The sequence below is a fragment of the Micromonospora sp. NPDC126480 genome, from assembly GCF_040302465.1.
Lineage (GTDB): Bacteria > Actinomycetota > Actinomycetes > Mycobacteriales > Micromonosporaceae > Micromonospora.
Genome location: NZ_JBEORU010000007.1, coordinates 112,692 through 220,539 on the forward strand (window position 1 = coordinate 112,692; position 107,848 = coordinate 220,539).

The 107,848-nt window shown below is 72.7% G+C and carries 112 protein-coding genes, 3 tRNA genes and 3 pseudogenes (1 of these 118 running past the window's edge); 48 read left to right on the forward strand and 70 right to left on the reverse strand.

The features are described 5' to 3' along the window. The 3 genes in view from ABTW87_RS09135 to ABTW87_RS09145 are tightly spaced (at most 33 nt apart) and all read right to left on the reverse strand, a layout consistent with a single transcriptional unit that may run on beyond the window. Positions 1-374, reverse strand: the 5' portion of a protein-coding gene (locus ABTW87_RS09135; RefSeq protein ID WP_350650070.1) for a 2'-5' RNA ligase family protein. Its footprint begins 205 nt before the window's first position; the window shows 374 of its 579 coding nt (coding positions 1-374); the start codon lies at positions 372-374; its stop codon lies off the left edge, out of view. A gap of 26 nt (positions 375-400) precedes the next feature. Then, the gene (gene trpS / locus ABTW87_RS09140) at positions 401-1,426 is read right to left on the reverse strand and encodes a tryptophan--tRNA ligase (protein WP_350650072.1); all 1,026 of its coding nucleotides are present in this window, start codon (positions 1,424-1,426) and stop codon (positions 401-403) included. 33 nt (positions 1,427-1,459) lie between these two features. Continuing rightward, positions 1,460-2,482, reverse strand: a complete 1,023-nt coding sequence (locus ABTW87_RS09145; protein ID WP_350650074.1) for a hemolysin family protein — start codon at positions 2,480-2,482, stop codon at positions 1,460-1,462. A gap of 173 nt (positions 2,483-2,655) precedes the next feature. Between ABTW87_RS09145 and galE the strand changes: the two genes are divergently transcribed. Next, entirely contained in the window at positions 2,656-3,639 is a 984-nt protein-coding gene (gene galE, locus ABTW87_RS09150) for a UDP-glucose 4-epimerase GalE (protein ID WP_350650076.1), read from the forward strand. Continuing rightward, positions 3,636-4,862 (forward strand): galactokinase, encoded by a 1,227-nt coding sequence (gene galK / locus ABTW87_RS09155; protein ID WP_350650078.1) that lies wholly within the window; start codon positions 3,636-3,638, stop codon positions 4,860-4,862. Before galE ends, galK begins: the two co-directional genes overlap by 4 nt. A 151-nt stretch (positions 4,863-5,013) precedes the next feature. Here galK and ABTW87_RS09160 read toward each other — a convergent pair whose 3' ends face one another. From ABTW87_RS09160 to ABTW87_RS09200, 9 genes are all read right to left on the reverse strand, one after another. Further along, complete coding sequence (locus tag ABTW87_RS09160; RefSeq protein ID WP_350650080.1) at positions 5,014-6,309, reverse strand: sulfate adenylyltransferase subunit 1; 1,296 nt, start codon at positions 6,307-6,309, stop codon at positions 5,014-5,016. Next, positions 6,309-7,220 carry a sulfate adenylyltransferase subunit CysD gene (gene cysD, locus ABTW87_RS09165; protein WP_350650082.1) on the reverse strand — a complete coding sequence of 304 codons (912 nt, stop codon included), beginning with the start codon at positions 7,218-7,220 and terminating at the stop codon, positions 6,309-6,311. The genes ABTW87_RS09160 and cysD overlap by 1 nt, the downstream gene beginning before the upstream one ends. A gap of 70 nt (positions 7,221-7,290) precedes the next feature. Further along, a complete protein-coding gene (locus ABTW87_RS09170; RefSeq protein ID WP_350650084.1) occupies positions 7,291-8,124 on the reverse strand; it encodes an inositol monophosphatase family protein in 834 nt (277 codons plus the stop codon). A 55-nt stretch (positions 8,125-8,179) separates the two neighbouring features. After that, the gene (pth, locus tag ABTW87_RS09175) at positions 8,180-8,770 is read right to left on the reverse strand and encodes an aminoacyl-tRNA hydrolase (protein ID WP_350650086.1); all 591 of its coding nucleotides are present in this window, start codon (positions 8,768-8,770) and stop codon (positions 8,180-8,182) included. Positions 8,771-8,885: 115 nt separating this feature from the next. After that, a complete protein-coding gene (locus ABTW87_RS09180; protein ID WP_350650088.1) occupies positions 8,886-9,590 on the reverse strand; it encodes a 50S ribosomal protein L25/general stress protein Ctc in 705 nt (234 codons plus the stop codon). A 262-nt stretch (positions 9,591-9,852) separates the two neighbouring features. Beyond that, positions 9,853-10,833: a ribose-phosphate diphosphokinase gene (locus tag ABTW87_RS09185; protein WP_350650090.1), complete on the reverse strand. Its 981-nt coding sequence runs from the start codon at positions 10,831-10,833 to the stop codon at positions 9,853-9,855. Positions 10,834-10,887: 54 nt separating this feature from the next. Next, positions 10,888-12,426 (reverse strand): bifunctional UDP-N-acetylglucosamine diphosphorylase/glucosamine-1-phosphate N-acetyltransferase GlmU, encoded by a 1,539-nt coding sequence (gene glmU / locus ABTW87_RS09190; RefSeq protein WP_350650092.1) that lies wholly within the window; start codon positions 12,424-12,426, stop codon positions 10,888-10,890. A gap of 73 nt (positions 12,427-12,499) precedes the next feature. Then, positions 12,500-12,570: transfer RNA gene (locus tag ABTW87_RS09195), tRNA-Gln, on the reverse strand. A gap of 45 nt (positions 12,571-12,615) precedes the next feature. Then, entirely contained in the window at positions 12,616-13,260 is a 645-nt protein-coding gene (locus ABTW87_RS09200; RefSeq protein WP_350650094.1) for a resolvase, read from the reverse strand. A gap of 229 nt (positions 13,261-13,489) precedes the next feature. On the opposite strand from ABTW87_RS09200, the gene ABTW87_RS09205 reads away from it, so the two are divergent. Both ABTW87_RS09205 and ABTW87_RS09210 read left to right on the forward strand, forming a co-directional pair. Next, a complete protein-coding gene (locus tag ABTW87_RS09205; protein WP_350650096.1) occupies positions 13,490-14,449 on the forward strand; it encodes an acyl-CoA desaturase in 960 nt (319 codons plus the stop codon). 95 nt (positions 14,450-14,544) lie between these two features. After that, positions 14,545-15,228: a TetR family transcriptional regulator gene (locus ABTW87_RS09210; RefSeq protein ID WP_350650098.1), complete on the forward strand. Its 684-nt coding sequence runs from the start codon at positions 14,545-14,547 to the stop codon at positions 15,226-15,228. 1 nt (position 15,229) lies between these two features. On the opposite strand, the gene ABTW87_RS09215 is transcribed toward ABTW87_RS09210, so the two are convergent. The 6 genes from ABTW87_RS09215 to ABTW87_RS09240 form a co-directional block, all read right to left on the reverse strand. Beyond that, positions 15,230-15,706 carry a DUF4383 domain-containing protein gene (locus ABTW87_RS09215; protein ID WP_350650100.1) on the reverse strand — a complete coding sequence of 159 codons (477 nt, stop codon included), beginning with the start codon at positions 15,704-15,706 and terminating at the stop codon, positions 15,230-15,232. Between the two features lie 169 nt (positions 15,707-15,875). Next, complete coding sequence (locus tag ABTW87_RS09220; protein WP_350650102.1) at positions 15,876-16,331, reverse strand: DUF4383 domain-containing protein; 456 nt, start codon at positions 16,329-16,331, stop codon at positions 15,876-15,878. A gap of 103 nt (positions 16,332-16,434) precedes the next feature. Further along, complete coding sequence (locus tag ABTW87_RS09225) at positions 16,435-18,231, reverse strand: ABC-F family ATP-binding cassette domain-containing protein (RefSeq protein ID WP_350650104.1); 1,797 nt, start codon at positions 18,229-18,231, stop codon at positions 16,435-16,437. Between the two features lie 216 nt (positions 18,232-18,447). Next, positions 18,448-19,395 (reverse strand): 4-(cytidine 5'-diphospho)-2-C-methyl-D-erythritol kinase, encoded by a 948-nt coding sequence (locus ABTW87_RS09230; RefSeq protein WP_350650106.1) that lies wholly within the window; start codon positions 19,393-19,395, stop codon positions 18,448-18,450. A 110-nt stretch (positions 19,396-19,505) separates the two neighbouring features. Then, positions 19,506-20,375 (reverse strand): 16S rRNA (adenine(1518)-N(6)/adenine(1519)-N(6))-dimethyltransferase RsmA, encoded by an 870-nt coding sequence (gene rsmA, locus ABTW87_RS09235; protein ID WP_350650108.1) that lies wholly within the window; start codon positions 20,373-20,375, stop codon positions 19,506-19,508. An 82-nt stretch (positions 20,376-20,457) separates the two neighbouring features. After that, positions 20,458-21,357 (reverse strand): TatD family hydrolase, encoded by a 900-nt coding sequence (locus ABTW87_RS09240; protein ID WP_350650110.1) that lies wholly within the window; start codon positions 21,355-21,357, stop codon positions 20,458-20,460. A 99-nt stretch (positions 21,358-21,456) separates the two neighbouring features. On the opposite strand from ABTW87_RS09240, the gene ABTW87_RS09245 reads away from it, so the two are divergent. Beyond that, positions 21,457-22,704, forward strand: a complete 1,248-nt coding sequence (locus tag ABTW87_RS09245; protein WP_350650112.1) for a hypothetical protein — start codon at positions 21,457-21,459, stop codon at positions 22,702-22,704. Between the two features lie 68 nt (positions 22,705-22,772). Next, a complete protein-coding gene (locus tag ABTW87_RS09250) occupies positions 22,773-23,624 on the forward strand; it encodes an alpha/beta fold hydrolase (RefSeq protein WP_350650114.1) in 852 nt (283 codons plus the stop codon). Between the two features lie 62 nt (positions 23,625-23,686). On the opposite strand, the gene metG is transcribed toward ABTW87_RS09250, so the two are convergent. Next, positions 23,687-25,489 carry a methionine--tRNA ligase gene (gene metG, locus ABTW87_RS09255; RefSeq protein ID WP_350650116.1) on the reverse strand — a complete coding sequence of 601 codons (1,803 nt, stop codon included), beginning with the start codon at positions 25,487-25,489 and terminating at the stop codon, positions 23,687-23,689. A 158-nt stretch (positions 25,490-25,647) separates the two neighbouring features. On the opposite strand from metG, the gene ABTW87_RS09260 reads away from it, so the two are divergent. Continuing rightward, positions 25,648-26,529: a hypothetical protein gene (locus ABTW87_RS09260; protein WP_350650118.1), complete on the forward strand. Its 882-nt coding sequence runs from the start codon at positions 25,648-25,650 to the stop codon at positions 26,527-26,529. Positions 26,530-26,615: 86 nt separating this feature from the next. Here the strand turns inward: ABTW87_RS09260 and rsmI are convergent, their stop codons facing one another. Continuing rightward, positions 26,616-27,464, reverse strand: coding sequence for a 16S rRNA (cytidine(1402)-2'-O)-methyltransferase (gene rsmI / locus ABTW87_RS09265; protein WP_350650297.1), 849 nt, complete (start codon positions 27,462-27,464; stop codon positions 26,616-26,618). Between the two features lie 84 nt (positions 27,465-27,548). Here rsmI and ABTW87_RS09270 point away from each other — a divergent pair, with 84 nt between their 5' ends. The 3 genes from ABTW87_RS09270 to ABTW87_RS09280 all read left to right on the forward strand — a co-directional run bounded on the left by ABTW87_RS09270 (position 27,549) and on the right by ABTW87_RS09280 (position 34,373). Continuing rightward, positions 27,549-29,216, forward strand: coding sequence for a dolichyl-phosphate-mannose--protein mannosyltransferase (locus ABTW87_RS09270; RefSeq protein WP_350650120.1), 1,668 nt, complete (start codon positions 27,549-27,551; stop codon positions 29,214-29,216). Positions 29,217-29,672: 456 nt separating this feature from the next. Continuing rightward, a complete protein-coding gene (locus tag ABTW87_RS09275) occupies positions 29,673-30,326 on the forward strand; it encodes an HNH endonuclease family protein (RefSeq protein WP_350650122.1) in 654 nt (217 codons plus the stop codon). 570 nt (positions 30,327-30,896) lie between these two features. Further along, a complete protein-coding gene (locus ABTW87_RS09280) occupies positions 30,897-34,373 on the forward strand; it encodes a glycosyltransferase (RefSeq protein ID WP_350650124.1) in 3,477 nt (1,158 codons plus the stop codon). A 45-nt stretch (positions 34,374-34,418) separates the two neighbouring features. On the opposite strand, the gene ABTW87_RS09285 is transcribed toward ABTW87_RS09280, so the two are convergent. Beyond that, entirely contained in the window at positions 34,419-34,688 is a 270-nt protein-coding gene (locus ABTW87_RS09285) for a hypothetical protein (protein WP_350650126.1), read from the reverse strand. A 208-nt stretch (positions 34,689-34,896) separates the two neighbouring features. Here ABTW87_RS09285 and ABTW87_RS09290 point away from each other — a divergent pair, with 208 nt between their 5' ends. Further along, positions 34,897-35,550 (forward strand): 4'-phosphopantetheinyl transferase family protein, encoded by a 654-nt coding sequence (locus ABTW87_RS09290; protein WP_350650128.1) that lies wholly within the window; start codon positions 34,897-34,899, stop codon positions 35,548-35,550. Here the strand turns inward: ABTW87_RS09290 and ABTW87_RS09295 are convergent. Next, positions 35,547-36,020, reverse strand: a complete 474-nt coding sequence (locus ABTW87_RS09295) for a molybdenum cofactor biosysynthesis protein (protein ID WP_350650130.1) — start codon at positions 36,018-36,020, stop codon at positions 35,547-35,549. The genes ABTW87_RS09290 and ABTW87_RS09295 overlap by 4 nt on opposite strands. 128 nt (positions 36,021-36,148) lie before the next feature. Between ABTW87_RS09295 and ABTW87_RS09300 the strand changes: the two genes are divergently transcribed. From ABTW87_RS09300 to ABTW87_RS09310, 3 genes are all read left to right on the forward strand, one after another. Then, positions 36,149-36,340 carry a general stress protein CsbD gene (locus tag ABTW87_RS09300; protein WP_130321539.1) on the forward strand — a complete coding sequence of 64 codons (192 nt, stop codon included), beginning with the start codon at positions 36,149-36,151 and terminating at the stop codon, positions 36,338-36,340. Positions 36,341-36,504: 164 nt separating this feature from the next. Then, positions 36,505-37,599 (forward strand): hypothetical protein, encoded by a 1,095-nt coding sequence (locus ABTW87_RS09305; protein ID WP_350650132.1) that lies wholly within the window; start codon positions 36,505-36,507, stop codon positions 37,597-37,599. A 42-nt stretch (positions 37,600-37,641) separates the two neighbouring features. Continuing rightward, a complete protein-coding gene (locus ABTW87_RS09310; RefSeq protein WP_350650134.1) occupies positions 37,642-38,466 on the forward strand; it encodes an LLM class flavin-dependent oxidoreductase in 825 nt (274 codons plus the stop codon). A gap of 35 nt (positions 38,467-38,501) precedes the next feature. On the opposite strand, the gene ABTW87_RS09315 is transcribed toward ABTW87_RS09310, so the two are convergent. From ABTW87_RS09315 to ABTW87_RS09330, 4 genes and pseudogenes are all read right to left on the reverse strand, one after another. Beyond that, the gene (locus tag ABTW87_RS09315) at positions 38,502-39,875 is read right to left on the reverse strand and encodes a permease prefix domain 1-containing protein (RefSeq protein WP_350650136.1); all 1,374 of its coding nucleotides are present in this window, start codon (positions 39,873-39,875) and stop codon (positions 38,502-38,504) included. Next, positions 39,872-40,246, reverse strand: a complete 375-nt coding sequence (locus tag ABTW87_RS09320) for a PadR family transcriptional regulator (RefSeq protein WP_350650138.1) — start codon at positions 40,244-40,246, stop codon at positions 39,872-39,874. The genes ABTW87_RS09315 and ABTW87_RS09320 overlap by 4 nt, the downstream gene beginning before the upstream one ends. A gap of 273 nt (positions 40,247-40,519) precedes the next feature. Next, the gene (locus ABTW87_RS09325) at positions 40,520-40,828 is read right to left on the reverse strand and encodes a hypothetical protein (RefSeq protein WP_350650140.1); all 309 of its coding nucleotides are present in this window, start codon (positions 40,826-40,828) and stop codon (positions 40,520-40,522) included. Further along, positions 40,825-41,172 (reverse strand): annotated as a pseudogene (locus tag ABTW87_RS09330) (hypothetical protein); the annotation flags it as partial. The pseudogene ABTW87_RS09330 and the gene ABTW87_RS09325, both read right to left, overlap by 4 nt. Positions 41,173-41,326: 154 nt before the next feature. Between ABTW87_RS09330 and ABTW87_RS09335 the strand changes: the two are divergent. Beyond that, positions 41,327-41,728 carry a GntR family transcriptional regulator gene (locus tag ABTW87_RS09335; protein WP_350650142.1) on the forward strand — a complete coding sequence of 134 codons (402 nt, stop codon included), beginning with the start codon at positions 41,327-41,329 and terminating at the stop codon, positions 41,726-41,728. A gap of 132 nt (positions 41,729-41,860) precedes the next feature. Here ABTW87_RS09335 and ABTW87_RS09340 read toward each other — a convergent pair whose 3' ends face one another. Next, complete coding sequence (locus ABTW87_RS09340; protein ID WP_350650144.1) at positions 41,861-42,139, reverse strand: hypothetical protein; 279 nt, start codon at positions 42,137-42,139, stop codon at positions 41,861-41,863. Between the two features lie 221 nt (positions 42,140-42,360). Between ABTW87_RS09340 and ABTW87_RS09345 the strand changes: the two genes are divergently transcribed. From ABTW87_RS09345 to ABTW87_RS30205, 3 genes are read left to right on the forward strand one after another with little or no spacing between them, the layout of a single operon-like run. After that, positions 42,361-42,636, forward strand: a complete 276-nt coding sequence (locus tag ABTW87_RS09345) for a hypothetical protein (RefSeq protein WP_350650146.1) — start codon at positions 42,361-42,363, stop codon at positions 42,634-42,636. Between the two features lie 49 nt (positions 42,637-42,685). Then, entirely contained in the window at positions 42,686-42,994 is a 309-nt protein-coding gene (locus ABTW87_RS09350; RefSeq protein ID WP_502891552.1) for a transposase, read from the forward strand. Further along, a complete protein-coding gene (locus ABTW87_RS30205; protein ID WP_502891553.1) occupies positions 42,991-43,116 on the forward strand; it encodes a hypothetical protein in 126 nt (41 codons plus the stop codon). The genes ABTW87_RS09350 and ABTW87_RS30205 overlap by 4 nt, the downstream gene beginning before the upstream one ends. A 122-nt stretch (positions 43,117-43,238) precedes the next feature. Here the strand turns inward: ABTW87_RS30205 and ABTW87_RS09355 are convergent, their stop codons facing one another. The 7 genes from ABTW87_RS09355 to ABTW87_RS09385 form a co-directional block, all read right to left on the reverse strand. Next, the gene (locus ABTW87_RS09355; protein ID WP_350650148.1) at positions 43,239-43,715 is read right to left on the reverse strand and encodes a DUF4279 domain-containing protein; all 477 of its coding nucleotides are present in this window, start codon (positions 43,713-43,715) and stop codon (positions 43,239-43,241) included. Between the two features lie 105 nt (positions 43,716-43,820). Continuing rightward, a tRNA-Ala gene (locus tag ABTW87_RS09360) sits at positions 43,821-43,894 on the reverse strand. A gap of 284 nt (positions 43,895-44,178) precedes the next feature. Then, the gene (gene sepX / locus ABTW87_RS09365; protein ID WP_350650150.1) at positions 44,179-45,036 is read right to left on the reverse strand and encodes a divisome protein SepX/GlpR; all 858 of its coding nucleotides are present in this window, start codon (positions 45,034-45,036) and stop codon (positions 44,179-44,181) included. Positions 45,037-45,214: 178 nt separating this feature from the next. After that, a complete protein-coding gene (locus ABTW87_RS09370; protein WP_350650152.1) occupies positions 45,215-45,862 on the reverse strand; it encodes a GNAT family N-acetyltransferase in 648 nt (215 codons plus the stop codon). 43 nt (positions 45,863-45,905) lie between these two features. Then, positions 45,906-47,219 (reverse strand): molybdopterin molybdotransferase MoeA, encoded by a 1,314-nt coding sequence (locus ABTW87_RS09375; protein WP_350650154.1) that lies wholly within the window; start codon positions 47,217-47,219, stop codon positions 45,906-45,908. Then, positions 47,216-48,169 carry a UTP--glucose-1-phosphate uridylyltransferase gene (locus ABTW87_RS09380; protein WP_350650156.1) on the reverse strand — a complete coding sequence of 318 codons (954 nt, stop codon included), beginning with the start codon at positions 48,167-48,169 and terminating at the stop codon, positions 47,216-47,218. Before ABTW87_RS09380 ends, ABTW87_RS09375 begins: the two co-directional genes overlap by 4 nt. Positions 48,170-48,178: 9 nt before the next feature. After that, a complete protein-coding gene (locus tag ABTW87_RS09385) occupies positions 48,179-50,377 on the reverse strand; it encodes a GGDEF domain-containing protein (RefSeq protein ID WP_350650158.1) in 2,199 nt (732 codons plus the stop codon). Between the two features lie 85 nt (positions 50,378-50,462). Here ABTW87_RS09385 and ABTW87_RS09390 point away from each other — a divergent pair, with 85 nt between their 5' ends. Both ABTW87_RS09390 and ABTW87_RS09395 read left to right on the forward strand, forming a co-directional pair. Then, positions 50,463-51,092, forward strand: coding sequence for a 5-formyltetrahydrofolate cyclo-ligase (locus tag ABTW87_RS09390; RefSeq protein ID WP_350650160.1), 630 nt, complete (start codon positions 50,463-50,465; stop codon positions 51,090-51,092). Beyond that, a pseudogene (locus tag ABTW87_RS09395) lies at positions 51,073-51,303 on the forward strand (FmdB family zinc ribbon protein); the annotation flags it as partial. The gene ABTW87_RS09390 and the pseudogene ABTW87_RS09395, both read left to right, overlap by 20 nt. A gap of 62 nt (positions 51,304-51,365) precedes the next feature. On the opposite strand, the gene ABTW87_RS09400 reads toward ABTW87_RS09395, so the two are convergent. Further along, positions 51,366-51,566 carry a hypothetical protein gene (locus ABTW87_RS09400; protein ID WP_350650305.1) on the reverse strand — a complete coding sequence of 67 codons (201 nt, stop codon included), beginning with the start codon at positions 51,564-51,566 and terminating at the stop codon, positions 51,366-51,368. Positions 51,567-51,645: 79 nt separating this feature from the next. Beyond that, positions 51,646-51,831, reverse strand: coding sequence for a hypothetical protein (locus ABTW87_RS09405; RefSeq protein WP_350650162.1), 186 nt, complete (start codon positions 51,829-51,831; stop codon positions 51,646-51,648). Between the two features lie 86 nt (positions 51,832-51,917). On the opposite strand from ABTW87_RS09405, the gene ABTW87_RS09410 reads away from it, so the two are divergent. Continuing rightward, on the forward strand, positions 51,918-52,247 hold the full coding sequence (locus ABTW87_RS09410) for a hypothetical protein (protein WP_350650164.1): 330 nt from the start codon (positions 51,918-51,920) through the stop codon (positions 52,245-52,247). Between the two features lie 6 nt (positions 52,248-52,253). Here ABTW87_RS09410 and ABTW87_RS09415 read toward each other — a convergent pair whose 3' ends face one another. Next, positions 52,254-52,736, reverse strand: coding sequence for a DUF2231 domain-containing protein (locus ABTW87_RS09415; protein ID WP_350650299.1), 483 nt, complete (start codon positions 52,734-52,736; stop codon positions 52,254-52,256). A 196-nt stretch (positions 52,737-52,932) separates the two neighbouring features. Here ABTW87_RS09415 and ABTW87_RS09420 point away from each other — a divergent pair, with 196 nt between their 5' ends. Together ABTW87_RS09420 and ABTW87_RS09425 are read left to right on the forward strand one after the other, a co-directional pair. Beyond that, on the forward strand, positions 52,933-53,361 hold the full coding sequence (locus ABTW87_RS09420) for a Fur family transcriptional regulator (protein ID WP_350650166.1): 429 nt from the start codon (positions 52,933-52,935) through the stop codon (positions 53,359-53,361). Positions 53,362-53,404: 43 nt separating this feature from the next. Further along, positions 53,405-54,268 (forward strand): oxygenase MpaB family protein, encoded by an 864-nt coding sequence (locus ABTW87_RS09425; RefSeq protein ID WP_350650168.1) that lies wholly within the window; start codon positions 53,405-53,407, stop codon positions 54,266-54,268. A gap of 21 nt (positions 54,269-54,289) precedes the next feature. On the opposite strand, the gene ABTW87_RS09430 is transcribed toward ABTW87_RS09425, so the two are convergent. The 11 genes from ABTW87_RS09430 to ABTW87_RS09480 form a co-directional block, all read right to left on the reverse strand. After that, positions 54,290-55,195, reverse strand: a complete 906-nt coding sequence (locus tag ABTW87_RS09430) for a RecB family exonuclease (protein WP_350650170.1) — start codon at positions 55,193-55,195, stop codon at positions 54,290-54,292. Positions 55,196-55,226: 31 nt separating this feature from the next. After that, on the reverse strand, positions 55,227-55,841 hold the full coding sequence (locus ABTW87_RS09435) for a MarC family protein (protein ID WP_350650172.1): 615 nt from the start codon (positions 55,839-55,841) through the stop codon (positions 55,227-55,229). Between the two features lie 40 nt (positions 55,842-55,881). Next, on the reverse strand, positions 55,882-56,736 hold the full coding sequence (locus tag ABTW87_RS09440; RefSeq protein ID WP_350650174.1) for a PHP domain-containing protein: 855 nt from the start codon (positions 56,734-56,736) through the stop codon (positions 55,882-55,884). A gap of 58 nt (positions 56,737-56,794) precedes the next feature. Beyond that, positions 56,795-58,039, reverse strand: a complete 1,245-nt coding sequence (locus tag ABTW87_RS09445; RefSeq protein ID WP_350650176.1) for a hypothetical protein — start codon at positions 58,037-58,039, stop codon at positions 56,795-56,797. Then, on the reverse strand, positions 58,036-58,779 hold the full coding sequence (locus ABTW87_RS09450; RefSeq protein WP_350650178.1) for a SigE family RNA polymerase sigma factor: 744 nt from the start codon (positions 58,777-58,779) through the stop codon (positions 58,036-58,038). The genes ABTW87_RS09445 and ABTW87_RS09450 overlap by 4 nt, the downstream gene beginning before the upstream one ends. A gap of 82 nt (positions 58,780-58,861) precedes the next feature. Further along, positions 58,862-59,737 (reverse strand): PH domain-containing protein, encoded by an 876-nt coding sequence (locus ABTW87_RS09455; RefSeq protein WP_350650180.1) that lies wholly within the window; start codon positions 59,735-59,737, stop codon positions 58,862-58,864. A gap of 6 nt (positions 59,738-59,743) precedes the next feature. Then, positions 59,744-59,902: a hypothetical protein gene (locus ABTW87_RS09460; RefSeq protein WP_168004014.1), complete on the reverse strand. Its 159-nt coding sequence runs from the start codon at positions 59,900-59,902 to the stop codon at positions 59,744-59,746. Between the two features lie 116 nt (positions 59,903-60,018). Beyond that, a complete protein-coding gene (locus ABTW87_RS09465; RefSeq protein ID WP_350650183.1) occupies positions 60,019-60,717 on the reverse strand; it encodes a DUF6758 family protein in 699 nt (232 codons plus the stop codon). A 124-nt stretch (positions 60,718-60,841) separates the two neighbouring features. Further along, on the reverse strand, positions 60,842-61,465 hold the full coding sequence (locus ABTW87_RS09470) for a TrmH family RNA methyltransferase (RefSeq protein ID WP_350650185.1): 624 nt from the start codon (positions 61,463-61,465) through the stop codon (positions 60,842-60,844). A gap of 35 nt (positions 61,466-61,500) precedes the next feature. Continuing rightward, a complete protein-coding gene (locus tag ABTW87_RS09475; protein ID WP_350650187.1) occupies positions 61,501-61,998 on the reverse strand; it encodes a hypothetical protein in 498 nt (165 codons plus the stop codon). Positions 61,999-62,122: 124 nt separating this feature from the next. Further along, positions 62,123-62,638: a MaoC family dehydratase gene (locus ABTW87_RS09480; protein ID WP_350650189.1), complete on the reverse strand. Its 516-nt coding sequence runs from the start codon at positions 62,636-62,638 to the stop codon at positions 62,123-62,125. Positions 62,639-63,193: 555 nt separating this feature from the next. Between ABTW87_RS09480 and trxA the strand changes: the two genes are divergently transcribed. The 5 genes from trxA (at position 63,194) to ABTW87_RS09505 (ending at position 67,623) form a co-directional block, all read left to right on the forward strand. Beyond that, positions 63,194-63,556 carry a thioredoxin gene (gene trxA / locus ABTW87_RS09485; RefSeq protein ID WP_350650191.1) on the forward strand — a complete coding sequence of 121 codons (363 nt, stop codon included), beginning with the start codon at positions 63,194-63,196 and terminating at the stop codon, positions 63,554-63,556. 85 nt (positions 63,557-63,641) lie between these two features. Further along, positions 63,642-65,474, forward strand: a complete 1,833-nt coding sequence (locus ABTW87_RS09490; protein WP_350650193.1) for an intein-containing Rv2578c family radical SAM protein — start codon at positions 63,642-63,644, stop codon at positions 65,472-65,474. Between the two features lie 23 nt (positions 65,475-65,497). After that, the gene (locus ABTW87_RS09495; protein WP_350650195.1) at positions 65,498-66,211 is read left to right on the forward strand and encodes a hypothetical protein; all 714 of its coding nucleotides are present in this window, start codon (positions 65,498-65,500) and stop codon (positions 66,209-66,211) included. Positions 66,212-66,233: 22 nt separating this feature from the next. Next, complete coding sequence (locus ABTW87_RS09500; protein ID WP_350650197.1) at positions 66,234-66,641, forward strand: CoA-binding protein; 408 nt, start codon at positions 66,234-66,236, stop codon at positions 66,639-66,641. Between the two features lie 139 nt (positions 66,642-66,780). Next, complete coding sequence (locus ABTW87_RS09505; protein WP_350650198.1) at positions 66,781-67,623, forward strand: hypothetical protein; 843 nt, start codon at positions 66,781-66,783, stop codon at positions 67,621-67,623. A 16-nt stretch (positions 67,624-67,639) separates the two neighbouring features. Here the strand turns inward: ABTW87_RS09505 and ABTW87_RS09510 are convergent, their stop codons facing one another. Next, the gene (locus ABTW87_RS09510) at positions 67,640-68,836 is read right to left on the reverse strand and encodes an acyl-CoA dehydrogenase family protein (RefSeq protein WP_350650200.1); all 1,197 of its coding nucleotides are present in this window, start codon (positions 68,834-68,836) and stop codon (positions 67,640-67,642) included. A gap of 170 nt (positions 68,837-69,006) precedes the next feature. On the opposite strand from ABTW87_RS09510, the gene ABTW87_RS09515 reads away from it, so the two are divergent. Then, positions 69,007-69,492, forward strand: coding sequence for a DUF4190 domain-containing protein (locus ABTW87_RS09515; RefSeq protein ID WP_350650202.1), 486 nt, complete (start codon positions 69,007-69,009; stop codon positions 69,490-69,492). Between the two features lie 42 nt (positions 69,493-69,534). Here the strand turns inward: ABTW87_RS09515 and ABTW87_RS09520 are convergent, their stop codons facing one another. Next, positions 69,535-70,422: an SDR family NAD(P)-dependent oxidoreductase gene (locus ABTW87_RS09520; RefSeq protein ID WP_350650204.1), complete on the reverse strand. Its 888-nt coding sequence runs from the start codon at positions 70,420-70,422 to the stop codon at positions 69,535-69,537. Positions 70,423-70,541: 119 nt separating this feature from the next. Here ABTW87_RS09520 and ABTW87_RS09525 point away from each other — a divergent pair, with 119 nt between their 5' ends. Continuing rightward, entirely contained in the window at positions 70,542-71,111 is a 570-nt protein-coding gene (locus tag ABTW87_RS09525) for a DUF4190 domain-containing protein (RefSeq protein WP_350650206.1), read from the forward strand. Positions 71,112-71,161: 50 nt separating this feature from the next. Here ABTW87_RS09525 and ABTW87_RS09530 read toward each other — a convergent pair whose 3' ends face one another. After that, complete coding sequence (locus ABTW87_RS09530) at positions 71,162-72,118, reverse strand: HpcH/HpaI aldolase/citrate lyase family protein (RefSeq protein WP_350650208.1); 957 nt, start codon at positions 72,116-72,118, stop codon at positions 71,162-71,164. A gap of 130 nt (positions 72,119-72,248) precedes the next feature. On the opposite strand from ABTW87_RS09530, the gene ABTW87_RS09535 reads away from it, so the two are divergent. Both ABTW87_RS09535 and ABTW87_RS09540 read left to right on the forward strand, forming a co-directional pair. Then, positions 72,249-73,073, forward strand: a complete 825-nt coding sequence (locus tag ABTW87_RS09535) for an SDR family NAD(P)-dependent oxidoreductase (RefSeq protein ID WP_350650210.1) — start codon at positions 72,249-72,251, stop codon at positions 73,071-73,073. A gap of 26 nt (positions 73,074-73,099) precedes the next feature. Beyond that, on the forward strand, positions 73,100-73,819 hold the full coding sequence (locus tag ABTW87_RS09540) for a GNAT family N-acetyltransferase (protein ID WP_350650212.1): 720 nt from the start codon (positions 73,100-73,102) through the stop codon (positions 73,817-73,819). Positions 73,820-73,866: 47 nt separating this feature from the next. Here ABTW87_RS09540 and ABTW87_RS09545 read toward each other — a convergent pair whose 3' ends face one another. Then, positions 73,867-74,862 carry a DMT family transporter gene (locus ABTW87_RS09545; protein ID WP_502891554.1) on the reverse strand — a complete coding sequence of 332 codons (996 nt, stop codon included), beginning with the start codon at positions 74,860-74,862 and terminating at the stop codon, positions 73,867-73,869. 99 nt (positions 74,863-74,961) lie between these two features. Between ABTW87_RS09545 and ABTW87_RS09550 the strand changes: the two genes are divergently transcribed. Further along, complete coding sequence (locus ABTW87_RS09550; protein WP_350650216.1) at positions 74,962-75,705, forward strand: HAD family hydrolase; 744 nt, start codon at positions 74,962-74,964, stop codon at positions 75,703-75,705. Between the two features lie 8 nt (positions 75,706-75,713). Here ABTW87_RS09550 and ABTW87_RS09555 read toward each other — a convergent pair whose 3' ends face one another. Together ABTW87_RS09555 and ABTW87_RS09560 are read right to left on the reverse strand one after the other, a co-directional pair. Next, the gene (locus tag ABTW87_RS09555) at positions 75,714-76,223 is read right to left on the reverse strand and encodes a hypothetical protein (protein WP_350650218.1); all 510 of its coding nucleotides are present in this window, start codon (positions 76,221-76,223) and stop codon (positions 75,714-75,716) included. A 104-nt stretch (positions 76,224-76,327) separates the two neighbouring features. Next, the gene (locus tag ABTW87_RS09560) at positions 76,328-77,197 is read right to left on the reverse strand and encodes a PhzF family phenazine biosynthesis protein (protein ID WP_350650220.1); all 870 of its coding nucleotides are present in this window, start codon (positions 77,195-77,197) and stop codon (positions 76,328-76,330) included. Between the two features lie 186 nt (positions 77,198-77,383). On the opposite strand from ABTW87_RS09560, the gene ABTW87_RS09565 reads away from it, so the two are divergent. The 3 genes from ABTW87_RS09565 (at position 77,384) to ABTW87_RS09575 (ending at position 80,559) form a co-directional block, all read left to right on the forward strand. Further along, positions 77,384-78,670, forward strand: a complete 1,287-nt coding sequence (locus ABTW87_RS09565) for a magnesium transporter MgtE N-terminal domain-containing protein (RefSeq protein ID WP_350650222.1) — start codon at positions 77,384-77,386, stop codon at positions 78,668-78,670. Next, positions 78,663-79,268 carry a DUF1003 domain-containing protein gene (locus ABTW87_RS09570; protein WP_350650224.1) on the forward strand — a complete coding sequence of 202 codons (606 nt, stop codon included), beginning with the start codon at positions 78,663-78,665 and terminating at the stop codon, positions 79,266-79,268. The genes ABTW87_RS09565 and ABTW87_RS09570 overlap by 8 nt, the downstream gene beginning before the upstream one ends. A gap of 142 nt (positions 79,269-79,410) precedes the next feature. Continuing rightward, positions 79,411-80,559: an Mrp/NBP35 family ATP-binding protein gene (locus ABTW87_RS09575; protein ID WP_350650226.1), complete on the forward strand. Its 1,149-nt coding sequence runs from the start codon at positions 79,411-79,413 to the stop codon at positions 80,557-80,559. A gap of 82 nt (positions 80,560-80,641) precedes the next feature. Here the strand turns inward: ABTW87_RS09575 and ABTW87_RS09580 are convergent, their stop codons facing one another. Further along, complete coding sequence (locus ABTW87_RS09580; protein ID WP_350650228.1) at positions 80,642-81,067, reverse strand: twin-arginine translocase TatA/TatE family subunit; 426 nt, start codon at positions 81,065-81,067, stop codon at positions 80,642-80,644. Positions 81,068-81,139: 72 nt separating this feature from the next. Further along, on the reverse strand, positions 81,140-82,444 hold the full coding sequence (locus ABTW87_RS09585; RefSeq protein ID WP_350650230.1) for a S1C family serine protease: 1,305 nt from the start codon (positions 82,442-82,444) through the stop codon (positions 81,140-81,142). A gap of 287 nt (positions 82,445-82,731) precedes the next feature. On the opposite strand from ABTW87_RS09585, the gene ABTW87_RS09590 reads away from it, so the two are divergent. Further along, a complete protein-coding gene (locus tag ABTW87_RS09590) occupies positions 82,732-83,319 on the forward strand; it encodes an O-methyltransferase (protein WP_350650301.1) in 588 nt (195 codons plus the stop codon). Between the two features lie 13 nt (positions 83,320-83,332). Here the strand turns inward: ABTW87_RS09590 and ABTW87_RS09595 are convergent, their stop codons facing one another. Both ABTW87_RS09595 and ABTW87_RS09600 read right to left on the reverse strand, forming a co-directional pair. Then, entirely contained in the window at positions 83,333-84,796 is a 1,464-nt protein-coding gene (locus tag ABTW87_RS09595; protein WP_350650232.1) for a leucyl aminopeptidase family protein, read from the reverse strand. Between the two features lie 129 nt (positions 84,797-84,925). Beyond that, on the reverse strand, positions 84,926-85,093 hold the full coding sequence (locus ABTW87_RS09600) for a DUF3117 domain-containing protein (RefSeq protein ID WP_007455245.1): 168 nt from the start codon (positions 85,091-85,093) through the stop codon (positions 84,926-84,928). 190 nt (positions 85,094-85,283) lie between these two features. Between ABTW87_RS09600 and ABTW87_RS09605 the strand changes: the two genes are divergently transcribed. Together ABTW87_RS09605 and ABTW87_RS09610 are read left to right on the forward strand one after the other, a co-directional pair. Beyond that, a complete protein-coding gene (locus ABTW87_RS09605) occupies positions 85,284-86,102 on the forward strand; it encodes a PaaX family transcriptional regulator (protein WP_350650237.1) in 819 nt (272 codons plus the stop codon). Positions 86,103-86,106: 4 nt separating this feature from the next. Continuing rightward, complete coding sequence (locus tag ABTW87_RS09610; protein ID WP_350650239.1) at positions 86,107-86,898, forward strand: enoyl-CoA hydratase-related protein; 792 nt, start codon at positions 86,107-86,109, stop codon at positions 86,896-86,898. 43 nt (positions 86,899-86,941) lie between these two features. Here the strand turns inward: ABTW87_RS09610 and ABTW87_RS09615 are convergent, their stop codons facing one another. Next, entirely contained in the window at positions 86,942-87,565 is a 624-nt protein-coding gene (locus ABTW87_RS09615) for a hypothetical protein (RefSeq protein WP_350650241.1), read from the reverse strand. Beyond that, positions 87,562-88,160, reverse strand: a pseudogene (locus ABTW87_RS09620) (DNA-3-methyladenine glycosylase I). Before ABTW87_RS09620 ends, ABTW87_RS09615 begins: the two are co-directional and overlap by 4 nt. A gap of 112 nt (positions 88,161-88,272) precedes the next feature. Here ABTW87_RS09620 and ABTW87_RS09625 point away from each other — a divergent pair. Then, positions 88,273-89,160 carry a sterol desaturase family protein gene (locus tag ABTW87_RS09625; RefSeq protein ID WP_350650245.1) on the forward strand — a complete coding sequence of 296 codons (888 nt, stop codon included), beginning with the start codon at positions 88,273-88,275 and terminating at the stop codon, positions 89,158-89,160. Between the two features lie 34 nt (positions 89,161-89,194). On the opposite strand, the gene ABTW87_RS09630 is transcribed toward ABTW87_RS09625, so the two are convergent. Beyond that, entirely contained in the window at positions 89,195-89,692 is a 498-nt protein-coding gene (locus ABTW87_RS09630; RefSeq protein ID WP_350650247.1) for an SRPBCC family protein, read from the reverse strand. Next, on the reverse strand, positions 89,689-90,429 hold the full coding sequence (locus ABTW87_RS09635) for a DivIVA domain-containing protein (protein WP_350650249.1): 741 nt from the start codon (positions 90,427-90,429) through the stop codon (positions 89,689-89,691). The genes ABTW87_RS09630 and ABTW87_RS09635 overlap by 4 nt, the downstream gene beginning before the upstream one ends. Positions 90,430-90,625: 196 nt before the next feature. On the opposite strand from ABTW87_RS09635, the gene folP reads away from it, so the two are divergent. Next, positions 90,626-91,495, forward strand: a complete 870-nt coding sequence (gene folP / locus ABTW87_RS09640; RefSeq protein WP_350650303.1) for a dihydropteroate synthase — start codon at positions 90,626-90,628, stop codon at positions 91,493-91,495. 34 nt (positions 91,496-91,529) lie between these two features. On the opposite strand, the gene ndhC is transcribed toward folP, so the two are convergent. Next, the gene (gene ndhC, locus ABTW87_RS09645; protein ID WP_350650251.1) at positions 91,530-91,907 is read right to left on the reverse strand and encodes an NADH-quinone oxidoreductase subunit A; all 378 of its coding nucleotides are present in this window, start codon (positions 91,905-91,907) and stop codon (positions 91,530-91,532) included. A gap of 131 nt (positions 91,908-92,038) precedes the next feature. On the opposite strand from ndhC, the gene ABTW87_RS09650 reads away from it, so the two are divergent. The 3 genes from ABTW87_RS09650 to ABTW87_RS09660 all read left to right on the forward strand — a co-directional run bounded on the left by ABTW87_RS09650 (position 92,039) and on the right by ABTW87_RS09660 (position 96,664). Further along, the gene (locus ABTW87_RS09650) at positions 92,039-93,448 is read left to right on the forward strand and encodes a hypothetical protein (protein ID WP_350650253.1); all 1,410 of its coding nucleotides are present in this window, start codon (positions 92,039-92,041) and stop codon (positions 93,446-93,448) included. A gap of 341 nt (positions 93,449-93,789) precedes the next feature. Next, positions 93,790-95,637 carry a 2-oxoacid:acceptor oxidoreductase subunit alpha gene (locus ABTW87_RS09655; protein ID WP_350650255.1) on the forward strand — a complete coding sequence of 616 codons (1,848 nt, stop codon included), beginning with the start codon at positions 93,790-93,792 and terminating at the stop codon, positions 95,635-95,637. Next, entirely contained in the window at positions 95,630-96,664 is a 1,035-nt protein-coding gene (locus tag ABTW87_RS09660; protein ID WP_350650257.1) for a 2-oxoacid:ferredoxin oxidoreductase subunit beta, read from the forward strand. The genes ABTW87_RS09655 and ABTW87_RS09660 overlap by 8 nt, the downstream gene beginning before the upstream one ends. Before the next feature lie 99 nt (positions 96,665-96,763). On the opposite strand, the gene ABTW87_RS09665 is transcribed toward ABTW87_RS09660, so the two are convergent. Beyond that, a complete protein-coding gene (locus ABTW87_RS09665) occupies positions 96,764-97,411 on the reverse strand; it encodes an FMN-dependent NADH-azoreductase (protein WP_350650259.1) in 648 nt (215 codons plus the stop codon). 83 nt (positions 97,412-97,494) lie between these two features. Between ABTW87_RS09665 and ABTW87_RS09670 the strand changes: the two genes are divergently transcribed. Continuing rightward, on the forward strand, positions 97,495-97,965 hold the full coding sequence (locus ABTW87_RS09670) for a MarR family winged helix-turn-helix transcriptional regulator (protein WP_350650261.1): 471 nt from the start codon (positions 97,495-97,497) through the stop codon (positions 97,963-97,965). A gap of 1 nt (position 97,966) precedes the next feature. Here ABTW87_RS09670 and ABTW87_RS09675 read toward each other — a convergent pair whose 3' ends face one another. Continuing rightward, complete coding sequence (locus ABTW87_RS09675; RefSeq protein ID WP_350650263.1) at positions 97,967-98,983, reverse strand: potassium channel family protein; 1,017 nt, start codon at positions 98,981-98,983, stop codon at positions 97,967-97,969. Between the two features lie 154 nt (positions 98,984-99,137). Here ABTW87_RS09675 and ABTW87_RS09680 point away from each other — a divergent pair, with 154 nt between their 5' ends. Continuing rightward, complete coding sequence (locus ABTW87_RS09680; RefSeq protein WP_350650265.1) at positions 99,138-99,725, forward strand: helix-turn-helix domain-containing protein; 588 nt, start codon at positions 99,138-99,140, stop codon at positions 99,723-99,725. Positions 99,726-99,857: 132 nt separating this feature from the next. Then, positions 99,858-100,445, forward strand: a complete 588-nt coding sequence (locus ABTW87_RS09685) for a ClpP family protease (protein ID WP_350650267.1) — start codon at positions 99,858-99,860, stop codon at positions 100,443-100,445. 273 nt (positions 100,446-100,718) lie between these two features. Here ABTW87_RS09685 and ABTW87_RS09690 read toward each other — a convergent pair whose 3' ends face one another. The 3 genes from ABTW87_RS09690 to rph all read right to left on the reverse strand — a co-directional run bounded on the left by ABTW87_RS09690 (position 100,719) and on the right by rph (position 105,251). Then, positions 100,719-101,522 (reverse strand): amidohydrolase family protein, encoded by an 804-nt coding sequence (locus tag ABTW87_RS09690; protein WP_350650269.1) that lies wholly within the window; start codon positions 101,520-101,522, stop codon positions 100,719-100,721. 58 nt (positions 101,523-101,580) lie between these two features. Beyond that, a complete protein-coding gene (locus ABTW87_RS09695; RefSeq protein ID WP_350650271.1) occupies positions 101,581-102,555 on the reverse strand; it encodes a zinc-binding dehydrogenase in 975 nt (324 codons plus the stop codon). Positions 102,556-102,656: 101 nt separating this feature from the next. Further along, positions 102,657-105,251, reverse strand: coding sequence for a rifamycin-inactivating phosphotransferase (gene rph / locus ABTW87_RS09700; RefSeq protein ID WP_350650273.1), 2,595 nt, complete (start codon positions 105,249-105,251; stop codon positions 102,657-102,659). Between the two features lie 331 nt (positions 105,252-105,582). Between rph and ABTW87_RS09705 the strand changes: the two genes are divergently transcribed. Continuing rightward, the gene (locus tag ABTW87_RS09705) at positions 105,583-106,263 is read left to right on the forward strand and encodes a hypothetical protein (RefSeq protein WP_350650275.1); all 681 of its coding nucleotides are present in this window, start codon (positions 105,583-105,585) and stop codon (positions 106,261-106,263) included. 39 nt (positions 106,264-106,302) lie between these two features. Here ABTW87_RS09705 and ABTW87_RS09710 read toward each other — a convergent pair whose 3' ends face one another. After that, positions 106,303-106,974, reverse strand: coding sequence for a Type 1 glutamine amidotransferase-like domain-containing protein (locus ABTW87_RS09710; RefSeq protein WP_350650277.1), 672 nt, complete (start codon positions 106,972-106,974; stop codon positions 106,303-106,305). Between the two features lie 294 nt (positions 106,975-107,268). Further along, a tRNA-Arg gene (locus tag ABTW87_RS09715) sits at positions 107,269-107,344 on the reverse strand. Positions 107,345-107,848: the final 504 nt, after the last annotated feature.

The following is a 107,848-nucleotide window of genomic DNA, read 5'->3' on the forward strand; positions in this document are numbered from 1 at the left end:
GCGCGGATCGCCGCGGCGAGCAGCTCGCATTCGCTGATCCCGGCGGCGACCGCCACGAACACCACCTGGGTGACCGGTCGGAACGTGCCGGTGCCGCGCAGGTGCAGGGTGAACGGCAGGTGCGCGGCGGCCACCGCGCCGAGGTGCCGCTCGACGGCCGGGAGCGTGGCGACCGGGATCTCGGTCGGCCCGAGCAGGGTCACGTGTGCCGGGACGGCCTGCTGGTCGCCGGCCTCCACCCGGCGCCGGGTGAGCATGCCGCCCCACGGTTCGGGGATGTCCACGGCGATGCCGATCTGGATGGTGCCGCCGGCCACCGGCGCGCCGTCCCTCAGATCCACGCTCCGCGCCACCCCTCCGGCCACCGACTCCACGACCTCACCCGTACCGTGCCGCGCCGCTACTCGCCACGAACGGGCGGGAAGAAACCCACCCGGTCGTACACGGCCCGCAGCGTCGGCGCCGCCGCGGCCCGGGCCTTCTCCGCGCCGGCCGCGAGCAGCTTGTCGAGCTGGGCGGGGTCGTCGAGGTAGCCGCGGGTGCGCTCCTGGACGGGCGTGACGAATTCGCGCACGACCTCGCCCAGGTCCTTCTTGAGATCGCCGTAGCCCTTGCCGGCGTACGCGGCGACCAGGTCGTCGATGCTCCGCCCGGACAGCGCCGAGTAGATGGTGAGCAGGTTCGACACGCCCGGCTTGTGCTCGGCGTCGAAGACGATCTCGCGGCCCGTGTCGGTGACCGCGGAGCGGATCTTCTTGGCCGACCGGGCCGGGTCCTCCAGCAGGTTGACGATGCCGGCCGGCGAGGAGGACGACTTGGACATCTTCGCCGTCGGGTCCTGCAGGTCGGTGATCTTCGCGGTGTCCTTGACGATGTGCGGCGCGGGCAGCGTGAACGTCGGCCCGAACAGCGAGTTGAACCGTTGGGCCAGGTCGCGGGAGAGCTCCAGGTGCTGGCGCTGGTCCTCACCGACCGGCACCGCGTGCGCCTGGTACAGCAGGATGTCGGCGGCCTGGAGGATCGGGTAGGTGAACAGGCCGACGCTGGCCCGCTCGTTGCCCTGCTTCTGGGACTTGTCCTTGAACTGGGTCATCCGGCTCGCCTCGCCGAACCCGGTGATGCAACCCAGCACCCACGCCAGCTGCGCGTGCTCGGGCACCTGGGACTGCACGAACAGGGTGCAGCGCTCCGGGTCCAGACCGACCGCGAGCAGCTGCGCGGCGGCCATCCGGGAGCGCTGCGGCAGCTCCTTCGGGTCGTGCCCGGCGGTGATCGCGTGCAGGTCGACCACGCAGTAGAACGCCTCGTGGCTCTCCTGCAACGCCACCCAGTGCCGCACCGCGCCCAGGTAGTTGCCGAGGTGGAACGAGTCGGCCGTCGGCTGGATGCCGGAGAAGACGCGCGGGCGGGCGGGTACGTCGGACATGCCGGCAATTCTGTCAGCAACACCCGGGGGCCGTCATGACGGGCCGGCGGGTCGCCCACGGCCGGACAGCGTGGGGAGGGTGACCTCGCGCCGGGGCTCGGGCACGCGGGCCACGGCGACGGCGACCCGGGCCACCCGCCGCCCGTCCAGCGCGAGCACCCGCAGGAGCCAGCCGGCCGGGGATTCGTCCTGCCGGGCCGCGCCGCCGGCCGGCTCGGCGGGCAGCGGCACCTCGTCGCCCACCGCCGGCAGCCGGCCCAGCGACGCCATGACGAAACCGCCGACCGTCTCGTACGGCCCGGTCGGGAGGGTCAGCCCGGTGCGTTCGGCGAAGTCGGCCAGGTTCAGCCGGCCGTCGACCACGGCGGGCAGGCCGGGTGTGGTCGGCTCGGGCGGGCTGTCGTACTCGTCGTGCAGCTCGCCGACCAGCTCCTCGATGAGGTCCTCGCAGGTGACGATGCCGGCGGTGCCGCCGTACTCGTCGATGACCACCGCGAGGTGGTGCCCCTCGCGGCGCATCTCGTTGAGCGCCGCGAGGACCCGTTTGCTGCCGGGCAGCCGCTTGACCTCCCGGGTCAGCTCGCCGACTGTCGTGCACGGGTCCTGGTCGGGCCGCAGCAGCACGTCGTGCAGGTGCACGAACCCGACCACGTCGTCGTGCGTGCCGTCGACCACCGGGTAGCGGGTGTGCGTCTCGGCCCGGACCAGGCGTTCGGCCTCGGCGATCGTCAGCGCGGCGGAGAGGAAGACCACCTCGGTGCGCGGCATCATCACCTCGCGTACCAGGCTCGCGCCGGCCACCAGCACCTCGTCGATGATCCGCCGCTCCACCGGGTCCAGCACCGCCGCGGCGGCGACCAGGTCGCGCAGCTCGTCCTCGCTGATCCGCTCCCGGCCGGACGCCGGGCTGGCGCCGAGCAGATCCGTCACCAGGCGGGTGGCGCCGGTGGCGGCCCGGACCACAACGCGGGCGACGGCCCGGGCGAGCGGCCCGGGCTCGCGGCGGGGCCGCCCCCGCGCGCGGCGCCGGAGCCCGGGACCACCCGCTTCCCGCATGAGAAGGATGGTAGACATCCGGGCCACCGCCGAGGCGGTCATGTTCGGCTCTGTTTGTTCATGGGAGTTTATGGTGGAATGAGGGACGGTCGCTCGTCCCACGGCTGGAGGGCCGGCCGTAGGGTGATCACCGAAGGGTCGCCGGCGCGGCGGCCAGGCAGGAGGAGACCGACGTGAAACTGCTCGTCACCGGCGGCGCCGGCTTCATCGGCAGCGTGGTGGCCCGACTGCTGCTGGACGCCGGCCACGAGGTGGTCGTGCTTGACGACCTGCGCACCGGCCACCGTGCCGCGCTCGCTCCCGACGCCACCCACGTCGAGGTCCCCCTGCACGACGTGGCGCAGGTGGTCACCCCGGCCGCGGGATTCGACGGGGTGCTGCACTTCGCCGCCCTCATCGCCGCCGGCGAGTCGATGGTCAAGCCGGAGCTGTACTGGGACAACAACCTCGTCGGTTCGCTCGCCCTCCTCGACGCCGTACGGGCCGCCGGGGTGCCCAGGCTTGTCTTCTCGTCCACCGCCGCCGTCTACGGCAACCCGGCCGAGCTGCCGATCCCGGAGACGGCGGTGACCGCCCCCACCAACACGTACGGCGCCACCAAGCTCGCCGTCGACATGGCGCTCACCTCCGAGGCCGTCGGCCACGGCCTGGCCGCGGTCTCACTGCGCTACTTCAACGTCGCCGGCGCCCACCTCGACGGCGCCGTGGCCCTCGGCGAACGACACGACCCCGAGACCCACCTCATCCCCATCGCGCTCGACGTCGCCGCCGGACGGCGGGAGAAGCTCCAGCTCTTCGGCGACGACTACCCCACCGTCGACGGCACCTGCGTCCGCGACTACATCCACGTCGCCGACCTGGCCCGTGCCCACCTGCTCGCGATCGACGCGGCGGTCGCCGGCCAGCACCGCATCTACAACCTGGGCAACGGCAACGGCTTCACCAACCGGCAGGTGATCGAGGTGGTCCGCGAGGTCACCGGCCACCCCGTCCCGGTCGAGATCGCGCCGCGCCGCGAGGGCGACCCCGCCGAACTGGTCGCCTCGTCCCGGCTGGCGAGCGAGGAGCTGGGGTGGACGCCGGAGAAGCCCACCCTGTACGACATGGTCCGCGACGCCTGGGCGTTCTACCGCGGCCACGTCCTGGAGCGCCGGTGAGCACGAGGAGTGAGCCGGTCCGGCGAGCCCCGCAGTCGCGCACGCAGACGGGCCCCGGGCCCGCGGCGTCCGACGTCGCGACCCGCGCCGTCGCCGGTTTCCGCTCCCGGTACGCCGGCAAGCCCGCGGGCTGCTGGGCCGCCCCCGGCCGGGTCAACCTGATCGGCGAGCACACCGACTACAACGACGGATACGTGCTGCCGTTCGCGCTGCCGCTGCGTACCGTCGTCGCCGCGGCGCCCCGTGGCGACGAGGGCTGGACCGTCTGGTCGGAGCTCGCCGACGACCCGGTGGAGTTCGGGCCGTCGGCCGTCGACGAGCCGGGAAAGGTGACCGGCTGGGCCGCGTACGTGGCCGGCGTGGTGTGGGCGCTGCGCGACGCCGGGCACACCGTGCCCGGCGCCCGGCTGGCGATCGCCTCCGACGTGCCGCTCGGCTCCGGGCTCTCCTCCTCGGCGGCGCTCGAGGCCGCCGTGCTCACCGCCCTGGCCGACCTGGGCGGCCTCGACCTGCCGGCGCAGAAGCAGCCCCGGCTCGCCCAGCGGGCCGAGAACGCCTACGTCGGCGCCCCGACCGGGATCATGGACCAGTCGGCCGCGATCCGCTGCCGGGCCGGCCACGCGCTCTTCCTCGACTGCCGGGACGAGTCGGTCGAGCACATCCCGTTCGACCTCGACGCGGCCGGGCTGGCCGTGCTGGTCGTCGACAGCCGGGCGTCGCACCGGCACGCCGACGGCGAGTACGCGTCCCGCCGGGCCGCCTGTGAGCGGGCCGCCGCGGCGCTCGGGGTGCCCGCCCTGCGGGACGTGCCGGTCGCCGGCCTCGACGCCGCACTCGGCCGGCTGCCCGACGACGAGACCCTCCGCCGGGTACGGCACGTCGTCACCGAGAACCAGCGGGTCCTCGACACCGTCGAGCTGCTGCGAACCGGCCAGGTCCGCGAGATCGGGCCGCTGCTCACCGCGTCACACGTGTCCATGCGGGACGACTTCGAGATCACCGTGCCGGAGATCGACACCGCCGTCGAGGCGGCGCTCGGTGCCGGGGCGCTCGGGGCCCGGATGACCGGCGGCGGGTTCGGCGGCTGTGTCCTCGCCCTGGTCGACGCCGACCGCGCGGACCGGGTCGCCGATACCGTCCGCGCCGCGTACGCCGCGTGCGGCTTCACCGCCCCCGGCACCGTCACCGTCCTACCCGCCCCCGGCGCCACCCGCCTGACGTGAAAGGAAGGGCCCCTTCTTAACGCCTGCGGTAGAGGAAGGGACCCTTCTTAACACCACGGCTACGCGGGGGTGCAGGCACGCGGCGTGGACCGCACCGTGTGCAGGCACGCGGCGTGGACCGCACCCGTGCGGGCGTGACCCGGCCCGCCCGTCAGCCCGCCTCGACGATCATGCCGGCGCCGACCGTCCGGTTCGTCGCCTCGTCGATGATGACGAAACCGCCGGTGGCGCGGTTGCGGCGGTACTCGTCGGCGAGCAACGGCACCGTCGTACGCAGGCGGACCCGGCCGATCTCGTTGAGCTTCAGCTCGCCGGCCGACTCGTCGCGGTGCAGCGAGTTGATGTCGAGCCGGTAGTGCAGGCCGCGCACGATGGTCCGCGCCGAGCGGGTGGTGTGTTTGATCGCGTACCTGCCGCCCACCTGGAGCGGGCGGGTCTCGTCCATCCAGCAGACCATCGCCTCGATGTCCTGGGCGACCGCGGGGGCGTTGTTCGGCCGGCAGATCATGTCACCGCGGGAGATGTCGATCTCGTCTGCCAGGCGGATGGTCACCGACATCGGCGGGAACGCCTCGGCGACCGGCCCGTCGGCGGTCTCCACCGCGGCGATCCGGCTGGTGAAGCCGCTGGGCAGCACCATCACCTCGTCACCCGGCTTGAGCACGCCGGAGGCGACCTGGCCGGCGTACCCCCGGTAGTCGGTGACGGTGGTGGACTGCGGGCGGATCACGTACTGCACCGGGAAGCGCACGTCGACCAGGTTGCGGTCGCTGGCGATGTGCACCCGCTCCAGGTGGTGCAGCAGCGACGGCCCGTCGTACCACGGCATGTTCTCCGACCGGGAGACGATGTTGTCGCCCTTGAGCGCGGAGATCGGCACCACCGTCAGGTCGGGCACCTCGAGCTTCGCCGCGAACGAGGCGAACTCGTCCGCGATCCGCTCGAACACCTCCTGCGACCAGTCGACCAGGTCCATCTTGTTGACACAGAGGACCAGGTGCGGCACTCGCAGCAGCGAGCAGAGGAACGCGTGCCGGCGGGACTGCTCCACCAGACCCTTGCGGGCGTCGACGAGGATCAACGCCAGGTCGGCGGTCGACGCGCCGGTGACCATGTTGCGCGTGTACTGGATGTGCCCGGGCGTGTCCGCGATGATGAACTTCCGCCGGGGGGTGGCGAAGTAGCGGTACGCGACGTCGATCGTGATGCCCTGCTCCCGCTCGGCCCGCAGGCCGTCGGTGAGCAGCGCCAGGTTGGTGTACTCGTCGCCCCGGGCCGCGCTCACCGCCTCGACGGCGGCGAGCTGGTCGGTGAAGAGCGACTTGGTGTCGTACAGCAGGCGACCGATGAGCGTCGACTTGCCGTCGTCCACGCTGCCGGCGGTCGCGAACCGCAGCAGGTCCATCGGGCGGGCCGCCACCTCCGACGGCACGGTCTCGGTGGTCATCAGAAGTAGCCCTCCCGCTTGCGGTCCTCCATCGCGGCCTCGCTGACCCGGTCGTCACCGCGGGTCGCGCCACGCTCGGTGATCCGGGTCGCCGCGACCTCCTCGATGACCTTCTCCACCGTGTCGGCTTCCGAGCGGACCGCCGCCGTGCAGGATGCGTCACCGACCGTCCGGTACCGCACCTGCGCCTTGAACCGCTCCTCCCCCGCCCGCGGGCGGAAGAACTCGTTCACCGCGTACAGCATCCCGTCGCGCTCGATCACCTCGCGCTCGTGGGCGTAGTAGATCGACGGCAACTCGACCCGTTCCCGGGCGATGTAATGCCACACGTCCAGCTCGGTCCAGTTGGACAGGGGGAACACCCGGATCGACTCGCCGGGGTGGTGCCGCCCGTTGTAGAGCGCCCACAGCTCCGGGCGCTGGTTCTTCGGGTCCCACTGGCCGAACTCGTCGCGGAAGCTGAACACGCGCTCCTTGGCCCGGGCCTTCTCCTCGTCCCGGCGGGCCCCGCCGAAGAGCGCGTCGAACCGGTGCTTCTCGACCGCGTCCAGCAGCACCGGCGTCTGGATCCGGTTGCGCATCCCGTCCGCGGTCTCGCGCACCAGCCCGTTCGCCAGGGCCTCCGGCACGCTCGCCACGATCAACTGCAGCCCCAGCTCGGCGACCCGCCGGTCCCGGTACTCCAGGACCTCGGGAAAGTTGTGCCCGGTGTCCACGTGCATCACCGGGAAGGGGATGTTGGCCGGCGCGAACGCCTTCTGGGCCAGGCGCAGCATGACAATCGAGTCCTTGCCGCCGGAGAAGAGCAGCACCGGCCGCTCCATCTCGGCCACCACCTCGCGCATCACGAAGATGCTCTCGGCCTCCAACGCGTCGAGGTGGGACACCTGGTACGCGGCCGCAGTGGTCATGACGCCGACTCGGTTCGCACGCTCATTTCCAGACCTTTCCGGTCGGGTTTGCCAGGAAGTAGCGCTCAGGTTACCCGCAATGCCGCTGCAGCGCCGCAAGCAACCGACTGGCGAGATCCTCGCGGCAGACCAGCAGGTCCGGCAGGCGCGGGTCGGCCTCGTTGTATTTCAGCGCAGATCCGTCGATCCGGGAAGCATGCAACCCGGTGGCCGTCGCCACAGCCACCGGCGCCGCCGAGTCCCACTCGTACTGGCCGCCCGCGTGGATGTACGCGTCGACCTCGCCCGTGACGACCGCCGCGATCTTCGCCCCGGCCGAACCCATCGGCACCAGGTGAGCACCGACCTCCTCGGCCAGGTCGGTGAGGAACACCGGCGGCCGGCTGCGACTCGCCGCCAGCCGGATCGTCCGCTCGCCGCCCGCGGCCGCCGCCTCCAACGTCATCTGCGGGTACGCCGGCGGATAGTCCGTCCCCAGCACCCGCTGCTGCGCCGGCAGCCCCACCGCCCCCGCCACCAGGCCGTGCGGCGTCGGCGCGTTCCGCGCCCAGAGCGCCACATGCACCGCCCAGTCCGAGCGGCCCTCCTCGGCGAACTCACGGGTCCCGTCCAGCGGGTCGATGATCCACACCCGGTCGGCGGTCAACCGGGACACCGCCTCCGTGTTCACCTCCGCCGCCCAGGCCAGCCGCGAGCCCTCGTCCTCCTCGGACAGGACCGCGTCACCGGGACGCCACTTCGCCAGCTCCGTGCGGATCAGGTCGTGGGAGACCTTGTCCCCCGCGGACTTCAACGCACCTGCGTCGGCAAAGCCCATCTCGGCCCGCAGGCCGAGCAACGCCTGGCCGGCCCGACCGGCCAGCCAGCGGGCGAACGCCCCGTCGATCGTCGGAGGACTGCCCATCACCGTGCTCCCGTCGCCGCGTGCCGCCCCAAAGGGGGCAGACTACCGTCTGCCGTCAGGCGCCGTGATAGAGGTTCTGCGTCGGCTCCACACCACGCACGACGACCGACTCCACCACGTCCGCCGCCCGGTCCACCAGGAAATCCAGCTCCTTGCGCTCGACCGAGCCGAAATCCGACAGTACGAAGTCCGCCGGGTCCTGCCGTCCCGGGGGCCGGCCGACGCCGAACCGCACCCGGACGTACTCCTTCGTGCCCAGCGACTTCGTCATCGACCGCAGGCCGTTGTGCCCGCCCTCGCCGCCACCGCACTTCACCCGCACCTGGCCGTACGGGATGTCCAGCTCGTCGTGGACGGCCACCACCTGACCCGGCGGCACCTTGTAGAACTGCGCCAGGCTCGCCACCGGCCCACCGGACAGGTTCATGTACGTCAACGGCTTCACCAGCACCAGCCGCGGCCCGCCGAACCCCAACCGCCCCTCGGCGACCTCCGCCACCGCCCGCTTGTGCCGGCCGAACCGCACCCCCGCCCGGCCCGCGAGCAGGTCGGCCACCATGAAGCCGACGTTGTGCCGGTTGCCCGCGTACTCCCGACCGGGGTTGCCCAGGCCGACCACCAGCCACGGCCCCGTCTCGTCCGTCACCGTCCGTCCCTTCCCGCTCTCTCCCGCGCACCGCACCACCGGCACGACACCGCTCCGATACGCCGACAGGCGCCCCCGAGGAACGGGGACGCCTGTCGCGTGCGCAGCGGACCGATCAGGCCTCGGTCTTCGCCTCGGCGTTCTCCTCGCCCTCGGCGGCCGGAGCCGCGCCGCCCTCGGCGCCCTCCGAGTCCTCGGTGACCTCGCCGACCTCGGCCTCGGCCTCCTCGGTGGCCTCCTCGACCTCGGGCAGGGTGGCCTCGAGCTGCTCGGCGGTCGGGGCGGCGGTCACCGCGGCGACCGGCAGCTCCGGGTCGGCGACCAGCTCGACGCCGGCCGGCAGCTGAACGTCACCGGCGGTCACCTGGGTGCCCGCCTCCAGGCCCTCGATGGACGCCTCCAGGTGGTCCGGCACCTTGGTGGCGTCGGCGGACACCGACAGGGTGTCGTGGTCGTGCACGATCAGCGTGTCCTTCGCGGCCTCGCCGACCAGCTGGACCGGGACCTCGACGGTGACCTTCTCGCCCCGGCGGACGAGCAGCAGGTCCACGTGCTCGAACGTGTCCTTGATCGGGTCACGCTGGATCGCCTTCGGCAGCGCCAGCACCTGCGTGCCGTCGCTCACGTCGATCGCGAAGAGCTGGTTCGCGCCACCCTTGCGGATCGCGGCCGCGAACTCGCGCGCCGGCAGCGCGATGTGCTTGGGCTTCTCGCCGTGGCCGTACAGCACGGCGGGCACCTTGCCGGCCCGGCGGGTACGACGGGCACCACCCTTGCCGAACTCGGTGCGGGGCTCGGCGCTGATCTTTACCTCGGACACGGGGAAACTCCTGATGTTTCGCTGCTGCGCTTGTCGTCTGGCGGTGCTGGGGCGAGGGGCTCGCTGGGGCTCATGCGTCATGAACGACTGCCCGGAGCACCGCGTCGATGACGGCGCCTCCGTGCGGTGCTATGTCAGCGACCCGCCGGGCACCCTCGCCGTGGCAACCGCACCAGTCTACCCGAGCGGATTCCGCGCTCTCCGGCAGTCCCCGGATCGCGTCCCGCCGCCCACCGGGGGCGTCGGGAGCCCCGCCGGCCGACTAGCTCAGCCCACCGAAGAGAGTGGTCACCGAACCGTCGTCGAACACCTCGCGGATCGCCCGCGCGAGCAGCGGCGCGATCGACAGGACGGTGAGCTTGTCGAGCTGCTTCTCCGGCGGCAGCGGCAGCGTGTTCGTCACCACGACCTCGCTGATCGGGCTGTTCTTCAGCCGCTCCGTGGCCGGGTCCGACAGCAGCGCGTGGGTGGAGGCGACGATGATCTCCGCCGCGCCCGACTCCTTGAGGATGTCCGCCGCCTTGGAGATCGTGCCACCCGTGTCGATCATGTCGTCGACGATCAGGCAGACCCGGCCCTCCACCTCGCCGACCACCCGGTTCGCCACCACCTGGTTCGGCTTGAGCGGATCCCGCGTCTTGTGGATGAACGCCAGCGGGCAGCCACCCAGCCGGTCCGTCCACCGCTCGGCGACCCGCACCCGGCCCGAGTCCGGCGCGACCACCGTCATCGGGCGGCCCGCGTACCGGCGCTCCACGTACTCCGCGAGCACGTCCATCGCGAACAGGTGGTCCACCGGGCCGTCGAAGAAGCCCTGGATCTGGGCGGTGTGCAGATCCACCGTGAGGATCCGGTTCGCCCCCGCGGTCTTCAACAGGTCCGCGATCAGCCGGGCCGAGATCGGCTCCCGGCCGCGGTGCTTCTTGTCCTGCCGGGAGTACGGGTAGAACGGCAGGACAACGGTGATCCGCTTGGCCGAGCCGCGCTTCAGCGCGTCGACCATGATCAGGGTCTCCATGACCCACGTGTTCACCCCGTGCGTCACGGACTGCACCACGAAGGCGTCCGAACCACGCACCGAGTCCTTGTACCGTACGAAGATCTCACCGTTGGCGAAGTCGTACGCGTCGGCCGGCGTCGGCGCGACGCCGAGCACCTCACCGATCTCCTTGGCCAACTCCGGAAAACCACGCCCGGAGAAGAGCATCAGGCTCTTGCGGTTTTCGGCGACGATGCTGCCCATGGGCCGTCTGCTCCCGTAGATCGGTGGTACCCGGCGGCGGTGGTGGGCCGGGGACTATTCGGTTGCAGTATCTCCCGCGCCGGACGCCCCGCCCACCGGCTCGGTATCCCCGTGGATTGCCTCACCTTCACTTGCCGTCGGCCCCCCGGACACCCCACCCTCGACGCCCTGCCGGGCCCGCTCGGCGGCCTCCGCCGCCGCCGTACCCGACCGGCGCTTGAGCACCCAGCCCTCGATGTTGCGCTGCCGCGCCCGGGCCACGCCCATCGCACCGGCCGGCACGTCCTCGATGATCACCGAACCCGCCGCGGTGTACGCGCCGTCGCCCACCACGACCGGCGCCACGAACATGTTGTCCGCCCCGGTCCGGGCGTGACTACCGATGACCGTCCGGTGCTTGCGCACACCGTCGTAGTTCACGAACACCGTCGCCGCGCCGATGTTGCTCTGCTCGCCGATCGAGGCGTCCCCGACGTACGTCAGGTGCGGCACCTTCGACCCCGCGCCGATCTCCGAGTTCTTGACCTCGACGAACGTGCCGACCTTCGCCTTCTCCGCCAGCCGCGCCGCCGGCCGCAGGTACGCGTACGGGCCGACACTGGCCCGCGGGCCGATCTCCGCGCCGACCGCGTGGCTGCGCACCACCGTGGCGCCCGGCCCCACCACGGTGTCCTCGAGCGTGACGTCCGGCCCGACCGCCGCGCCCGCGCCGACCACCGTGGCGCCCTTGAGCTGCGTGTTCTGGTCGACCACCGCGTCCCGATCGAGCGCGACGGTCACGTCGATCCAGGTGGTCTCCGGGTCGAGCAGGCTGACCCCGGTGCGCATCCAGGCCTCGTTCACCCGGTCCCGCAGCAGCCGCCGCAGCGCGGCCAGCTCCACCCGGTCGTTGCAGCCCAGCGTCTCCACATGATCCGCCGCGACGTGCACGGCCACCGGCTCGCCGGCCGACACCAGCAGCCCGAAGACGTCGGTCAGATACTCCTCGCCCTGCTCGTTGTCCGTCGACAGCTTGCCGAGCGCGTTTCGCAGCCGCACCCCGTCGAACGCGTAGATCCCGGCGTTGATCTCCCGGATCTCCCGCTGCGCGGGGGTCGCGTCGCGCTGCTCCACGATCTGCTGCAGCCGGCCCTCGGCGTCCCGCACGATCCGGCCGAGCCCGGTGGGGTCGGGCACCTGCGCGGCGAGCACGGTCGCCGCGGCGCCCGCCCGCTCGTGCGCCTCGACCAGCGCGCCCACCGTCTCCGGACGCAGCAGGGGCACATCCCCGTTGATCACCACGACCGTGCCACCGGCCTCCGGGACCGCGTCCAGCGCGATGCGCACCGCGTGCCCCGTGCCGAGCTGCTCCGCCTGCAGCACCGGGGTGGCCTGCGGGGCGATCTCGGCCAGGTGGGCGCGGACCTGGTCAGCCCCGTGGCCCACCACGACCACCGTGCGGTCCGCGGTGAGGGGCGCTGCGGCGCTCAGCACGTGACCGACGAGCGTTCGGCCGAGCAACGGATGCAGCACCTTCGGGAGCGCGGACTTCATCCGCTTGCCCTCACCGGCGGCGAGCACGACGACGGTGCGGAGGTGGGGCTGCTGGGACACGACGTGGCTCCCGTCGGTACGGCGACAGTCTCGCGGCCATGCTAACCAGACATCGACGTGGCATCGGCAGAAGCTCCCGGGAGAGGACTCGAACCCCTACAATCAGGACCAAAACCTGACGTCCTGCCATTAGACGACCCGGGACGGTCTAAAACGGGCAAAGCAATCAGCCTGCCGGACGCCTATACCTTAGCGTCTCCGGCCGAGATCCTCATCGGCCATTCCTTTCATGATCCCTTCTATCGCCCAGTACAGCTGTCGGGATCGCGGGACCTCGATGCTGAGACAGCCCCGATAGCTCTCGTCGGTGTTCCGGCGGACGGTGACCGGCCGGTGGCGCTTGAGCGACGTGGGCTGAAAGCGGTCGGGCGGGACGCCGGCGATCTTCGCCCACCACACCAGCGCGGCCCGCGCGTCGGCCGCCTCGTGGATCGCCAGCCGGTACCGCAACGCGTCACGCCCGACACCCATCTCCTCAACGAATCGCAGGAACAGCGTCACCAGCATCGGGTCGCTGTTCACGAACCGAACGCGACAGTCATTGGGACGCCACGGCTTCGCCTTCAGTCCCTCGGCCCAATACAACGCCGCCCCTACGAGCAACAGCTCCCGCCGCCCCAACCCTCCGGCCCAGGCTGCCGCATCCGTCACCGCCTCGGCGCGTGCCGCGTCACGGGCCGCCCTGTGCTCCGCCCACAACGCGTCCGTCATGACCTTCGAGTGGGCTCGCCGGCGAGCCCGGGCCTCTTCGGTGTCCCGGTCCAACGGCAGATGCCGGACCCACAGATAGGCGGTCGAGCGGGCCACCCCGACCCGCCGCGCGATCTCCGGCACCGGGCATCCGCCCCGCCGCAGCCGGATCGCCTCCTCGCGCAGGATCGCCGAATCCGCACGTCGCCCGGGTCGCCGCGAGGTCGTTGAATCGGTCATGGCCAGCAGGTTAGAACGCGCGTACGACAGATCCGGGCATTCATTCGCCGTTCTCTCCCGTGCGCGCCGCCGCACCTCAAGTTACGGTGACGTAGGCGTAACTTCGTGATCTCAGTCCCCTCTGCGAGGTGCCATGTCGTCGACCACTCTCGTCGAATCCGTACCCGGCCCGAAGCCCCTCACCCAGGGCACCCAGTCCCGCGGCATCCTCATCGCCCTCTGGGCCTTCGTGGTCGTACCGTTCCTGGCCCTGATCGCGGCCGTCCCGGTCGCCTGGGGCGGCTGGCTGAGTTGGACGGACGTGGGGATCGCCGCCTTCTGGTACGTGCTCTCCGGGCTCGGCATCACGGTCGGCTACCACCGCTACTTCACGCACGGCTCCTTCAAGGCGGCCCGCTGGCTGCGGATCGGGCTCGCCGCGGCCGGATCGCTCGCCGTGCAGGGCGAGATCATCCAGTGGGTGGCCGACCACCGGCGCCACCACGCCTTCTCCGATCTGGAGGGCGATCCCCACTCGCCGTGGCGGTTCGGCGCGACCGTCCGGGGGCTCGCCAAGGGGTTGTTCCACGCCCACCTGGGCTGGCTGTTCAACCGCGAACTGTCCAACCGGGAGCGGTTCGCCCCGGACCTCCTGGCCGACCGCGACATCAACCGGGCCGACCGGTTGTTCCCGCTGCTGGTGGCGGTGTCGGTGCTCGGGCCGGCGGTCCTGGGCGGGCTGCTCACCTGGTCGTGGCAGGGCGCGCTCACCGCGTTCTTCTGGGCCGGCCTGGTGCGCATCGCACTGCTGCACCACGTGACCTGGTCGATCAACTCGGTCTGTCACGTGTACGGCGAGCGGCCGTTCGCGATGCGCCAGGGCGACCGGGCCGCGAACTTCTGGCCGCTGGCGATCCTGTCCTTCGGCGAGAGCTGGCACAACCTGCACCACGCCGACCCGACCAGCGCGCGGCACGGCGTCCTGCGCGGCCAAGTGGACATCTCGGCCCGGGTGATCTGGCTGTTCGAGAAGCTCGGGGCGGCCCGGGACGTCCGGTGGCCGAAGCCCGAGCGGATCGCCGCGAAGCTGGTGAAGGCCGGCACCGAGCGGTAACCGGAGGGTGCCGGCCGACGTTACCTGGCAGTATGGCCCGGGTGAGCGGCTCGATCCCACGACAGGGCGTCACCGAGCGCCGACGAGGTGACGACATGACGGATGCGCCGGGTGGCGACAGCACCGCGGGTCGCCGCCGGGCGGTCCCGGCGTCCGGCAAACCCTCCCGGATACGCATGTCGGCGGCCCAGCGGCGCGAGCAGCTGATCTCGATCGCACGGCAGATCTTCGCCGAACGCGGGTTCGATGCCACGTCGATCGAGGAGGTGGCGTCCCGGGCGAAGGTCTCCAAGCCGGTGGTGTACGAGCACTTCGGCGGCAAGGAGGGCCTGTACGCGGTGGTGGTGGACCGGGAGGTCCGCAGCCTGCTGGACCGGATCACCACCGCGTTGACCGCCGGCCACCCGCGCGAGCTGCTGGAGCAGGCCGCGCTGACGCTGCTCACGTACATCGAGGAGGAGACCAGCGGGTTCCGGGTGCTGGTCCGGGAGTCGCCGTTGATGTCGGCGACGGGCAACTTCAGCAGCGTCATGAACGACGTCGCGCACCAGGTGGAGCACATCCTGGGTGCCGAGTTCTCCAGCCGGGGGTACGACCCGAAGCTCGCCGAGCTCTACTCGCAGGCTCTGGTGGGGATGGTCGCGCTGACCGGCCGGTGGTGGCTGGAGGTGCGCAAGCCACGCAAGGAGACGGTGGCGGCGCACCTGGTGAACCTGGCCTGGAACGGCCTGTCGCACCTGGAGGCGAAGCCGGGCCTGATCACCGTGCGGGGGCGGTGAGTCAGCGGTTGTTCGACTCGGCGACGGGGTGGTTGCGCCTCCGCCGCTCGTCCTCGGCGTGCTCCGCGGGGCCGACCTTGTCGTAGAGGCCGGTGCCGAGCAGGATCAGCCCGAAGAGCATCGACACGATGACCGTCGACATCGAGAAGTTGAGGAAGTTCGCCGGGGTCTGCAGCACCGACATCATGAGGATGCTGGTGACCAGGAAGACCACGCCGGCCGTCAGGTTCATGTAGTGGCCGAGGTTGCCACGCCGGGACGCGCCCACCAGCAGGAAGGCGCCGAAGACGACCGAGACGAGCGAGAACGCGAGGTTGGTGCGCAGCCCGAGCACCCAGCCGCCGTCGCGCTCGAAGAGCGGGTCGCCAAGCGTCAACGCGGTGCCCCAGACACCGAAGACCAGGATGTAGAGCCCGATCAGGCCGGAGAGGACCCGGTAGATCGGCCGCGCCGGGTGGTTCAGCGGGAAGTGCGCCATCACGCCTCCGACCGAGGACGACAGTCAGGGGACATTGTCGCCCGGACAGAAGCCGCACGTACCCCGAATCGCCCAGGAAGCGCGTACCGACGGCTCGCCGGGGCCCGACCGTGGCGGGGTCAAACCTGACCGCGGGTCGGGCTCCGGCGAGAACCAGGAGCGGAACGCCTCAGAGCACCAGCCGGGCCTTCTGCCAGGCCTCGTTCTCCTCTTCGGTGCCGACCTTGCCGTACATGCCGACCATGAGGAGGACCAGGCTGATCACCATCAGCACGATCACGGTCGCCACGCTGAAGTTGAAGATGTTGACCTCGGTGCGGATGAACGCGAGCCCGGCGAGGCTGAGCGCCATGATGACGTACGCCAACCACTGGTTGATCATGACGTCGACGTTGCGGCCGATCGCCGTGCCGGCCAGGACGGCACCACCGAGCAGCACGCTGAGCAGCGAGAACCCGAGGTTGGTGCCCTGGCCGAAGACGGTGGTGTCGTCCTGGGCGAGGACCTCGTTGCCGGCGCTCGTGATGAGGCCGACCACGCCGAAGGCGACCAGGTACAGACCGGTCAGCCCGCCGATCGCCCGGAAGATCGGCCGCGCGGGGTGGTTCACGGGGGTGTGGGCCATGTCTGAGTCTCCAACGACGCTGGGGTGCGGGTCGTCGGTGATTCTCCCGCATGCGCCGGTGTGACGCCGCACACGGCCCCGCCGGTCGCCGCGAAGCCGGAGGTCAGCCGGCCGGGAGCTGCTCGGCGAGCGCCAGCCACGCCTCCTCGACCTGCTCCCGTTCGGCCCGCACGTCCTTGAGCTGGGCGTCCAGGCCGGCGACCGTCGCGTAATCGGTGGCGTTGGCGGCCAGCCGGTCGAGCAGGTCCGCCTCCTTCTGTTCCAGCTTGCCGACCTGCCGTTCCAGCTTCGCCAGCTCCTTGCGGGCCTGGCGTACCTCGGCGGCGGACATGCCGGTCGGCGCGGGCCGGTCGGGTTCCGCCGCCGGGGCGGTTGCCGGCCCGGCGCCGTCGGCGGCCCGGGCCAGGTACTCGTCGACGCCGCCGGGCAGGTGGACCAGCCGGCCGTCACCGAACATCCCGTACGCGGAGTCGGTGACCCGCTCGATGAGGTACCGGTCGTGGCTGGCCACGACGATCGTGCCGGGCCAGGAGTCGAGCAGGTCCTCCAGGGCGGCGAGCGTGTCGGTGTCGAGGTCGTTTGTGGGCTCGTCGAACAGCAGCACGTTCGGTTCGGCGGCGAGCAGCCGCAGCATCTGCAGCCGGCGCCGCTCCCCGCCGGAGAGGTCGGCGACCGGGGTCCAGAGCCGCCGGTCGTCGAAACCGAAGACCTCGGCGAGCTGGGCGGCGGAGATCTCCCGGTCGCCGAGGCGGACCCGCCGGGCGACCTCCTCGACGGCTTCGAGGACACGCAGGTCACCGGGGAGTTCGGCGAGTTCCTGGGAGAGGAACGCGGGCCGCACCGTGGAGCCGGCCGCGAACCGGCCGCCGTCGGGGCGGGTGACGCCGGCCAGCATCCGCAGCAGGGTGGTCTTGCCGGCGCCGTTGCGGCCGAGGATCGCGATCCGGTCGCCGGGGCCGACCTGCCAGGTGAGGTCGTGCAGGATCTCCTTCGGACCGGCGTGCAGGCGGACGTGCTCCAGGTCGTACACCTGCTTGCCGAGCCGGGCGGTGGCCAGCCGTTGCAGCGACATGGTGTCGCGCGGCGGCGGCACGTCGGCGATGAGCGCGTTGGCCGCGTCGATGCGGAACTTGGGCTTGGAGGTGCGGGCCGGCGGGCCCCGGCGCAGCCAGGCGATCTCCTTACGGAGCAGGTTCTGCCGGCGGGCCTCGGTGGCGGCGGCGACCCGTTCGCGTTCGGCGCGGGCGAGGGTCCAGGCGGCGAAGCCGCCCTCGTACGCCCGGACGGTCTGGTCGGCGACCTCCCAGGTGGTGGTGCAGACGGCGTCGAGGAACCACCGGTCGTGGGTGACCACGACGAGGGCGCCCTTTCGGCCGAGGAGGTGGCGGGCGAGCCAGTCGACGCCGCCGACGTCGAGGTGGTTGGTGGGCTCGTCGAGGACGAGCAGGTCGGAGTCGCGGACGAGCAGCGCGGCGAGGGCCACCCGCCGGCGCTCACCGCCGGACATCGGGCCGACCGGGGCGTCGAGGCCGAGGTGGGGCATCCCGAGGCCGTCGAGGATGGCGCGGACGCCGGCGTCGCCGGCCCACTCGTGCTCGGCGCCCATGCTCTCGCCCAGCCAGGCGGTGCCGAGGACGACGTCGCGGACGGTCGCCTCCGGGGCGAGCTGGAGGGTCTGCGGCAGCCAGGCGACGCGCAGGTCGCGGCGGTGGGTGACGCGGCCGTCGTCCGGCTCCTCCTGCCGGGTGAGCAGGCGCAGCAGGGTGGACTTGCCGGCGCCGTTGAGGCCGACGACGCCGATGCGGTCGGCGTCGTCAAGGCCGAGCGAGACGTCGGTGAGCAGTGGCCCGGCGGCGCCGTAGCCCTTGGACACGCGGTCCAGGTTGACGATGTTGGCCACTTCACCTCCCATGGTCAGGGCGTCCCGGTGCCGGCTGGCACCTCAGGACGCCCACCCCAAGCGTACGCGGGCCACGCGTCCGCCAGTAACGCGCGCACCCGGCATCCGCGTGCCGCGCCATCATGATCGACTCTATGCCCCCGGCATCGCGGTATCCGCCACACCAGCGGCCTCGGGTCGATCACACCTGCTTCGGAACGGGGGCCGTGTGGGCGGTCAGACGATCCGGGCGCCGGCGACCGGGCCGTGGGCGGTGCGGGCCTGCCGGCACACGTCGGCGGCGTCCAGCTCGGCGGCGATCCGCTCCGCGTCGGACGCGTCGGCGGCGAGGAAGACGCAGGTCGGCCCCGATCCGGAGACGAGGCCGGCGAGCGCGCCGGCCGACTCGCCCGCCTTCAGGGTGGCGGCCAGCGACGGACGCAGGGAGAGCGCGGCGTCCTGGAGATCGTTGCCCAGGGCGGCGGCGAGCACCCGGGGGTCGCGCTGCCGGAGCGCGGCGAGCAGCGCGTCGGTGCTGCCGAGCGGCGGGCGAGCGGTCCCGGCGTCGCGGAGCCGGTCGAGTTCGGCGTACGCGGCCGGAGTCGACAGGCCACCGTCGGCGATCGCGACGACCCAGTGCCAGGAGGTGGGGCGGGCCAGCACCGGGCTGACCGCCTCGCCCCGGCCGGTGCCGAGCGCGGTGCCGCCGTGAATGAGGAACGGCACGTCGGAGCCCAGGTCGGCGGCGATGTCGGCCAGTTCGTCGCGGGACAGCCCGGTGCCCCACAGCGCGTCGCAGGCGACCAGCGCGGCGGCGGCGTCGGCGCTGCCTCCGGCCAGCCCGCCCGCGAGGGGGATCTGCTTGCGCAGGTGCAGCCGGGCGTGCGGGAGGACGCCCGCGTACCCGGCGAGGGCGTGCGCGGCCCGGATGACCAGGTTGGAGTCGTCCAGGGCGAGCTCCCCGGTGCCCTCGCCCTCCATGGTCAGGGTGAGGGTGTCACCGCGGCGCGCGGTCAGCTCGTCGTGGATCGAGATCGCGTGGTAGACGGTGTTCAACTCGTGGTAGCCGTCGCGGCGCAGCGGACCCACCCCGAGGTGCAGGTTGACCTTGGCGGGCACCCGTACGCGTACCGGCCCGCTGGCGCCCCGCGGCCCGTCGTCGTCCGGTCGCCAGGCCTCGGTCACGGGGTGTTGTCCCGGACGCGCGACCGGATGTCGAACGGCTTGGTCACGATCAGCTCCTGCTGTCGGTGGCGGGCGCGTACACGCGGCCCCAGGGCGGGCACGGCGCCAGCCTAGCGGGCGGCCGGCGCGGCGGCCGGGGCCGACGCGGCGATGTCGGCGAACTGCTCGACGGTGAGTGACTCCCCGCGTGCGCCGGGGTCCACACCGGCGGCGGTGAGCGCCGCCGCTGCCCGGTCGGCGCCGCCGGCCCAACCGGCGAGGGCCGCGCGGAGCGTCTTTCGGCGCTGCGCGAACGCCGCGTCCACGACGGCGAAGACCCGCTGCCGGGGTACGTCGGGGCGGGGCGGCTCGCGACGGGTGAAGGCGACCAGTCCGGAGTCGACGTTCGGCACCGGCCAGAAGACGTTCGGCGGGACCTTCCCGGCGGCGCGGGCGCGGGCGTACCAGGCGAGTTTGACCGACGGCACTCCGTACACCTTGGAGCCCGGACCGGCGACGAGCCGGTCGGCGACCTCCTTCTGCACCATCACCAGGCCGTGCCGCACGGTCGGCAGCTCGGCGAGCAGGTGCAGCACCACCGGCACGGCGACGTTGTACGGCAGGTTGGCGACCAGCGCGGTCGGCGCGGGGTCGCCGAGCTGGGCGGCGGTGACCCGCAGCGCGTCCGCCCGGTGCACGGTGAGCCGGTCGGCGTCGGGACCGGCGTGCCGGGCGGCGGTCTCCGGGAGGGCGGCGGCGAGCGCGGGGTCGATCTCGACGGCGTGCACGTGCGCCGCGACCGGCAGCAGGGCGAGGGTCAGCGAGCCGAGGCCCGGGCCGACCTCGAGCGCCACGTCGTCCGGGGCGAGACCGGCGGTGTTGACGATCCGGCGGACCGTGTTGGGGTCGTGGACGAAGTTCTGGCCGAGCTTCTTGGTGGGGGCGACGCCGAGGCGTGCGGCGAGGTCCCGGATCTCCGCCGGGCCGAGGAGACCGGTCACGCCCCGTAGCGTATGTGGGATGGCCCGGGTGATTGCAGGGGACCCTTCACCTACCGCAGGCGTTAATAAGGGGCCCTTCCTTTCACCAGGGGCCGAAGGCGCGGTCACCGGTTGTGGAGATGGCCTCGCACAGGTCGTCCAGGTCGGCGCCGGTGGTGGTGGCCAGCGCGCGGACGGTGAGCGGGATGAGGTACGACGCGTTCGGCCGGCCGCGGTGCGGCATCGGCGTGAGGTACGGCGCGTCGGTTTCCACGAGGATCTGGCCCAGCGGGGTCACCGCGGCGGCCTCGCGGAGCGCCCCGGCGCTGCCGAACGTCACGGTGCCGGCGAAGCTGAGCAGGTAGCCGCGGCGGACGCACTCGCGGGCGAACCCGGCGTCGCCGGAGAAGCAGTGCATGACCACCGTCTCCGGGGCGCCCTCGTCGTCGAGGATCCGTAGCACGTCGTCGTGCGCGTCGCGGTCGTGGATCACCAGGGTCTTGCCGTACCGCTTGGCGATGTCGATGTGCGCGCGGAAGCTCAGCTCCTGCGCCGCGCGGCCCTCGTCGCGGGTGCGGTAGAAGTCCATGCCGGTCTCCCCGACCCCGCGCACCCGGTCCTGGGCGGCGAGGGCCTCGATCGCGCGCAGCGCCTCGTCCAGGTCGGCCAGCCGCGGCGCCTCGTTCGGGTGCAGCGCGACGGTCGCGACGACCGCCGGGTACTTCTGCGCGACGTCCGCGCCCCAGCGGGACGAGTCGACGTCGACGCCCACCTGGACCAGGCGGTCGACGCCGACCGCGGCGGCCACCTCGACCGCCTTCGCGACCGGGTCGTCGACCGGGCCGCCGCCCGGCACGCCGACCTCGTGGACCGTGATGTCGAGGTGGGTGTGGCTGTCCAGCACCGGGCGGGGCAGCGGCTCGGGCGCGGGCGGAAACTCGCCGGCGCGGCGGGCGGCGCGCTGCTTGCGGGACTCGGTCTGCTCGCTCATCGCCGCAAGCATCACACACCGGGCCTGTCCATCCCCCCGCCACCCGATGTTCACCCCGGCTACGCCGTGCGCGCTTAGCGTCGCCGGATGGACCAGACGGGAGGTGACAGCATGAGTGTCGCGTCTCAGTCCAGCGGTGCCGCCGACGAGCGCACCGGACTGCGGGTCGCGTACGGCGGCGGGGTGTACCCGGCTGAGGAGATCGCCCGGGGCGCGGCGTACGGGCTGTTCAGCGCGGACGAGGTGCCCGGTTTCGAGTGGGCGCCCCGGCCGGGCACGGGGCTGCCGTGGCGGAGGTTCGTGCACGTCACCGAGGTGACGGCGGTGCACGGCGCGGCGGAGCCGGTCGAGCAGCCGGAGACGCCGCTGCTGGTGCCGCTGCACCGGGAGCGGGGCTGGGCGTCCGTGCATCAGCTCGCCCAGCAACCGCAGGCCGCGGGTGACCCGCTGCTCACCGCCGTCCGTTGGTCGGCGGCGGTCCGGCGCGGCACCCGGATGGTGAAGATCCTCTCGGCGGGGCAGCTCGCCGGCTACGTGCGGGGGTGGCTGCCGCACGGCTTCTGCTACCGGGAGCACGACGTCGCCCACCTGCGGACACCGGCGGCGACGGCGGTGCTGCGCGGGGACGGCGCGGGGGCCCGGGACGACACTGACGTGACGTACGTGCTGCGCTGGCGGGCCGCCGACCCGGCCGACTACGACGTGCCGGTGGGCGCGGAGCACCGGGGGCTGGTCGAGCTGGCGCCCCGCGACCGCCTCGGCGCGGCGGTGCTCGGCACCGGTTTCGTGCCGAGCAGCAGTCAGTTGGTGCCGGAGTTCATCACCCGGGACTTCGCCGACCTGCCGATGCCGGCGAACGCGACCCTGCTCGCGTACCCGGCGGACGGCAGCGAGGTGGTGTTGTACACGTACCAGGCGGAGCAGCGGGGGTGGCTGCGGATGGTCGGCCCGCAGTGGCGGCACCTGCTGGCCGCGGTGCCGGGCCTGTCGCCGGACCAGGAGTACGTGCCGACCGGCGAGGTGCCCCGGTCCACGCAGCTGATCGGCGGCTACGCCGGTGGCGAGTACGAGGCTGTCGCCGACCTGCCCGGCGGTTTCCGGGTGCTGGCGATGACCCGGGCCGCGCGGTACCCGGTCGACTCGGTGGCGCGGCGGGTGCGCCACGCCCGGTGGCGGGACGTGCCGTGCCTGGTGTTGCGGGAGGAGGCGGGCTGGCTGCGGCTGCGGTTGTGCCGGCCGGGCCCGGAAGCGGTGGCGACGACCGGTGCGCAGTGCCACGAGCGGGGGGTGTACGAGACCTGGGCACCGGGCACCGAGGTGACCGACGACCGGGTGGTGGACCACCCGTACGTCATCTGAGCGAATACCGGCGGACGGCAGGGGAATGCGCCCGGGGACCATGCGGGAGCGCGACCTCGGGAGAGAACATGCCGTTCATCACCGTGGGGACGGAGAACTCCGCCCCTATCGACCTGTACTACGAGGACCACGGGTCCGGCCAGCCGATCGTGCTGATCCACGGGTTCCCGTTCAACGGGGCGACCTGGGAGAAGCTGTCGATACCGCTGTTGAACGCCGGGTACCGGGTGATCACGTACGACCGGCGCGGTTTCGGCAATTCGGCCCAACCGACGTTCGGGTACGACTACGACACGTTCGCCGCCGACCTGGACGTGCTGATGTCGGAGCTGGACCTGCGGAACGCGATCCTGGTGGGCCACTCGATGGGCACCGGCGAGGTGACCCGCTACCTGGGCGCGTACGGCTCGGACCGGGTGCAGCGGGCGGTGCTGCTGGCGCCGCTGGCGCCGTACCTGTTGCAGACCCCGGACAACCCGGAGGGCGTGGAGAAGGGCCTGTTCCAGGGCTTCCAGCAGGCGATCATCGACGACCGCTTCGCCTACCTGACCCAGTTCTGCGAGGCCTTCTTCAACTACTCCGAGAACAAGGGGAAGCTGGTCAGTGAGGAGGCGTTCCGGGCGCACTGGGAGATCGGCGCGCGCGCCTCGGCGAAGGGCACCCACGACAGCGTGGACGCCTGGCAGACCGACTTCCGCGGTGACCTGCCGAACATCGACGTGCCGGTGCTGATCGTGCAGGGCGACAAGGACAACGTCCTGCCGTACCCGAAGACCGGCGCGCGGCTGCACCCGATGCTGCCGGGCAGCCAGTTGGTCACGTTGAAGGGCGCGCCGCACGGCACCCCGTGGACCAACGCGCCCGAGGTGAGCAAGGCGATCATGGAATTCATCGGGGCGCCGGCGATGGCCCGCGCCTGACACCGGCCGCGGCCGCTGCGACGCGACGGCCCCGGGGCGCGTACCCCGGGGCCGTCCCGGCGTCAGCCGGTCAGGCGGGCGAGCTCCTCGTCGACGATCGACGGGTCGAGCTTGCGGAACACCGGCTTGGGTGCGGCGAGCGGCCGGCCCGCCTCCAGCGGAACCGACTCCCAGCGCGCGCCGACCGAGTAGTCGCCGGTCAGCACCGGGTACGCGGGCCCGCCGTCGAGGTCCTCGACCTCCTCGACGACCGGCATCGGCGCGTGCACCCCGGTGCCGCCGAGCAGCTCGTGGATCTTCTGCGCGGAGTGCGGCAGGAACGGGGTGAGCAGCGTGTTGGCGTCGCTGACCACCTGGAGGGCGACGTGCAGGATGGTGCCCATCCGCGGCTTGTCCGCCTCGTCCTTGAGCTTCCAGGGGGCCTGCTCGGACAGGTACCTGTTCGCCTCGGCGACCACCTTCATCGCCTCGCCGATGGCCTGCTTCTGCCGGTGCTTGCCGATCAGCTCACCGACCGTGGCGAAGCCGGCGCGGGCCACGGCGAGCAGCGCCTCGTCGGCCTCCGTGAGCCCGGCCGGGTCGACCGGCGGGATCGCGCCGAAGTTCTTCGCCGCCATCGAGATGGACCGGTTGACCAGGTTGCCCCAGCCCGCGACCAGCTCGTCGTTGTTGCGCCGGAGGAACTCCGCCCAGGTGAAGTCGGTGTCGTTGCTCTCCGGGCCGGCGACGGCGATGAAGTAGCGCAGCGCGTCCGCGTCGTACCGCTCCAGGAAGTCCCGGACGTAGATGACCACCCGGCGGGACGACGAGAACTTCCTGCCTTCCATGGTGAGGAACTCGCTGGAGACCACCTCGGTGGGCAGGTTGAGCCGGCCCAGGTCGCCCGGCTGGCCGTCCCGGGAGCCCTCGCCGGAGTAGCCGGACAGCAGGGCCGGCCAGATCACCGAGTGGAAGACGATGTTGTCCTTGCCCATGAAGTAGTAGCCCTGGGCGTCCTTGCCCTCGCCGTCGGTGGACCACCAGCGGCGCCAGGCCTCCGGGTCGCCGGAGCGGCGGGCCCACTCGATGGAGGCGGACAGGTAGCCGATCACCGCGTCGAACCACACGTAGATGCGCTTGTCGGCGCGGTCCCGCCAGCCGTCAAGCGGGATCGGCACGCCCCACTCCAGGTCCCGGGTGATGGCCCGGGGCTGGAGGTCGGCCAGCAGGTTCTTCGAGAAGCGCAGCACGTTCGGCCGCCAGCCCTCCCGGGTGTCCAGCCACTGCCGCAGCGCGTCCGCGAGGGCCGGCAGGTCCAGGAAGAAGTGCTCGGTCTCGACGAACTTCGGCGTCTCCCCGTTGATCTTCGACTTCGGGTTGATCAGGTCGATCGGGTCGAGCTGGTTGCCGCAGTTGTCGCACTGGTCGCCGCGGGCGCTCTCGTAGCCGCAGATCGGGCAGGTGCCCTCGATGTAGCGGTCGGGAAGCGTCCGGCCGGTGGACGGCGAGATGGCGCCCATCGTGGTCTTCGGCACGATGTACCCGTTGCGGTGCATCCCGTCGAACAGGTCCTGCACCACCGCGTAGTGGTTGCGGGTGGTGGTACGGGTGAACAGGTCGTAGGAGAGGCCCAGGCCGTGCAGGTCCTCCACGATCACCCGGTTGTAGCGGTCGGCCAGCTCGCGCGGGGTGACCCCCTCCGCGTCGGCCTGCACCTGGATCGGGGTGCCGTGTTCGTCGGTGCCGGAGACCATGAGCACGTCGTGGCCGGCCATCCGCATGTACCGGGCGAAGACGTCGGAGGGAACGCCGAAACCGGAGACATGGCCGATGTGGCGCGGGCCGTTGGCGTAGGGCCAGGCGACCGCGGCGAGAACGTGACTCATGACCAGCAAGCGTAGTGACCCGTACCGGACCGCTGCGAACCAATAGGGCGGGCGGGTCGGCCCGGTGGCCGCGACCGGGTCGGATGTTGGTCCGATTTGTCCTCGACACGCGGCCTGACGTGCCCGGTGCGGTGTGCGTACCGGTGTGCAATGAACACGTGAGTGGCAGACGAGCCGACGAGCGCCCGTCCGGTCCGCCGGCCGGCGGTCACCACGACCCCGCCGCGCCGCCGCGTCCCGCCGGGGTGGCGCCGCACCCCCGTCCGGTGCCGGGCGCACCGTCGGCGACGGCCGAACCCGCCGTCGAGGTGGAGCCGACCACCGGTGCTCCGCTGGACGCGCTGCCGCGCCGGGTACCGGTCCGCCAGCCGCGCCGGCTGCGCCGGGCGCGCTCCCGACCCGGCGACCCGCCGGACGGTGACGAGGCGTGGGCGCCGATCGAGGAGGTGCACTGGGACGGCACGCCGGTGAAGACGGAGCCGAAGCCGGAGCGCGGCCGGTGGGCCCGGTTCGAGCGGTGGCGGCGACGCGCCCGTAAGCCGGCGCACCCGCCCGACCCGCTGCCGGGACTGGCCGCGCTGGTCTCCCTCAGCCTGCTCGCGGCGTTCTTCGCCTGGGTGAGCGCCGCGCCGCTGTGGCTCGCCGTCGGGCACTCGACGTCCGGGCGGGTGGTGATCGACGACTGCACCGGAGGGGGGCTGACCCAGCGCTGCCGGGGCAACTTCGTGGCCACCGGGGACCGATGGGTCGCGCACGGCGTCGCGGTGAGCGGGGTGGCCCGGGAGCTGGCGACGCCCGGGAGCGTCGTACCGGCCCGGGTGACCGGCCGCGACGCGAGCACCGCGTACGCCGACACCGGCGCGTCCGGGCACCTGCGCTGGCTGCTCGGCCTCCTGGCGGTGGCGGGCTGCGGCGCGGGCATCGCCCGCTGGAGCGGCGCCACCCGGCTGCGCGAGCCGCGGCTGCGCCGCTGGGCGGTGGCCGCCTCGGCCGTGGGGCCGCTGCTGATCACGGTCGGGTTCCTCACCGCCGCCTGGTGACACGGTGCAAGGAAGGGCCCCTTGATAACGCCTGAGGTAGTAGAAGGGTCCCTTCTTAACGGGCTTCCGCAGCGAACGGAAGCCCGTCAGCGGTGGACGACGTCGTAGACCTCGCGGCGACGGAGCCCGTACTCGGCGGCGACCTCGGTCACCGCGTCGCGTCGGGACCGGCCGCCCGCCTCCCGCTCGGCGACCGCCGCGCGCAGCGTCGCGTCGTCCGGCCGCTGCGCGGCCACCTGCGGCGCGCCGGCCACCACCAGCGTGATCTCCCCGCGCGGATCCCCCTCGGCCGCCCACGTCGCCAGCTCGCCGAGCGGACGGCGGACCACCTCCTCGTACGTCTTGGTCAGCTCACGGCACAGCGCGGCCGGCCGGTCCGCCCCGAAGGCGGCGGCCAGGTCGGCCAGTGCCCCGGTCACCCGGTGCGGCGCCTCGAAGAGGACCAGCGTGCGCTCCTCGGCGGCGAGGGCACGCAGCCGGGACCGCCGGGCGGCCGGGGTACGCGGGAGGAAGCCCTCGAAGCAGAACCGGTCACTGGCCAGCCCGGAGAGCGCGAGCGCGGTGGTGACGGCGCTGGGGCCGGGCGCGGCGGTGACCGGCACCCCCGCGTCCAGCGCCGCCCGCACCAGCCGGTAGCCCGGGTCGGAGACGCTCGGCATCCCGCCGTCGGTGACGAGGGCGACGGCGTGACCGGCGAGGAGCGTGTCGACAAGCTCCGGCGTACGGCGTTCCTCGTTGCCCTCGAAGTACGAGACGATCCGGCCGGGCACGGTCACGTCGAGGTCCCGGGCCAGCCGGGTGAGCCGCCGGGTGTCCTCGGCGGCGACCACGTCGACGGTGGCGAGCACCTCGCGGAAGCGGGTGGACGCGTCGGCCGGGTTGCCCAGCGGCGCGCCGAGGAGGATCAGGCGTCCGGGATCGGACTTCTCACCCACGAGACGGTGCTCCTTCATCGACGACGGTAGGGATTCTTGGGACGACGGGCGCCAGCACCCGCCTCCGCAGCCTACGATCGCGGGGTGACCCAGGCGTCGACAGCGCACCCCGCCGGCCAGGCCGGGCCGGAGCAGCCGGATCGAGACGAGTCCGCCGGCGGCGTCCCCGACGTCGTACGGCGCCGCCTGGCCAGCATCGACGCGCACCTCGACAGGCGGTCGTGGCTGGCCACCGGTGTGGTCGTCGCGATCGCGGCGATCCTGCGCTTCGTCAACCTCGCCCATCCGCCCGGCAAGATCTTCGACGAGGTCTACTACGCCCGCGACGCCTGGGGGCTGGTCGACCGGGGCGTCGAGTGGAACTACAAGGACGGCGGCCCGTCGTACGTGGTCCACCCGCCGCTGGGCAAGTGGCTCATCGGGCTCGGCGAGTGGGCCTTCGGCTACTCCGACACCGAGCACGGCGTCTCGGCCGCCGGGCACCTGGTCACCACCGCCCCCGAGTTCGCCTGGCGGTTCTCGGCGGCGGTCGTCGGCACGCTCTCGGTGCTGCTGCTGGTCCGGATCGGGCGGCGCCTGTTCCGGTCGACGGTGCTGGGCTGCGCCGCTGGTCTGCTGCTCGCCCTGGACGGCTTCCACCTGGTGCTGTCGCGCACCGCGCTGCTCGACATCTTCCTGCTCTTCTTCGTGCTGGCCACATTCGGTGCGCTGGTGCTCGACCGGGACGCCCGGCGGCGCCGCTGGGCGCGCGCCCTGGCGGACGGGCTGGACCCGGGCCGCCCCGGGCGCGCCGGCCGGCCGGCCGGTGGCTGGCGTACGTGGCCGTGGTGGCGACTGGCGGCCGGGGTGCTGTTCGGCTGCGCGTGCGCGGTGAAGTGGAGCGCGCTGTACTTCCTGCCGGTCTTCGTGCTGCTGGTGGTGTTCTGGGAGGTGGGCGCGCGCCGATCCGCCGGGGTGCGCCGCCCCTGGCGGGACACCCTGCTGGACGAGGTTCCCTGGCTGGTGCTGGCCGGGCTGTTGATGGTGGTCACCTACGTCGCCACCTGGTCCGGCTGGCTGCTCGGCGACGAGGGGTACTACCGGGTGATCGACGCACAGCGGTGGCCGAACGCCCCGCTGAGCGACACCCCGGTCATCGGGGCGCTGCAGAACCTCATCGAGTACCACCGGGCCGCGTACGGCTTCCACGCGCAACTGGACGACTCACACAAGTACCAGTCGTGGCCGTGGCAGTGGCTGCTGCTGGGCCGGCCGGTCGCCTTCTACTGGTCGGGCGACGGGGCGTGCGGCGCGGCGAGCTGCGCCTCGGAGGTGCTGCTGCTGGGCACCCCGCTGCTCTGGTGGTCGTTCCTGCCGGCCCTGGTCGCACTGGCCTGGCTGGGCCTGGCGCGGCGGGACTGGCGCGCCGGGACGATCCTGCTCTGCGTGGCCGCCGGCCTGCTGCCCTGGTTCTGGTTCGCGATCGCCGGCGGGCGCACGATGTTCTCCTTCTACGCGGCACCGGCGCTGCCGTTCCTGGTGCTCGCGGTGACCTACGTGCTGGGGGCGATCATCGGCCCGCCGGTGTCGGCCGGGTCGGCCGACGCGACGGAGGCCGACCAGGACCGCCGCCTCGTCGGCGGTGTCGTCGCCGGGGCGTACGTCGTGCTCGTGGCGCTCTGTTTCGCGTACTTCTATCCGATCTTCGTCGGCGACACCATGCCGTACGACGACTGGTCCAACCGGATGTGGTTGGACGGCCGCTGGATCTGACCGGCCGGGGCGCGGCGGGTCGCCGCCGCGCCCGACCGACGGCGGCACCGCTCGTCGCGGTCCGGTGACGGGACCGACGACAAGGGCCCGCGCGCTTTTCGCGTGCGGGCCCTTTCACGTAGATGCGCGCCCCGATCGCCTGCCACGGGGGAAGCGGGCGATTGGGGCGCGCAGGGAGAGCTTAACCAGCCGGCCGCAACGGCACAACGGGTCGGCCCGGGTCAGATTCACGACGGACGCCACGCCGGACAGTCGTTGCGTACGGGACCGATAACGGTCGGTCAGCCGGGCGGGACGGAGCGCCACGGGTGGGCCCCTGGCGCGATCTCCGGCCGGTGCACGGTTCCCTCAATGTATCGATGAATTTATCTTTCTGGTTAACACTCGTCGATTCCGACGGCACCCGCCACGACTGGACTGTCGGGCGACCCCCGACCGACCGGGATGGAGCATGCGATGACCCGTACCCTCCGCTGGCTGGGCGGCCTCCTGGCCGCCGCCACCCTCGCCACTCTCGGCCTCGCCGCCCCGGCGCGGGCCGCGACGATCTCGGTGCCGTTGCGCACCCTCGTCGCCGACCTGCCCGTCGCGTCCGAGGTGCGCACCGGCTACTCGCGCGACCTCTTCCCGCACTGGATCGACGCCGACGGCGACGGGTGCAACACCCGGTACGAGGTGCTGATCGCAGAGGCCACCACGAAGCCGTCGGTCGGCTCCGGCTGCTCCCTCTCCGGCGGCCGGTGGTACTCCTACTACGATGCCGTCTACTGGACCAACCCGTCCGATCTCGACATCGATCACCTGGTCCCGCTGGCCGAGGCATGGGACTCGGGCGCCCGCAACTGGACCACCTCGCGGCGGCAGTCGTTCGCCAACGATCTCGGTGACGTGCGCTCCCTCGTGGCCGTGACCGACAACGTCAACCAGGCCAAGGGCGACAAGGACCCGGCGGCCTGGCTTCCCGCTCAGGAGAGGTGCCGGTATATCCGCGAGTGGGCGGCGGTGAAGACCCGGTGGCGGCTCAGTGTCGACAGTGCGGAGAAGAGTTCGCTCACCAGCTTGGCGAACTCCTGCTCCAACGTCACGGTGACCGTGACCCACGCCTACTGAGACCGGCGGTCCGAGACGGGACGAGCGAAAGACACCTGTCCGTCCCGTCTCGGCCTGTCTGCGTCGAAGTCCGCTCTTAATCCGTCGAGTACGCCTTTGACCGGGTTTTCACATTACGAAGACGGGACGTACAGGGGTACCGGAGAAGCGGACATAAGGGGTCTACCGCACCTCTAGCCTCGTCCGAGTGGTCGCTCACATTCACTCTCACCAGGCACCGGAAGCCCCGCCGGGAACTCTGGTCCGGATCGCCACACCGGGCTCCGCCCCGGTGTTCGTCGATGTCACCGGACGTCGCCACCGGCGGGTCCGGCGGTGGGGGCTCCTCCTCGCCACCGGTTCCCTCGTGTACCTGCCGCTCGTCGCGGCCGCCGCCCTGACCGGAGCCGCCGTACCGTCCGGCGCATTGCCGCCGCCTGACCGTCGACCCGGGCTCGACGCGGCCGACCAGCCCGCCCCACCGGTGCCGGCGGACGTGCCGCCGGCCCTCGTCGAGTCCCCTCCACAGCCGATCGCCCCGCTCGTCCGGTCCGAACCGGACGGACCGACGCCCGAGGCGGCACCGGACTGGTGGCCGGATCCGGAGCCCCCGACGCCCCCGCCACCGCCCCCGCCGCCGCCACCGCCGCCACCGCTCCCCACGCCGTCGCCGACCGGCCCGACGGCCACGCCGTCGCCACCGCCGACCACTCCGTCGGCGCCGACGCCGTCTGCCACGGAACCGACAAGGGGGTGGCGGGCTTGACGGCCCGCCGGACAACCCGGAAGCACGACAGCGCCCGACGCGCGGCGCCACGCGCCCGCCGCGACCGCCCCGACCTGCGCACCGGCTGGTTCGTCTGGGGAATGCTGATCACGGTCGCGCTCTGCGTGCTGTTCGTCGAGGCGTACGCCAACTCCGAGTTCGTCCCCGACCATGTGCGGGAGAGCGGCGACCAGGACCGGGTGCCCGCCGCCGTCCGGTCCGGCGGCCCGGTGGTGGACACCACCGAGGGCCGGACCGCCTCGTACCGGCTGCCGGCCCGCACGATCGCCCTCACGTTCGACGACGGTCCCGATCCGGTGTGGACGCCGCGGGTGCTCGACGTGCTGCGCCGGCACCGGGTCGAGGCCACCTTCTTCGTCGTCGGCAGCCAGGTGGCACGGCACCCGGGTCTCACCCGGCGGATCGCCGCCGAAGGGCACGAACTCGGGGTACACACCTTCAGCCACCCGGACGCCACCGTGCTGTCCGGGTGGTGGCGCCGGTTGGAGTACGCGCAGACCCAACAGGCCATCATGAGCGCCGCGGGCGTCCGGACCCGGCTGCTGCGCTTCCCGTACTCGTCGACGCCGCAGGCGATCGACAACGAGGCGTGGACGGCTATCCGGGAGGCGGGCCGGCTCGGCTACCTGACGGCCGTGAACGACACCGACAGCCGGGACTGGGCGCGACCCGGCCCGGAGGTCATGGTGCGCAACATGACACCGCCGACCGGTCAGGGCGCCGTCGTCCTGCTGCACGACGCCGGGGGCGACCGATCCCAGACACTGGCCGCCCTGGACCGGTTCATTCCGATGATGACGGCCCGCGGGTACCGGTTCACGACCGTCACCGACGGCGTGAACGGCGGCCTGGAAACCGGTGCGGAGGGAGTCGGGCCGGTCGAGGGGAACGTGCCGGTGTCCGGCCCCGAACGCTTGCGCGCCGGCACCGTCATCCTGGCTGTCGGTATCGCCGACCTGTTCCTCGAGGTGCTGCGCGTGCTCTTCGTGGTGGTCGGCCTCCTGGTGCTCGCCCGTACGCTGCTGCTGCTCGTCCTCGCCGGCCGGCACGCCCGACGCCGCCGCTCCCGGCGCTGGTCGTGGGGCCGCCCGGTCACCGATCCGGTGTCGATCGTCGTGCCGGCCTACAACGAACAGGCCGGCATCGTCGCCACCGTCCGGTCACTGGCCGGCGGAGACCACCGGGGCATCGAGGTCATCGTCGTGGACGACGGTTCGACCGACGGGACCGCCGACCTGGTGGAAGCGCTGAACCTGCCGAACGTCCGGGTCATCCGCAAGCCCAACGGCGGGAAGCCGAGCGCCTTGAACACCGGGATCGCGCACGCGCGCCACGAGATCGTCGTCATGGTCGACGGGGACACGGTGTTCGAGCGTGACGCGGTCCGCCGGCTGGTCCAGCCGTTCGCCGACCCGTCGGTCGGCGCGGTCGCGGGCAACGTCAAGGTGGCCAACCGCACCGGCCTGCTCGGGCGGTGGCAGCACATCGAGTACGTCATCGGCTTCAATCTGGACCGCCGGCTGTACGAGACCCTCGGCTGCATGCCGACCGTCCCCGGGGCGATCTCGGCGTTCCGCCGCCGCGTACTGCTCGCCGTCGGCGGTGTCAGCGACGACACCCTGGCCGAGGACACCGACCTCACGATGGCCGTCCTCCGGGCGGGCTGGCGGGTCGTGTACGAGGAACGCGCCCGGGCCTGGACCGAGGCGCCCGCCACGCTGCCCCAGTTCTGGCGCCAGCGCTACCGCTGGAGCTACGGCACGATGCAGGCGATGTGGAAGCACCGCCGGGCGGTGTTCGACCACGGCGCGTCCGGTCGCTTCGGCCGCTTCGGGCTGCCGGTGCTCGCCCTGTTCGGGGTGGTGCTGCCCCTGCTCGGGCCGGTCCTGGACCTGATGGCGGTCTACGGGCTCGTCTTTCTCGGCACCACCGAGACGGCCGTGGCGTGGCTGGCGATGCTCGCCGTCCAGGCGCTCACCGCGCTGGTGGCCTTCCGGCTCGACCGGGAGCGCCTCGCTCCCCTGCTGACGCTTCCGCTGCAGCAGTTCGCGTACCGGCAGTTGATGTACCTGGTGCTGGTCCGCTCGACGATCACCGCGCTGACCGGGACCCGGCTGCGGTGGCGGAAGCTGAAACGGGCCGGGGACCCGGTCGCCGAGCCGTCCGCGGGGCCAGTCGCGCCCGGCGGCCGGGACCGGTGGTTCGACCTGCTGCGGGTGATCGCCCTGGGCCGGGTGGTGGTCTACCACATGTTCGGCTTCGCCTGGCTGAGCTGGGCCTTCCCGGCGATGGGGGTCATGTTCGCCCTCGCCGGGTCGCTGATGGCCCGGTCGTACGACCGGTCGCCGACCGGTGCGGTCAACGCCCGCCTCCGCCGGCTCCTGCCGGCGCTGTGGGTGCTGGGGCTGGTGGTCGTGCCGTTGATGATCTGGCAGGGCTGGCCGGACCGGCCCGCCTGGCCCGGACTGCTGACCTGGGTGGTTCCGCTCGCCGAGCCGGCGGGCAGCACCTGGGCCCGGGACGTCACCGGAGTGCTGTGGTACCTGGTCACCTTCCTCTGGCTGGTCCTGCTCTCCCCCGTGCTGCTCGGGCTCTACCGCCGGTGGCCGCTGCCGACGGTGCTGCTGCCGCTGGCGGCCGTGGTGGTCCTGCAGACCTCGGCCCCGTCGCTCGGGCGGGCCGTCGTCGACTCCGTCGCCATCGACCTGGCCACCTTCGGCGCCTGCTGGATCGTCGGGTTCGCCCACCGCGACGGACACCTGCGCCGGATCCCCTGGGGCGCCCTGGTGACACTTGCCGTCCTCTGCGCGGCGGTCGGGGTCGGGTGGGTCCTGACCCATCCCGCAGCCGGGCTCGACCTCAACGAGATCCCCGTCGCGCAGGCGTTCTACTCGCTCGCGTTCGTGCTGGTGCTGCTTCGCGCGGCACCGCGGATGACCTGGCTGGCCCGGGTACGGCCACTGGACGGCCTGATCACCGCGCTGAACAGCCGCGCCCTGACGATCTACCTGTGGCACAACGCGGCGATCGCGGTCTGCTTCAGCGTCGGCGACCTGTTCGACGTCTGGCAGCTCGGCAAGGCCGGCTACCTGGCGGTTGCCCTGGTGCTCCTCTTCGGGGTCGTGGTGCTGCTCGGCTGGGTCGAGGACGTCAGCGCGCACCGGAAGCCACGCCTCGTACCCTGGCCGGCCCGGGCGCGACCCCGGCCCGTCGTGGCGCGACCGGTACGCGTACCGGAACCGGCGCCGCTGCCCCCGGTGCGCGAAAAGATGAGGAGGTGAGAAGGGCGGGCGGCGCCCTGGCCGGGGCGCCGCCCGCGATGGCGCTCAGGGCTGCTTCGGCAGCCGCGGCAACCAGCCGATGAACCGGTCCTGGAGCGAGGTCGCGGCCGGCGCGGGCAGGTCCTGGGTGGCCGCGGCCAGGCAGGACCCGAGGTAGACGGTGAGCATGGCACGGTCGGCCTGGTACTCCCGCAGGAGCAGATCCCGTTTCGGCTCGCACGGCCACTCGGCGCCGCAGGTCCCGCAGGTCCAGGCCGGGGTCGACGGGGCGTGCTCGTCCGTCCTGGACGTCGAGGAATCCGCAGCACCGGTCATCGCGCTCCCTTTCTGGTCCGTGCCCGTCCGGGCACAGTCGACAGTGGATGCCGCCCGCTTCCCCACGCGACGCCCCAACAGCGTGGCAGAACTCTCCGGCGTTACACCATTGCGGTACGTTGATCGACCGTGGTGGACGCGAAGCTGACCGGGGACCGGGCGCCGGCCGGGCGAACCCGTCACCCGAGGCACGACCCGGGAGACGCCGATGCGTGACCTGCTGCCGCCGGCGGTCGCGGTCGCCGTGGCCGGTTCCACCGACTGGGCGGGCCGGCTGCTGCCGGAGGAACTGGCCTGCCTCGGCGAGCGGGCCGTGGAGAGCCGCCGCCGCGACTTCACCGCCGGCCGCGTCTGCGCACGGCGGGCCATCGCGGCGCTCGGCCTACCGCCGGTCGCGGTTCCGGCCGCCGCCGACCGCGCGCCGGTCTGGCCGTCCGGCGTGGTCGGCGCGATCACCCACACGCGCGGCTACTGCGCCGCCGCGGCGGCCCGCCTGGGCGAGATCCGGTCGGTCGGCCTCGACGCCGAGCAGCACAAGACCCTCAACCCGGGGGTACGCCGGGCGATCCTGTCGACCGAGGAGGAGGACCGGCTGGCGCGGCTGCCGACAGGTACCTCCTGGCCGGCGGTGGTGTTCAGCATCAAGGAGACGGTCTACAAGGTCTGGCATCCACTTGTCGGCACGTGGCTGGACTTCCACGACGCGTACGTCGAACTGGACCCGGAGGCCGGCACGTTCACGGCCCGGATCGCCGCCGCCCGGGTGGACGCCGCCCCCGCCGCCGGCGCGCCGACTGTCGTCGACGGCCGGTTCGTCGTCGCGGACGGCCTGGTCCGCACCGCGGCGGTGCTGCTCGGCTAGCGTTCGACGTTCGCCGTGAGCGGGCCGACGCGCAGGACCCCGTCGTCCAGCGGGGTGCAGCGCACGCCGCCCCGGCCGCGCAACGCCCGGAACGCCCCCGGGCCGATCGTCACGTCCATCCAGGCGCACGGGTTGGCCGGGCGGTTCACCCGCAACCGCACCGGCCCGTCGCCCGAGTCGAGCACCAGCAGGGCCCCGACCAGGCCGTCCACCTCGACGCCCGCGGTGAGGACGTTCCGCCGTACCTGAGTGAGGTCGATGCCCGGAGGCAGCGACTCCCGGGCGATCACCGTGACGCTCGCGTTGCGGTGCGCCGGCTTGCCGAAGTACCGGTCGCCGACGATGCCGAGCCCGGCCCGGATCCGCACCTCGTCGACCAGCTCGCCGGGCGGTGCGGGTGCCGGGCCGTCCGCGGGCCGCCCGACGTAGCGGTGCACGGGCGAGGCCAGCAGCTGGACGATCTCGGGCACGTCGCCGAGTGTACGAACAAACCCCTCGGGTACCGGGTGCCTCCGCGTTTCGTCGCCCCCGGGTGGGGGACGCGTCCCTGGCGGGGCGGGGCAACGCCGCCGTCCGCCGCGACGACAGGGGAGGCGACATGAGCGTTGAGCGGGCAACCGACAACATCGAGCAGCTCGCCGGCCCGGCCCGGGCCCGGATGGGTGACTTGAACCGGAACGAGCGGTCCGAGGCGGATCGGGTGCGCAAGCACGACGAGATCCACGGCCAGAAGCCCGGTGAGCACATCCAGGAGGACGCCCGGGACACCCCGGACAACTTCACCATCTGATCGCGCCGTCCTCCGGGAGGCCGTCTCCGGGCGGTCTTCCGGCAGTTTCCACGCCCGGAGGCTTCGGCGGCGGTTCGTCTGGCCGCCCGTCACCCGTTTTTCCGTGGCTGTCGGATCTAGGACGGCATGTCGTCCCGGGCCGGCCCACGCCGCAGGCTTGCGTGATGACCCGATCGATCGGGCGGTTCGCTGCCGCGCTGCTCATCACCGTGCCCCTGCTGGCCGCCGCACCGGCGGGGGCGGCCGGCCGGGCGGAACTCGCCGTCCGGGACATCCACCCGGCGGGCTGGATGTCGAGTTCGGCGTCCGACGTGAACGGCCGCGGCGAGGTGATCATCACCGCGACCAACGTGGTCGACGGCGAGATCCAGCCACCGCTCGGATTCGTCTGGCGGGCCGGGAGGCACACCGCGCTGCGTCCCCTGCCCGGCGGCACCGGCAGCCTGCCGCGCGACATCAACGAACGCGGGGAGGTCGTCGGTTTCTGCCAGTCCGACGCGTACGCGGCGCGCCCGTGCCGGTGGCGGCACGGCCGGCCGCACGACCTGGGCACGCTCGACGACCGCGGCACGGGGACCGCACTGGCGGTCAACGACCACGGGGACGTCGTCGGCGACAACCAGACGTTCATCCGGGGCGGCGAGACGCGGGCGTTCCTCTGGCGGCGCGGGGTGCTCACCGACCTCGGCGGCGTCGGCGACCGCAGCGCCACCGGCATCAACAACCGTGCCCAGGTGATCGGGGTGCACCACACGGACGCCGGGCAGCGGGCGTTCCTCTGGCAGCGGGGCCGGCTGACCGACCTGGGCACGCTCGGCGGCAGCGAGTCGGTGCCGGCCGACATCAACGAGCGCGGGCAGATCGTCGGAACCAGCACCACGGCTGACGGCGCCCGGCACGCGTTCCTCTGGGACCGCGGCCGGATGATCAACCTGGGTACGCCGTCGGGTGAGAGCGGTGCTCAGGCGGTCAACGACCGCGGTGAGGTCACCGGTTGGACGGTCGCCGCGGACGGTACCCGGCAGTCGTTCCGGTGGCACTTGGGTGTCCGGACCGAGTTCACCGGTTACGCCGGCGACATCAACGAGGCCGGCTGGATCGGCGGCACCAGTGCCGACCCGCGACGGGCCCTCGTGTGGCGCGGTGGCCGCACGGTGATCGGCGACCCGGCGGCCGCCGTCATGGCACTCAACGACCGGCGGCTCCTGGTCGGCTGGATCAACGCGCCGGGCGGCAACCACGCGGCCGTGTGGCGCTGACGGGGTCAGCGCGGGACGCCGGGTCCCGCTAGGGTCCGGGACATGCCCCGGTACGCCGTCGGTCTACCCAACGTCGGGCCCTTCGCCGACGCCCGCACCCTGCTCGACCTGGCCGTCGCGGCCGAGGAAGCGGGCTGGGACGGCGTCTTCCTGTGGGACCACGTCCTCTTCCACGACGGCGACTGGCCGGTGGTCAGTCCCGTCGTCGTCGCGTCCGCGATCGCGACGCGGACCTCGCGTATCCGGCTCGGGGTCCTGGTGACGGCTCTGCCGCGACGGCGGGTGCAGGTCGTGGCGCGGGAGACGGCGACCCTCGACGCCCTCTCCGGCGGCCGGCTGGTCTTCGGAGCCGGTATCGGCTCGATGGATCTCGAGTACTCCGCCTTCGGCGAGGATCCCGACCTGCGTGCGCGCGGCCGGCGCCTCGACGAGTCGCTGGCGCAGCTCGGGGCGCTCTGGTCGGGCGAGGAGGTGGCGACGCCGACCGGCGCGCGGGTACGGATGCTGCCCGCCCCGGTGCAGCGGCCCCGCATTCCGGTCTGGTGCGCCGGCCGCTGGCCCAACCGCCCCGGCTTCCGCCGCTCCGCCCGCTGGGACGGGGTGGTGGCGACCTTCACCGGGGCGGGCCAGGGTGTGCCGGTGCCGGTCGGGCAGTTCGCCGACGCGGTGCGGTTCGTCGCCGCCGAACGCGGGAGCCTGGACGGATTCGACGTCGCGGTGGAGGGCTGGACCGCGCCGGAGGACGCGGCGGAGGTCGTCGCGCCGTACGCCGCCGCCGGGCTGACCTGGTGGATCGAGGCCATGGGGTGGTGGCGCGGCGGGCCCGACGCCGCCCGGGAGCGGATCCTGGCCGGTCCCACGGTCTGATCGTCGCGGGCGCGGGCGTCCGGGCGGAACGGCACTCACAGGTGGTCGAACACGGGCGGGAAGACGAGCACCACCACCCAGGCCCACACCGCGTACACCGGGAGGTAGCCGGTCTGCCACCGTTCGAGGGCCACGAACGGTGTCCGCCGGCGGACGAAACCCCACAGCAGCCACGCCGACCAGGCGAGGTTGGCCAGCAGGATGACGTTCTCGCCGAGGGCCGCCGCCTTGTTGGGCGTGGTGCCGTACTCGGTGATGCGCCCGGTGATCTCCACCAGCACCAGCACGTCGATGACGAGCGCGCTGACCACGAGGGCGAGCTGCAGCTTGTCGAACAGGCCGGGCGGCGCCAGCGGATCGCGGGCCGAGATCGAGTAGAGCAGCAACCCCAGCACCACGACCAGCAGCAGGTCGAAGAGGATCAACGCCTCCCGCTCGACGTCGATGCCGGCGCTGGTCCAGCCGAGCGCGACGAGGAAGGCCAGCAGCACGGCGGTGAACAGCGGGGTGAACAGCCGCGTGAGCACCGGGGCGATGTTCTCGACGACGCTCTGCTTGGCCTCCACGAGCCAGCCGGCCACCACCACCGCGGCCACACTGCCGCAGGGCAGGATCCACTGCGAGATGAGGACCTCCGGGTTGATCCCGATGGCCTGGAAGGTCCCGGCGGTGAACGCGGTCAGCACACCACCACCGAGGGCGATGAGCACGTAGTAGACGAACCACTCGCCGGTGAAGCGGATGAAGTCCATGCGCCGTCGCGACGAGCGGAGATCGTCGGCCACGTAGGCCAGGCCGACCACGAGCCACAGCGCGATGGGGAGATGGATGCTGGTGACGACCAGCGACTGGGAATCGTCCCGGAGCGGGTAGGCGTTCGCCGCCACGGCGCCGAGCACGAAGAGCCCCAGCAGTACGCCGAGCAGCACGGACCGGGCCCGGCGGCGCCAGGCCAGGAAGGCCGCCAACCAGGGCAGCGCGAACAGGCTGTAGTTGGGCGCGTAGAACGAGCCGTCGTCGTCGAGAGTCATCCCGAACAGCTCCGGGACCTTCACGGAGGCTGCCGCGCCCGCAGCGCAGAGCACCATCGCGTACAGGTCACGCCGGGACCGGGCGTCCACCACCGCGCCGTCGGCGTCGCCGGTCAGCACCAACTGCTTCCACAGCCGCTCCGAGTGCTCGCGGGCGAACTCCCGGGACAGGTCGTCCAGGCGCCCCATGCGCTTGACCGCGACCAGGAACGCCTCGTCGGCACGCAGGCCCGTGGCCATCAGCTCGTCGACGGAGCCCCGCAGATGGTCCTCCAGCTCGTCGGCGTCGGTCCGCTGCAGCTCCGGGCGGCGCTGCACGTACCGGCGCCACTCCGCGAACTGGGTCTCCAGCTCGTCGTGTCCGTCCGGCGCGGTCATGCCGGTCCCCCCATCGGGAGCGCCCGCGACGGCCGGAAGTCGCCGGCCGCCAGCCAGATCTCCTTGAGCGCACCCACGACGGTGTCCCACTGGCGGCGCTGCTCGGCGAGCTCGGCCAGGCCCGTGTCGGTGATGCGGTAGTACTTGCGCCGCCGCTCCCCAGCGACCGACTGCCAGCTCGACTGCACGTGACCGAGGCGCTCGAGCCGGTGCAGCAACGGGTAGAGCAGCCCCTCGGTCCAGTCCAGTTCTCCGCCGGACAGCTCGTTGATCCGCCGGAGGATGGCGTAGCCGTAGCTCTCCCCCTCGGCCAGGATGCCCAGCACCATCGGGGTCGCCGAGGCGGCCACGAGATCCTTGGTGACCTTCACGAAACCTCCCGGGCCGCGTACACCTAGAACTGCAATGCATAGTAGTTCTAGGTATTGTCCGCGCGCCAGAGCCTTCCCCGATGTTCTTGGGCGCGCACCGGGGGCGCTGAGCGACGCGGTGATCCTCAGCCGGGATGGTGTGGAAATCAACGAAGGCCGTCTCCGGCTGGCGGAGACGGCCTTCGTGAGCTGGGTGGAGCTGAGGGGATTTGAACCCCTGACCCCCTCGATGCGAACTGTCGGCGAGCGGGTCGCGTCGGGTGTGATGCGAGGTCAGCGGGCCTGCTCAGGTCCCGCTCGGCTCGGTTCGGCTGGCACGGTTGCTGTACTTCGCTGCTGTACTGCTGGCATCGACGGATCGGCCGCCCTGACCCATCCGAGGAAGCGGCGGTGCAGCACGCCGGCCGGCGTCCAGGGCATGTCCTCGGCGGCCTGGACGAGGTAGGAGCCGAGATAGAGGGCCAGCGACACAGGAGCGTCCGCGTACTCCGCCCGCAGCTCCCGCCGCCGCGTCGGGCAGGGCCACGGCAGGCCGCAGCCGCCGCAGCCCCAGATCGGCATGACCGGGCCGTGGGTGGTCACCGCACACCCTCCAGGAAGCGAACGGTGATCGTCCGGGCCTGGCGGCTGGTCGCCCACTCGACGTGCCAGCACGGGTACGGCGTCAGCCGCGACCACCAGGCGCGGCAGCTGGCGCACATGCCATCGAGCCCTCGGACGTGCACCGCGAGGATCATCTGCTCCTGCCCGTCGCTCACTGTTCGCCCTCCCCCGGCCAATGGCCACGGTTGATTGGAATCCGGTGCCGGGCACGACAGGGCAGATCGGCTCCGCAGCGGCAGACCCGCTGCCACCGCCGCCAGGACCACACGGGCCGATGCCGTCGCGCCAGCGTCATCGCTGCGGCAAGCAGGTACTCGTCGTACGAGACACGCCGCACTGGATCTCCCTTCGGCTGGTCGACGGCACGGCGGCCGGGCCTCGCATGGTCATCCGACCGCGCACCTGACGCTCACCGTAATGACGTAGGACTGTAGATACAATAACCTGTAGAGCTGTTGGACACGTAGCGTCACATTCGTGATCGACCCCAGCGCGGATCGAGCAGTGTTCCGGCAGCTCGCGGACCTACTGCGTGACCGGATCATGTCCGGCGATCTCGCTCCCGGCGCGTCACTGCCAAGTGAGCTGCGGCTGGCTCAGGAGTACGGGCTGAGCCGAACAAGCGTCCGGCAAGCGATAGCGCTACTCCGGTCGGAAGGGCTCGTGATCGTGGAACCGCCTCGCGGCACGTTCGTCCGCAGCATGGAGCCAAGCGAGACGGTGACCCTTCGCAAAGGCGACACCGCCTCCGCCCGGATGCCCACCCCCGCTGAGCGGCGCGAGCTGGACATCGGCGAGGGTGTTCCGGTGCTGGTGGTGTTCCGCGCCGATGGCTCCCGCGAGCTGTACCCAGCAGACCGGATCCGCGTCGGACGCTAGCGGCGCGCGAACCTGCTACCCCTCGCTTGTAAGTTCTGGGCGCGTCGTCCGGCGTTGTCCGTCCGCGTCCGCGACCTCGGACGATGTCCGCGCACGGCGGCCGGCGGCTGTCCGTGTCGCGGCTCGTTGCTGTCACCGTTGCTGTCGCCGGCCACCCCTCGCCGCGACCCGGGCACGCTGCTCCATCCGCCACCCAACGAGCCCATAGGCCAGGAGAGGAAACGCGATCAGGAGGAATCCGCCGCCCGCAGCGAGGAGCCACGGCAGGATCCTGTCCCACTCCGCCCGGTCGGCGACCGGGTCAACCCACGGCGGTTGGGGCTCCAGGAACGCCGGAGCACAGCACCCGACCACGGCGGCTGAGACAAGCATCAGGGTGCCGGCGATCAGCGCGCGGCGCGGCCGAGACATGATCCGATGCTCGCAGAATCCGGCGTACAGGTCGACTCGTCCGTCGCCCACCAGCTCAGAGCCGCGACCAAGGCTCTGAGCTGGTTCTATGTCTGGGCGTCGATGGTCGGTCGTGGTCATCGTTGGTCGACATTTGACGGCCTAGCGACGGCCTGACGGCCTGTAAACGGCCTGATCTTGGACTCGGGGATTCTTGCGGACGTGTGCCACCGTCGGTAGACGTGCCGACAGATGATCCGACCTGGTTTGACTGGACGTCCCTGCTCCTCAACGCCACCGCCACCCTCGCCGCCATTGTCGCCCTCGGTCTGGCGGTCCTCGGCATCTTCCTCACCTGGCGACAAGGCAAGCGAGCAGACGAGGTGCTGATCCGCGAACGGCGGGCTACCTTCGAACTCCAGGTGTTCCGGGACCTGCTCGACAGCATTGCCAGCGCCACCTACGGTGACCTGCTCGGAATGAAACTCCGTGATACCGCGGGTCTGCTGCACCGATAGGTGACATCTGAGTTGGCTTGCCCGGTGGGCAGGCTGGAAGGATGTCGCTGTGCCCAAGCCCTATCCCCGAGAGTTCCGTGACGACGTCGTGCGTGTGGCTCGTGACCGCGAGCCAGGCGTGACGGTTGAGCAGATCGCCAAGGACTTCGGCGTGCACCCGATGACCTTGTTCAAGTGGCTGCGCCAGGCCGACGTCGATGCCGGCGCCGCCCCTGGGACGGCCGGCAGCGAGTCGGTCGAGCTGCGGGAGGCGCGTAAGCGGATCCGGTTGTTGGAGCAGGAGAACGAGGTCCTGCGGCGGGCCGCTGCCTACTTGTCGCAGGCGCATCTGCCGGGAAAAGGCTCTACCCGCTCGTGAGCGAGCTGGCCGCCGACGGGATCCCCGTGGCGGTGACGTGCCGGGTGTTGAAGATCGCTCGTCAGCCCTACTACCGGTGGCTGGCCCGACCCGTCACCAGTGCCGAGCAGGTGGCGGCATGATGCGGATCCTGCGGCACAGCCAGATCGCCGTGACCATGAACATCTACGCCCAGGTCGCCTCGGAGGCGACCGAAACCGCCCTCACCAGGCTCGGCGAGCAGTTCCTCTAGCCACAGCCAGCTTCATCCGTAGGCGTACTCGTCCACGTCAAGCTCGGCTCGCGTCAACCGAAGGAACTCCAGCACCCGGGCGTCGACATGCCAGCCCAGCAACTGGTGCTGACCGGGGAGCTTCTCCAGTCCTTCGACCGGGCTGGTCAGGTCTTCTTCCTCGCCATCCGGATGCTCGAACACACGGACGACTTGCAGCACGCTCGCTCCGCGCTCTCCATCGATGGCGTCCAGCTCCACGGCAAGTTCGCCGATGCGTTCCGCGTGGTCGAAGAGCCGATCCACGATCCGGCTGATCTGTTCGTCGACCGTCAACCCGGGCTTGCGGCAGGTGATCTTCCACCGGTGGCACGCAGGCCTCGCAGGGCTAGCCACGCGGCTGCCACGAACGGCAATCTCGTCCGGTTCGATGCCGAGCCTCGCGGTGATCTCGGCGGCCGAAACCCGCTCGGAGCTCAGCGCGAAGTACACGTACTGCGAGACGATCATCGAGGGACCCTACCTGCGCACGTACCCTCGGCGCTGCTGTACTTCACTGCTGTACAAGATCGAAAAAGGCCGTCTCCGGCTGGCGGAAACGGCCTTTGAGCTGGGTGGAGCTGAGGGGATTTGAACCCCTGACCCCCTCGATGCGAACGAGGTGCGCTACCGGTCTGCGCCACAGCCCCTCCGCCGGCGGACCGGCGTCGGTCCCACCCGGCGTGCACCGGGCGGGCCGGCGACAAGGCTAACAGGTCACCGGCCCTCCCCGCGAACTGCCCCCGGCCGACGCGGCGGCCAGGGCCCCCTCGGAAGCTGCGCATCGAGGTGGCCGACCGCCAGGGACACCGCAACTTCGGGGAAGTTGCGCCCTTCACCTGCGCACGAGGCCACAACTTCCCCGAAGTTGCGGCCTCGCGGCGCGCGCGGCGCGAGGCCGCGGGGCGCGCGGCGCGGCGCGGTCAGGGGGTGGTCAGGCTGAGTGGGGGCCGCCGCCGGACTGGTACGGGCGGCCCCGCAGGCCGCCGGTACGCCGGTAGGAGACGGTGCCGCCGTTGGCCGCCGCCGGCAGGTCCGCCGGCCGGTCCAGGCCCATCGCGGTACGGCGTACCGCCTCGCGCTGGGCGGCCAGGCGGCGCTGCGCCTCGCGGCGGGCCGCTGCCCGGCGGGCCTGCTCCCGGCGCACTTCGGCCTGCCGCGCGGCCAGCCAGGCCGCCTCGCGGGCCCGGGCGCGTCGGCGGCGCTGGTCGGCGAGCGCGCGGGAGCGGAGGTGGACGACGTACACGATGAGCAGGGTGCCGGTGACCGCGAAGCTGATCCAGAAGCCGGGGCCGACGACAAGCACGCCGACCAGTTCGGTGGTGTTGAGCAGCAGCAGCGCGGCCAGCACCCGACGCCGCCGGTAGACGGCCGGGGTGTGCTGGCGGCGTCGCGGCGGCCGGCGACGGCCGGCGCTCGACCGGCCACCGCCCGAGCGGACACCGGTGCCCGGGTCGCCCGTCCGCAGCCGCCGGCCACGGGACGCCGGGGGGACCGCACGCAGGCGGTCCGACCGGCGGGACCCGGCGGGCGGGGCGGAGACCGGCGCGGCCAGGCGGCCGGTGGACACGTCCTCACTCAGGGTGATGATGAGAGTACGCGGCGGGTTCACCGGCCGGCGTCCCGGGACAGTCCGGCGCCGCCGGCGGCGCTGGAGCACCCGCGCCGTCGACTGCGCCCGCTCCGCCGCCAGCCGCTCGGTGGCGTCGTACCGGCGGACCAGGGCCGGGGCGAGAGCGAGCAGGCCGGCGGCGGCGAGGACGGCGAGGAGCACCGACGTCGGCACCCTCACCCCTCCCGTCACCGAGTTCGGAGCAACCGCCACCCGACCGCAGGATCTTTCACCGATCAGCCTCGGGGGCGAGGATCGTACGGGCGGGCCGCGTTTGCCGCAGCTTGCAGTTACCTGAGGTTACGGGCGGTCCTGCCGGATGCGGCCACGCCGCGCCGATCGTCACGGGTGGGACGGTTCACCCGGTTGCCGCTCGCAACCGGTGCCAGCGGGCCAGCAGGCCGCCGTCGGCGGCCACCTCCTCGCTGGTCATCGCGTACCCGATGTGGTCACGCCACGCGCCGTCGATGTGCATGTAGCGCACGTGGTACGCCTCTTCGCGGAAGCCCAGCTTCTCCACCACCCGGCGGGAGGGCCGGTTCTCCGGACGGATGTTGACCTCGATGCGGTGCAGCCCGCCGGGACCGAAGGCGTGGTCCACGGCCAGGGCCAGTGCGGTCGGCATGATTCCCCGCCCGGCGACCCGGGCGTCGACCCAGTAGCCGGCGTAGCCGGAGCAGAAGGCCCGGCGCACGATGCTGCCGATGTTCAGGTGCCCCACCAGGCGTTCCCGGCCGTCCTCCCGCAGGCAGACCGCGTACGGCATGCTCTCGCCGGTCCGGGCCGAGCGGCGCTGGTCGCGGTACACCCAGCGGAAGGCGGCGGGCGAGTTCAGCTCGTCCCAGCCGCCGGGGAGGGAGGACTCCCAGGGCGCGAGCCAGGCCTCGTTGGCGCGGCGTACCTCGGACCAGGCCGCGGCGTCCGAACGCCGGTACGGGCGCAGCAGCACCAGGCCGTCCATCAGCACGACCGGCCAGCCGGGCGTACGGCGTCCCAGAAGGCTCACTCGGTCGATCCTCCGCCCCTCGGCGCACCGAGGGCAAGACACCTCACCGACGTCGGTCCAGCAGCAACACGTCCACGGTGGAGCCGGCGGCGGCGGTGGTGACCCGCTCGCCGAGCACCATCAGCCCGTTCGCCTCGGCCAGCCCGGACAGCGTCAGCGGCCCACCGCGCAGCGGCTGGACGGTGTAGCCGCCGCCGCGCCGCTCGGCGACGTGTGCCGGGCGGAACTCGCGCAGCCCGGCCGGTGAGGAGATCGTCTCCAGCAGGTGTGCCCGGACGCTGGGCCGGAACACCGGTTCCGCCCCGGCGAGCAGGTTGATCGCCGGCCGGGCCAGCACCTCGAAGCCGATCAGTGCGGCGCCCGGCTCGCCGGGCAGGCACACCACCGGCACCTCCTCCGGGCCGACCGTTCCGAACCCCAGGGCGGTGCCCGGGTAGAGCGCCACCTCGGTGAAGGTCACCGGGCCGGCCCGGCTTCCCTCGCGCCGGGACATGATGCGCCGCACCATGTCGCCCGGCCCGGTCCCGGTGCCGCCGGTGGTGATGATCAGGTCGGCGCGCAGGGTCTGGTCCTCCAGCAGGCCGCGCAGCCCTTCGGGGTCGTCGTCGCAGATCCCCACCCGGTACGCGAGGGCGCCGACCTCGGCGGCGGCGGCGGTCAGCGCGTGCGAGTTGACGTCCACCACCTGGCCGGGCTGGCTGCCGCGGCCCACCTCGACGAGTTCGTCGCCGGTGGCCACGATGACCACCCGCGGGCTGGGGCGGACCACCACGTGCCCGATGCCGGTGGCGGCGAGCACCGCGACCAGCGCCGGTGAGACGTACGTGCCGGCGCGGGCGAGCGGGGCGCCGGCGTTGATCTCCTCGCCGGCCTTGCGGACGCCGTACCCGCGCTTGGGGGTGCGGTGGATCTCCACCGCGGCCATGCCCTGGTCGGTCCACTCGACGGGGACCACCACGTCCGCGCCGATCGGCAGCGGCGCTCCGGCGGCGACCGAGAAGCAGGCTCCCGGGGTGAGCCGGACCGGGCGCCAGCTCGCCGCGCCGAGGTCACCGACCACGTTGAGCCGGACGGCGCGGCCGCCCGGCGAGCCGGCCTGGGCCGGGACGTAGCCCACGCCCCGGCCGCCGCCGGCGATGTCCTCCCAGCGCGCCGCGTACCCGTCGACGGCCGCCTGGTCGAAGGCCGGGAAGGAGTGCGGGGCGGCGACGTCCTCGGCGAGGACGTTGCCGTACGCCTGGGTGAGGTCGAGGTCGAGCGGAGGCAGCGCGCGTAACCTGCGCAGCACACTGCCCAGGTAGTCGGCGAGCGGCGTCAACTCGTTCGCGGCCGCCTCGGCGTCGGCCGTCGCGGTCATGTACTCGGACCGCCCGACGCGTCGGAGTTGACGAACTCGACAAGCCACTTGCGGAACTCGGAGCCGAGGTCCTCGCGCTCGGCGGCGATCTGCACGACGGTCTGCAGGTAGCCCAGCGGCATGCCGGTGTCGTAGCGGGTGCCCCGGTAGACGATGGCGTGCACCGGCACCCCCTCGGTACGGAGGATCTCCATCGCGTCGGTCAGTTGGATCTCGCCACCGCTGCCCGGTTCGGTGCGCCGGATCGCGTCGAAGATGCGCCCGGGCAGCACGTAGCGGCCGAGCACGGCGAGGTTGCTCGGGGCGTCCTCCGGCTTCGGCTTCTCCACCATGCCGGTGACCCGTACGACGTCGGCGATGTCGCCGAACTCCGGCTCGGCGGGTTCGACCGAGGCGATGCCGTACCGCGTCGTCTCGGCCGGGTCGACCTCGAAGAAGGCGAGCACGACGCCGCCGGTGCGGGCCTGCAGCTCCAGCATGGCCGGCAGCAGCGGCTCGGACGGCTTGACGAACTCGTCGCCGAGCAGCACCGCGAAGGGCTGGTCACCGACGTGCGACTCGGCGTACCCGACGGCGTGGCCGAGGCCGAGCTGTTCCGGCTGCCGGCAGGTGTAGATGGCGGCGAGTTCCTCGGTCCGCTTGACGGCGGCGAGCAGGTCGGGCTTCTTCTCTAGGCGTTCCTCCAGGTCGGGGCGGCGGTCGAAGTGGTCCACCATCGAGGTCTTGCCGCGCCCGGTGATCAGCAGGACGTCGTTGATGCCGGCCTGGGTGGCCTCCTCGACGATGTACTGCAGCACCGGCCGGTCGACCACCGGGAGCAGCTCCTTGGGCACGGCCTTGGTGGCCGGCAGGAACCGGGTGGCGAGCCCGGCGGCCGGGATGACAGCCTTGACCGCGCGGGGGCGGCCGGTCGCGGCCGTCGTTGAGGGGTTCGCTGAGTGCTCCGACATGTCGCGAGACTATCGGCCACGGCTCTGTCGTGGCGGGTGAGGACCGGAAGACGCGCCGCCGCCGGCAGCGGCCGGCCCGGGGCCGGTGTCGGGGTCGGACGCTTCCCGACCCGCGCCCGCCCGGGGCAGCCCGTCCTCCGGGCTCACCGCGCCGGCGGGCACCGGGATCTCCCGGACCGGCGGGGCGGCCCGCGCCGCCGGGGCGACCCGCCAGGTGTCCCGCCCGCCGGCCTTCGCCGCGTACAGCGCCTCGTCGGCCGCGTCGAGCACCTGCTGCCCGTTGCTGCCGTGATCGGGGTAGACGGCGATGCCGATGGAGACGGTCACCGGCACCAGGACCGGCGCGCCCGGCCCGTTGACGGCGATCGGCGTGGTCCGGATCGCGTCGCCGAGCCGCTCCGCGACGATTGTGGCGCCCCGGGCGTCGGTCTCCGGCAGCAGCACCACGAACTCCTCACCGCCCTGCCGGAAGGCGAGGTCCACCTCGCGGATCTCGCCACGGACCCGGCGGGCGAACTCGGCCAGCACCGTGTCCCCGGCGGTGTGCCCGTAGGTGTCGTTGACGTGCTTGAAGCGGTCCAGGTCGAGGGCGAGGACGCTGAGCATGCGGCCGAACCGGCTGGCCCGCTCCACCTCCCGGCGGATCGACTCGCGCAGGTAGCGGTAGTTCCACAGGCCGGTCAGCGGGTCGGTGAGGGACAGCCGCTGGGCCTCCTCGTGCACCCGCACGTTGTCCACCGCCACCGCCGCGTGGCCGGCGAAGGTGCGCAGGGTGACGAGGTCGTCGTCGTCGAACTCGTCGCCGCCGAGCCGGTCGTAGAGGGCCAGCACGCCAAGCACCGCCGCCGGCGCCGCGCCCTCCGGCGCGACCCGGCCGCCGGCACCCTCGGCCCGGGTGACGTCGCCGCCCGGCGCCGCGAACGGCACCGCGATGTACGTGCGGCAGCGCGGCTCCCCCGGTGGCACGGCGGACGGGTCCACCCGGCCCCGGCGCGGTTCCCCGGTCACCGCGACCGCGCCCACCACGCCGCTGCCCAGCGGCACCCGCACCGGCCCGGACGCGCCGTCGGGTGGCGTCAGTCCCTCGGTGGCCTGGGCGACCAGCAGCCCGCCCGGGTCGACGAGGAGGACGGCGCCGGCCCGGGCGCCGGTCGCCGCGATCGCGCTGTGCAGGATGACCCGCAGGATGCGTTGCAGGTCGTGAGTGCTGGCCAGGGTGTCCCCCAGCACCGCCAGGTGGCCGCGCAGCTGGTCCCGGCTGCTGGTCAGCGCGGCCACGTAGGTACCGGTCTCGCGGGTCATCCGGTTGAAGGCGCCGCCCAGCCGCCCGATCTCGTCGCGGCTGCGCACCGGTACCCGGGCGGTCAGGTCACCCCGGGCCACCCGGTCGACCGCCCCGGCCAGCTCGACCAGCGGCCGGGTGGTGACCCGGGCCAGCCGCCAGGCGGCGGCGACCGCCAGCAGGGCGGCCAGCAACACGGCGGCGATCAGTGCGGCGTACAGGCCGGGCGGCTGGTCGCTGGGGACCGACAGCACCAGCGGGAGTGGCTGCCCCTCGGACGGGCCGACCCGGCGCACGTACCGGCCGTCCGCGGTCCCGACGACCCGCTCGCTGTCGAGCCGACCGACGGCGGCGAGCACGGCGTCGCGTACCCCGTCCGACTCGGTGGTGTGCCGGAGCCGGGCGGGTGCGTCGGTGCTGTCGAGCAGGGTGACCGCCACCCCGGTGACCGCCGCGAGCCGCGCCACGAAGGCCGGGTCGACCGGCTGGGCGGCGGTGACCGCGCCCAGCGGCGCGCCGGCGGCGTCCCGCAGGTCCACCCGGACCGCCAGCGCCCGGGGCGGTCCGGCCGCGGCGTCGGCCGTGGAGCAGTCCCGCCAGGGTGCGGGCGGCGCCCCCGGCGTGGCGTGGACGACCCGGCCGGTGACGTCGGTGACCAGCACGGCGACGGCCAGGCCCCGGCTGACCACCTGGCCGGCGGCGGTGGCGCGGTCACCGGTGAGGGCCACCGCGTCGGCGGCCGCCCGTAGCTGCTGGCAGAGCGCGTCGATCGAGGTGCGGACGGCGGCGGCGGCCACCGCGAGCCGTTCGGTGGAGCGGCTGCGGTCGACGGCGGCCACCGCCGACCCCACGAAGAACGCACCGACCAGGACCGGGCCGAGCACCACCGTCAGGAAGGCTGCGGTCAGGCGCCCCCGTAGTGTCACTCGGTCCCCCCGGAACTTCGCCGGCCGATGCTTGCGATGCTGACACAGAGCCACGCCGTGATGAGCTTTGCGTCAGGAGTGTTGCGTGCCGGAATTTTCGTATGGAGCGGAAGTGCCCCCTGCCGCCAAGCGGGGCGTGCGCGCCGCGCTGCTCGCCCGCCGCCGGTCGCTGACCGCCGCGCAGCGCGCCGACGCCGCCGGGCGCGTCCAGGCCGAGCTGGTGGCCCTGGTACGCCGGCTGCGCCCGCGCCGGATGACGGCGTACGTGCCGGTCGCCTCCGAGCCGGGCGGCCCGGACCTGCCCGCGGTGCTGCACGCGGCGCTGCCGGAGGGCGCCGAGCTGCTGCTGCCGGTGCTGCGCGACGACCTGGACCTGGACTGGGCGCCCTGGACCGGCCCGGCGGACCTGGTGGCGGCCGGGCGCGGGATGCGGGAGCCGACCTGGCCCCCGCTGGGCGTGACCGCCGTCGCGAGCGCGGAACTGGTGGTGGTGCCGGCGCTCGCGGTGGACCGCCGGGGCGTGCGGCTGGGTCGCGGCGGCGGCTCGTACGACCGGGCGCTCGCCCGGGTGCCGGCGACCGCGCTGACCGTGGTGCCGCTGCACGACGGCGAGCTGGTCGGCGCGCTGCCCGCCGAGCCGCACGACCGCCCGGTCCGTGCCGTGGTCACCCCCGCCGAGGGCCTGCGTACGCTTGATGCCGCCGCCCCGGCCTGACCGGTGGCCGGCGGGTGTCGCGCCCCACACTTCCGCTGGACGAATCCGGGGCGATGCCGCACCATTGGCACTCGAAGACGTCGAGTGCCAACCGGCCGTGCCAGATCCGGAGGAGAACGTGCCCACGTACCAGTACGCCTGCACCGCGTGCGGCCACCAGCTCGAGGCGGTGCAGTCCTTCTCTGACGAGCCGCTGACCGAGTGCCCGGCGTGTGACGGGCGGCTGCGGAAGCTGTTCAACTCCGTCGGGATCGTGTTCAAGGGCTCGGGCTTCTACCGCACCGACTCCCGCTCCTCCGACTCCGGCAACGGCACCAGCGCCGGCAAGCCCGCCGCGTCGAACGGCGACTCCGGCTCGTCGAGCAGCTCGTCGTCGACCTCGTCGAGCGGCTCCTCGTCGACCTCGTCGAGCGGCTCGTCGGGCAGTGCCTCCAGCGGCTCGTCCCCGGCCAAGGCCCCGGCCGCCAGCGCCACGTCCTGACTCCGGTCGGGGCAGCGCTCCGGCCGGCGCCACCTCCGCGGCTCCGGCCGGGCCCGCCTGTTCGGCGCGGCGTCAGTCCCAGTGCGGCGGGCGCTGTTCGAGCAGCCAGTCGTCGTTGCCGCCGGCCCGCTCGCCCCAACCCCGGTCGGTGTCGTCGACGGTCTGCTCGGGCAGCACCACGAAATCGTCGTCGCTCAGGTCGACCGGCCGGTCGTCGTCGCCGCGTACCCCGGCGGAACCCGGATCCTCGATGGTCACGAGCGGCAACGGTAGCGCAGTCCCGGCACCGCCGGGACCGCGCGCCCGGGCACCGGACGGCCACGCCGTTGGTAGCGTCGGACGACGTGACGACCCCCGGCAGCTCCCCGGACGACTACTGGCGCCGGCCCGCCCCCGGCCCCCGCGACACCGCCGGCGCCGACCCGGCCGCCCCTGACCGGTCGCGCCGGCCGGACGGGTACGCCGGTCCCCCGGCCACCACCCCGCCGCCGGCCGGCTGGCGTCCACCGCTGCACGTCCAGCCGCCACCGCCGCGGCGGCTGCCCCCGCAGGACATGGCGCAGCTCGACCACGCCGAGCAACGGGCCCAGCGCGTCACCTGGATCGTGGGCGCCGTCGCCGGCGTGGTGCTCGTGGTGCTGACCTGCACCCTCTGCTCGCGCCTGCTCCTCTAGGCCGGGTCAGAGCGTGTTGCCCCACACGGCCTCGGCGCCGCTGTGCCCGGTGAGGTAGACGTACACGAGGCTGACGGCGGCCAGCACGACGACCACCACCGACAGCGCCGGGGTCACCCAGGACGGCAGCTTCGGTACCCGCGGGTGACCGCTGGTCAGCACGAGCAGCGCGACGGCGGCGAAGGCCAGTGGAAGCACGTACCGGAAGGTGAGGTCGCCGTACCGGGAGTGCTCGAAGATCTGGTCGACGATCGGGCCCTGCAGCCCGCGCGCCACGAACACGTCGGTCAGTTCCTCGCCGGACCGCACGGCCACCCACGCGGTGACCGGTGCCGCCACGGCGAGCAGGACGACCGCCCAGTCGAGGCGGGAACGGAACCGGGGCAGCGCCACGTACGCGATCGACACCAGCGCGAGCAGCGGTACGAAGACGACCACCGCGTGCACCACGAGCGCGTGCGCTGGTAACCCCATGATCTCCTTGAACATCGGCACCTCCGGCAGGATGCGATCGCGGGAGGTCAGCCTACGGTGCGCCGGCCCGCCCGCCGAAAACTCTCACCGGGGCTACACGCACCCCTGATCCACCCGGTTCACCGTCTTTCCAGAAACGCCGGCTGTGGCCGGGACCACCTGTCGCCGCAGCTCGGTTGTCGGTCCCTGCCCCGCGTGCTGTCATTGGCTCATGTCCACAGGTGAGGAGCTGCTCCGGTCGAAGGGCCTTCGGGTCACCCGGCCGCGCCTCGCCGTCCTCGAGGTGCTGGCCGCGGGCGGCCACCTTGAGGTGGACGAGATCACCCGCCGGGTCCGGGAGCGCCTCGACTCGGTCTCCACCCAGGCGGTGTACGACGTTCTCGGCGCGCTGTCGCGGGCCGGGCTGTCCCGCCGCATCGAGCCCGCCGGCAGTCCCGCCCGCTATGAGGCGCGGGTCGGCGACAACCACCACCACGTCGTCTGCCGGGGCTGCGGTGACATCGCCGACATCGACTGCGCCGTCGGCAGCGCCCCCTGCCTGGACCCGGGCACAGCTCACCACTTCGAGGTGGACGAGGCCGAAGTGACCTTCTGGGGCCTCTGTCCCGCCTGCCAGGCCCGGCGCGCGGCCGAGGACTGACCGACACCGCCGGCGGCACGCCGCCGCGTGGCACTCTTGGTCGGTGGACTCCGACGATCTCGGCCTGTTCGGCCCCGGCTCGGTCACCTGGAAGGTGCACGACGAGCCGATCCTGATCGTCGCCGGCCTGCGCTCGCTCTACCTGCAGGCACTGCATCCACGGGCGATGGCCGGGGTGGCACAGAACAGCAACTACCGCTCGGACGCCTGGGGCCGCCTGGTCCGGACCGCCACCTACGTGGGGACCACCGTCTACGGCACCACGGCCGAGGCGGAGGCGGCCGGGCAGCGGCTGCGCCGGCTGCACGCGCGGCTGCGCGCCACCGACCCGGTTACCGGCGAGGAGTTCCGGATCGACGAGCCCGACCTGCTGCGCTGGGTGCACGTCACCGAGGTGGAATCGTTCCTCGACACCGCGCGCCGGGCGGGGCTGCCGCTGACCGACGCGGAGGTCGACGGCTACTACACCGAGCAGCGGCGCGCCGCCGCCCTGGTCGGACTCGACCCGGACACCGTTCCCGGTACGGCCGCCGAGGTGGCCGCGTACTACCGCCGGATCCAGCCCGAGCTGCGGATGACCCGCGAGGCCGCCGAGACCGCGCTGTTCCTCACGGCCCCTCCGCTGCCGTGGAAGGTGAGCCTTCCGGCCCGGGTCGGGTTGACCCTCGGGCCGCCCCGCTGGGCGTACTTCGGGATCGCCGGCACAGCTCTGGCGCTGCTGCCGGCCTGGGCCCGGCGGCGCTACGGCGGTCTCGGCCTGCCGACCACCGCGCTCTCGGCGGACCTGACCGTCCGCGGGCTGCGGCTGGCGCTTGCCGCGCTGCCCCGGCGGTGGCGGGAGGGGCCGCTGCAGCAGGCCGCCAAGGAACGCGCCGCCCGGCTGGCCGGCGCTCCGCTCGCCCGCTGACCGCCCGGGTCGCCGGTCCGGTCAGGTGTCGCCGGCCCGGTCGACGGCGGCCCATGGCTCCTTCCCCGGCGTCTGCGCGCCCTCCGGGCAGGTACGCCGGTAGTCGCACCAGCCGCAGCGCGGACCGGGCGCGGCGGGAAAGGCGTCGTCCGGGTCGCCGCCGTCGGCGACCGACCGCTCGGCGGCCATGATGTCCCGTGCCGTCTCCTCGGCCCGGCCGACCTGCCGGGCGAGGGACTCCGGGCTGTGCTCGTGCGCGGCGACCGTCCCGGTCGGCAGGTGGTGCAGCTCCACCCGGCGGCACGGCCGGCGGAACACCCGCTCGGCCGCGTACGCGTAGAGCGCCAGGGCCTGCGAGCCACGTGCGTCGTCGGCGTCCAGCCCGGTGCGGCCGGTCTTGTAGTCCACGATGACCAGTTCCGGGCCGGATGGGCCCTGGCGGGAGTCGATCCGGTCGGTTCGGCCGTTGAACGCCAGCACCCCGGTCTTCACCGCGACCACCCGTTCCACGCCCAGCGGATCGGTCTCCGGGTCCAGCGTCCCCACGTACGCCTCGAGCCAGCCCAGCGCCCGCCGGTAGGCGGCCCGCTCCTGCTCGTCGTCCCGGTAGCCGTCACGGACCCAGGTGCCCTTGAGCAGGGTGGCGAGCGCCTCCGGCCGGCGCCGGTCGGCGGGCAGCGCGTACCAGTTCTTCAGGGCGGTGTGGACGCTGGCGCCGAGCGAGTTGTGCGCCCAGGGCGGACCCTTCGGCGGGGCCGGCCGGTCCACGTAGGAGTAGCGGTAGCGCCGGGGGCAGTCCTCGTACGCCCCGAGCTTGCTGGGGGTGCAGACGAACAGCCGCTCCGGCATGCCCTCGAAGCCGAGCTGCTCGGGCTCGGCGGCACGGGGCCGCGGCGGGGAGGTGGAGGGTCGGCCGGCTCGTCGCACACCGCGATCCTGCCACCCGGCACCGACACGGTCAGCCCATGGTCGCGTACTGGGCGACGAACGCGGCCACCGCGTCGGCGATCAATTGCACCGCGATCGCCGCCAGCAGCAGGCCGGCGATCCGGGTCAGCACCTCGATTCCGCCCGGCCGGAGGACCTTGACGATCCCGCCGGAGAAGCGGAGCACCACCCAGACCGTGAGCATCACCGCGACGATGGCGGCCGCGATCGCGGTGACGTCGGCCGCGCCCTCGGCCTGCTGGACGAAGAGCATCGTCGCCACGATGGCACCGGGACCGGCGAGCAGCGGGGTGCCCAGCGGCACCAGCGCGATGTTCGAGGTGGCCTGCTGGCTGGGATCGTCCGCCTTGCCGGTCAGCAGTTCCAGGGCGACGAGCACCAGCAGCAGGCCGCCGGCGGCCTGGAGCGCGGGCAGGTCCACGTGCAGGTAGTCGAGCAGGGTCTGCCCGGCGACCGCGAAGATCACGATCACGCCGAGCGCGAGCGCCACGGCCTGCCATGCCGCCCGGTTCCGGTCCCGGGCCGGCAGGGGGCCGGTCAGCGCCAGGAAGATGGGCATCATGCCCGGCGGGTCGACGATCACCAGGAGGGTCACGAAGACCTCGCCGAAGAGCTTGAGATCCACCGGATCAACCTAGCCGCGCGGTTCCCGGCCGAAACCCGGATCAGCCGGAAGCGACCTCGGTCACCCCGGCCGCGACGATCCGCTCGTACGCCTCGACCCCGGTGGTGAACGCGCCCAGCCGGACCGTCTTGTGCGCGCCGTGGAAGTCCGACGAGCCGGTGACCAGCAGGCCCAGGTCGGCGGCGAGGGCCCGGACGTGCGCCCGCTCGGCCGGCGAGTGGTCCTCGTGGTCCGCCTCGAGCCCGGCCAGCCCGGCGGCGGCGAGGTCGGCGATCAGCTCGTCCGGCACGATGCGCCCCCGCCGGGTGGCCCGCGGGTGGGCGAAGACCGGCACACCCCCGGCGGCGCGGACCAGCCGGACCGCCTGGAAGACCTCGATGTCCTCCTTGGGCAGCCGGTAGCGCTCGCCCAGCCAGTCCGGGCCGAACGCCTCGGTGGTGGTCGCGACCAGCCCGGCCCGGATGAGCGCCCGGGCGATGTGCGGCCGGCCCACCGTCCCCCCGGCCGCCCCGGCCAGGACCTCCGGCCAGCTCACGTCGATGCCGTCGGCCTGGAGCAGCCGGACGATCCGCTCGCCGCGCTGCTCGCGGGCGAGGCGCACCCGGGCCAGCTCCGCCGTCAGGTCCGGGTCGGCCGGGTCGAAGAGGTACGCGAGCAGGTGCAGCGGCACCGCCGGCTCCTCGCCGTACCACCGGCAGGACAGCTCCGCACCGCGAACCAGGCGCAGCCCGGGTGGCAGGGCGCGGACGGCCGGATCCCAGCCGGCGGTGGTGTCGTGATCGGTGATCGCGACGACGTCCAAGCCGGCCTGCGCCGCCGCGCGCACCAGCTCCACCGGGGTCAGGGTCCCGTCGCTGGCGGTGGAGTGCGCGTGCGGATCGATCCGCGGGCTCATCGCGCCAGACGCTACCGGATGGGCCGCGCGGCGGTTGACGGCACGGGCCGGACCGGGCTCAGAAGCCGGTGCCGGCCACCGGCAGCACGGTGGCACCGGGCGGCACGCTGGAGATCAGCAAGTTGCCCACCGGCTGCCCGGCCCGCACCCGGTCCGGGACGATCCGCGCCAGCCGGTTGCCCTCCAGGACGTGCACGGCGACGCTCTGCGACCACGACACCGGCCCGGTCAGCGACGGGCCGGCCGCGCGCACCATCCCATCGGGGCCGAGCCCGTCCAGATCCACCAGGAGGGCACCGCCGTCGCCGTTGACCAGCAGCCAGCGGCCGTCGGGTGACACCGAGCCGCGCCCGTCCCCGCTCAGCGCGTGGCCGCAGGCGCTCCGGACCACGGTCAGCGCCTCTGCCGGATCGAGCAACGCCAGGCAGGGACGGCGTGGCGTACCGGCGAGGATCTGCCCGACGAGCAGGCCGTCGGGCCGTACCCCGTGGACGTGGCGGACGCCGGCTCCGCCCTCCGTCGCGGTACGGCCCGTCACCGGGTCCCACAGTCCGTACCCGCCCCGGTCGGGGTGGAGCCGCAGCAGCACGTCGTCGCCGACGAGGCCGACCGGCTTGGCCCCTTCCGGTGCGGGATGTCGCGCCACGACCATGACCTGGTTGTTGATGACGGTGCCCTTGACCAGCACGCTGCCCTCGCTCCAGGCGACGTGGCGTCCGTCGCGGGACAGGACGATCTCCTTCGCGCCGGCCAGCAGGACCTGCGTCACCCCGTTCGGACGCGCGATCCACAGCGAACGCCCGGCTGGCGTCTCCGCACCGACGAGCAGCCAGGCACTGGCCTCCGGGTACCGCTGGGCCCACTCGATGGCGCCGACCCCGGTCAGCGTCACCCGCCGGGCGGCGGCGGTGACCAGGACGTCCTTCACGATCAGTTCGACCCCGGCTGGTCCCGGGTGCGGGAGTGCGGGAGTCGGGGCGGGCTGCCGGGAGGGCTCGGTCTCGCCCAGCCCGATGACGGCGGGCCCGGGTACCACCGCCGGGTCGGCGAGAAGCTGCATCATCCCCGTGCTGACCGCGACCGTGGTGACCGCGGCCAGCGCCAGGCCGGCGACGGTACGGCGGCGCTGCGCGCGCCGGGCACGCCGGACGGCGACGCCGGCGTGGTCGGCGGCGGGCGGGCGCGGCTCGGCGACCTGCTGGCCGAACGCCTCGCGCACCGCCTGCTCCAGCTCGTCCCGTGTCACGTCTGTTGAACGCGCCGGGGGCGCGGTCCGGTTGTCACGACGCGCGGTGCCGCTCACCGACCCTCCCCGGCCGGCGCCTCGGCGGCACCACCCGGGCGGCCGGTCCGCGCTCCGACCGGCACCGGGGCGGTCCGAGCGGCGTCGGGCCGGGGTGCGGAGGAGGTCGGCGGGCCACCGAGGACGGTCGGCTCGCCAGGACGCGGGTCGACCGGCGGGGCCGGCGCGGCGGGCCGGGGAGCGGGCGCGGCGGTCGGTCGGGCGGCGCGCTGCCGCAGCGGAGCGGGGTCTGCGGGGAGGTCGGCGGTGTCCACACCCATCCGCTTGCGCAGGGTCGTCAGGGCGCGGGAGGTCTGGCTCTTGACCGTGCCCGGCGAGATGTCCAGCAGGGCGGCGGTCTGCGCCTCGGACATGTCCTCGTAGAAGCGCAGCACCAGCACCGCCCGCTGGCGGGTCGGCAGCGCCTTCAGGTGCCGCCACAGCAGGTCCCGGTCGAGTTGCCGCTCGATCTCGTCCGCGCCGGCGCGTTCGGGCAGCACCTCGGTCGGGCGTTCACCATGCCAGCGCCGTCGCCACCAGCTGGTCGACGTGTTGATCATGACACGCCGGGCGTACGGCTCGACCGCCTCGATACCGCCGAGCCGCTTCCAGGCCAGGTAGGTCTTGGTCAGCGCGGTCTGGAGCAGGTCCTCGGCGGTGGCCCAGTCCCCGGTGAGGAGGTACGCCGTCCGCAGCAACGCGCCGGAACGCGCCGCGACGAACTCGCGGAACTCCTCCTCCCGAAGGTCCCTGCTCGCCACCGCCCAACCTCCGTCCCCCGTCCTGCCAGCAGGCTCCCACGGAAAATGGTGCGCTGTTCATCAGATGTTCGGACAGAAACCTTCAGGCACCGTCGTCGGCCTTCGCCTCGTCGGCCTCCTTGCCCAGCCGCGCCTCGACCGCCTGCGGCTCGTACATCTCCTCGACGACGCGCAGGTAGAGCTCGTTCGGGTTGGGCAGGTTCTTGATCTCGCGCAGCGCCTGCTCCTGACCGGCGGACTCCAGCACGAACGTGCCGTAGTTGAGCGCCCGCCCGGCCGGCGTCTGCTCGTACTTCATGTCGGTCACGCGGACCAGCGGCATCATCGCGACCCGACGGGTGATGATGCCGTTGACCACCATCACCCGCTTGTTGGTCAGGATGAAGCGGTCGTACCACCAGTCGGCGACCTTCCACGCCACCCAGCCCATCACCGCGAACCAGAGCAGCACCGCGACGGTGGTCAGCGCGCCGACGTCCTGGCCGGCGAGGAAACCGGAGAGGTAACCGAGCACGAAGGTCGCGGCGATGCCGATGAGCAGGGGTGTCGCGAGATGGATCCAGTGCCGCTTCCACTCCCCCCGGTACCGCTCGGTGGGGAAGAGGTAGCGCGCGACGAGCGAACTGGGCTCGTCCTCCAGGGGCAGGACCCGCCGCGGCGTCATGCCGGCCGCGTCGGCCCGCAGGCCGGCGAGCTCGTCCTCGGAGATCTGCGGCGGCTGGTAGCCGCCCTCGGGGTCGCGGATCCACGCCCGGCCCGACCGGCCCTCGCCGGCGTAGCCCGGGCCGTCACCGAGGCTCGCCCCGCCGGACAGGGAGGGGCCGTCGGACAGGCCCGGACCGGAGCCGTAGCCCGGACCGTCGTCGGGGTTGACGCGGGGGATCGGCTCCGTGTCTCGTTCCCGGCGCTCCCGGTCGGGGTCGTCAGGGTCGAAGGGTGGACCGGAGGGGCTGCCCATGGGCGGCTAGGCGACGAGGTTGGTGAAGAAGTCGCCGAAGCCCTGGGCGATGTCCACGATGCCGCCGCCCAGCGACTTGAAGACATCGGCGGCGGAGTTCGGCCGGTAGGCGATGAAGAAGATCAAGAATGCGATCCCGGCCCAGGTGAGGACCTTCTTGACCATGGCGGGCCATCCTCTCGCGCGGCGCCGGGTCCGTTTACCGCAGCAGCACTCACAGTATCAGCGTGGTGTCGTACAGTTATTTCCTGCGTCCGTTCTCCGACATTCCGGGGGACTTGTCAAGCCTTCCCGTGCAGATACGGAGATGGTGCGCCGTACACGAGCTCGGGTGGCGTCCACTCGGTGAGGTCGCGCAGGACGACGTCCTCGGCGAGCAGATGTCCCGCACTCGCCGGCCAGGCTATCGCATGCAGCCACATTCCCCGAGCTTCGCCCGCGTACGCGCTTCTATCCGTCGGTGCGTCCAGCAACCACAGTGGAGTCGGGTGACCGGCCACCCGGATCCGGGCCTGCCCGTGATGTTCCGGGTGTCCCGGCCCGGGGTCGGTCAGCGCCTCGGTGAGCTGCGGACCCGGGTCCGGCCCGGTGATCCCGGCGAACCGCGTGGCCAGGCCGACACCGGGTTCCTCGGCGACGAAGACCAGGTCGGCCGGGCCGCCGCCGAGCGGCTCCGGCCCGGCGCAGGCGACCGCGGTGGCCCGCACCCCGGTACGGTCGTCACCGGCGTACGCCACGCCGGTCAGGGTCCAGCCCGGCGGCAACGGCCACGGGCACCAGAGCGGGACCGGCGCCCGGCGCGGTGGGTCGGCGGAGGCGGTGATGCGGTCGACGACGCTGGCGACGATGTCCGCGTTTATGTGTTCCGGAACGTGCAGCGGCGCGACCGGTCCGCACAGCAGGCACCGGGACTCGGAGTGCATGAGGTCCGGTGGGCGGACCTCGCCACCGCACCGGGGACAGCTCACCGCGACGCTCACCACCCCACCGTCACCCCGCCGGGCCACGGCGTCAAGCGGAGCGGCCGTTTCGGCCCGGTGGCTGCGGAAACACCCGCGGCGGCGGCCGCGGCGCCGCGCCCGGCTCCGGCGGTCGGCGGGCGGCTCAGGCCGGCGGGGGCCCGCCGTAGGCCCGGATCCACGCGTGCATGGCGATGCCGCTCGCCACACCCGCGTTTATCGAACGCGTCGAGCCGTACTGGGCGATCGAGTAGAGCTGGGCGCAGGCCGCGCGGGCGGCGTCGGACAGCCCCGGCCCCTCCTGGCCGAAGAGCAGTACGCACCGCCGCGGCAGCGTGGTCGTCTCCAGCGGCCGGGAGCCCGGCAGGTTGTCGATGCCCACCAGCGGCAGTCCGGCGCCGGCCGCCCAGGTGGTGAAGTCCTCGATCGTCTCGTGGTGTCGGACGTGCTGGTAGCGGTCGGTCACCATCGCGCCCCGCCGGTTCCACCGGCGCCGGCCGACGATGTGGACCTCGGCGGCGAGGAACGCGTTGGCGTTGCGGACCACCGTGCCGATGTTCAAATCGTGCTGCCAGTTCTCGATCGCCACGTGGAAGTCGTGCCGGCGCCGGTCGAGGTCCGCCACGATCGCCTCGCGCCGCCAGTAGCGGTAGCGGTCGACGACGTTGCGCCGGTCGCCGGCCGCGAGCAGCTCCGGGTCGTACCGCGGGTCGTCCGGCGGGTCGCCCGCCCAGGGGCCCACGCCGACGTCGAGCTGGTCACCGGTCACGGTCACAAGACAGTACGGCCACCTGGCCGGGTCGCTCAGCGCAGCCCCAGCGCCCCGCCGAGCCGGTCGAGGAACCGGCGGTCGGCCGGAGCGGGGTTCCCGTCCGTCTCCGCCCGGCACACCCGGGCCGCGATCGACTGCACCCACTGCCGGTACGCCGCGGAGTCGGCCGGGTCGGCCCGCCGGTCGAGCACCCGGGCCGCGGCCCGCGCGTCGGCGAGCAGGTCGACGACGTCGGTGAGCCGGCCGGCCGCTCCCGGAGGCGGCCCGTCGTGTCGGGCGTAGATCGCGGCCACCACGGCGCGCACCAGGTCGCTGTCGAAAGCCCGACCGGCGGCGACGGCGTCGAGGCCGGCCAGGCCGGCGGCGACCCCCCGCGCCGGCCGTCCCGGTGCCGGCATGGCGGCGGCCACGACCGTCCGGCCGGGCAGGGTGGTGAGCAGGTCCCACTCGGCGACGGAGTAGACGGCGGTGGTCAGCGGTGCGGCGCGGCGGCCGGTAGCGGGCGGCTCTCCGGCGACGGAGTGGCTCATGAGGACCTCCGGCGTCAGCATATGCCCCGATTGAGCGGGCACGGCCCCATAAATCACCAAACGTCGAGACGTCGCCCGCCGGGCCGGGCACCACCGGGGATGCCCGGCGCCAGGGGGTACGCGGTCAGCGCGGCTCGGGGAAGCTCGGCCGCTCCGGGTCGACGCCCTCGGCGACCGCCGCGGCCGCGTACTCCTTCTTGGGCACCATGACCTTGCGCCGGAACACGCACACAAGCGTGCCGTCCTGGTTGTAGCCGCGGGTCTCGACGGCGACCACGCCGCGGTCCGGCTTCGAGGAGGACTCCCGCTTGTCCAGCACCGTCGTCTCGCCGTAGATGGTGTCGCCGTGGAACGTGGGCGCGACGTGCCGCAGGGACTCGATCTCCAGGTTCGCGATCGCCTTGCCGCTGACGTCCGGCACCGACATGCCGAGGAGCAGCGAGTAGATGTAGTTGCCGACCACCACGTTGCGCTTGAACTGGCTGGACGTCTCGGCGTAGTGCGCGTCCATGTGCAGCGGGTGGTGGTTCATGGTGAGCAGGCAGAAGAGGTGGTCGTCGTACTCGGTGACCGTCTTCCCCGGCCAGTGCCGGTAGACCGCGCCGACCTCGAACTCCTCGTAGTAGCGGCCGAACTGCATCCTTGTCCCCTTCGACGGGCGGCGATGGAGTTCGGCACAGCATGCCTTATGAGGTGTTAAGGCGATGCGCGGGGCGGCGGCGGCGGGGATATGTCACACCGGCGTCACCCGGGGCCGGACGCAATGAGCGGCGGGGCCCTCCCCGGCACCCGCCGCCCACGCTCTGATGCGGAAGATTCTGCCCCACACGAGCAACACCCCGACAGAGACGGGGATCACATTTATCTTTTTGTAACACTACTTGGAGTAACGGAGATCGTGTGTGAGGGCGATCTCCACCACCGTGATAGGTCCATGTCAAGCGTCAAGTTACCGATTCGTAGCCAATCGAGTGTCCGATCTCTATGGAAACGCTCCCATCACGGGTCGTCACGCAAATGCGACGTGCACTTGCGCAACGCAGCTCCGCCCGGTACCGATGGCCGTCGATGACGGTGATCGCCACGGCGGCCCCGTCGGGGCGGGGGCGTTTCGGCCCCCCGAGGGCGGGAATTCGACGAGGTACGCCCTGGTTCCACCAGACGTAGCTATTCCGCGGTGATCGGAGAGATTCCCATGGCAACCGTTGAGCTGACCACGGCAAACTTCGACGAGATGGCGGGCCGCGACGGCATCGTGCTCGTCGACTTCTGGGCCGACTGGTGCGGCCCCTGCAAGCGGTTCGCCCCGGTCTACGAGCGCTCCTCGGAGAAGCACCCGGACATCGTCTTCGGCAAGGTCGACACCGAGGCGCAGCAGGAGTTGGGCGCCAAGTTCGACATCCGCTCCATCCCGACCATCATGGCGATCCGCGACGGCGTCATCGTCTTCGCGCAGCCGGGCGCACTGCCCGAGTCCGCCCTGGAGAACCTGATCGAACAGGTCGAGGCACTGGACATGGACGACGTCCGCAAGAAGCTCGCCGAGCACAAGCACTGAGGTTTCGCGACACCCGCCGCGGCCGGCCCGACCGGGCCGGCCGCGTTGCTTGCGCTATCCTCGTACATGTGTTCGAATAGTGGCCATGCGCTGGGACAACCTCTCCGCTCCCCCGGACGAGGGACGTCCCGACGGGTCAGCGCCAGCGACACCACCCCTGCCGCTGGCGCTGCCCGGCGCCGTCGCACGCACCTTCGACACCCCCGAGTTCGCCGGCATGACCTTTTACGAGGTCCACGCCAAGTCGATCATCAACCGGGTGCCGGGCGCCTCCCGCGTCCCGTTCGAGTGGACCATCAATCCCTACCGCGGTTGCAGCCACGCGTGCGTGTACTGCCTCTCCGGCGACACGCCGGTCCTGATGGCTGACGGTCGGCCTCGACAGATCCGCGACCTCAGGGTCGGCGACCGGATCTTCGGCACCGAACGCCGGGGTGGTCGTCGCCGCTACGTCGTGACGACCGTGCGCGCCACGTGGTCCACGGTCAAGCCCGCCTACCGGTTGACCCTCGACGACGGCACCAGCCTGGTGGCGAGCGGCGACCACCGCTTCCTGTCCGACGAGGGCTGGCGGTACGTCGCACCGGACCCGGGTCGCCGGCGGCGACTGGTGCCCGGCGAGCGGCTGCTGGGCACCGGTTCCTTCGCCGAGGGTCCCAAGGGCTCCGCCGACCACGACCGCGGGCACCGCTGGGCGACCAGCGGTGGCGACCGGCCGGACGCGTCGACCGACGAGTGGCTCCTGGGCCTGCTGGCGGGGGCTTTCGCCCGGGGCGGGCGGTGCAGCGGCGACGCACTGCGGATCGGCCTGCCGGCCGGGGACGTCTTCGACGAGGTCGCCGCGGCGCTGGAGCACTTCGGCTTCACGTCCGTCCGGGAGGACCACAACCTGCCCGGCGGGCCCCGGCAGATCCGGCTGACCGGTGGGCTCCGCGAGCGGCTGCGGTTCCTGCACCTCACCGGGGGCACGGCAGGGCGGCTCGTCGAAGGCGCACCGGTACCCCGCGGTGCGGCACCCCGGGTGGCCGCCGTCGAGCCGCTCGGCGTCGACCTTCCCCTGTGGGACATCACCACCGGCACCGGCGACTTCATCGCCGACGGCGTGGTCAGCCACAACTGCTTCGCCCGCAACACGCACACGTACCTGGACCTGGACGCCGGCGCCGACTTCGACCGCAAGGTGATCGTCAAGGTCAACGCCGGTGAGCTGGTTCGCCGGGAACTGGCCGCCCCCCGCTGGCGCGGTGCGCACGTCGCGATGGGCACCAACGTGGACTGCTACCAGCGCGCCGAGGGTCGCTACCAGCTCATGCCGGAGATCATCAGAGCCCTCCGGGACTTCGCCAACCCGTTCTCGATCCTCACGAAGGGCACGCTGATCCTGCGTGACCTGCCGCTGCTCCGCCAAGCCGCCGAGGTGACCCGGGTGGGCGTCTCGTTCTCGGTGGGTTTCGTGGACGAACGGCTGTGGCGGGCGGTCGAACCGGGCACCCCGAGCCCCCGCCGCCGCCTGGACGCGGTCCGCCGGCTCGCCGACGCCGGCTTCCCGGTCGGAGTGCTGATGGCGCCGATCCTGCCCGGCCTCAGCGACGACGACGAGTCGATCGAGGCGACGGTGTCGGCGATCGCCGCCGCCGGCGCCGCGAGCGTGACGCCCCTGGCGCTGCACCTGCGCCCGGGCGCCCGGGAGTGGTATGCGCGCTGGCTCGGCCGCGAGTTTTCCCACCTGGTCCCCCGCTACCGCGAGCTCTACCACGCGGGCTCGTACGCGCCGCAGTCGTACCAGCGGGAACTGACCGCCCGGGTGCGGATTGCGGCGCGGCGACACGGGTTGCACCGGGGCGAACGCGGCGACGACCGCCGACCTCCCGATCCGGCACCGGCACCGCCGGCACCCGAGCAGCTCAGCCTGCTCTAGCCGGGCACCGCTACGCTGCCGCCGTGCGGGAGATCATGACCGGTGCCCTACGGCGACAGCGCCGCGCCGCCGCTACCGCTCTTCTCCTCGGCGTGCTCCTGGGAGTGCTCACCCTGGTCCTCGAGGGCCGGGCTACGGGTCTCCCGGTGGCCACCGTCGGCCTGCTGGTCGCGTACTACGGGTTCGTTCGGCGGCCCAGCCGAGCCCACCTCCGGCAGGCACCGGACGGATCGGGGTTCTACGCGCCGCCACAGCGTTTCGTCACGTTCCACTCCGTTCTCCTCATCTGGCTGCCCTTCCAGCTGATCTGGTACGGCCGGTGGGAGCGGGATGTCTTCTGGTGGCTGTTCCTGGCGACTTCGCTGACGGTGACCGGGGTGGTCGCACATCGGCAGTGGACGCGGCTCCCGATGCTCCGGATCACCGCCGACGGCGTGGCGTCGGACGGTCCGCTGCGTGCGGTCTCCGTACCCTGGTCGGCGCTGGACCCCCTCGGACCGCCACCGGTGAAGGAACATGACACCGCCCTCCGCCTGCCCCTGGCTCGACCACACGAGGTGGTGGGGCGCGGTCGCCGCCGGGCCGAGGCGCGGGTGTGGCTGCGCGACCTCGACGTGGCCCCGCCGCTCCTGGCCGCCGCCGTCACGCACTACGTCCGCCATCCCGAGCACCGGGCGGCGATCGGCACGCCGGAGGAGTACGACCGGCTGCGTCGCGCACTGGGAGGCACGCCCTGATCATCGGAGTTAGAGTCGGCAGGTGCGCTCACCTCAACAGATCCTCGCCGACGCCGCCGTGATCGCCGTCGTGGGCGCGTCCCGCGATCCGCGCAAGGCCGCGCACAGCGTGCCGTTGCAGATGCAGCGGTACGGGTGGCGGATCATTCCGGTCAACCCGACCGCCGACGAGCTGTTCGGCGAGCGGGTCTACCGCTCGCTGGCGGAGATCCCCGAGCCCGTCGATCTGGTGGACGTGTTCCGCCCGGCCGACGACGCGGTCGACGTGGTCCGGGAGGCGGTCTCGATCGGCGCGCCGGCGGTGTGGCTGCAGCTCGGCATCGTCTCGCCGGAGGCGCGCCGTATCGCCACCGACGCCGGGATCGACTACGTCGAGGACCGCTGCCTGATCGTGGAACGCGCCGCCGCCGGCCTGACCCGCCTGGGCTGAAACCCCTCGACGCCCCGCCCACCGCCCGCTCTCTCCGTCGATCATGAAGTTGTGGTGCCTGACAAAGGTGCCTAACTGGTCGTACCGACCACCACAGCTCCATGATCAACCGTGGGCGGGAGGTCCTACCCTTTCCGGTGTGCAGGAGGGGCGAGGGCTGACGGGACGGCGGGGTTTCGCGCTGCTGGTCGGAGGGGTCGCGGGTGGGGCCGTGGCGCTGGTCGTGTCGCGGATGCCGCTGGATACCCACGAGGAATGGGACGTCGGCCTGCTCATCTGGCTACTTGCCGGCGGCCAGCTGCTCTTGTCGCACCGGTGGCGACCGCGTCGCCGGGCACGGCTGGTGTGGCGGGCGCGGGTCGCGGGTCGGTACGGGGTCGAGGCCGGGCTGGTGGCACGCCGCTCGCTGGTGGAGTGGGCCCAACTGGGAAGCTCGGTGGCCGTGCCGACCGTCCTCGCGTTCGGGCTACTGGCGAGGCTGCCCGATCACGAATGGAGCGAGTTGGTCCGGAGCCTCGTCGCGCTCGGCATCGGCGTCTTCGTCGGGAAGGTGGCGTACGGCGTCGCACGATTCACGGGCGCGCTGGCGCTCACGGCGAGCGGCGTGCGGCAGGGACGGCAGCATGTTCCGTGGCCGTCCATCCGGGAGACGGTGCTGCGCCGTAGCAGCGGCCGGGTCGACGGCGTGTATCTGCGCACCATGCCGAGCCAGGCCGGCACGGCGGGAAATCCAAACGGTGGGCACCCGGGCCGGACCCCGACGGCAGAGGCCCCGAGCGGCGGGGCGCACGGGCGTGCGGTACCGGTTACCCGGACCGTCGGCGGGCGTGCCGTCGCCGTGCCGGACGAGCGGCTGCTGGCCGCGATCGAGCACTACCGGACCCGGCCGGACGCGTTGGCCGTCGGGCTGCCGGTCGACGCTCCCGAGCCGGCCGGCGGCTCGCCCGTTAAGAAGGGGCCCCTCCTCTACCGGAGGCGTTAAGAAGGGGCCCTTCCTTTCAAAGCTTGTACTGCTTCAGCAGGCCGCGGCTGATGATCGTCTTCTGGATCTCCGAAGTGCCCTCGCCGATGAGCAGGAACGGGGCCTCCCGCATGAGGCGCTCGATCTCGTACTCCTTGGAGTAGCCGTAACCGCCGTGGATGCGGAACGCCTCCTGCACCACCTCGGCGCAGTACTCGGACGCGAGCAGCTTGGCCATCCCGGCCTCGACGTCGTTGCGCTGGCCGGCGTCCTTGAGCCGGGCGGCGTTGACCATCAGCGCGTGCGCCGCCTCGATCTTGGTGCCCATCTCGGCCAGCTTGAACGCGACGGCCTGGTGCCCGGCGAGCGGCTGGCCGAAGGTACGACGCTGCTGGGCGTACGCGACGGCCAGCTCGAACGCCCGGATCGAGATGCCGCAGGCCCGGGCGGCGACGTTCACCCGGCCGACCTCGATGCCGTCCATCATCTGGTAGAAGCCGCGGCCGACCTTCTCCTCGCCACCGAGCACTGCGGAGCCGGGAACGGTCACCCCGTCGAGGACCATCTCGGTGGTCTCGACGCCCTTGTAGCCCATCTTGTCGATCTTGCCGGGGATGGTCAGGCCGGGGGCGGTCTCGCCGAAGCCGGGCTCCTTCTCCAGCAGGAACGTGCTCATGTTGGCGTAGACCGAGTCGGCCCCGGTGTCGGTCTTGACCAGGGTCGCGACCACCGACGAGTACGCCCCGTTGGTCAGCCACATCTTCTGGCCGTTGAGGACGTAGTTGTCGCCGTCGCGGACCGCCTTCGACTTGATCGCCGAGACATCGGAGCCGCATTCCGGCTCTGACATGGAGAACGCGCCGCGCACCTCGCCGGTGGCCATCCTCGGCAGCAGCCGGGCCTTCTGCTCCGCCGAGCCGTGCTGGGAGATCAGGTACGCGACGATGAAGTGCGTGTTGACGATGCCGGAGATCGACATCCAGCCGCGGGACAGCTCCTCGACCACCAGGGCGTACGTCAGCAGGGACTCGCCCAGGCCGCCGTACTCCTCGGCGATGGTCAGGCCGAACAGCCCCATCTCGCGCATCCCGTCGAGGATGTCGGTCGGGTACTCGTCGGCGTGCTCCAGTCGCTGGGCGTGCGGAATGATCTCCTTGTCCGCGAACTCCCGGACGGTTTCCAGGATCGACCGCTGCACATCGGTCAGGCCGGGCGTCTGGGCGAGTCTGGCCATCTCAGCCTCCGGGGGATCGGCGCATTACTCAAGGGTAACTAAACGCTCGGTCAGTATCGGCCGCGCGGACGGCGTCGCCAAGGTGACCAGTCCACACAACCGCTGTGAAAAGGTTCACCGGTCGGGGTAGCGTCCGGCAATAGGACGCGATCCGGCAGGAGGAGGAGACCGTGAGCCAGCCACCGCCGCCGGGCCCGCCGGACCCCGACCGGCCGCCGTCGCCGTGGGAGCAACCCGCGTCGGGCCCCGAGCCGCCGCCCCCACCGCCGCCGCACGGCTACGACCCGAACCAGCCGCCGCCGCACGGGTACGACCCGAACCAGCCGCCGCCCCCGTACGGGCCGCCGCCCGGCGGCCAGCCGTACGGCCAGCAGTGGGGGGCGCCGTACGGCGGATACGGGCCGCCGCCGGGCACCAACCGGGGCGTGAACGTCCTGGCGATCCTGTCCCTGGTCTTCGCGTTCGTCTTCTCGCCGGCCGGGATCGTGCTCGGGCACCTGGCGAAGCGGCAGATCCGCACCAGCGGCGAGGAAGGTGACCAGCTCGCCACCTGGGGGCTGATCCTCAGCTACATCTTCACCGGGCTCCTGGTGCTGGTCTGCTGCGGCTGGATCGCCCTGGTCGCCATCGCCGGCGGCGACATGCGGAACTACTGACCCGCGGCCCGCGGCACCGACCGACGCCGCGGGCCGGCGACCTCAGCGGAACTGCGCCTCGCGGACGCTGTTGCCGCCGTCCACCACAAGCATCTGGCCGGTGATGTACGACGCGGCCGGCGAGCAGAGGAAGGCGATGGCGGCGGCCACCTCGTCCGGCGTGCCCGGCCGGCCGACCGGCGTGCCCAAACCCTGCCGGATCTCGGCCATCGTCGAGGCGGCGGTGTGGATGGTGCCCGGAGCGACCGCGTTGACGGTCACCCCGTCGGCGATCATCTCCATCGCCAGCGCCCGGGTGAGCCCGACGACACCCGCCTTGGCCGCCGCGTACGCGGCCTCGGTCGGCAGGGCGTTGACCGGGCCGGCCGTGGCCGCCAGGTTGACGATCCGCCCCCAGCCCCGCTCCGCCATCCCGCCGATGAACGCCCGGCTGCACAGGAAGGCCGTGGTGAGGTTGCGGTCGATCTCGCCGCGCCACTCCTCGTAGCTGAGCTGGGCGACCGGCCGCAGCACCTCCGGGCTGGCCCGGCTGGCCAGGCCGGCGTTGTTGACCAGTACCTCCACGTCGCCGAGTTGCTCCGCGACGGCGTCGGCCAGCGCGCCGACCTCCGACTCGTCGGTGAGATCCGCCACGAAGCCGGTGACCCCCAGCTCGCCCGCCCGCTCGTGGATGCGGCGCGTGGTGGAGACGATGGCGACCCGGGCGCCCAGGTCGGTCAGGCGGCGGGCGGTCGCGTACCCGATGCCGTCCGGACTGCCCGCACCGGTGACCAGCGCGACCTTTCCGTCGAGCCGCATCGTCACCGGCTCCGGAAGGGCCGCCGGCTCATCCTGACCGGCGGGGCCGGTCACCGACCGGCTGCGGCGCGCCAGACCGGGACGGCTCGCGTCCCGTCGGGGTCGGCTGCCGGCTCTCGCGTCAATCGCCATGCCAGGATCCTGCCCGTTCGCCCGGGCCCGGGCAACGCGGCACCCGGTGGCGGAGCCCCCGGGTTTTCGCCTCGCTGATTACCCTGACGGCTCACCCGTACCTCGATGGAGAGCAGACGATGAGCTATCCCCCGCCGTCCGGCGGCTGGCAGGACCCGGCCTGGTCCGGTCAACAGTCGTCCCCGCCGGCCGACCCCACCCTTCCGGTGAGCGGCCAGCCGATCCCCGCACAGCCCACCGGTGGCGACCCGTACGCACCGGCGAACCCGTACGCGGGCGCGCCCACGAGCCCCTATCAGGACCCGTACGCGGGTCAGAAGCTGGCACCCGGCCAGCCGGCGCCCGACCCGTACGCGGCCGGCGGCTACCCGCAGCCGGTGTACCCGGGCTACGGCTACCCGCCCGCGCCGCAGACGAACGGGATGGCGGTCGCCTCGATGGTCGTCTCGATCATGGGCGTCATGGGCATCTGCGGCTACGGCATCGGCGGCATCATCGGCGTGGTCGGGGCGATCCTCGGTCACGTCGCGAAGCGGCAGATCCGCGAGCGGGGCGAGGCCGGCGAGGGCATGGCCAACGCGGGCATCATCATGGGTTGGATCTCGACGGCCATCGCGTTGATCGCCGCCGTGGCCATCATCGGTCTCATCATCTTCGCGGCGAACCAGGACGCCTCCGCGACGTACTAGGACCGCCGGCGGGTCGTGCCGCCCGATCAGCCGGGCGGCACGACCCCGGGTCACTCCGACGGCGGGGTGAAGGACGAGGTACGGGTCAGCCCGGCCGCCCGGCCCTTCGCGGCGATCACCAACGCCATCTTGCGGGAAGCCTCGTCGATCATCTCGTCGCCGAGCATCACGGCGCCGAGCTTCCCGCCGGCCTCCGACGTGTAGTGCTCGTACGCGTCGAGGATGAGCTCGGCGTGGTCGTAGTCGGCCTGGCTCGGCGAGTACACCTCGTTGGCGGCGTCGATCTGGCCGGGGTGCAGCACCCACTTGCCGTCGAAGCCCAGCGCGGCCGAGCGCTTGGCCACCTCACGGAACCCGTCCACGTCGCGGATCTGCAGGAACGGGCCGTCGATGGCCTGCTTGTCGTGCATCCGCGCGGCCATCAGGATCCGCATCAGGATGTAGTGGTACGGGTCGCCGGGGTAGTCCGGGATCAGCGCGCCGACAACCAGGGACTTCATGTTGATGGAGGCCATGAAGTCGGCCGGCCCGAAGATGATGGTCTCCACCCGCGGCGACGCGGCGGCGATGGCGTCGACGTTCACCAGGCCGGCGGCGTTCTCGATCTGCGCCTCGATGCCGATCCGCCCGACCTCCAGGCCGAGCGTCCGCTCCAACTGGGTCAGGGTCATGTCCAGCCACTGCACCTGGGCCGCGTTCTGCACCTTCGGCAGCATGATGCAGTCGAGGTTCGCGCCGGCCCCCTCGACCACCTCGATGACGTCCTTGTACGTCCAGGGCGTGGTCAGGTCGTTGACCCGGACCACCCGGGTCTTGCCGGTCCAGTCACCCTCGTTCAGCGTGGCGACGATGTTCTTGCGGGCGTCCGGCTTCGCGAGCGGGGCGACCGCGTCCTCCAGGTCGAGGAAGACCTGGTCGGCGGGGAGACCCTGGGCCTTGCCCAGCATCTTGACGCTGGAACCCGGTACCGCCAGGCAGGACCGGCGGGGGCGACCGACTGCGGCCATGGATGCGCTCCTTCCAGCGTCCGGCGGGCACGCCGACGCCACCTGAACGTGAGAGTGTGAAGACTTAACGATCCCAAAGGGCGTTGTGACGCCACGGTAACCTCGTGCCGTGACCGGGGTGAATGGACCTGTGGAAGATCTCACTGGGCGTCGGCTGGTGGTGGTGACCGGAGCCAGCTCCGGCATCGGCCTCGCGGCCGCCGTCGACCTGGCCTGCCGCGGCGACCAGGTGGTACTGGTCGGGCGCGACCCGGCCCGCCTCCAGGCCGCCGCCGAGCAGGTCCGCGAGGCCGCCGGCGAGCGCCCGGAGCTGTTCCGGGCCGACTTCGCCGTCCTCGACGACGTCCGCGGCCTGGCGGAGCGGCTGCGCGCCGCGTACGACCGGATCGACGTGCTCGCCAACAACGCCGGGGCGATCGTCCTTCAGCCGATCACCACCGTCGACGGTTTCGAGCTGTCGATCCAGGCCAACCACCTCGCGCCGTTCCTGCTGACCAACCTGCTGCGGGACCGGATCGGCCGGATCGTGGTGACCGCCTCCGGCGCGCACCGCAGCGGCTCCCTCGACCCGGACGACCTCAACCGGCCGCTGCGGCGGTACCGCCCGATGGGCGCGTACGGCACCAGCAAGCAGGCGAACATCCTGTTCACCGCGGAGGCGGCGCGGCGCTGGCCGGACGTCCCGGCGTACTGCTTCCACCCCGGCGTGGTGCGGACCCGGTTCGGCAACGACAGCCGGCTGGTCGCGCTCGGCATGCGACTGCTGCCGTTCCGCAGTCCGGAGAAGGGGGCCGAGACCCTGGTCTGGCTCGCCAACCAGGAGCCGGAGCGGCTGCGCAACGGTGGTTACTACTTCGACCGGCGGCCGCGCCGGCCGCTGCCCAAGGCGGCCGACCCGCGGCTCGCCGCCCGCCTCTGGACGGCCAGCGCGAAGGCGGTCGGTATCGAGGACTGACCTCCGTCGCTGCGATACTGCGCCGCATGGTCTCGACGGGGAACGACATCCTGCAGGTGCTCGGCGCGGACAAGGAGCTGGAGGAGCGGCTCAGCGCGGAACTGACCGCGTTCAACAACCGCGCGACCGGCGCGACGGACGAGGCCGACCTCGCCGTCCGGGTCACCGGCGCCGACGGTGCCCTGGTCGCCGGCCTGACCGGCTGGAGCTGGGGCGACTGCGCCGGAATCAACATGGTCTGGGTCCGCGATGACCGCCGCGGCGAGGGCTGGGGCGGCCGGCTGGTGCGCGCCGCCGAGGAGGAGGCCCGCCGGCGCGGCTGCACGCAGATCTCGGTGTCCTCGTTCTCGTTCCAGGCGCCGGAGTTCTACCGCCGGCTCGGCTACCTCGACACCGGCCGTCGCGAGGGCATCCCCGGCGGCCACGTGGACCACCACCTCTGGAAGTCGCTGGTCACCGACCCGGCCGCCGCCGTGCGCCTGGTCGCGCTCGTGGAGCTGGCCGCCGACGCGGTCGAGGCCGGCCGGGAGTACGAGGATCGCGTGCTCGCCCTGCTCGGGCGGCACGGCGGCCGGGTCGAACGCCGGCTGCGCGCCGATGACGGGCTCAGCGAGGTGCACGTGATCCGGTTCGACACCCGGGCGGGTTACGAGTCCTTCCTGGCCGATCCGGAACGGATGGCGCTGCGGGCCGCCCTCGGCGACACCGCGCCGACCACCCGGGTCCTCGAGGTGCGGGAGGTCTGACCGGCCCGGGCGCCCGCGGTGGCGGCCCGGGCCACGGACGGCGCCGCTCAGCGAGGTGGCGTCCGCTGCTCGCGGAGCGGGGTGGCGTCGGCCGGGACGGTGGGTGGAACCGGTGGGGTGGGTCCGGTGCGGCGGGTTCTCGCGCTGGCGAGGATGACCACCGCGACACCGGTCAGCAGCAGCGCCAGGCCGCACAGCGCCAGCGGCCGCGGCAACTGGTCCAGCCAGACCCAGCCGATCAGGGCGGCGCCCGGCGCCTCCAGCAGGATCAGCACGCTGACCGTGGTGGCGGAGACCCGGCGCAGGGCGAAGTTGAACATCGAGTGGCCGAGCAGCTGGGCGCCGGCGACCAGGGCCAGCACCACGAGCCAGGTGCGGGTGTCGAACCCGGTCAGCCGCACCTGGCCGACCAGGCAGACCACGAGCAGGAGCAGGGCGCAGACGCCGTAGCAGACGGTGGTGTAGGTGGTGGTGCTCAGCGTCCTGCGGGCCCGCTCCCCGAGGGCGGTGTAGACCGCCGCGAACATGCCACCGACGATCGCGAGCAGGTCACCGAGGAACGCCCGTCCGGAGACCGTGACGTCCGCGCCGGTGGCCAGCCCGGCGCCGGCGACCGCGACGCCGATGCCGACCCACACCCCCCACGACAACCGCCGGCCCTGAACGCGGGCGATCAACCCCTGCCACACCGGCTGGGTGGCGACCAGCGCGGTGGCCGCCGCCACGGTGGTGAGCTTGGCGCTCGGCATCCAGGTGGCGAAGTGCGCGGCGAGCGCCACCCCGGACAGCACGCAGTACCAGGCGTCCCGTCGCCCGGCGGGTGCGACAAGCGCCCGGAACTCGGCCCGCCGCCGTACCAGCGCGACCGGTCCGAGCACCGCGGTGGACAGCAGGTTGCGCCAGAAGGCGATCGCGAGGGCCGACGCGGTCGCGTACGCGACCAGGGGCGCGGACGACGACACGGCCACCACGGCGAGCGCGAGCGCACCGAGGGTGAGCGGGTCCGGCGACGGGCGGTGCGGTGCGGACGACACGGAGAGCAATACTCACACGAAATCCGGCAACCACGCACGGTCAGTACTCGGTTACGATCACACGCGATCCGCCGGCGACTCCCCTCGACCGCCCGGAGGCCCACCCCCATGCCCATGTTCCAGGCGGTGCTGTTCGACTTCTTCGGCACGCTTACCTGCTCCGCGCCGCGGGGCGCCGCCCACCGCGCCACCGCCGACCTGCTCGGCTGCCCGCCCGAGGTGTTCGTCGACGTCCTCGACCGCACCTTCCACAAGCGCGCCACGGGCCGGTTGGGCACCGCCGAGGCGACCCTGCGCTGGGTCTGTGAGCAGGCTGGCGTACACCCATCCGACGAGGCGGTGCGGTCCGCCGTCGCCGCCCGGCACCGGGCCGTCCGCGCCGACATCCGGCTCCGCGCCGAGGCGGTGCCGACCCTGACCGCGCTGCGCCGGCGTGGACTGCGGACCGGGCTGGTCAGCGACTGCACCCACGAACTGCCCGCGTACCTTCCGCACCTGCCGGTCGATCCGCTGCTGGACGTGCGGGTCCTCTCCGTACAGGTGGGGCGCTGCAAGCCGGACCCGGAGCTCTACCGGGCCGCGTGCCGCCGCCTGGGGGTGGAACCGGCGGCCTGCCTGTACGTCGGCGACGGCGACAGCCAGGAGCTGACCGGGGCGGAGCGGGCCGGGCTGACGGCGGTCCGCCTGGCGGCCCCCGACCTCGCCGACCACCTGGTCTTCAACCCCGACCACACCTGGGTGGGAGCGGAACTGGCATCCCTGACCGACGTGCTCCACCTCCTGGACGCGGGTGAAAGGAAGGGCCCCTTCTTAACGCCTGCGGTAGAGCAGGGGTCCCTTGTTAACACGTAGCGGCGGCCTCAGCGGCGGCGGACGCGGTGCAACCGGAAGGGCTTGCGGGTCGCCCGCACCACAGTCGCCCCGCGCGGCGACTCCGCCAACGAGCCGGTGGGCAGTGCGGTGCCGGAGGCCGGGTCACCGGCGGGCGCGAGCCGGTTGAGCGCGCAACCCTCGGCCGCCCAGCGCGCCACGAGATCGGCGGCCGGGCCGGGAGCGTTCAGCCGCTTGGCGGCGACCAGCGGCGCGATGGTCTCCCAGTGCTCGGTGCCCGGAGCCAGCCGGGTCACGTCGGCGGGCCAGGTGACGATCCGGCCACCGTGGTCACCGCGCAGGGTGACCTCCGCGCGCGTCGCGTCGGCGAGCCCGGGGGCGGGCTGCTCACCCGGCCCGCTCACCACGAAGAGCGCCCCCTCCAGGGGGACGCACCACAGGGCGTACGCCGGCCCTCCGGGCACGCCGACCCACGCCACGGCGGCCTTCTTCATCGCCTCGTCGACCAGTGGGGTGCTGCGCTCGTCGGCGTCGCTCACTCCCGCATCCTCCCGTACCCGTCGGCGGTGTGCCCGTCCCGCGGGGTGTTAACAGGGGACCCTTCCTCTACCGCAGGCGTTAAGAAGGGGCCCTTCCTTACCCCTCAGCCGATGAAGGGTGGGATCAGGATCTCGCCCTTGGCCACCGGCATCACCTGGCCGGAGACGGTCGCGCCGACCGCCGCACCGCCCGCCGCGGTGACCGTGCACGCCAGCGACGACGGCCGGCTGATCTCGACGCCCTGGCGTACCGCGTAGCTGGACCGTCCCTCGCCGGGCAGCAGGCCGCTGGCCACCAGCCACACCCCCAGTCCGAGGGCGGCCGACCCGGTCGCCGGATCCTCGGGTACGCCGAGCCCGGGCACGAAGACCCGGGCGTGGGCGGTTTGCGATTCGGCCTCCCAGGAGAAGACGCTGACGTGCTCCACTCCGTACCGCTGTGCCGCCGCCGCGTTCAACCTCGCCCGCGCCACCGCGTCCGGACGCACCGGCAGGTACGGGAACTCGAGGCCGCACCCGGCGACCCGGGGTGCCGGCCCGACGTGGTCGTCAGCGGTGAGACCGGCCATCTCCAGCAGCGGCGCCGGGTCCAGCTCCGGACCGAGCGTGGGCAGGCCACCGGTAAGCGTCGCGCCGGTGGCGGTCACCTCGACCGGCAGCACGCCCGCGCCGCACTCCTGAGTGACCTGGCCGGCGCCGAAGAGGCCGCGTCGGCTGGCGGTGACCGCCGCGCCGACGCTCGGGTGACCGGCGAACGGCAGTTCGTCGACGGGTGTGAAGATCCGCGCCCGGTAGGTGGCGCCGGCCTGGGTGGGCGGAAGCACGAACACGGTCTCGGAGAGGTTGAACTCGAGAGCGAGCGCCTGCATCTGCTCGGTGGCCAGGCCGTCGGCACCGAACACCACCGCCAGGGGGTTGCCGGCGAAGGGGCGGTCCGTGAACACGTCCACGATCTCGTAGGCCAGGGTCGACATGGTGTTAGACACTAGGCGCTCGGAACCGGTCACGACGGCACAGCCCGGCCACGCCGCACCGGAACGCCGCCGGACGGCTCCCGTGACCGGTCGGGAAACGCCGCCGGTCGCTGCCCTACGCGATCGGCGGCCCGGCCTCCTCCCTGCCCGGGCCGGGACGCCGACCCAGGCCCTAGGCTGGTGCGCGTGAGCACGCCGACCCGGGTCTACATCGCCCGTCTCGCCGGCGTCGCCGTCTTCGACCCCAACGGCGACCAGGTGGGCCGCGTACGTGACGCCGTGGCCCGGCTGCGCGCCACGAAGCGCCCGCCGGAGGTCGTCGGTCTGGTCGCCGAGATGCCGATGCGCCGGCGGATCTTCCTCTCGATCAACCGGATCACGTCCCTCGACGCGGACGCGGTGGTGCTCGGGACCGGCACGCTCAACCTGCGCCGCTTCGAGAAGCGCCCCAACGAGCTGCTCGTGCTCCAGGAGCTGCTGGACCGGCGGGTGCAGATCGACCCGGCCGGGCAGGCGGGCACCGTGGTGGACGTGGCGATGGAGTCGTCCCGCGGCGAGTGGACGCTGTCCCGGGTCGCCGTCCGCGAGCACACCGGCCGGCTGACCCGCCGCGGCAACCTGCACCAGGTCGAGTGGGACCGGGTCCGCGGGCTGAGCGGGATCGCCGACACCCGGGGTACGGCCAACCTGCTCGCGGTGCTTGAGGACATGCGCCCCGCCGACCTGGCCAACGCGCTGCAGGACCTGCCGGACGCACGCCGCAACGAGGTCGCGGCGGCCCTGGACGACGAGCGGCTCGCCGACGTGCTCAGCGAGCTGCCGGAGCACGACCAGGTGGAGATCCTGGCCGCCCTGGACCGGGAACGCGCCGCCGACGTGCTTGAGCAGATGGACCCGGACGATGCCGCCGACCTGCTGGGCGAGCTGCCACCACCCGAGCAGGACGTCCTGCTCGACCTGATGGAGCCGGACGAGGCCGACCCGGTACGCCAGCTGCTGAAGTACACGCCGGGCACGGCCGGCTCGGTGATGACCTCGGAGCCGGTGATCCTGCCGCCGGACGCCACGGTGGCCGAGGCACTGGCCCGGGTGCGGGAGCCGCAGCTCTCCCCCGCGGTGGCCGCCCAGGTGTTCGTGACCCGGGCGCCGATGACCACGCCGACCGGCCGGTACCTCGGCATGGTCCACTTCCAGCGGCTGTTGCGGGAACCGCCGGCCGACCTGGTGGGCGGCATCGTGGTCAATGACATCGACCCGCTGCGCCCCACCACCCCGCTGCCCGAGATCACCCGCCGGATGGCCACGTACGACCTGGTCGCCATGCCGGTGATCGACCGGAACAACCGGCTGGTGGGCGCGGTCACGGTCGACGACGTGCTGGACCACCTGCTGCCCCGCGACTGGCGGGACCGGGACGCCATGCCGGCGGGCCCGGTCGCCGCCGACGAGACGCCGGAGGCCGTTGATGGTTGAGCGGCGGCGGGCGGAGCGGCTGGACCAGCCGCGCGAGGCCCGGGGGGTGCGGCTGCCCCGGTTCGACCCGGAGGCGTTCGGCCGCTGGTCCGAGGCGATCGCGCGCGGGATGGGGACCGCCCACTTCATCGTCTACATGACGGTGGTCATCGCGACCTGGTTCCTCTGGAACACTCTCGCGCCCGCGGATCTGCGCTTCGACCCGTACACCTTCACGTTCCTGACCCTGATGCTGTCGTTGCAGGCCAGCTACGCGGCGCCGCTGATCCTGCTGGCGCAGAACCGCCAGACCGACCGGGACCGGCTCGCGCTGGAGGAGGACCGGCGCCGGGCGACGGCGCAGAAGGCGGACACCGAGTACCTCGCCCGGGAGATCGCGGCGCTGCGCAACGCGATGGGCGAGGTGGCGACCCGCGACTTCCTCCGGTCGGAGCTGGCCCGGCTCGCCGAGGAGCTGGACGACGCCGCCCAGCGCCGGCAGCGGCTGGAGCGCCGGGTGCCGGAGCGGCCGGCCGGCGGGGACGGGTTGGACGAGCCCCGCGACGAGCTGGACAGCGACTACACCCGCGACGGCCGCCCCGAGCCCGGGACGCGTTGAACGCCGCTTGCCCAAGGGGCCAGGCGAGCGGCGTTCGCCTCGGATCGTCGCATTTCCGTCGGGTCCCGTCCAGCCCATCGATTCGCTCACACCGACCCCGCCTGGGGCGGTGACGGACCACCGCCGACGTAGCATTGCGGGCATGTCAGCACCCGTCAGCACCGTCTCCGACGCGATCCAGGCCGCCCTGGCCACCGTCAACGACCCGGAGATCCGCCGGCCCATCACCGATTTGGGCATGGTTCGCTCCGCGACGGTCGGCGACGACGGCCTCGTCCACGTCGAGCTGCTGCTCACCGTGGCCGGCTGTCCGCTGAAGGACAAGCTGCGCAGCGACATCACGGCCGCCGTGGGCGCGGTGCCCGGTGTGACCGGGGTGGAGATCGAGTTCGGCGTGATGAGCCCCGAGCAGCGCCAGGAGCTCCAGTCGAAGCTGCGGGGCGGGGGCGCCAGCCAGGAGCCGGTGATCCCCTTCGCCCAGCCGGGGTCGCGCACCCGGGTCTACGCGGTCGCCAGCGGCAAGGGCGGCGTCGGCAAGTCCAGCGTGACGGTCAACCTGGCGGCGGCGCTGGCCGCCCGGGGGCTCTCCGTCGGCGTGGTCGACGCGGACATCTACGGCCACTCGGTGCCCCGGATGCTGGGGGCCGACGGCCGGCCCACCCGCGTCGAGGACATGATCATGCCGCCGCAGTCGCACGGCGTGAAGGTCATCTCGATCGGAATGTTCACCGCCGGCAACGCCGCTGTGGTCTGGCGCGGCCCGATGCTGCACCGGGCGCTGCAGCAGTTCCTCGCCGACGTCTACTGGGGCGACCTGGACGTGCTCCTGCTCGACCTGCCTCCGGGCACCGGCGACGTGGCCATCTCGCTGGCCCAGCTGCTGCCCAACGCCGAGATCCTGGTGGTCACCACGCCGCAGGCCGCCGCCGCCGAGGTGGCGGAGCGGGCCGGCGCGATCGCCCTGCAGACCCACCAGCGGGTGGTCGGTGTGATCGAGAACATGTCGTGGCTGGAGCTGCCGGACGGCTCCCGGATGGAGGTCTTCGGGGCCGGCGGCGGCCAGACGGTCGCCGACTCGCTGACGCAGACCATCGGCGCGCAGGTGCCGCTGCTGGGTCAGATCCCGCTGGACACCCGGGTCCGCGAGGCCGGCGACGAGGGCAACCCGATCGTGCTGGCCGAGCCGGAGTCGGCGGCCGCCAAGGCACTGGGCCAGGTCGCCGACCGGCTGGCGGTGCGCCGCGAGTCGCTGCTCGGCAAGCCGCTGGGCCTCAAGCCCGCCGGCCGCTGACGGCACCACCGCCCCGACGCACCCCCCGAGACGCGCCCCGGCCACGGCCGCCCGGGGCGCCGCGACAGCCCTGCCGGGGCGATCAGGTCGCGTCGTCGTAGCTGGCGCGGGGGGCGGGGGCGGGCGAGGCACCGCCGGCGGCGGTGGCGGTCCGGCTCCCGTTCGAGCGGGGGTCGACGGCGGCCGAGACGTCCTTCAGCTCGTCGTGCACGCCGGCGACGTCGGCCCGCAGGTTGTCGTAGACGCCCTGGAGCGGCTTGCGGATCGCCGCCTCCTCCTCCTCGCTCAGCAGGTGCTTGCGGATGAACGCCTTCGGGTGCAGGTCCTCCAACTTGATGTCGGTGCCCAACTCCCGGCTGAGGTCCGTGGTGGCGTTGTTCGCCATCCGGCGCAGGTTGCGCACCATCCGCAGGCCGTCGTTGATGACCGCGGGCAGCCGGTCACCGAAGATCAGGAGCGCCAGGAGCAGCAGCGCACCGATCTCCCACCAGTTCAGGTTCTCGAACACTGCGCGGGCCTCCTCTCGGCGTCAGCGCAAGCCTACGCACGTGGCAGGCCACCTCGGGAGGGGGTGAGGGGCTCACTTCGCGTCTGCGGCGAGCGTCACCGAGGTGTTCTGCCGGGAGGAACCCCGGCGATACTCCACGGTCACCACCGATCCGGGTGCGAACTTACGGACCAGGGCGATCAGGTCGGTCGGCTCCGTCATCGGCCGGCCGTTCAGCTTCAGGATCACGTCGCCGGCCCGCAGCCCGGCGTCGGCGGCCGGGCCGGACGGTTCCACGGAGGCCAGCCGGACACCCGCGCCGACACCCGCCCCCGCACCGCCGACCTGGGCGCCGATCACCGTACGGCGGGCCTTGCCGGTGCCGATGATGTCCTGGGTGATCCGCTTGGCCTGGTTGATCGGGATGGCGAAGGCCAGCCCGATGTTCCCGGCCTCCTGCCCGTCGGCGACCAGCGACTTGATCGTCGAGTTGACCCCGATGACCCGGCCCGCCCCGTCCACCAGCGGGCCGCCCGAGTTGCCGTGGTTCACCGCCGCGTCGGTCTGGATCGCCGCGTAGTAGCGGGTCGGGCCGCCCGGCTCGCCCGCCTGCATGGTGCGGTCGAGCGCGCTGACGATCCCGGCGGTGACGGTGTTGGCCAGCGAGAGCGGCGAGCCGATGGCCAGCACCGGGTCGCCGACCGCGAGGGCGTCGGAGTCGCCGAACTCCACCGGGCGCAGGCCGTTCCGGGCGACCTTGATGACCGCGATGTCTGATTCCGGATCCTGCCCGACGACGGTAGCCGGCGCCGAACTGCCGTCGTTGAAGATCACCGACGCCCGCCCGGTCGCGCCCGCCACCACATGGTCGTTCGTGATCACGTGGCCGTCGGTGGTGGCGATGAACCCCGAGCCCTCACTCGTCCCACCGAGGCTCGCCACCCGGACCGTCACCACGCTCGGCAGCACCCGCTCCGCCACGCCGGCCAGGGACTCCGGCTTCCGTTGGGCCAGCTCCGGCGGTTGTCCCGGATTCGCGCCGAGCACCGGGCCGGCGGCGGCACCGCCCCGGATGGCGAACGCGTAGCCGAGCGCACCGCCCAGCGCGCCGGCCAGCAGGGCCGTGATCAGCGGGATGAGCAGCAGGTGGCGCAGCGCGGGCCGGCCGGGAGCGTCCGGGTCGGTGACCGGCTCGGGCTCGGCCCCGACGACCGGCCCGGCGGGCACGACGACGGCCGCCGGGGCGGCCGGGTCACGCCACGGGTCGGCGAGCGCGTCGGACCACCAGGGCGAACCCGGGCCGTGCGGCGGTGCTCCCGCCGGGGGGTACGCGGACGGCGGCGGGCCCGCCGCTCCGGGACCCGTCCCGGGCTGGCGCCACTCCCAGCCGTCGGTCACGTCGCTGCCTCCCACTCGTCCCCGGGCCCTCCGCGCGACCCGCCCACGGCGGCTCGCGGTCGAACGGGCACCGCTTCCAGGATTACACGGATGCGACCGGTGGAGTCACCGGTTGCCGCCGGTGATCGTCGACGCGGGACGCGCGGCTGCGTACGCCGCACGTCGCCTCTAGGCTCACAGTGCCCACTCGCCCCTGTGTGACAACACGCGCCGCCCGGAGGTGTCCCATCGCCACGGTCGCCGGTTCCGGCCCCTCGACCCCGGCTATGCAGTTCGCCGAGTCGTACGTGACCGAGGATCTCGTCCTGCGCACCGCCCGCGCCCTCGCCCATGAGGTCGGTCTCGACGCGGTGACGCCGGGCGCGGGCGCGGCGCTGCGGCTGCTGGCCGCGGCGGGCAACGCGCGCGCCGTGGTGGAGATCGGCACCGGAACCGGGGTCAGCGGGGTCTGGTTGCTGCGCGGCATGCGTCCGGACGGGGTGCTCACCACCATCGACGTGGAGGTGGAGCACCAGCGCATCGCCCGGCGGATCTTCACCGAGGCGGGCTTCCCCGCCGGCCGGACCCGGATCATCACCGGGCGGGCGCTGGACGTCCTGCCGCGCCTCGCCGACGGTGCGTACGACCTGATCTTCGTCGACGCCGAGTCGACCGGGTTCGCCGCGTGCGTGGACGCCGCCCAGCGGCTGCTGCGGCCCGGTGGGGTGCTCGCCCTCAACGGCACGCTGGCCGGTGGCCGCATCGGCGACCCGGCCGCCCGGGACGTGGAGACGGTGACCATCCGGGAGACGGTCAAGGCGATCCGGGAGTCCGAGCACTGGATCCCCGCCCTGTTGCCGGTCGGGCACGGCCTGCTCGCCGCCGTCCGCTGCTGACCGTCCGGGCGTCTCAGTCGAGGGTTGCCAGCCAGCGCAGCAGGGACCGGACGCCCCAGCCGGTGGCGCCCTTGGTGAGCTCCGCCTCGGCGCCGTCGGACCAGGACGGGGCCGACATGTCGACGTGCACCCACCGGTCCCGCAGCTCACCCGTGAACTCGCGCAGGTAGAGCGCCGCCACCACGGAGCCGGCGCCCTGGACCGGCGCGCTGTAGAGGTCGGCGATGTCGCTGCGCAGGTAGTCGACGTAGTCGGCGGGCAGCGGCAGCCGCCACGCCGCCTCCCCGGCTGCCTCGGCCGCCGCCAGCAGGTCGGCGGCGAGCCGGTCGTTCTCGCTGTAGAGGGCACCGGTGCGCTTGCCGAGGGCCACGGCGTTCGCCCCGGTCAGGGTGGCCAGGTCGACCAGCACGTCGGGGCGCAGTTCGCGTACGGCGTACGCGATCGCGTCGGCCAGGACCAGGCGCCCCTCGGCGTCGGAGTTCGTGCTCTCGCTTGTCACCCCGCCGTAGTGGCGGATGACGTCGCCGGGCCGGTACGACCCGCCGCTGACCATGTTCTCCGCGAGCGGGGCGAGGGTGGTGACCCGAACCGGCAGCCGCAGCGCGGCCGCGCCCAGAGTCGCCGCGACCACCGCCGCCGCACCGGCCATGTCCTTGCGCATGAGTTTCATCGCCGGCACGGGCTTGATGGAGATGCCGCCGGTGTCGAAGGTGATCCCCTTGCCGACCAGCACCACGTGCGTGCGCGCGTCGGCCGGCCGCCAGTCCAGCTCCACGAGGCGCGGTCCGCTCGCCGAGCCGGAGCCCACGGCCAGGATCCCGCCGAAGCCCTCGGCGGCCAGCTCGTCCGGCTCCCGGACCCGCAGGTGCAGGTCGGGGACACCGGCCGAGGCCTCGGCCAGCTGCTCGGCGAACCAGCGCGGGTTCTTCACCGACGACGGCATGTTCACCAGGTCGCGGGCGAGCCGGGTCATCTCGGCGGTCGTCCGGGCCACCTCGACCGCGTCGGCGTACGCGGCCGGGTCGGCGACCAGCAGGTCGACCACTGCCAGCGCGGGGGCGGCCTCGTCGGCGCCGAGCCGGAACCGGTAGGACGCGAGCAGCAGCCCTTCGACGAGCCCGCGGACGGCTTCGGCCGGAGCGCCGGCCGGCAGCGCGAGCGTGACGTGGCTCTCATCCCTCGCGGCGCGGACGAGAGCGGCACCGGCGGCCCGCCAGGCGCCCTCGTCGCCCGTACCGACGCCGAGCGGAAGCAGCCGGACCGGGACGCGGCCGGGCCGCACCTGCGTCCAGGTCTCGCCGGGGGCGCCGGTCAGACGTGCCGCCGGCACCAGCGCGGACAGCTCGTCGGCGACCCCGTCGGGCAGGGCCGTCCCGACGGGCACCGGCTCGGCCGGCGACTGCGCACCGGCCGGTCGGACGGGTAGGGCCAGGACGTCGAGCCGGTCGGGCTCGGCGAGCAGACGGATGGCGAGCACGCGGCGCCGTACCTCCAGGAGAGCGTGCGGAGCTGCCTCCGCGGGACGTGAAGGCCCCTGAGCCACCGGCGGGGCCGGTGGCTCAGGGGTGGTTGAACCGTCCGCGCTCGCGCACGGATCGGGCCGTGATCAGCCGGCGGCTGCCTTCAGCGCGTCACCGAGCGCGTTGGCCTCGTCGGGAGTCATCTCGACGACGAGCCGGCCACCGCCTTCCAGCGGGACCCGCATGACGATGCCCCGGCCCTCCTTGGTGACTTCCAGCGGACCGTCGCCCGTCCGCGGCTTCATCGCCGCCATGTTGTCTCCCCTCAGACCTGAACCAGGGTCGGTGGGTCTCCCCACAGCCACTTCGCCACGACCACCCGCAACCGGTGCGGAGGTGTCGACCAACGATTTTCCCTGATGAACACCGCCGGACCCAAACCGAGGCAGCATTGATGTAACAGCATCTAGCTTATCCTGAGAAGGCCTGTCACAATGTGCGGTCATGCAGGCACGGTCGGCACTCTTCGACCTGTACGGTGACTATCTCCGGCCCCGGGGTGGCCGGGCGCCGGTCGCTGCCCTGGTCAAGCTGTTGGCGCCGCTCGGCATCGCACCGCCGGCGGTGCGGACGGCGGTCTCCCGGATGGTGCGCCAGGGCTGGCTCGAACCCCTCCGGATGGCCTCCGGACCGGGCTACGCGATCACACCGAAAGCCGCCCGCCGGTTGGACGAGGCGGCCGCGCGAATCTACCGCACCGGACGGATCACCTGGGACGGGCGGTTCGACCTGCTCGTCCTGGAGGCGCCGGCGTCCCGCCGCGAGCGGCAGCGCCTCGCCGCGAACCTGAGCTTCCTCGGCTACGGCACCCTCGACGAGTGCACCTGGGTGGCCACCCGCCCGGGCGAGGACGTCGACCTGCTCCTGGAGGAGGCGGGCGTGCGCTACGAGCGGTTCACCGCCGCGCACGCCGCCGGCACGCCGGGGGCCATGGGCGTCGTCCGGCGGGCCTGGGACCTGACCGAGATCGGCCGGGCGTACGAGCAGTTCGTCGCCGAGCAGCGGCCGCTGCTGTCCGGGGTCACCGTGCGCAGCCCGGACGAGGAGGCGTACGCGGCCCGGTTCCGGCTCGTGCACGCGTGGCGTACCTTCCTGTTCCGGGACCCGCAACTGCCGCCGGCACTGCTTCCCGAGCGCTGGCCCGGCACCGCCGCGGCGAGCTTCTTCGACCGGCACGCGGCCCGGCTGCGGCCGTCCGCCGACCGGTACGTCGAGCACTGCCTCGACGCCGGCAACCGCATCGCCCGACAGAAGGGTCGTTGACACCGTGACCGAGCCGCTGCTCGTCGACCGCACCGACGCCGTCGTCACCCTGACCTTGAACCGGCCGACGGCCATGAACGCACTCGACGTGGCGCTCAAGGAGGCCCTCCGCGACACCCTCACCGAGCTGGAGACCGACCGGAGCTGCCGGGCGGTGGTGCTGGCCGGCGCGGGCGGGTCGTTCAGCGCCGGGCAGGACCTGCGCGAGCACGTCAAGACGCTGGAAGCGACCGAGGGCAACCCGCTGGACACCGTCCGGGCGCACTACAACCCGATCGCCGCCCGGCTGGCGAACCTGCCCAAGCCGGTCGTCGCCGCCGTCCGGGGCATGGCCGCCGGGGCGGGCGCCTCACTGGCCTTCCTCGCCGACATCCGCATCGGCGGACCGTCCACCAGTTTCCTCATGGCGTTCGCCAAGGTGGGCCTCGCGGCCGACACCGGCGCCTCCTGGACGCTGCCCCGGCTGGTGGGCCACGCCAAGGCCGTCGAGCTGCTGATGCTCGCCGAGCCGGTGCGCGCCGAGGAGGCCTGCCGGCTCGGCCTGCTCAACCGGCTGGTCGCCGACGACGAGGAGGTGCTGCCGGCCGCACAGGAGCTGGCGGCGCGGCTCGCCGCCGGGCCGACCGTCGCGTACGGGGCGATCAAGCGGCAGCTCTCAATCGCGGACGCGGGCACCCTCGCCGACGCCCTCGCCGCCGAGGCGCAGGCCCAGTCCATCTGCGGAGCCACCGACGACCACCGCTCGGCCACGATGGCGTTCGTCAACAAGCAGAAGCCGGTCTTCGAGGGTCGCTGAACTCGGGAGCGGGGCCGGTCGACGCGAGCGACCCCCGGCGCGGTCAGTCGTCCTCCTCCGGGTCCTGGTTGGCCTCCGCACCGAGCACGAACGCCTGCATCGCCAACTCGTCGCCGGACGGCGAGACGAAGGCGGGCAGCTCGCGCGGGCCCAACTCCTGCACGTAGGCCCAGAACAGCCGGACCGCCTCCGCCGGGGACGCGGCCTCGATCGGCAGGTCGAGACTGACCAGCCAGGTCCGCCGCGGCGGGAGCGGGCCCAGCCGGTCGGCCAGTTCCCGGAACACCGCCGGGTCCAGCGCGCTGACCGGCCCGTCCAGCGCCAGCGCGTCGGCCGGGACCGGCTCGTCGAAGGCCCTCCGGGTGTACGCGATGACGAGCCGCGGCTCGACCCGTTCGGACAGCGGGTCCTCCGGCACCTCCGGGCGCCGCTCACCGGCGTCGGTGACCCGGCCGAGCGCAACCAGCCGGGACGGCTCGTCGGCCAGCACCGCGACCCGGTCGCCGGGTCGCGGCCGGGGACCCGCGCTGAGACCTGTCAGCTCCAGCGTGTCGTGGTGGACGAGCCGCTCGGCCTCGTACCGGTCGGGCGGCAGCAGCACGGCCCAGGTGTCCGTGCCGTCGGCGTGGATCGTCCGGTCGGTCCGGTACGCGGTGTCGCTCGTCATGCCTCCCATCCCATCACGCCCTCGCGGCCGCCGGCACGTGGCAGCCGGCGAGGTGGTCGTCGACCATCCCGGTGGCCTGCATCAACGCGTACGCCGTGGTCGGGCCGACGAACCGGAAGCCGCGCTTCTTCAGCGCCTTCGCCATCGCCGTGGACCCCGGGGTCAGCGCCGGCACCTCCGCGAACGAGGCCGGGCGGGCCGGCCGGGGCGGCGGCGCGAAGGACCAGAGCAGGTCGGAGAGCCCTTCCGGCAGCTCCAGTGCGGCGCGGGCGTTGGCGATCGCCGCCTCGATCTTGGCCCGGTTGCGCACGATGCCGGTGTCGGCGAGCAGTCGGGTGACGTCCGCCTCGGAGAAGGTCGCGACGGACTCGATGCGGAACCCGTCGAACGCCCGCCGGAAGGCTGGCCGCTTCCGCAGGATGGTCAGCCAGGACAGGCCGGACTGGAACGCCTCAAGCGTCATCCGCTCGTAGAGGGCGTCGTCACCGCGCAGGGGACGGCCCCACTCGGTGTCGTGGTAGACGGCGTAGTCCGGGGTGCTCGCCCCCCAAGCGCAGCGCGGCGCCCCGTCGGCGCCGATCACCAGGTCAGTCACGCGTCAACGCTAGGCGACCCCTGTGACACCGTTGCCTCGAGGCCGGTGGCTGCCTATGGTGCTGCTACCGGACGGTAGCTGTGCCGGTCGGCACCGGGACGGAGGCGGTCGGATGAAGGAGTTCCCGGACATCATCGCCTGGTCGATTCCGGCCTTCCTGCTGCTCGTCGTCCTCGAGCGGGTGTCGTACCTGATCCACCGCGACGACGACGAGGTCGGCTACGGGGGCGCGGACACGGCGACGAGCCTCGCCATGGGGCTGGGCAGCGTCTTCACCGACCTGCTCTGGAAGGTCCCGATCGCGGCCGCGTACGCGCTGCTCTACGCGCTCACCCCGCTGCGGGTCACCGAGGTCTGGTGGACCTGGCCGCTGATCCTGCTGGCGCAGGACTTCTGCTACTACTGGTCGCACCGCGGGCACCACGTGATCCGCATCCTGTGGGCCTCCCACGTCGTGCACCACTCGTCCCAGCGGTTCAACCTCTCCACCGCGCTGCGCCAGCCGTGGACCGGCGTCACCAGCTGGATCTTCTACCTCCCGCTGATCCTCGCCGGCGTGCACCCGGCCGTGCTCGCGTTCGCCGGCTCGGTCAACCTGCTCTACCAGTTCTGGATCCACACCGAGCGGATCGACCGCCTGCCCCGCTGGTACGAGTTCGTGTTCAACACCCCCTCGCACCACCGGGTGCACCACGCCTCGCAGGGCGGCTACCTCGACCGCAACTTCGGCGGCATCCTCATCGTGTGGGACCGGCTCTTCGGCACGTTCGCCCCGGAGCGGGAACGCTGCGTCTACGGCCTGACCAAGAACATCACCACCTACAACCCGCTGCGGGTGGCGTTCCACGAGTACGCCGCCATCGCCCGTGACGTGCGGACTGCCCGCTCCTGGCGGCAGCGGGCCGGGCACCTGCTCCGCTCGCCGGGTTGGGAGCCGGACCGGTCCGCCCCGGCGGCGGCCGAGGTCGCGCCCCCGCCGGCAACCGCGACGGCCTCCTGACCAGCGGCCGGGTACGTCCGGCCGCGCCGGGTCGTCAGGGCAGGCGGCCCTGCTCCACCATCCGTCCGAAGCGCTTCAAGGCCTGCGTCAGCCCCACCTTGGAGCCGGGCCACAGCACCGGCCAGGCGATCCGCCCGGCCGCGCCGCCCGGCAGGTGGAACCACTCGTGCCAGACCACCTGCGTGCGGTCCCCGGCCAGCGGGGTGCAGCGCAGCACTCCGGGGCCGCGCAGCAGCTTCCCGCAGTGCACCACGCCGACCTCGTACGGTGCGTCGACCCGTACCACCCGCATCTCGTCGCGGACCGCCGCCGGCCCGACCGCCGTGACCGCCTCGATCAGGCTGCCCTCGCCGCCGTCCCCCTCGACCACCCGCACCCGGGTGAAGGGGATCCAGTCGGACTGCCGCTCCCAGGCGGTGAGCGCGGCGAAGACCCGCTCCGCCGGCGCGTTGACGATGACCGTCGCGGTCACCTCGGCGGCACCGGGCTGTGCCGCCTCGCGCAGGTTCTCGGCGCCGTCGCCGGCCGTCACGCCGACTCCGAGCGCACCACCGGGCCGTGCTCGCCGACCGGACGCGGATCGGTCCCGTCCTCGCGGCGCTCGGCGGCGTCGTCGCCCGGCCCGGCATCCCGGCCGGCCGGCGTGTCGTCACCGGCCGGCGCGTCGCCGACCGGAGCGCGCACCGTCGTGTCGCCGGCGCCGGACGCGACCGGGCCGGCGCCGTTCCCGACGGCGCCGGCGGGCACGGCCGAGGTTGCCGCATCGTCCGGGGCCTCCGCGACCGCCCCCCGCGTGTCGTCCGGACCCGCGGTCCCGGGTGCGGCAGCCGCGTCGGGTGCCGGCGGCTGTGCCTCGGTCGGGGCGTCGGGCTGCGCGTCGGTCGGGGCGTCGGGCGCCGGCGGCGGCGCGGCGGCGGCCTGCTCACGTGCGCGGCGCAGCGCGTCGGCGTCGGCGGTGCGCCCCTCACGCAACGCGGCCACCTCCGCCTCCAGCACCCCGATCAACTCCGACTTGTAGCCGATGTCGTACGCCGCCCGGCGCATGGCCTGGTCGACCTGGGCCATCCGGTACCCGCGCAGGGCCGTGTCGAACCGGACCTCCCCGACGTCCGACTCGCGCAGCGGCCGGGTGCCGGGCAGGGGCACCGCCTTCCCGTCCGGCTCGGCCGGCGCGAGACCGGGATCCCGACCCGTGACCAGCACGGCCACTCCGAAGACGACCGCCGCGACGGTCAGCGCCACGACCAACAGGAGGAGAACCTGACCCATGCACAGATCGTGGCATGTCGAACGGACCGGGGCGACCCCACCACCCCGGACCACCACCCCGGCAGCCGGATCGGCACCGGTCGGACCGGCCGCGGCAGCACCGGTTAGCGTCGTGACCGGCGTCGTGACCGGCCGTACGGTCGGCCGGCGACGTGACCGGCCGTACGGGTCGGCGACGGAGACCTCGGGAGGCGGGATGGCGGACGCGCTGCGGCTCGGCGGGCGGACCTTCGGCCCCGGCGAGCTGGCGGTCATGGCGATCGTCAACCGCACGCCGGACTCGTTCTTCGACCGGGGCGCGACCTTCGCCTTGGACAGCGCGCTGCGCGCGGTGGAACGTGCCGTCGGCGAGGGCGCCGACATCATCGACGTCGGCGGGGTGAAGGCCGGCCCGGGGGCGGAGGTCGACGCGACCGAGGAGATCCGCCGGACGGTGGACACCATCGCCGCGGTCCGGGGCGCCTTCCCCGACGTGGTCATCTCGATCGACACCTGGCGGGCCGAGGTGGCCGTCGAGGCGGTGGCGGCCGGGGCGGACCTGCTCAACGACACCTGGTCCGGCGCCGACCCGGCGCTGGCCCGGGTGGCGGCGGAGACCGGTGCGGGTCTGGTCTGCTCGCACGCGGGCGGCCTGGCGCCACGGACCCGGCCGCACCGGGCGGCCTTCGACGACGTCGTGCGCGACGTGGTGACGACGGTGACCGGGCTCGCCGAGCGTGCGGTGTCCCTCGGCGTACGGCGCGACGGCATCCTGATCGACCCGGCTCACGATTTCGGCAAGAACACCCGGCACTCGTTGGAGATCACCCGTCGCCTCGACGAACTCTCCGGCACCGGCTGGCCGCTGCTGGTCGCCCTGTCGAACAAGGACTTCGTCGGCGAGACACTTGACCTGCCGGTCGCCGAGCGGCTCGAGGGAACGCTCGCCGCCACCGCCGTCTCGGCCTGGCTGGGCGCCCGGGTGTTCCGCGCCCACCAGGTCCGGCCGACGCGGCGCGTGCTGGACATGGTGGCCGCCATCCGGGGCGACCGCCCACCGGCGCTTACCCGGCGCGGCCTCGCCTGAGCGGCCCTCGGACAGCCGGACCCGGCCGCCCGGGTCAGGTCCAGCGCAGGATGTTCTTCCGCCAGGCGTAGAGGATGCCCAGCGCCAGGACCGCCACGAAGATCGCCATCTCGACCACGGTGACGAGTCCGAAGCCGGGCCGGTCGAAGACCACCGCCCAGGGGAAGAGGAACACCGCCTCGACGGCGAACAGGACGTACAGGTACGCGTACACGTAGTAGCGGATCTGCGCCTGGGCCCAGTCCGCGCCCACCGGGTCGAGACCGCACTCGTACGTGGCGCGCTTGCCGGCCGGCTCGGCCGGACGGGCGGGACGTAACACCCGGTTGGCCGCGAACGCAGTACCAAAGAAGAGGAGGCTGGCGAGGAGCAGCAGCCCGAGCGTCGCGTACGAGCCCAGGTAACCGGTCACGGTGGCCCAGCCTACCGGTCCACCCGGCCGGCTCGCTCCGAACACGTTACGGTTTTGTTTCTCGTCGGGACTAGTGCCTACCGACAACTATTGCTGACCATGGTTTCCTCACCCCCAGCCACGGAGGATCGATGGCCCGAGTGGATCAACCATCCGGCCGCCGCCCGCGCGACCCGCGTACGGCGTACCGGTGGACTGTCTCGCTGGCGGCCGCGCTGACCGTCGCCGCGCTGCCCGGGCCGGCCACCGCCGCCCCGGTCGCCGAGGCCGTCGCCGTCACGACCACCGACCCGACCGTGCCCGGCGGCGAGGCGACCGAGCCGGGCGGGGAGACACCGACCGGCGATCCGACCTCGACCGAACCGGTCCCGACCAGCCCGCCGCCCACCGTCGCGGAGCCGACCACCACCGCACCCACGAGCGACCCGGCGCCGACGACCACCGGCCCGACGGTGCCGCCACCGCCCCCCACGGCACCGACCACCACGGTCCCCACCACCGCCGCCCCGCCGCCTCCACCCCCGCCGGTGCACTCCCCGGCGCCGGGCGCCGTGCCGACGCTGGGGGTCAGCGTCAGCACCGGCGATGTCGTGCTGACCAGCGCGTACTGGAACCGGCCGGCAACCGCGGCCACCCTGCGGGTCACGGTCACCAACACGGGCACCGTCACCGAGCGGATCCGTCTCGGCTACACGCTGCCCGCCGGCATCACGGACGGCGGCACGAGGGGCTGCTCCGCCGCCGGTGGCCGCGACCACCGGTGCGGCGAATGGGCCACCGCGCCCGGCGCGCGGTTCAGCACCGAGCTGAAGCTGCGGGTCAGCGGTGACGCCTGGCGACGGATGCCGCTGAGCGGCGTCGTACGGGTGACCGCGAGCGCACCGGGCGTCGACCCGGTCAGCGACGACCAGGGCTTCGCGGTGCTCTTCCCGCCCGGCCCACCGGCCCCCGGCATCCGGCTCGAGGCGGACGAGGTCGCGTTCGACGCCAGCGGCGCTGCGAACGGGCTCCAGGTACGGCTCGGCAACACCGGAGCGGTGGATGCGAGCGGCCGGGTCGAGATCGTCCTCCCGGCGGGAGTGACCGTGCCGGCGCTGCCGCCGGGCTGCGTCGCCGTCGACGCCGCCCGTACCCGGTGCGAGCTCGGCACCGTGCGCGCCGGCCGCACGGCCGGCCTACGCCTGCCGCTGGCGGCCACGCCGGAGGCCCAGCGGAGCGCACCGCTGGCCGGCGCGGTCGTCGGTGAACTGGACCCGCGCGCCGGCCGGTCCCGGAAGGTCCAGATGAGCTTCCGCATCGTCACCGCCGCCGCGCTGGTCACGCCGGTGGCGGCGCCGGCCGCGCCGTTCGGCTCCCAGGACCCCGTGGCGGTCGACGAGGCGACCGCCACCGGCGACGGCACCGGATCCGTGCAGCGAACGGCCGTCATCCTGATCGCGATGTCCACGCTGCTGGTCGTGCTTGCCCTCACCCTCGCGACCGCCTCGCTGCGACGCCGCACGACCGGGGCGGCCGCCGGCCCCGCGCCGCCGGTCGGGTAGTGAGACCGAGGTGTTAAGAGGGGCCCCTTCTACAACGCGAGGCGTTAAGAAGGGGCCCTTCCTTACCGGGCCACCACCCGGTGATCTGGATTACGGCGTGCGGGACGAAACGTCGCATAGTCGGACGGAGACTGCGCTTTCCCGGTCCCAGTCGGCGGACCTCTCGAGTAGGTGACGAGGTGATCCGACGTAGGCTCTCAGGTGAGAAACGACAGCGGGCCGGACAACCACCAGGTGTGAGTCACGGCGGTGCGCCGAGGAGGTCACGTGACCGGGCAGGGCGAGGTCAGGAGCATGTGCGGCGGCCCGGGCGACCGTGCCGCCCGAAGCGAGGTGCGGGCGTGACCAAGCAGATCCGTCAACTGGACCGGGTGGTCATCCGCTTCGCCGGCGACTCCGGCGACGGCATGCAGCTCACCGGCGACCGGTTCACCTCCGAGACCGCCCAGCTCGGCAACGACATCTCGACGTTGCCCAACTTCCCGGCCGAGATCCGGGCGCCCGCCGGCACCCTGCCGGGCGTGTCGAGCTTCCAGGTGCACTTCGCCGACTACGACATCCTGACTCCCGGCGACGCGCCGAACGTCCTGGTCGCGATGAACCCGGCGGCGCTCAAGGCCAACCTCGCCGACCTGCCGCGCGGCGCGGACATCATCGTCAACACCGACGAGTTCACCAAGCGCAACCTGGCCAAGGTCGGCTACCAGGCCAGCCCGCTCGAAGACGACTCGCTGGCCGGCTACGTGGTGCACCCGGTCGCGCTGACGTCGATGACCGTGGGCGCGCTCGCCGAGCACGCGGTGTCCAAGAAGGACGCCGAGCGGGCCAAGAACATGTTCGCGCTCGGCCTGCTGAGCTGGATGTACTCCCGCCCGTACGAGTCGACGTTGCGGTTCCTGGAGCGCAAGTTCGCCGCTCGCCCGGAACTGGTGGCGGCAAACGTCGCGGCGTTCAAGGCCGGCTGGAACTTCGGTGAGACGACCGAGGACTTCGCGGTCCGGTACGAGGTCAAGCCGGCGAGGATGCAGCCGGGCACCTACCGGAACATCACCGGCAACGCGGCGCTCTCGCTCGGGCTGGTCGCCGCCGGCGTCCGCTCCGGGCTGCCGGTCTTCCTCGGGGCGTACCCGATCACGCCGGCGTCGGACATCCTGCACGAGCTGAGCAAGCACAAGCGGTTCGGCGTGCTCACCATGCAGGCCGAGGACGAGATCGCCGCGATCGGCGCGGCGCTGGGCGCGTCGTACGGCGGCGCACTGGGCGTCACCACCACCAGCGGCCCGGGTGTGGCCCTGAAGGGCGAGACGATCTCGCTCGCGGTGGCCCTGGAGCTGCCGCTGGTCATCGTCGACGTGCAGCGGGCCGGGCCGTCGACCGGCATGCCGACCAAGACCGAGCAGGCCGACCTGAACATGGCGCTCTACGGCCGGCACGGCGAGGCGCCGGTGGCGGTGATCGCGCCGAAGTCCCCGGCGGACTGCTTCTACGCGGCGCTGGAGGCGGCGCGGATCGCGCTGACCTACCGCACGCCGGTGATCCTCCTGTCGGACAACTACGTCGCCAACGGCTCCGAGCCGTGGCTGCTGCCCGACGTCGAGTCCCTGCCGGACCTGCGGGTCGAGTTCGCGACGGCGCCGAACGGCGAGGACGGCACGACGTTCCTGCCGTACCTGCGGGACCCGGAGACCCTGGCCCGGCCGTGGGCCATTCCCGGCACCCCGGGCCTGGAGCACCGCATCGGCGGCCTGGAGAAGGCCGACAAGACCGGCGACATCTCGTACGACCCGGCCAACCACGACTTCATGGTGCGCACGCGCGCCGCCCGGATCGAGACGATCCCGGTGCCGGACGTCGAGGTGGAGGACCCGGACGGCGACGCCCGGGTGCTGGTGCTCGGTTGGGGCTCGACGTACGGGCCGATCGGCGCGGCCTGCCGCGGCCTGCGCCAGCGGGGGCTCTCCGTCGCCCAGGCGCACCTGCGGCACCTCGCCCCGATGCCGGCGAACCTCGGCGAGGTGCTCCGCACCTACGAACGGGTGGTCATCCCCGAGATGAACCTCGGCCAGCTCGCCCACGTGATCCGCGCGAGGTACCTGGTCGACGCCATCGGCTACAACCAGGTCCGCGGCCTGCCGTTCACGGCCAACGAGCTGGAGACGATGCTGGAAGAGGTCCTGAAGAATGTCTGAGCCCGTCGCCCTCAAGCTCACCGCGAAGGACTTCAAGTCCGACCAGGAGGTGCGCTGGTGCCCCGGCTGCGGTGACTACGCGATCCTCGCGGCCGTGCAGGGCTTCATGCCCGAGCTGAACATTCCCCGCGAGCGGATCGTCTTCGTCTCCGGCATCGGCTGCTCGTCGCGCTTCCCGTACTACATGAACACGTACGGGATGCACTCGATCCACGGCCGGGCCCCGGCGATCGCCACGGGCCTGTCGGCCACCCGCCCGGACCTGTCGGTCTGGGTGGTCACCGGTGACGGCGACGCGCTGTCGATCGGCGGCAACCACCTGATCCACGCCCTGCGGCGCAACGTCAACCTGAAGATCCTGCTGTTCAACAACCGGATCTACGGGCTGACCAAGGGGCAGTACTCGCCCACCTCTGAGGTCGGCAAGATCACCAAGTCGACCCCGGCTGGCTCGGCCGACGCGCCGTTCAACCCGCTCTCGCTGGCGCTGGGCGCGGAGGCGACGTTCGTCGCCCGCACGATCGACTCGGACCGCAAGCACCTGCAGTCGGTGCTGCGGGCCGCCGCCGAGCACGAGGGCTCCGCCTTCGTCGAGATCTACCAGAACTGCAACATCTTCAACGACGGCGCGTTCGACCCGCTGAAGGAGCCGGCCACCCGGGACGACTACCTGATCCGGTTGGAGCACGGCCAGCCGATCACGTTCGGCAAGGACGGGCAGTTCTGCGTCGTCCACCCGCCCGGCGGCTTCGGCCTGGAGGTCCGCGAGACCGCGACCACCGCCGCCGAGGAGATCGTCGTCCACGACGCGACGGTCACCGACCCGGCGTACGCGTTCGCGCTGTCCCGGCTGCCCGGCCTGGACCTGCGGAACACTCCGATCGGCGTCTTCCGCTCGGTGTCCCGCCCGTCGTACGACAGCATGGTCCAGGACCAGCTCGCCACCGCCCGGGAGAAGGTGACCGACACCCCCGAGCAGCAGCTCGCCAGCCTGCTGAACAGCGGCGACACCTGGACCATCGTCTGACCTGTCCCCCACCTACACGCAGAGAGTGGCGATTCCGCGCGGAATCGCCACTCTCTCCGTGTTCGAGGTCCCGCCGGCGGGTGCGACCCGGAGCCGGAGTCAGGCGGCGGCGGAGACCGGGGACCAGAGTTCGTCGATCTCGCGTTCGGCCGTCGCGAGGCTCGCCTCGTGCAGCGGGATCAACTCGGCCATGGCCGGGACCGTGGGCGCGAGGGTCAGCTCGGCGGTGATGAACCGCGGCTCCAGGCCGGTCATCGAGAGCCCGTGTGGGAGCCAGGTCCCGGCGTGATCCCAGCCCTCCCGAGGGGTGCCGGCGCCGTAGCCGCCGCCCCGGCTGGCCACCACCACGAACTCCCGGTTTCCCAGGAGCCCGGCGCCGGTGCCCGGGTCGTACGCGATGCCCGGCGCGATCAGGTGGTCGACCCAGGTCTTCACGCTGCTGGGCGGTCCGTAGTTGTAGAGCGGAAGCCCGAGCAGGACCACGTCGGCCCGCTTCACCTCGTTCACCAACCGCTCGGAGAGCGCCCACGAGGCGCGCTGCTCCGGGGTGTGCTGCTCGGCCGGCACCATCCGGGCCAGACCGCCCGCCTCGTCCAGGTGCGGCAGCGGCTCCCGGCCCAGGTCGCGGTAGGTGACCGTGCCGCCCGGGTGGGCCGCGCACCAGGCGGCGACGGCCCGGGCCGTGAGCCGGCGGCTGACGGAGTGCTCGCCCCGGATGCTCGAGTCGATGTGCAACAGGTGTGCCATTGGCTAACCCTCCACAGATAGTTTGTGTAGCGCCAACCATTTATAGCAGGGCCATGGTTTACCGTGCGGGTAAACTCGGTCACATGCCAGCCGCACCGGTCGACCAGTCGGAGCGCCGGTCAGGTGCGCTCCTCGAGTACCTGGCCCGGCGGATGCGGCTGCGTTCGGAGTCGGTCCTGGCACCGCTCGGCCTGCGCCCCCGGCACCTGGTCGCGCTCACCGTCCTCCGCGACAGCGGCGGCAGCAGCCAACAGGCGCTCGCCGGCACCCTGGAGATGGACGGGACGAACGTCGTCGGGTTGCTCAACGACCTGGAGGCGGCCGGCCTGGTCGAGCGGCGGCGCTCGCCGCAGGACCGCCGCCGCCACGTGGTCGAGTTGACGACCGTCGGTGCGAAGCGCCTCAACGAGGCGGAGTGCGCCCTGGCCTCAGCCGAGGACGAGGTGCTCGGCGCGCTGGCACCGGGCGAGCGGGAGATCTTCTACGACCTGCTCCGGCGAGCGGCCGGGCCCGCCGTCACGTGCGCCGACGCCTACGTGGACGAGGAGCGCTGAATCAGGGCACCGGAGTCGACGTCGGCCGGTCGTCGCGGACGTGGACGAGCATGTCGCCGGTCTCGATCACGGCACCGGCCCGGTCGGCGAGGGTGACCACCTTGCCCCGGCGCACCAGTGCGATGACAAGCGTGTCCAACTCGCGCGGTGAGCGACCGACCTCGTGGCGCTCGGCCGAACGCATCGCCAGCGCCATCCCCTGGCCCGGAGTGAGCAGGTCCTCCACCACGTCGATCAGCGGCGGCGCGGAGGTGGACAGGCCCAGCAGCCGGCCGGCGGTCGCGGACGAGACGATCACGTGGTGGGCGCCGCTCTGCTTGAGCAGCGGGGCGTTCTCCGCCTCCCGGGCCGCGGCGATGATGCGCACCTGACCGGCGGTGAGCTGCCGGACAGTGAGCGCCACCAGCACCGACGCATCGTCGCTGTCGGTCGCGATGATCACCGCCTTCGCGGTCCGGACGTGCGCCTCGTTCAGCGTGGCGGAGCGGGTCGCCGAACCCTCGATGGCCACCAGCCCGGCCGACGTGGCCTGCCGCAGGGCGGCGCCACTGCGCTCGACCACGAGGATGCGGGACTTGTCGAAGCCGTTCTCCAGCAGGGCGGAGACCGCGCTGCGGCCCTTGGTGCCGTAGCCGCAGATGATGACGTGGTCCTTCACGGTTCTCCTCCACCGCGACAGGCGACGGCCGGTGCGGTACTGCTCGGTCAGGACTTCCAGGGTGGTGCCGACCAGGATGATCAGGAAGACCACCCGGGCGGGCGTGATGTAGAGGACGTTGACCAGCCGGGCCGAGTCGGAGACCGGGGTGATGTCGCCGTACCCGGTGGTGGAGAGGGAGACCACCACGTAGTAGAAGCAGTCGAGCAGGCTGAGCCCGTCGTCGTCGTAGGCGTCCCGGTAGCCCTCCCGGTCGAACCAGACCACGGCGACGCTGGCCAGGACGAGCCCCAGGGCGGCAGCCAGCCGTAGGCTCAGCGCGCTCAGCGGGCCACGCCGCTGAGCCGGAAAGTGGATCACTGCCGGCCCTGCCCGGACTCCGCTGTCACCTGCACGCCCACAACATAGCGGGTACGCGGTGATCCGCACGGCGGGGCGGTGGGACGCCGTCGCGGGCGGCCGGCGGGCATGATGGAGAGGTCCCCGGACGACGACGGCGAGAGCGAGGCGGAGCATGTCGTTGCTGCGACGAGTGATCGGCGGGGTGCTGCGCCGGCTGCGCCTGCGGCAGGGCCGCACGCTGCGCGAGGTGGCCGCGGCCGCCGGAGTCTCCATGCCGTACCTGTCCGAGATCGAGCGCGGGCGCAAGGAGGCCTCGTCGGAGGTCCTCGCGGCGATCTGCCGGGCACTCGGCATCCGCCTCTCCGACCTGCTCGAGGAGGCGCGGGACGACCTGCGCCGCCTGGAACGCCACGAGCCGGTGGGGTTCGCACCCGGGCCGGTCGAGCGGGCGTCGGGCCCCCGCGCCGAGAGCGGAGGCCCGCGCGTGCGGATCGGGTTCCACGCCGGGGGCCCGACGGCGTCCGCCGCCGGCCCGGCGATCCGGCACGGGGCGGCGCCGGGGCGGCTGCTCCACGTCGGCGGCACGGCGGCCGCGCCGATCGGGCCGGACCTGACCGGCGATCCCGGCTGGGCGGGCGGCTCCGGCCTGCGGATCCACCTGTTCGCCTCCGCTCCGGGCGGTCGCCCCGCTGCGCGTACCGCCAGGGTGCTGGCCCGGCGGCGGGCCCGGACGGGCCGGCGGTGGCGGGCCGCGCGCTGACCCGCGCCGCTCTGCCCTGAGCCGATCTGCCGCCGGCAGATCCGCTGGGCTTCTGCCGGTCGCCCCACGCACGCTGGACGGGCCGGTACCCGGGCGGTCCGATGCCCGCCGGCGTGCGGGAGGTTCGGCGTGATGATCAAGATGTTGGACGACGGACAACGGGGCTTCGGCGACCAGGTGTTCGAGCGGTTGCTGAAGGAGCGGATCGTCTTCCTCGGGACCGAGGTGACCGACGAGTCGGCCAACCGGATCTGCGCACAGATCCTGCTGCTGGCCGCGGAGGATCCGGAGCGGGACATCACCCTGTACATCAACTCGCCCGGCGGCTCGGTGAGTGCGGGGATGGCGGTCTACGACACGATGCGCTTCGTCCGCAACGACGTGGCCACTCTGGCGCTCGGGCTGGCCGGCTCGATGGGGCAGTTCCTGCTCTGCGCGGGGACGGCCGGCAAGCGGTACGCGCTCCCGCACTCGCGGATCCTCATGCACCAGCCCGCCGGCGGAATGGGCGGCACGGCCGCCGACATCCGGATCCAGGCGGAGAACATGCTGCACGTCAAGCACACCATGCAGGAGTTGATCGCCGGGCACAGCGGCCGGACGCTTGAGGAGATCCAGCGGGACTGGGACCGGGACCGCTGGTTCACCGCGGAGCAGGCTCGCGAGTACGGGCTGATCGACCATGTGGTCACACGGGCGGCCCAGCTCAACGGGGGCTGAGCGGCCACGGTCGTGTCCACGACGGGACTGTCCCGTGCGGCGGCGTGCCGACGCCGGACGCGCCCCCTCGATCGCGTCCGACCCCCGGCACGTGCGACGGCGCGGACCGGTCGGCAGAGCCGTCGATGCATCCGAGCCTATTCGCGCCCTGCGGGATTCCGCTCGGCAGGAAATCGCAGCGTCTTCCGACCGATTTTCGTTACACGCCCGGTGCAAGGAAGGGCCCCTTGTTAACGCCTCGCGTTGTACAAGGGGCCCCTGTTAACAAGAGAACTAGCGGCCGTCGAGCAGCGCCGCCGCGTTGTCGTGGAGGATCTGTCGCTCCTCCTCGGCCGTGAAGCCCAGCGACCGCACGGCGGCGAGAGCGGCCGCCGGGTCGCAGATCGGCCAGTCGCTGCCGTACAGCACCCGGTCGGTGCCGACCTTGCGGACCACCCAGCGCAGGTGCTCCGCGTACGGCCCGTCCGCGAGGAGTTCCGCCGTCGCCGACAGGTCGTGGTAGACGTTCCCGGGCCACCACGGGTAGCGGGCGACGACCTCGAAGGCGAGCAGTTCCGCGAACCGGGGTCCGTTGAAGTGGGCCAGGACCAGCCTGGTCCGCGGAGCGGTGATCGCGAGGGTGAGGAACTTGCCGACCTGGTTCGCGTCGAACGGGCTGTACGCGTCGAACAGCACCGCCATGCCCCGCTCCCCGGCCCGGCGGGTCACCGCCGCCACGTCGTCGTCCGCGACGTCGAAGGACTGCGTGTTGGGGTGCAGCTTCACGACCCGCGCGCCGAGCGCCGCGACCCGGTCCAGTTCGGTCAGGGCGGCCGCGCCGTCGTGCGGATGCACCGAGACGACCGGCACCAGGAAGCCGTCGGCGGCGTCGGCCTCCGCGATGACGGCGTCGTTGCGTTCGGCGGTGCGCACGGTCTCGTCCCGTCGGGCGATCACGATCGCGGTCGCGCGTACCACGCCGTCGCGGCGCACCGCCGCCGCCAGCCCGGCCGCCCCCACCTCGTGCCGGGGGTTGATGGCGTCCTCCGCGGTCAACGCGATGTGTGCGTGGATGTCGATGACCGGTCCCTGGTACACGTCGGCCTCCCTGACAGTCGATGCCCGAGGGTAGCCGGACGGCGCCGCCGCGACCGTCCTAACGCGACACCAGGACCACCTTGCCGAGGGCCCGCCGGCCCTCCAGGTCCGCGTGCGCCCGGGCCGCCTCGGCCAACGGGTACGTGGTGACCAGCGGCCGCCACCAGCCACGGCCGGCGAGTTCCAGGGACCGGCCGGCAAGCCCTGGGATGCCGCCGGGCAGCGCCCGCATCCGCTGCCCCAGCCAGCCGGCGGTCAGGCCGCGCCCGATCAGGTCGGCGGTGTCGATCCGGGTCGCCTCGCCCGCGGACCAGCCGAACATCATGAACCGGCCGCCCGGCCGGAGCAGTTCCAGGGCCGCCCGGCCGACCGCGCCGCCGACGCCGTCGTACACCAGGCTGACGCCGCCGAACCGCTCGCGTACCCGGTCCGCCCAGTCCGGGCTCCCGTAGTCCACGACCAGGTCCGCGCCGAGGCCGTCCAGCGCCGCCGTACGCCCGGCGCCCCGCGCCGCCGCCACCACGGCGGCCCCGGCATGCCGCGCCGCCTGGACCAGCAGCCAACCGACACCGCCGGCCGCGGACGGAACCAGGACCACGTCGTCGGCGCCCGCCGGTTCCAGCTCGACGACGCCGAGGGCGGTCCGGCCCGTGCCGACGGCGGCCACCGCCTCGGCGAAGGTCAACCCCGGGGGTACGGGGAACAGGTTCGTCGCCGCCGTCACCGCCTGCTCGGCGTACCCGCCGGGAACCATGCCGAGGTGGGCGACCGCCCGCCGGCCGAGCCACTCGCCGGCCACCCCCGGCCCGAGCGCGTCCACCGTGCCGGCGACCTCGCGGCCGGGAATGGTCGGCAGTTCCGGCAGCGGGAGCGGGCCGCCGGCCTCGCCGCGCCGCAGGGTCGTGTCGAGCAGGTGTACGCCGCTCGCCTCGACGGCGACGCGCACCTCGCCGGGGCCGGGTGTGAGGTCGGGCAGTTCGTCGAGGACGAGGTGCTCGGCGGGACCGAATTCGTGGAGCCGGATCGCGTGCATGCTTCGATCGGACAACCTGAAGCATGGTTGAGGTCAAGGACTGCGCGGAGTGGCCTTGCCGACGCCCGCGCCCCGCCGGGGTCCGGGGGGTTCCTGGGCGGTCACGGCAGGATCTCGATGTACCCGTCGCTTCCGTTCACCCGGATCCGCTGTCCGTCGCGGATGAGTCGGGTGGCGTCGACCGCGCTGACGACGGCCGGCACGCCGTACTCCCGGGCGATCACCGCACCGTGTGTCATCAAGCCTCCGACCTCCGTCACCAGGCCGGCGATGGCGACGAAGAGGGGTGTCCAGCTGGGGTCCGTGTGGGCCGTGACGAGGATGTCGCCCGGTTCCAGGTCGGCCTGGGCCAGGTCCAGGACGACGCGGGCGCGCCCTTCGGCGGTTCCGGCGGAGACGGGCAGGCCGATCAGGGCACCGGGCGGCGCGTCGGCGCGCCGGTACGACCCGACGACGACCTCGCCGTCCGAGGTCAGCACCCGGGGCGGCGTGAGCGCCTGGTACGACCGGAACGCCTCCCTGCGCTGCTGGATCAGCGCGGCGTCCACCTGATGCGAGCGCACGGCGTCGCCGAATTCGTGGAACGTGAGGTAGAAGGCGTCCTCCTTGTCGGTGAGCACGTGTGCCCGCACGAGGCGCTCGGCCTCGTCGAGCAGGGCCTGCTTGTAGACGAAGTAACGGCTGACGATGTCGTACTTCGGGTACTCCCGGTAGCCGATGAAGGTCCGGACCCGGTTGATCATCCGCTCGGTCTCGTCGGCCTTCTGTTCCCCGTCCGGCAGTGCCCGCAGGCGTTCGAGCACCTCCTGCGCCTTCGTCTGCGCCTTTCGCCGTCCCTGCTCGAAGCGCCGGTCGGCGACGCCCGGCTCGAAGTTCCTGACGTTGTCGAGGATCGCGGGCACGAGCGTGGTGGGGCGTTCGCGCCAGCGTGGCCTCGTGATGTCGATCTCGCCGACGCAGCGCATGCCGTACCGGTCGAGGTAGGCCTCGATGGCGTCGCGCGCTTCGGTCCCGCCGGCGAACCTCGGCAGTTCGGCCAGGAAGCCGTCGTCCTCGACGCTCTCCAGGAACGCCACCACCTCCGGATGCGGGCGGATCACGTCCGCGACGTCGAGCAGTGCCAGCCCCATCTCCGAGGTGACGTTGCCGGGGGCGGACAGCGTGAGGATGTCGGCCGCGCTCTGCTCACCGAGCCACTCCCGCAGCCGGTCGTTGAGCCACCAGGTGGCCGCCATCCCCGCCATGATCGCCTGCATGCTCAGCGGATCACTGAGGATCCGCTTGTGCTCCTGGAAGGCCTCCAACAGGAAGTCGAACAGCGCCGGTCCGGTCTTCGTCCCGATGTCGCGCCGCAGGTCGGCGATGGACGCCCGACTGCGCTCGATCAGCCCGCTGACGATGGCCGGATCGGCGTCGATCGGAGCGGGTGCGCCGACGACCGGCGGCCCGCCCGGACCGTCGTCCGGCAACGTCGGGATGAGACCGTGCCGGTCCAGAACGGTCTCCAGCGCGTCCCTGGTCAGCGGATCGGACTTCCCCACCATCTCCAGGAAGGCGGCCCGGCCCGCCGGCGAGACCAGGTGCGGGGTGACGTCGACGAACAGCCGTCCGCCGGCCTCGTGCATCGGTGCCATGGCCGTCAGCTGCCACATGGACAGCCCCAGTGGCTTCATGGGGTCGGTCATCATCTGCTGATGACCGACCGAGAGGTAGACGCGGTTCTCCCGGTCGCGGGCCTCGGGGACGGGGAACAGGGTGGTGATCGGCCGGCTCTGCACGACCCGGAAGTCATCGTCGACCAGGCACCATTCGATGTCCTGCGGGCGGCCGAAGTGCGCTTCGATCCGCCGCCCGAGTTCCACGAGCCGTACGACCTGCGCATCCGTCAGCGCCGGCTGCTCCTGCCGGTGCGGGTCGACCATCACCTCCCGCGTTCCCCCGGCCGGCACGGCGTGAACGGCCCGCTGCTTGGCGGCGACCGCCTTGGCGACGATCTCGCCGTCGCGCACCTTGAAGACGTCCGGGTTCACCCGGCCGGACACCAGGGCCTCGCCGAGGCCGAAGCTGGCATCAACGGTGGCGACCCTCCGGTTGCCCGTGACGGGGTCGGCCGTGAACAGGATGCCGGCCGCATCCGGGAAGACCATCTGCTGTACGACCACGGCCATGTGGACCTTCCGGTGGTCGAAGCCGTTCCGCAGGCGGTAGGTCACCGCCCGCTCGGTGAACAGCGACGCCCAGCACCGGCTGACCTGTTGGAGGATCGCCGCCGGGCCAAGGACGTTCAGGTACGTGTCCTGCTGGCCCGCGAAGGAGGCAGTCGGCATGTCCTCCGCCGTCGCGCTGGACCGCACGGCGTAGGCGGTCCGCTCGCCCAACTGGGCGACCGCGCCGGTGATCGCCGCCGCGAGGTCGCCGGGGACGGGGATCGCCTCCACGATCCGACGGATCTCCGCGCTGAGCGTGCCGATCGCCTCCCGGTCATCCGGCTTCAGGCGCGACAACTGATCGAGCCGGTCGTCGATCGGCGCTTCCGCCATGATCCGTCGGAAGGCGGCCGTCGTGACGCAGAAGCCAGCCGGGACCCGGATGCCTTCGATCCGCGACAGCCCGCCCAGGTGCGCGGCCTTGCCGCCGACGACCGCGACCTGCGTTTCGTCGATCCGCTGGAGATCCAGCACGTACGGCTCGATCATGCCGGCACCGCTGCCCGCAGCGGCGCCGACGGTCGCGTCAGCCTTTCCCGGCCGTACATCGACAGCACACCCACGTCGTCCCCCCGATTTCCTCGTCGGTGCTGGTCCGGGCGCCGATTCTGCGGCAGGACCAGGGTCTTGCCGCAAGCCCCCGGGTGCGATATACGTTAGAAATGGCAGGGAGTGCGACTCCTTGCCATTTGCTTATGTCGTCCGGCTGAGCGGCCGTCGCCGGACCCGTCCACCCTGCTGTTCGACGCACGGTCCGGCGAAAGCCCTTGATCTGCGACACGTTTGGGCGCGCGGAGAGCGGCGTGAGTAGGTTTCCCAGGTGACTGTGTACGACATCGCCGCCAGGCTGCCTTCCCTCGACGTGCTGCGTGACCGCTGCAAGACACTCGCCGTTCTGGAGTGCATCCTCGACGGTGGTGAGCCCTACTACGCCTACACCCGCGCCTGGGGTGACGACGAGGCCGCGTTCATGAACAACGGCAGCGGCGACGAGTGGGCGGTCGTGTTCACCGCCGAGGGCGCGTTCATCCGTGTGTTCGACCACGAGTCGGCGATGACGCCCTACCGCCATCCGGACCGGAAACTGTGGCCCGGCCTGCTCGACGGAATCCCGGCGGTGTTCCGTCCGCAGATCGAGGAACCAGCGTTCGGCGACGAGGAAGGACAATTCCTCGCTACCGCTGTGCTGTGGCGGCAATCCGGTGACGACCGCTGGCACGCCGGTGAAGGCATCACGTTCCCCCCGCTCCGCGGACCGTACGACGACAACGCCCCGGACGGCTCTGGGCTGCTCGAGATCCTGCTCGACGACATCGTCGACCGGTACGTCACGTTCGCCGAGGACTACTACGAGATCGAGGTGGACCCGACGGTGGTCGAGCACGTTGTCGCGCACCGCCCGCTCACGGACGTCGTTGTGGAGGCTTTGAACCCAGAGATGACCGTCGCCAGGCTGCATGAGGACCTCGCCGCGATCGGGTACTCGATCGCGGCCGCGTGACGTCGGTCCCGTATCCGGACCACCTCCGCAGCACGCTTGTCACTCAACGGCATTACCGGAAGCGGGGAACAGCCTCCAGTGCCCCTCGGAGACGACCTCGACGGTGCCGTCGGTCACCTTGATGGCCGTCTGGTCGTCGATCGCGTACGCCGGACCCGCGATCTCGGCCGCCCATCTCTCGGCACCAGCCATGGTGTTGTCCGGCTCGAGACCTAGGTGCGGGAAGATCGAAAAATCGACGACCCCCAGAGTGCGGTCGTCGGGCGCGGACTGCCACTCGACGAAGTCCGCACCGATCCGGGGAGTCAGCACCATGCCCCCCGCACTCAACCCCACCCAGACGGTGTCCCGCAGCGACGGCAGGAGATCCGCCAGCCCGGACTGCCGCATCCAGTGGCACAGGTACGTCGCATCGCCGCCGGCCACGAGCATGACGTCAGCATTCCGGACCCAGGGGACCCACCGCTCCTCGCCGATGCTGGGCAGCGCTGTCAGCTCGAGGACGCCCAGCGACTTCCAGCCCAGGTCGCACATGGGTAGCGGCGTCTGACCGGTGATGAAGCGCCAGGCCGAGGCCGGCCCGCCCATGGGGTGGACCGCCGTAGGGATGCAGAGGGCACTGGAGTCGGCGATCGGCTTGCCCAGCAGGTCGACCAGCGCATCGCGGATGCTCCGGTTCTGGACGCCTGCGGAGGTGAGAAGAAGCTTCACGCTTGCTCCTGTAGGTAGCGGTGATGAAACGCTCTGCCCGAGAGTCGGGAGATGGGTGCCTGGGAGTACAGACTGGGCACCACAACGAAACTCATCGCCGGTGCGACCCCTCAAGCCCCCCCACACGCACGTCGGCCAGATCCGGATGCCCTGGGCGGTTCCGCTCAGTGGCGGTAGCGGAGGTCGCTCAGCACCTGGACGCGAGCAGGGCGAGGGCGGCCAAACGATCGGGCACGCAGCGGGGCACGAAAGCCCTGGGACGCGGATCAGTGATCGTTGATCAAGGCCGTGACCTGGTGCCCCCGGCAGGATTCGAACCTGCGACACACGGTTTAGGAAACCGATGCTCTATCCCCTGAGCTACGAGGGCGCGAGGGCCTAGTCTAGCGACCTGGGGGTTCACCTGGGGTGGCAGGGAGTGGCCTGCGTTCACCCACGTTCCCCGGACCGCCGTTGTGCCAGCCTAGGACCACAGCTCGAGCACACGAACCCTGGCTTGCGACCGGCGGTCGGCCGCGGTGACCCGCGTTGGCACCGGTTCACCCCGGGTGGCATCCGCTGGAGAGCACACACCGCGCACATCATCGAAGATCAACGACGTTCCGTCCGCATGCCTACCGTCGGCACCGCCGGGCGCTCACGAAGCGCTCAGCCCGGGTCGCTCGGTCCCGCCGCGACTCCGACCATGACGGTCCCCCAAGCGTCCGCTCATCGCAGCCGAGGAGAAGCGTGCACGGAAGAGCACAGGTTGCCATGGACAGCTTGTCTACCATGCGGCTGTGTCGTCGCCGGCTGAAAAATGACCCCTTGTCGCCGGCCGAATTTTGACCCCTCGTGAGGTCTCCTGGCTCGTGGAGCCGGGAGGTGAAGGGGT

Coding starts and splice junctions, on each gene's coding strand:
- trpS (WP_350650072.1), bottom strand. CDS start 1,426: ATGTCCGACGTACCCGCCCGCCCGCGCGTCTTCTCCGGCATCCAGCCG.
- ABTW87_RS09145 (WP_350650074.1), bottom strand. CDS start 2,482: ATGCGGGAAGCGGGTGGTCCCGGGCTCCGGCGCCGCGCGCGGGGGCGG.
- ABTW87_RS09160 (WP_350650080.1), bottom strand. CDS start 6,309: ATGACCACCGAGACCGTGCCGTCGGAGGTGGCGGCCCGCCCGATGGAC.
- cysD (WP_350650082.1), bottom strand. CDS start 7,220: ATGACCACTGCGGCCGCGTACCAGGTGTCCCACCTCGACGCGTTGGAG.
- ABTW87_RS09170 (WP_350650084.1), bottom strand. CDS start 8,124: ATGGGCAGTCCTCCGACGATCGACGGGGCGTTCGCCCGCTGGCTGGCC.
- ABTW87_RS09185 (WP_350650090.1), bottom strand. CDS start 10,833: ATGGGCAGCATCGTCGCCGAAAACCGCAAGAGCCTGATGCTCTTCTCC.
- ABTW87_RS09205 (WP_350650096.1), top strand. CDS start 13,490: ATGTCGTCGACCACTCTCGTCGAATCCGTACCCGGCCCGAAGCCCCTC.
- ABTW87_RS09210 (WP_350650098.1), top strand. CDS start 14,545: ATGACGGATGCGCCGGGTGGCGACAGCACCGCGGGTCGCCGCCGGGCG.
- ABTW87_RS09215 (WP_350650100.1), bottom strand. CDS start 15,706: ATGGCGCACTTCCCGCTGAACCACCCGGCGCGGCCGATCTACCGGGTC.
- ABTW87_RS09220 (WP_350650102.1), bottom strand. CDS start 16,331: ATGGCCCACACCCCCGTGAACCACCCCGCGCGGCCGATCTTCCGGGCG.
- ABTW87_RS09240 (WP_350650110.1), bottom strand. CDS start 21,357: ATGCTTGCGGCGATGAGCGAGCAGACCGAGTCCCGCAAGCAGCGCGCC.
- ABTW87_RS09245 (WP_350650112.1), top strand. CDS start 21,457: ATGAGTGTCGCGTCTCAGTCCAGCGGTGCCGCCGACGAGCGCACCGGA.
- ABTW87_RS09250 (WP_350650114.1), top strand. CDS start 22,773: ATGCCGTTCATCACCGTGGGGACGGAGAACTCCGCCCCTATCGACCTG.
- metG (WP_350650116.1), bottom strand. CDS start 25,489: ATGAGTCACGTTCTCGCCGCGGTCGCCTGGCCCTACGCCAACGGCCCG.
- ABTW87_RS09275 (WP_350650122.1), top strand. CDS start 29,673: ATGACCCGTACCCTCCGCTGGCTGGGCGGCCTCCTGGCCGCCGCCACC.
- ABTW87_RS09285 (WP_350650126.1), bottom strand. CDS start 34,688: ATGACCGGTGCTGCGGATTCCTCGACGTCCAGGACGGACGAGCACGCC.
- ABTW87_RS09290 (WP_350650128.1), top strand. CDS start 34,897: ATGCGTGACCTGCTGCCGCCGGCGGTCGCGGTCGCCGTGGCCGGTTCC.
- ABTW87_RS09300 (WP_130321539.1), top strand. CDS start 36,149: ATGAGCGTTGAGCGGGCAACCGACAACATCGAGCAGCTCGCCGGCCCG.
- ABTW87_RS09305 (WP_350650132.1), top strand. CDS start 36,505: ATGACCCGATCGATCGGGCGGTTCGCTGCCGCGCTGCTCATCACCGTG.
- ABTW87_RS09310 (WP_350650134.1), top strand. CDS start 37,642: ATGCCCCGGTACGCCGTCGGTCTACCCAACGTCGGGCCCTTCGCCGAC.
- ABTW87_RS09315 (WP_350650136.1), bottom strand. CDS start 39,875: ATGACCGCGCCGGACGGACACGACGAGCTGGAGACCCAGTTCGCGGAG.
- ABTW87_RS09340 (WP_350650144.1), bottom strand. CDS start 42,139: ATGTCTCGGCCGCGCCGCGCGCTGATCGCCGGCACCCTGATGCTTGTC.
- ABTW87_RS09355 (WP_350650148.1), bottom strand. CDS start 43,715: ATGATCGTCTCGCAGTACGTGTACTTCGCGCTGAGCTCCGAGCGGGTT.
- ABTW87_RS09375 (WP_350650154.1), bottom strand. CDS start 47,219: ATGACCGCGACGGCCGACGCCGAGGCGGCCGCGAACGAGTTGACGCCG.
- ABTW87_RS09380 (WP_350650156.1), bottom strand. CDS start 48,169: ATGTCGGAGCACTCAGCGAACCCCTCAACGACGGCCGCGACCGGCCGC.
- ABTW87_RS09415 (WP_350650299.1), bottom strand. CDS start 52,736: ATGTTCAAGGAGATCATGGGGTTACCAGCGCACGCGCTCGTGGTGCAC.
- ABTW87_RS09420 (WP_350650166.1), top strand. CDS start 52,933: ATGTCCACAGGTGAGGAGCTGCTCCGGTCGAAGGGCCTTCGGGTCACC.
- ABTW87_RS09440 (WP_350650174.1), bottom strand. CDS start 56,736: ATGAGCCCGCGGATCGATCCGCACGCGCACTCCACCGCCAGCGACGGG.
- ABTW87_RS09455 (WP_350650180.1), bottom strand. CDS start 59,737: ATGGGCAGCCCCTCCGGTCCACCCTTCGACCCTGACGACCCCGACCGG.
- ABTW87_RS09460 (WP_168004014.1), bottom strand. CDS start 59,902: ATGGTCAAGAAGGTCCTCACCTGGGCCGGGATCGCATTCTTGATCTTC.
- ABTW87_RS09475 (WP_350650187.1), bottom strand. CDS start 61,998: ATGAGCCACTCCGTCGCCGGAGAGCCGCCCGCTACCGGCCGCCGCGCC.
- ABTW87_RS09480 (WP_350650189.1), bottom strand. CDS start 62,638: ATGCAGTTCGGCCGCTACTACGAGGAGTTCGAGGTCGGCGCGGTCTAC.
- trxA (WP_350650191.1), top strand. CDS start 63,194: ATGGCAACCGTTGAGCTGACCACGGCAAACTTCGACGAGATGGCGGGC.
- ABTW87_RS09490 (WP_350650193.1), top strand. CDS start 63,642: ATGCGCTGGGACAACCTCTCCGCTCCCCCGGACGAGGGACGTCCCGAC.
- ABTW87_RS09510 (WP_350650200.1), bottom strand. CDS start 68,836: ATGGCCAGACTCGCCCAGACGCCCGGCCTGACCGATGTGCAGCGGTCG.
- ABTW87_RS09520 (WP_350650204.1), bottom strand. CDS start 70,422: ATGGCGATTGACGCGAGAGCCGGCAGCCGACCCCGACGGGACGCGAGC.
- ABTW87_RS09525 (WP_350650206.1), top strand. CDS start 70,542: ATGAGCTATCCCCCGCCGTCCGGCGGCTGGCAGGACCCGGCCTGGTCC.
- ABTW87_RS09530 (WP_350650208.1), bottom strand. CDS start 72,118: ATGGCCGCAGTCGGTCGCCCCCGCCGGTCCTGCCTGGCGGTACCGGGT.
- ABTW87_RS09540 (WP_350650212.1), top strand. CDS start 73,100: ATGGTCTCGACGGGGAACGACATCCTGCAGGTGCTCGGCGCGGACAAG.
- ABTW87_RS09550 (WP_350650216.1), top strand. CDS start 74,962: ATGCCCATGTTCCAGGCGGTGCTGTTCGACTTCTTCGGCACGCTTACC.
- ABTW87_RS09560 (WP_350650220.1), bottom strand. CDS start 77,197: ATGTCGACCCTGGCCTACGAGATCGTGGACGTGTTCACGGACCGCCCC.
- ABTW87_RS09570 (WP_350650224.1), top strand. CDS start 78,663: ATGGTTGAGCGGCGGCGGGCGGAGCGGCTGGACCAGCCGCGCGAGGCC.
- ABTW87_RS09575 (WP_350650226.1), top strand. CDS start 79,411: ATGTCAGCACCCGTCAGCACCGTCTCCGACGCGATCCAGGCCGCCCTG.
- ABTW87_RS09600 (WP_007455245.1), bottom strand. CDS start 85,093: ATGGCGGCGATGAAGCCGCGGACGGGCGACGGTCCGCTGGAAGTCACC.
- ABTW87_RS09605 (WP_350650237.1), top strand. CDS start 85,284: ATGCAGGCACGGTCGGCACTCTTCGACCTGTACGGTGACTATCTCCGG.
- ABTW87_RS09615 (WP_350650241.1), bottom strand. CDS start 87,565: ATGACGAGCGACACCGCGTACCGGACCGACCGGACGATCCACGCCGAC.
- ABTW87_RS09625 (WP_350650245.1), top strand. CDS start 88,273: ATGAAGGAGTTCCCGGACATCATCGCCTGGTCGATTCCGGCCTTCCTG.
- ABTW87_RS09635 (WP_350650249.1), bottom strand. CDS start 90,429: ATGGGTCAGGTTCTCCTCCTGTTGGTCGTGGCGCTGACCGTCGCGGCG.
- folP (WP_350650303.1), top strand. CDS start 90,626: ATGGCGGACGCGCTGCGGCTCGGCGGGCGGACCTTCGGCCCCGGCGAG.
- ABTW87_RS09650 (WP_350650253.1), top strand. CDS start 92,039: ATGGCCCGAGTGGATCAACCATCCGGCCGCCGCCCGCGCGACCCGCGT.
- ABTW87_RS09660 (WP_350650257.1), top strand. CDS start 95,630: ATGTCTGAGCCCGTCGCCCTCAAGCTCACCGCGAAGGACTTCAAGTCC.
- ABTW87_RS09665 (WP_350650259.1), bottom strand. CDS start 97,411: ATGGCACACCTGTTGCACATCGACTCGAGCATCCGGGGCGAGCACTCC.
- ABTW87_RS09670 (WP_350650261.1), top strand. CDS start 97,495: ATGCCAGCCGCACCGGTCGACCAGTCGGAGCGCCGGTCAGGTGCGCTC.
- ABTW87_RS09680 (WP_350650265.1), top strand. CDS start 99,138: ATGTCGTTGCTGCGACGAGTGATCGGCGGGGTGCTGCGCCGGCTGCGC.
- ABTW87_RS09685 (WP_350650267.1), top strand. CDS start 99,858: ATGATCAAGATGTTGGACGACGGACAACGGGGCTTCGGCGACCAGGTG.
- ABTW87_RS09695 (WP_350650271.1), bottom strand. CDS start 102,555: ATGCACGCGATCCGGCTCCACGAATTCGGTCCCGCCGAGCACCTCGTC.
- rph (WP_350650273.1), bottom strand. CDS start 105,251: ATGATCGAGCCGTACGTGCTGGATCTCCAGCGGATCGACGAAACGCAG.